60 protein-coding genes and 1 pseudogene are annotated in these 88,215 nt (G+C 72.1%); 24 read left to right on the top strand and 37 right to left on the bottom strand.

The genetic code is table 11. From position 1 onward, the window contains the following. From PPSIR1_RS18465 to PPSIR1_RS18445, 5 genes are all read right to left on the bottom strand, one after another. The coding region (locus tag PPSIR1_RS18465) for a serine/threonine protein kinase (protein ID WP_006972635.1) at positions 1 to 1,867 on the bottom strand (1,867 nt) is incomplete at its 3' end. A 101-nt stretch (positions 1,868 to 1,968) separates the two neighbouring features. Further along, positions 1,969 to 2,688 carry a hypothetical protein gene (locus tag PPSIR1_RS18460; RefSeq protein WP_157595693.1) on the bottom strand — a complete coding sequence of 240 codons (720 nt, stop codon included), beginning with the start codon at positions 2,686 to 2,688 and terminating at the stop codon, positions 1,969 to 1,971. Further along, positions 2,685 to 3,617, bottom strand: a complete 933-nt coding sequence (locus tag PPSIR1_RS18455) for a hypothetical protein (RefSeq protein WP_157595692.1) — start codon at positions 3,615 to 3,617, stop codon at positions 2,685 to 2,687. The genes PPSIR1_RS18460 and PPSIR1_RS18455 overlap by 4 nt, the downstream gene beginning before the upstream one ends. A gap of 83 nt (positions 3,618 to 3,700) precedes the next feature. Continuing rightward, a complete protein-coding gene (lipB, locus tag PPSIR1_RS18450) occupies positions 3,701 to 4,348 on the bottom strand; it encodes a lipoyl(octanoyl) transferase LipB (protein WP_006972632.1) in 648 nt (215 codons plus the stop codon). 40 nt (positions 4,349 to 4,388) lie between these two features. After that, entirely contained in the window at positions 4,389 to 6,107 is a 1,719-nt protein-coding gene (locus tag PPSIR1_RS18445; protein ID WP_006972631.1) for a winged helix-turn-helix domain-containing protein, read from the bottom strand. A gap of 207 nt (positions 6,108 to 6,314) precedes the next feature. Here PPSIR1_RS18445 and PPSIR1_RS18440 point away from each other — a divergent pair, with 207 nt between their 5' ends. From PPSIR1_RS18440 to PPSIR1_RS18430, 3 genes are all read left to right on the top strand, one after another. Continuing rightward, on the top strand, positions 6,315 to 7,319 hold the full coding sequence (locus PPSIR1_RS18440; protein ID WP_157595691.1) for an ATP-grasp domain-containing protein: 1,005 nt from the start codon (positions 6,315 to 6,317) through the stop codon (positions 7,317 to 7,319). 21 nt (positions 7,320 to 7,340) lie between these two features. Further along, on the top strand, positions 7,341 to 9,542 hold the full coding sequence (locus PPSIR1_RS43110) for a biosynthetic peptidoglycan transglycosylase (RefSeq protein WP_006972629.1): 2,202 nt from the start codon (positions 7,341 to 7,343) through the stop codon (positions 9,540 to 9,542). A 572-nt stretch (positions 9,543 to 10,114) separates the two neighbouring features. Continuing rightward, on the top strand, positions 10,115 to 12,205 hold the full coding sequence (locus tag PPSIR1_RS18430; protein ID WP_006972628.1) for a putative bifunctional diguanylate cyclase/phosphodiesterase: 2,091 nt from the start codon (positions 10,115 to 10,117) through the stop codon (positions 12,203 to 12,205). A 21-nt stretch (positions 12,206 to 12,226) separates the two neighbouring features. Here the strand turns inward: PPSIR1_RS18430 and PPSIR1_RS18425 are convergent, their stop codons facing one another. The 7 genes from PPSIR1_RS18425 to PPSIR1_RS18395 are packed head-to-tail and all read right to left on the bottom strand — an operon-like array spanning position 12,227 to position 21,227. Further along, positions 12,227 to 12,532 (bottom strand): 4a-hydroxytetrahydrobiopterin dehydratase, encoded by a 306-nt coding sequence (locus PPSIR1_RS18425; protein WP_006972627.1) that lies wholly within the window; start codon positions 12,530 to 12,532, stop codon positions 12,227 to 12,229. A 52-nt stretch (positions 12,533 to 12,584) separates the two neighbouring features. After that, complete coding sequence (locus PPSIR1_RS18420) at positions 12,585 to 13,799, bottom strand: TonB family protein (protein ID WP_006972626.1); 1,215 nt, start codon at positions 13,797 to 13,799, stop codon at positions 12,585 to 12,587. 31 nt (positions 13,800 to 13,830) lie between these two features. After that, positions 13,831 to 16,143: a rhomboid family intramembrane serine protease gene (locus PPSIR1_RS18415; RefSeq protein ID WP_006972625.1), complete on the bottom strand. Its 2,313-nt coding sequence runs from the start codon at positions 16,141 to 16,143 to the stop codon at positions 13,831 to 13,833. A gap of 21 nt (positions 16,144 to 16,164) precedes the next feature. Next, positions 16,165 to 17,148 (bottom strand): acetyl-CoA carboxylase carboxyltransferase subunit alpha, encoded by a 984-nt coding sequence (locus tag PPSIR1_RS18410; RefSeq protein WP_006972624.1) that lies wholly within the window; start codon positions 17,146 to 17,148, stop codon positions 16,165 to 16,167. Further along, a complete protein-coding gene (gene miaA / locus PPSIR1_RS18405) occupies positions 17,145 to 18,128 on the bottom strand; it encodes a tRNA (adenosine(37)-N6)-dimethylallyltransferase MiaA (protein ID WP_053335386.1) in 984 nt (327 codons plus the stop codon). The genes PPSIR1_RS18410 and miaA overlap by 4 nt, the downstream gene beginning before the upstream one ends. Next, positions 18,125 to 20,290, bottom strand: a complete 2,166-nt coding sequence (gene mutL / locus PPSIR1_RS43105) for a DNA mismatch repair endonuclease MutL (protein WP_006972622.1) — start codon at positions 20,288 to 20,290, stop codon at positions 18,125 to 18,127. The genes miaA and mutL overlap by 4 nt, the downstream gene beginning before the upstream one ends. 43 nt (positions 20,291 to 20,333) lie before the next feature. Further along, on the bottom strand, positions 20,334 to 21,227 hold the full coding sequence (locus tag PPSIR1_RS18395) for a GGDEF domain-containing protein (RefSeq protein WP_006972621.1): 894 nt from the start codon (positions 21,225 to 21,227) through the stop codon (positions 20,334 to 20,336). A 675-nt stretch (positions 21,228 to 21,902) separates the two neighbouring features. On the opposite strand from PPSIR1_RS18395, the gene PPSIR1_RS18390 reads away from it, so the two are divergent. Beyond that, positions 21,903 to 23,405, top strand: coding sequence for a penicillin-binding transpeptidase domain-containing protein (locus PPSIR1_RS18390; protein WP_006972620.1), 1,503 nt, complete (start codon positions 21,903 to 21,905; stop codon positions 23,403 to 23,405). Positions 23,406 to 23,815: 410 nt separating this feature from the next. Here the strand turns inward: PPSIR1_RS18390 and PPSIR1_RS18385 are convergent, their stop codons facing one another. Further along, positions 23,816 to 24,112: a PEGA domain-containing protein gene (locus tag PPSIR1_RS18385; RefSeq protein ID WP_006972619.1), complete on the bottom strand. Its 297-nt coding sequence runs from the start codon at positions 24,110 to 24,112 to the stop codon at positions 23,816 to 23,818. A 55-nt stretch (positions 24,113 to 24,167) separates the two neighbouring features. Then, complete coding sequence (locus PPSIR1_RS18380) at positions 24,168 to 25,145, bottom strand: hypothetical protein (RefSeq protein WP_157595690.1); 978 nt, start codon at positions 25,143 to 25,145, stop codon at positions 24,168 to 24,170. Between the two features lie 368 nt (positions 25,146 to 25,513). Between PPSIR1_RS18380 and PPSIR1_RS18375 the strand changes: the two genes are divergently transcribed. After that, a complete protein-coding gene (locus tag PPSIR1_RS18375; protein WP_006972617.1) occupies positions 25,514 to 26,224 on the top strand; it encodes a hypothetical protein in 711 nt (236 codons plus the stop codon). Between the two features lie 10 nt (positions 26,225 to 26,234). On the opposite strand, the gene PPSIR1_RS18370 is transcribed toward PPSIR1_RS18375, so the two are convergent. The 6 genes from PPSIR1_RS18370 to PPSIR1_RS18345 form a co-directional block, all read right to left on the bottom strand. Beyond that, positions 26,235 to 26,792, bottom strand: a complete 558-nt coding sequence (locus PPSIR1_RS18370; RefSeq protein WP_045116268.1) for a hypothetical protein — start codon at positions 26,790 to 26,792, stop codon at positions 26,235 to 26,237. Between the two features lie 494 nt (positions 26,793 to 27,286). Then, positions 27,287 to 28,861, bottom strand: coding sequence for a cysteine--tRNA ligase (gene cysS / locus PPSIR1_RS18365; protein ID WP_045116267.1), 1,575 nt, complete (start codon positions 28,859 to 28,861; stop codon positions 27,287 to 27,289). 102 nt (positions 28,862 to 28,963) lie between these two features. Further along, positions 28,964 to 29,641, bottom strand: coding sequence for a hypothetical protein (locus tag PPSIR1_RS18360; protein ID WP_006972613.1), 678 nt, complete (start codon positions 29,639 to 29,641; stop codon positions 28,964 to 28,966). Between the two features lie 38 nt (positions 29,642 to 29,679). Next, positions 29,680 to 29,913, bottom strand: a complete 234-nt coding sequence (locus tag PPSIR1_RS18355) for a DUF4169 family protein (protein ID WP_006972612.1) — start codon at positions 29,911 to 29,913, stop codon at positions 29,680 to 29,682. 14 nt (positions 29,914 to 29,927) lie between these two features. Next, the gene (locus PPSIR1_RS18350; RefSeq protein WP_006972611.1) at positions 29,928 to 30,488 is read right to left on the bottom strand and encodes a P-loop NTPase family protein; all 561 of its coding nucleotides are present in this window, start codon (positions 30,486 to 30,488) and stop codon (positions 29,928 to 29,930) included. Then, positions 30,485 to 31,480, bottom strand: a complete 996-nt coding sequence (locus tag PPSIR1_RS18345; RefSeq protein ID WP_006972610.1) for an alpha/beta hydrolase — start codon at positions 31,478 to 31,480, stop codon at positions 30,485 to 30,487. The genes PPSIR1_RS18350 and PPSIR1_RS18345 overlap by 4 nt, the downstream gene beginning before the upstream one ends. 238 nt (positions 31,481 to 31,718) lie before the next feature. Between PPSIR1_RS18345 and PPSIR1_RS18340 the strand changes: the two genes are divergently transcribed. Continuing rightward, positions 31,719 to 32,696: an SMP-30/gluconolactonase/LRE family protein gene (locus PPSIR1_RS18340; RefSeq protein ID WP_157595689.1), complete on the top strand. Its 978-nt coding sequence runs from the start codon at positions 31,719 to 31,721 to the stop codon at positions 32,694 to 32,696. Positions 32,697 to 32,699: 3 nt separating this feature from the next. Here the strand turns inward: PPSIR1_RS18340 and PPSIR1_RS49405 are convergent, their stop codons facing one another. After that, positions 32,700 to 34,991 (bottom strand): alpha/beta fold hydrolase, encoded by a 2,292-nt coding sequence (locus PPSIR1_RS49405; protein ID WP_198154541.1) that lies wholly within the window; start codon positions 34,989 to 34,991, stop codon positions 32,700 to 32,702. Positions 34,992 to 35,308: 317 nt separating this feature from the next. Between PPSIR1_RS49405 and PPSIR1_RS18330 the strand changes: the two genes are divergently transcribed. From PPSIR1_RS18330 to PPSIR1_RS18305, 6 genes and pseudogenes are all read left to right on the top strand, one after another. Further along, positions 35,309 to 35,986 carry an OmpA family protein gene (locus tag PPSIR1_RS18330; RefSeq protein WP_006972607.1) on the top strand — a complete coding sequence of 226 codons (678 nt, stop codon included), beginning with the start codon at positions 35,309 to 35,311 and terminating at the stop codon, positions 35,984 to 35,986. A 33-nt stretch (positions 35,987 to 36,019) separates the two neighbouring features. Then, positions 36,020 to 36,913, top strand: coding sequence for a haloalkane dehalogenase (locus PPSIR1_RS18325; RefSeq protein WP_006972606.1), 894 nt, complete (start codon positions 36,020 to 36,022; stop codon positions 36,911 to 36,913). A 40-nt stretch (positions 36,914 to 36,953) separates the two neighbouring features. Next, positions 36,954 to 37,148, top strand: coding sequence for a hypothetical protein (locus PPSIR1_RS18320; protein WP_157595688.1), 195 nt, complete (start codon positions 36,954 to 36,956; stop codon positions 37,146 to 37,148). 63 nt (positions 37,149 to 37,211) lie between these two features. Then, positions 37,212 to 38,534 carry a hypothetical protein gene (locus PPSIR1_RS43095; RefSeq protein WP_006972604.1) on the top strand — a complete coding sequence of 441 codons (1,323 nt, stop codon included), beginning with the start codon at positions 37,212 to 37,214 and terminating at the stop codon, positions 38,532 to 38,534. Positions 38,535 to 38,571: 37 nt separating this feature from the next. Next, positions 38,572 to 38,883, top strand: a pseudogene (locus PPSIR1_RS18310) (LysR substrate-binding domain-containing protein); the annotation flags it as partial. Positions 38,884 to 38,981: 98 nt separating this feature from the next. Continuing rightward, a complete protein-coding gene (locus tag PPSIR1_RS18305) occupies positions 38,982 to 40,043 on the top strand; it encodes an alkaline phosphatase family protein (RefSeq protein ID WP_157595687.1) in 1,062 nt (353 codons plus the stop codon). Between the two features lie 462 nt (positions 40,044 to 40,505). Here the strand turns inward: PPSIR1_RS18305 and PPSIR1_RS18300 are convergent, their stop codons facing one another. Then, the gene (locus PPSIR1_RS18300) at positions 40,506 to 42,221 is read right to left on the bottom strand and encodes a formate--tetrahydrofolate ligase (protein WP_006972601.1); all 1,716 of its coding nucleotides are present in this window, start codon (positions 42,219 to 42,221) and stop codon (positions 40,506 to 40,508) included. A 182-nt stretch (positions 42,222 to 42,403) separates the two neighbouring features. On the opposite strand from PPSIR1_RS18300, the gene PPSIR1_RS43090 reads away from it, so the two are divergent. Together PPSIR1_RS43090 and PPSIR1_RS18290 are read left to right on the top strand one after the other, a co-directional pair. Continuing rightward, positions 42,404 to 43,204 (top strand): P-loop NTPase family protein, encoded by an 801-nt coding sequence (locus PPSIR1_RS43090; protein ID WP_006972600.1) that lies wholly within the window; start codon positions 42,404 to 42,406, stop codon positions 43,202 to 43,204. 517 nt (positions 43,205 to 43,721) lie between these two features. After that, the gene (locus tag PPSIR1_RS18290; protein WP_006972599.1) at positions 43,722 to 44,972 is read left to right on the top strand and encodes a serine/threonine-protein kinase; all 1,251 of its coding nucleotides are present in this window, start codon (positions 43,722 to 43,724) and stop codon (positions 44,970 to 44,972) included. On the opposite strand, the gene PPSIR1_RS18285 is transcribed toward PPSIR1_RS18290, so the two are convergent. The 5 genes from PPSIR1_RS18285 to PPSIR1_RS18265 all read right to left on the bottom strand — a co-directional run bounded on the left by PPSIR1_RS18285 (position 44,965) and on the right by PPSIR1_RS18265 (position 56,344). Next, on the bottom strand, positions 44,965 to 45,729 hold the full coding sequence (locus tag PPSIR1_RS18285; RefSeq protein WP_006972598.1) for a PP2C family protein-serine/threonine phosphatase: 765 nt from the start codon (positions 45,727 to 45,729) through the stop codon (positions 44,965 to 44,967). The two genes, PPSIR1_RS18290 and PPSIR1_RS18285, sit on opposite strands and share 8 nt — an antisense overlap. Positions 45,730 to 45,961: 232 nt before the next feature. Then, complete coding sequence (locus tag PPSIR1_RS48010; RefSeq protein WP_157595686.1) at positions 45,962 to 46,657, bottom strand: hypothetical protein; 696 nt, start codon at positions 46,655 to 46,657, stop codon at positions 45,962 to 45,964. 77 nt (positions 46,658 to 46,734) lie between these two features. Beyond that, positions 46,735 to 52,779, bottom strand: coding sequence for an alpha-2-macroglobulin family protein (locus PPSIR1_RS18275; RefSeq protein WP_157595685.1), 6,045 nt, complete (start codon positions 52,777 to 52,779; stop codon positions 46,735 to 46,737). Positions 52,780 to 52,927: 148 nt separating this feature from the next. Beyond that, complete coding sequence (locus PPSIR1_RS49400) at positions 52,928 to 54,892, bottom strand: right-handed parallel beta-helix repeat-containing protein (RefSeq protein WP_006972595.1); 1,965 nt, start codon at positions 54,890 to 54,892, stop codon at positions 52,928 to 52,930. 102 nt (positions 54,893 to 54,994) lie between these two features. Beyond that, on the bottom strand, positions 54,995 to 56,344 hold the full coding sequence (locus tag PPSIR1_RS18265; RefSeq protein ID WP_053335385.1) for a sigma 54-interacting transcriptional regulator: 1,350 nt from the start codon (positions 56,342 to 56,344) through the stop codon (positions 54,995 to 54,997). Positions 56,345 to 56,384: 40 nt separating this feature from the next. On the opposite strand from PPSIR1_RS18265, the gene PPSIR1_RS18260 reads away from it, so the two are divergent. Continuing rightward, complete coding sequence (locus tag PPSIR1_RS18260) at positions 56,385 to 57,413, top strand: serine/threonine-protein kinase (RefSeq protein ID WP_157595684.1); 1,029 nt, start codon at positions 56,385 to 56,387, stop codon at positions 57,411 to 57,413. Between the two features lie 8 nt (positions 57,414 to 57,421). On the opposite strand, the gene PPSIR1_RS18255 is transcribed toward PPSIR1_RS18260, so the two are convergent. Beyond that, positions 57,422 to 58,045, bottom strand: coding sequence for an RNA polymerase sigma factor (locus PPSIR1_RS18255; RefSeq protein ID WP_006972592.1), 624 nt, complete (start codon positions 58,043 to 58,045; stop codon positions 57,422 to 57,424). Between the two features lie 84 nt (positions 58,046 to 58,129). Here PPSIR1_RS18255 and PPSIR1_RS18250 point away from each other — a divergent pair, with 84 nt between their 5' ends. The 4 genes from PPSIR1_RS18250 to PPSIR1_RS18235 all read left to right on the top strand — a co-directional run bounded on the left by PPSIR1_RS18250 (position 58,130) and on the right by PPSIR1_RS18235 (position 62,146). Next, positions 58,130 to 58,525: a hypothetical protein gene (locus PPSIR1_RS18250; RefSeq protein WP_006972591.1), complete on the top strand. Its 396-nt coding sequence runs from the start codon at positions 58,130 to 58,132 to the stop codon at positions 58,523 to 58,525. A gap of 52 nt (positions 58,526 to 58,577) precedes the next feature. Then, positions 58,578 to 61,244: a serine/threonine-protein kinase gene (locus tag PPSIR1_RS18245; protein ID WP_006972590.1), complete on the top strand. Its 2,667-nt coding sequence runs from the start codon at positions 58,578 to 58,580 to the stop codon at positions 61,242 to 61,244. Positions 61,245 to 61,443: 199 nt separating this feature from the next. After that, positions 61,444 to 61,794 (top strand): hypothetical protein, encoded by a 351-nt coding sequence (locus PPSIR1_RS18240; protein WP_006972589.1) that lies wholly within the window; start codon positions 61,444 to 61,446, stop codon positions 61,792 to 61,794. A 37-nt stretch (positions 61,795 to 61,831) separates the two neighbouring features. Then, a complete protein-coding gene (locus PPSIR1_RS18235; RefSeq protein WP_006972588.1) occupies positions 61,832 to 62,146 on the top strand; it encodes a hypothetical protein in 315 nt (104 codons plus the stop codon). Here the strand turns inward: PPSIR1_RS18235 and PPSIR1_RS18230 are convergent. From PPSIR1_RS18230 to PPSIR1_RS18210, 5 genes are all read right to left on the bottom strand, one after another. Continuing rightward, on the bottom strand, positions 62,143 to 62,604 hold the full coding sequence (locus tag PPSIR1_RS18230; RefSeq protein ID WP_006972587.1) for a hypothetical protein: 462 nt from the start codon (positions 62,602 to 62,604) through the stop codon (positions 62,143 to 62,145). The genes PPSIR1_RS18235 and PPSIR1_RS18230 overlap by 4 nt on opposite strands. A 41-nt stretch (positions 62,605 to 62,645) precedes the next feature. Beyond that, positions 62,646 to 62,870, bottom strand: a complete 225-nt coding sequence (locus PPSIR1_RS18225; RefSeq protein WP_006972586.1) for a hypothetical protein — start codon at positions 62,868 to 62,870, stop codon at positions 62,646 to 62,648. A 162-nt stretch (positions 62,871 to 63,032) separates the two neighbouring features. After that, on the bottom strand, positions 63,033 to 65,795 hold the full coding sequence (locus tag PPSIR1_RS43085; RefSeq protein WP_006972585.1) for an ATP-binding protein: 2,763 nt from the start codon (positions 65,793 to 65,795) through the stop codon (positions 63,033 to 63,035). Positions 65,796 to 66,107: 312 nt separating this feature from the next. Further along, on the bottom strand, positions 66,108 to 67,640 hold the full coding sequence (locus PPSIR1_RS18215; protein ID WP_006972584.1) for a hydroxymethylglutaryl-CoA synthase family protein: 1,533 nt from the start codon (positions 67,638 to 67,640) through the stop codon (positions 66,108 to 66,110). A 128-nt stretch (positions 67,641 to 67,768) separates the two neighbouring features. Then, positions 67,769 to 69,196 (bottom strand): hypothetical protein, encoded by a 1,428-nt coding sequence (locus tag PPSIR1_RS18210; protein WP_006972583.1) that lies wholly within the window; start codon positions 69,194 to 69,196, stop codon positions 67,769 to 67,771. Between the two features lie 341 nt (positions 69,197 to 69,537). Here PPSIR1_RS18210 and PPSIR1_RS18205 point away from each other — a divergent pair, with 341 nt between their 5' ends. Next, positions 69,538 to 70,083, top strand: coding sequence for a hypothetical protein (locus PPSIR1_RS18205; RefSeq protein ID WP_006972582.1), 546 nt, complete (start codon positions 69,538 to 69,540; stop codon positions 70,081 to 70,083). Between the two features lie 88 nt (positions 70,084 to 70,171). On the opposite strand, the gene PPSIR1_RS18200 is transcribed toward PPSIR1_RS18205, so the two are convergent. Together PPSIR1_RS18200 and PPSIR1_RS18195 are read right to left on the bottom strand one after the other, a co-directional pair. After that, entirely contained in the window at positions 70,172 to 70,906 is a 735-nt protein-coding gene (locus PPSIR1_RS18200) for a metallophosphoesterase family protein (RefSeq protein WP_006972581.1), read from the bottom strand. Positions 70,907 to 70,922: 16 nt separating this feature from the next. Beyond that, positions 70,923 to 73,334, bottom strand: a complete 2,412-nt coding sequence (locus PPSIR1_RS18195; RefSeq protein ID WP_157595683.1) for a HEAT repeat domain-containing protein — start codon at positions 73,332 to 73,334, stop codon at positions 70,923 to 70,925. A gap of 51 nt (positions 73,335 to 73,385) precedes the next feature. On the opposite strand from PPSIR1_RS18195, the gene PPSIR1_RS18190 reads away from it, so the two are divergent. From PPSIR1_RS18190 to PPSIR1_RS18175, 4 genes are all read left to right on the top strand, one after another. Then, the gene (locus PPSIR1_RS18190; protein WP_006972579.1) at positions 73,386 to 74,102 is read left to right on the top strand and encodes a hypothetical protein; all 717 of its coding nucleotides are present in this window, start codon (positions 73,386 to 73,388) and stop codon (positions 74,100 to 74,102) included. Between the two features lie 107 nt (positions 74,103 to 74,209). Continuing rightward, the gene (locus PPSIR1_RS18185; RefSeq protein ID WP_006972578.1) at positions 74,210 to 79,066 is read left to right on the top strand and encodes a tetratricopeptide repeat protein; all 4,857 of its coding nucleotides are present in this window, start codon (positions 74,210 to 74,212) and stop codon (positions 79,064 to 79,066) included. Further along, on the top strand, positions 79,063 to 84,168 hold the full coding sequence (locus tag PPSIR1_RS18180; protein WP_006972577.1) for a tetratricopeptide repeat protein: 5,106 nt from the start codon (positions 79,063 to 79,065) through the stop codon (positions 84,166 to 84,168). The genes PPSIR1_RS18185 and PPSIR1_RS18180 overlap by 4 nt, the downstream gene beginning before the upstream one ends. 165 nt (positions 84,169 to 84,333) lie before the next feature. Then, positions 84,334 to 85,398 carry an aromatic ring-hydroxylating oxygenase subunit alpha gene (locus tag PPSIR1_RS18175; protein ID WP_006972576.1) on the top strand — a complete coding sequence of 355 codons (1,065 nt, stop codon included), beginning with the start codon at positions 84,334 to 84,336 and terminating at the stop codon, positions 85,396 to 85,398. On the opposite strand, the gene PPSIR1_RS18170 is transcribed toward PPSIR1_RS18175, so the two are convergent. Beyond that, positions 85,395 to 86,060 (bottom strand): SanA/YdcF family protein, encoded by a 666-nt coding sequence (locus PPSIR1_RS18170; RefSeq protein ID WP_006972575.1) that lies wholly within the window; start codon positions 86,058 to 86,060, stop codon positions 85,395 to 85,397. The genes PPSIR1_RS18175 and PPSIR1_RS18170 overlap by 4 nt on opposite strands. 74 nt (positions 86,061 to 86,134) lie before the next feature. Next, entirely contained in the window at positions 86,135 to 88,099 is a 1,965-nt protein-coding gene (locus PPSIR1_RS18165) for a DUF3604 domain-containing protein (protein ID WP_006972574.1), read from the bottom strand. Positions 88,100 to 88,215: the final 116 nt, after the last annotated feature.

Here is an 88,215-nt window from a genome sequence, read left to right as displayed (position 1 = left end):
CCCGCAGGCGCAGGCGCGGACCGACCCGCAGCGCGCCGCCGGCCTCGAGCCACGCGAGCAGGTCGCTGCCCAGCGCGCCCTGATCCGCCGTGTCTTCGACCGCCGCCGCGTCGTCGGCGTCGAGGGCCAGAGCGAGGCTGATCGCCAGGCCCTGCCGGCGCCGCTGCTCGAGGGTCGCGCGGGCGAGGACCGGGACGCTGTCGCCGAGGCTCGCCCGCGCAGCCGCGACCAGGCTGGCGAGGGGCTCGCTCGCCTCGTCCTCGCTCGCCTGCGCCACATCCTCGGACGCGTCCAGGCCCCAGCGGCGCTCGAGCACCCCGCGGGCGCGCTCGGGCTCGAGCCGGGCCTCGCTGTCGGCCGAGACCAGGGCGGCCTCGATGACCGCGCGCTCCGGGTGCTCGGTCCGTCCTTGGCGCGCGCAGGCTTCGACGGCGCGGATGACCTTGGCCGGCCACCCGCCGGTCGCCTCGTGGATCGCCTCCGACCACGCGTCGAGCTCGGCCGCGCGGCGCTGCGCGTCGACAGCCTCGACGACGCCCGTCAGGCAGGCCCGCACCTCGGCGTGCGTCCACGGATCCCGCTCGACCACGAGCACCCCCTCGCCGCGCAGGGCCTGGGCCAGCGCGGGCGAGGCGGGGACGACGAGGGGCTGCGGCGCGTCCCCAAGGCCAAGGCCCGCGCGCAACACCGCCGCCTGAAGCTCGGGCCGTCCGCGCATCTTCTCGGGCCACGGCGGCGACTCGACGAGGCCCCAGATGCGAGCGGGAGCGCCGCGCCGCGAGCCCATCCACGCGGCGATCCAGTCCCCCTCGCTCTCGGGCGAGCCCAGGGCCGCGGCCATGCCTTCGGCCTCGCACAGCAGCGCGAGCTCGCCGTCGCGTCGCTCGGACCGCGCCCGCTGGAGCTGGAGCGCCGCGACGATCTCCTCGACGATGCGCCCCCGGCCGCTGCCCTCGGGTCCCGCGACCGCGACGAGCCCGACCGCGCCGCCGCGCAGGGCCTCGACGGCCGCGTCGACCGGCGCGCGCGAGCCGATGTAGCCCCAGCGCCGGGGCACCCACCAGGCCGACTGAGCCTCGACCAGCTCCCCGGCCCGGCTCGCGCGGTGCAGCTGCCGCAAGCGCACGACGAGCTGCTCGGCCTCCGCGACCCGGCGGTGGGGCTCGGGATCGAGCAACCGCTCGAGCAGCGCGGTCACCGGGCGGGGCGTGGGCTCGGTGGCGCCCGCCGCCAGGGTCCGCAGGCGCTCGCGCACGTGGCTGCCGTCGGTGACGCCGAGGACCGCCTCGGGCCGGAGCCAGGGGACCTCGCCGTAGATGCGCAGGCAGAGCAAGCAGCCAACCGCGAAGCGATCTGCCGCTGGACCACCGCCACCACGAAGCACCTCGGGCGCGAGAAAGCCGGGGGTCCCGCAACCGAGTCGACCGAGTTGTCCGAGATCCGTCAGGACGACATCTCGCGTTGGCATGCAGATGACGTTGTTGGCGCTGACGTCTCCATGGTGGGTGCCCAGGCCATGGATGGACTCGAGCGCCAACGCGACGCCCAGCGCCTCTGCCAACGCCCGAGCCAGCGGCACGGGGCCTGCATCGAGGTTGGCGCCATCGACGTAGGCGGTCACCAGCCAGGTCCCGCCCTTGCCGTCTGGGAGCAGCTCGAGCGCCTCGGGCAGGTGCGGGCTCGAGGCGCGCCGGAGGACCTCGAAGGCCCGGGTCACGTCCCCCCGAGGGCCCTCGACCACGCGCTTGAGCACGACGGAGCGTCCGCGGCGATCGCGGGCACGCCACGTCCCCCCTTCCGCGCCGTCGCCGAGGCGCACCACCTCGGTGAAGCGGTCGCCAATCGAGTTGTCGAGCGTACCCTGCATCCGACTTCTCTACTGACAGCAGAGTAGTCGATCTTTACGGGTGCACTTCAACTAAATTGGCGCCGTAAGAAACAGAGTTGTTCGGTGTCCATCGATTTTGATCACCAGTGGAGGCCAAAATCGAGGCCTGACTGCCAACCGTGACCCAGGCTCTGGTCAACACTGGTGGCTCGATACTGGCCTGAGAGGCCCAGGGTCACCACTCGGCCAATCCAAAAGTCGACCCCAACCTGGGTATAGGCGGTCCAGCCGCCGCGGATCCCCGAGGGTCGGGCCGGATCGTAGAAGGCCACGCCGCCGCCGAGGCCCAGATAGGGCTCGACTCGACCGCGCACCGGCGCCCAAAAGCGAACGAAGGCGAGGTCCCAGGCAGACAGGTGGCCGCGCGTGGGCTCGCTGGTGTCGATGATGGGGTTGTAGACGCTGAAGACCTCGTGGACCTGCCTCGAGAAGCCCATCCCGATGCCAACCCAGGGACGGATCCGCCAACCAGCTTCGGCGCCGCCGCCAATCGCCACGGCGGTCGCGCGCGCAGGGCGCTCTCCGCCGATGGCCCCGGCGACGTGGAGCCGGCCCTTGACCCAGCCGTCGCCCCGCCAGGTCCCCTGCTCGATCGACGAAGCGGGCACGGCCGGAGGCGGCTCGGGCAGCGGCGCGATGCCACCGCTACCAACGGCGAACACGCCCTCGCTCGGGGGCGCTCGATGGTTCGGCGGCGTTGTGGCTTCGGACGGCCCGCTCGCGGGCTGTGCCTCGGCTGGAGCGGGCGCGTCGGCGGGGGGCTGGGCGAGGACGCACAGGAGCGCGAGAGTGTCGATCATCGGTGTCCTCGGTTGCGCTTCTCAAAAGAGGTTGGTTCTTCACCCTCGACGCGGCGCAGCGCGCGGAGTGCCGCCGCGCGACCCTCGGGTTCGTCCTCGTTGCGGGCGGCAAACTCTAAGAAGCCCTGGGCGTCTGGTCCACCCATGCGCGCCACGGCGTCATAGGTCCGGGTCATCTGGCTGGCGTCCCACAGCTGGACCCGCGTCAACAGCGCCTGGACGTGCTCCGGCCCGCCGACGAGGCCCATGCCCTCGATCGCCAGGAGCCCGACGCGCTCGTCGTCGTGGGTGATGAGCTCGGCCAGGCGGCCGGCCGCAGATCGCGCCTGCGGATCCTCGGGGTGATCTCGGATCCACTCGAGGGTCATGACCAGCAGCTCGGGATCGCGCGACTGCAGCAGGGCCTGGACCACGTCGGGCCGGGCGCGCGCCAGGTCGACCCGGGCCTGGATGATCAGCGCGAGGCGGTCGGCGGCGAGCTGGAGGTCCTCGGACAGCTCGACGTCGCCGGCGTCCCGCTCGAGCAAGATGGTCACGTCGAGCCCGTCCTCGCCGATCTTCGCCTCGAGCTCGTCGGGCGCGGCGACGGACAGGCGGACCAGGAGATCTCGGCCGTGGTCGACGGCGTCCGGGAGCTCCCGGTAGTCGAGGCTGGCGACGAGCAGCTCGCCCCGACCGCGGCCGCTCCGGAGATCTCGCTCGGCCACTTCAAAGGAAGGCGCCAGGCCGAGGGAGCGCCGGACGATGGCCCGGACGCGCTCTTCGCTCAGCTCTGGCCCGCCGTGGGCGTCGATGGCGTGGAGCTCGACGCGGTAGACTTGGGCCTCCTCGCCGTCGCGGCAAGCAGGTCCAAACGCGAGCAATGCCGCGCAGACGAGGCACCCCCTCGCCAGGACAGACGGAGCGGTCGCGGTTCGAGTCCGGCGCATGAGACCGACCCTCGGACCATAGCAGATGGCCGCCGGCCAGGTCCCCCACCCTGCTGCCTGGGTGGCTGCCTGGACGGCAACGGTCAGGACCAGTCCAGCTCGTAGCCCGCGTCTCGTGCGAACAGCTCGGCCCAGCGCCGGGCGAGCTGCGCCATCGCCAGGTGCGCGGTCGGGTTGACCTGGGCGACGCTGGTCATCTGAATCCCCGGCATGCCGCAGGACACCAGCGCCCCGAACAGCTGGGGCGAGACGTCGAGGTTGATGGACATGCCCTGGACCGTGACCCCGCGGCTGACGTGGATGCCGATCGAGGCCATCTTGGTCTCGCCGCGCCAAACCCCCGGGTGGTCCATGCGGAACTCCGTGCCCTCGACGCCGAGCTCCGCGAACAGCGCCATGGTCACGTTGGACATGCGCACGATGTGCTGACGGATCTGCCGGCCGACCTTGATGATGGGATAGGCGACGAGCTGCCCCGGCGCGTGGAGCGTGACCTCGCCGCCCCGTGGGGTGTCGCAGACCGCGACCTGCTCGGCCTCGAGGCGCTCGTCGGACCACAGCACATCCTCGCGGCTCGCGCGCCGACCGAGGGTGAGGGTCGCCGGGTGCTCGACCATGATCAGCACCTCGGGCCCGGTGCCCTCGATGATCGCGTCTCGCGCAGCGAGCTGGTCCCGAAGGCAGCTCGCAAAGTCCTGACGTCCGCGAAAGCTCCCGGCGAGTGTGCTCATGCGCTGCTGTCTAACTCAGATGGACACCCGAGCGCCCCGCTCAGGTGTCCAGGCCAGCGATGGACTCGATGAGGCTCGGGTCGAGGACCGAGGCCTCGAACTGCACCCGGCGCACGCCGATGCCCGCGCTCTCGAGCCAGCGGGCGAAGTCAGCCGCGCGCACGACGCGAGCCTCCGCGCCGCTCCCCTCGCGGGGACCGCACATCGCGAACACGAGGGTCGCCGAGCAGTTGTTCCGCTCGGCCTCGCCGTCCCACAGCTTGGGCTCGAGGCTGGTCTTGCGCGGGACCACGAGCACGAGGGTCCGCGCGTCGTCCTCGTCGGCCTCGGGGTCCTCGGCGATGAGCTTGCCCAGGCCGCGGCTCGGCGGGAGGCTGGACACCAAACGGAAGCCCTCGCGGTCGAGGTAAATCCTCACCAAAGACTCGAGGGAGCGAGCCCCAAGTGACTGTAACCACAGGATGAGTTGGTTACGCGTCTCGGCCTCGAGGGTGTGCAAGGCGACGCGCGCGGCCTGCTCGGCGGCGGCGGCCTTCTCGGGCAGCCGGGCGCCCTGGAGCTGGTAGCGAGCGTCCCCGCGGACGGCGAAGCGCGAGCCGTCCTTGCGGGTGTGCACGTCGACCAGCAAGGCCGCCGTCACGGCGCGCTCGATCTCCGAGATTTCGCCCCCGAGGACCCCCTGGGCCGCGAGGTTCTCGGCGATCTGGCGGACGTGGAGCGAGCGGGATCCGGCTTCGCCGAGGATCGCCGCGACCTTGTCGAGGAGCTCTTCGGTCTGGGTGCCCGCGGACGTGGCCGTGCTGCCCTCGGACCAGTCGACGCGCCGGTTCTTGCGGCGCCGACGCTTGCGGCGACGGCCGCCCCGCTCCTCGCTGTTGTTGTTGCTGCTGTTGTCGCGGCGCTCGTCTTCGTCTCGCCGGCGCTTGCGACCAACTTCGATGACTTCGGGGACGGGGGCCTGGCCCTTTTGCATGGCTTCGAGTTCCTGTCGCAGCTCGGGACGCTCCTCGACGAGGCGGGACATGGCGTTGGCCATGACCAGGGCGACGTCGGTGTCGCCCTCGAGGCCCGAGCCTTCGGGCCCGTGGAAGCGGACCTTGGTGGTGTCCAGCTCCGCGGGGGGGAGGTGCATGGCGCTCAGCGGCGGCTCCGAGCTCTCGCCCTCGGCCTCGGCTTCTGCTTCTGCGGTTGGGGGCGATTCGGGGCTGGGCTCGGGGCTCGCCTCGCTCGCGGGGGTCTCCTCGGCGGCCTCGCTGGGCGCGTCAGAGCTCGCCTCGGCCGGCGCCGCGGCTTCGGCCGGAGCCTCTGTCTCGGCCGGAGCCTCTGTCCCGGCCGGAGCCTCCGCGGGCTCGGGCGTGGCCTCGGCGCTCTTCCTAGACCTCGACGCCGTCGAGGAACGCGAGGCTTTCTTCCTGACTTTCTTGGCCTTTTTCTTGGTCGCCCGCTTCTTCGCGGGCGCCTTCTTGGCGGGCGCCTCTTCGACCTCGGCGATGGGCTCGGGCTCGGAGGGCGGCGCCGGCAAGTCGGGGATCTTCGCCCCCGGCCGGAGCTCGTAGTGCCCGGGCTTGGCCCGCGTCACCAGACCGTCGTGCACCTTGGAGCGCACCGCCTGATTGAGGCAGGTCTGCATGGCCGCTTGGGGATCGCGGCCAACATGGGAGAGGAGCTTTCGCTCCACGGCTTCGCGGGCAATCTCCTTATAGTGGAGAGGGCCGTTCGCGCCTCGGAGGACCTCGATCGCGGCTTCGAGAAAGGTCATGGGGTTTGCAGCGCTCGCCTGGCCCGTCTCGGGCCGGTGTCTCGAGTCTCGCCTCGGTCGTCTCGCCGAAGCGCTAGAGCGGTCTCGTTGTCGCTCCCGGTCCTCGACCCAGTCGAAGCTCGGGAGCCCCCAAACTATCCGAAAATTTGCGGCCCCTTGGCAAGCCCTGCTAGCGGCGAAGCGATGGGTGCGCTCACGCTTGGCATCGTGGTCCCTTCGACCCCCCCGCAGGCCGCCACGGCTACTGCGCAAAGGTTCGGTGGGCCCGCTCCGTGCAACCCCGAGCGCACGCTCCGGGCCGCCCTGGAGACCGCGCCCTGGCAGCGTCACGAGCTGCGCTCGTGCGCCGATCTAATGGATGCGGCCCGCAGCCTCGGCGTCGAGACCCAGCTCCTGCGCGTCCCGGCCCAGGCCAGCGAGGCGCAGATGCGGTCCATGATGAGCGCCCACTTCGCGGAGCTCGACCGCCTCCTGGTCGTCGCCCACGGCCCCGCTGGGGGCACGGGCAAGCTCCACCGGGCCGCCCGGTCCGCGGGCCTGCCGGTCCTCGGCGCCGAGCCCCAGGCCATCGCCACCGCCTACGACAAGCTCCTGTGCCGCCAGCGCCTGAGCTTCCGCAACCTCCCCGTCCCGCGCAGCGTCGCCCTCTCGGCCGACCGCGCGGCGTCGCTCCGGGCCCTCGAGCAGCTGGGCTGGCCCGCCGTGCTCAAGCCCCGGCGCGGGGCCGCGGGCGCGGGCGTGATGCTCCTCGGCTCCCCCCGAGATCTCGACGCCCTCGCCAGCCTCGAGCCCGAGCTGCTGGTCGAGCGCCGCATGCTCGGCCGCGAGATCTCCGTCGTGCTCCTCGACGGTGCGCTCTTGGGCATGGCCGAGGTCACCCGCGAGATCGGACCCGGCGGCTCCAAGCTCCGCTCGGTCACCGTGCCGCCCAAGCTCGACCCCATCGCCCGCCGCGGCCTGGCCAACGTCGCCGTGCGGGCGGCGCGCGAGCTCGGCCTCGACGCGGGGCCGACCTGCGTGGACCTCATCCTCTCGCCCCGCGACAACGAGGTCATCCTCGAGGTCGAGCCGCTCCCGCCGGTGCACCGCGACAGCCTCGTCGCCCGCGTCGCCCGGGCCGAGGGCCTGTCTTACCCCGAGCTCTTCGCCCGCGTGTTCTCCGGGCCCCGGGCTCCCCGCGCGAGCCAGGGCAGCCGCCCCCGCGCCCGCTGACCCCTCTTTGTCTTGCCGCCGATGTCCGCCGATCGCTCCCCCCGCCCGTCGAGGCGCCTGCGCGAGTGGGCCTTTTGGACGACCAGCCTGGTCGGAGGAGGCGTGGCCGCGGTCGCGCCGGCGGTCGCCGAGGCCGAGGCCAACCGAGCGCTGCGCGAGCGCATCGGCGTCGGTGAAGACTTTCGCGTGCACGTCGACCTCGACGGCCTCGACCTGCGCGGCCTCGACCGCCCGCTCCCGGGCGGCCGCGGTCACGTGCGCGTCGATCACCTGCGCCTGCGCCCCGGCACCGACGGCCTCCACCTCGAGCTCGACGGGCTGCGCGTCGCGGTGACCCGCAGCGCCGAGCAGCCCCCCGCCGACGCCCCGCGCTCCGACTCCGATCCGATCGCCGCCGCGAGCTCGAGCTCGAGCTCCGCGCCCGCCCCCAAAGACCCCCTCGAGGCCCTGCTCGAGCTGCCGACGGACCTCGCCCGCAAGCTCCGCGGCGTGCCCGTCCACGTCGACGCTCGGGACTCCGAGGTTCAGATCGAGCTCGCCCCCGGGCTGAGCGCGACGGCCCACGACCCCGAGTTCGAGCTGCCCGGCGACGGCACCCTCACCGGCCGCGGCCGCTTCGCCCTCGCCACCCCGAGCGGCACGGAGCTCGCCCAGGCCACCCTCGAGCTCGGCGCCCGCGACAGCCTGCCCGGCGCCCTGGCGATCCACGGCCGCGTCGACTTCGAGGGCGGGACCCTCGACCTCGTCGGCGGCCTCGATGCCCACGGAGCCGAGCTCGAGCTCCACGAGCGCAGCGCCAAGGCCAAGGCAAAGTCCAAGACCGACACGCTGGGCAGCGCGAGCGTGCACGCGAGCCGCAGCGCCGACGGGATGGACCTCGCCGTCGACGCTCGGGACCTCCCCCTCGACGGCCTCGCGCCCCTCGTTCCCCTCGCGGCCGAGCTGGGCGGCGGCGAGCTCCCGCTCGCGCCGCTGTTCGCGGGCGCGCGCCTCGACGGCCGCGTCGAGCTTCACCACCGCAGCGGCGGACGGACCTCGGCGCGCCTCGACGCCGTCGAGCTCCGCGACTTTGGTGTCGACAGCGATCTGCTCGCCGGCCAGCCCCTGCGCTTCGCGGACTTGAGCCTCGACGGCGAGCTGCACCGCGAGTCCCAGGCCGAAGGCGCGCGGATCGGCGGGACCCTGATCGCCAGCCACGGCGCGCTGCAGGTGTCCGCGAGCGGCCAGCTCGACGCCGAGGGCCTGGCCTTCACCGTCGAGATGCCGACCCTCGCGTGCCAGTCGCTCATCGACGACCTCCCCGGGGGCACGGCGCCCCTGCTCGAGGGCACGCGGACCAGCGGAGACATCGCCGCCGAGTTCGGCCTCGACCTGAACTTCGCCGAGCTCGAGGCCGCCCGCCAGCGCTACCTCGTCGACGGCGAGCTGGAGCTCCCGGAGCTCGAGGACTTCGAGCCCCCCGGCGAGCTGCGCTTCGACTTCCCCTTCCTCGAGTCCTGCGCCATCGAGCGCCTCGCCCCGAGCGTCGACGTCGAGGGCCTCGCCGGCCCCTACCACCACACCTTCACCGTCGGCGACGCGGACGGTGCCGGTCGAACGGTGCGCCGGACCCTGGCCGTGGGCGACGAGCACTACGCCTCCCTCGACTCCATCCCGACCGTCGCCCTCGCCTTCGTGATCCTCGAGGACGCGCGCTTTTGGAAGCACGACGGCTTCGACCGCGAGCAGATCGAGCGCGCGTTTTGGTTCAACGTGCTCGAGGGCAAGGTCCGCCGCGGGGCCAGCACGATCACCCAGCAGACCGCGCGCAGCCTGTGGCTGGGCATCGATCGCTCCATCTCCCGCAAGCTCGCCGAGGGCCTGCTCGCCGCCGAGCTCGAGCGCGGCGTCGGCAAGCAGCGCATCCTCGAGGTCTACCTCAACGTCATCGAGCTCGGCCCCGAGGTCCACGGCGTCGTCGAGGCGGCCGACTACCACTTCGGCAAGCACCCCAGCCAGCTGAACCTGATCGAGGCCCTGCACCTCGCCAGCATGGCGCCCGCGCCCGTGGCCTACTCCGAGCGCTTCGCCGACGGCGTCGTCGACGGGGAGTGGCGGGCCCACCTCCACCAGCAGATTCGTCGGCTCCGCATCCGCCACCTGATCTCGTCGGACACCGCGAAGCGGGCTCGCATGGGTCGGCTGGCCCTGCGCGAACACCCCGAGCTTCTCGACACCGAGTGAGCCGACCTAACTCTGGCCCGCGCGCGCAGTTCAAAGGGCGGACCCCGCGAGAGTCCGTATTTTGCGCACCGGATTCGGACTCAAACGAGGACGCGCCCGATCCGCACCGTGAGCGCGGATTCGTCGCAGGCGAGCCCAGGCCTGCCAAGCCGGACCCCCACGAGTCACCGGGGTACTCCTGCGAGCGCTCGCCCGAGGCGATAGTCTCGAATACCAGGCCCAGTCTATCTTCAGGCAGAACAGACCCTGTCGGCGAGTAGACGGCTCTCGTCGCTCCCCTGCGACACAGCGCGCATCACGCAAGCTGCCTCTCGGGCGCGCGTCCTCGACGATCCAGCCGGCGATCGAAGGGACTTCGAGACGTCGACTGGGACACGCGACTGGCCCGACTTGACGCGAGACGCAGCCAGACCGTGAAATGGCCATAGTTTGCTGGCTCCACGCTCGCAAGGAACCGGGGCTGCGGCCCCCCAGCTCTCGAGCTGTCCCCATCGAGTGTCCGATCGGACACTCGCAGCAGACCACTCGCATCTGCGAGAGCCGTCCTCGCCCCACCGAGGACGCTGATCTCCATGGCCCCGACCAGCGACACCGCGGCGCCCGCCGTCTCCTACCCCATCCGGGTCCTCGTCAGCCTCGAGGCCCCGTGGTCCGCCCAAGTTGCGACGGCGCTGGCCGACGCCGGCCCGGCGCGCTTCTCCGTGCACGTCGCCAGCCCGGACGAGGCCGACCACGGCCACGTCGAGGCGGTCGACCTGTTCATCCTCGACGCCGCCTCCCTCGACGCCCGCCTGGCCCACGGGGACATGCCCGTGCTCGCGCTGACCACCGACGGCAGCGTCGACCTGGCCCGGGCCCGCGCCCTCGGTGCCAACGATCTGATCACCACCGCCGAGCTCGGCACCGCCGCGCTGTCCCGCGCGGTCCGGCAGACCGTCGAGCAGTCCCGCACCCTCGCCGCGCTGACCGAGGCCCGGGCCAACCACGACCTGCTCCTCGACGCGACCTACGACGGCACCTGGGAGTGGGACGTGCGCGGCGACCAGGTCCACTACTCGCCGCGCTGCGCCACCTTGTTCGGCATCCGCAACGTCGAAGGTGAGCACGGCGGCGAGTCCTGGTTTGGGCGCGTGCACCCCGACGACCTCCCCGGCCTGCGCGACAACTTGACCGCGCTGATCGAGGGCCGGGTGACCGTGCACCAGTACGAACACCGCATCGCCCGGGGCGACGGCAGCTACATGCGCGTGCTCAGCCGCGGCCTCGCCCGCCGAGACGCCCGCGGCGAGGCGATCAGCCTGGCCGGCTCGTTCACGGACATCAACCGGCGCAAGCCCGCCGAAGATCAGTCCGTGCCCTCGACCCGCAACGACGAGCTGACCGGCCTGCCCAGCCGCCGGGTGCTCCACTCCGAGCTCGAGCAGGCCATCAAGCGCACCCACGCCGACGCGGAGCACAAGTTCTCCGTGCTGTTCCTGAACCTCGACCGCTTCAAGGTGCTCAACGACAGCATCGGCCTCGACTCCGCCGATCAGGTCCTGACCCAGCTCGCCCGCCGGCTGCAGGCCACCGTGAGCGGCAAGGCGCTGGTGTGTCGCTACGGCGGCGACGAGTTTGCGATCTTGCTCGACGCCCTCGAGCAATTCGACGAAGCCGACACCCTCGCCGAGGCCATCCACGAGGACCTGCGCCGCCAGCCCTTCGAGATCGACGGCCAGACCATCTTCACCACGGCCTCGATCGGCATCGCCAACAGCGACCGCAACTACGAGCGCCCGGCGGAGGTCATCCGCGACGCCGGCGTGGCGACCAGCCGGGCCAAGCGCCACGGCAAGTCGCAGAGCTCGACCTTCGACAAGACCATGCGCCAAGAGGCGCTCAACACCCTGCGCACGCAGATGCAGCTGCGCGAGGCCATCGTCCGCCAGCAGTTCGAGGTCTACTACCAGCCGATCGTCTCGCTGGCCTCGTCGAAGCTCACCGGCTTCGAGGCCCTGGTCCGCTGGAACCACCCCAAGCGCGGCATCATCGGGCCCATCGAGTTCATCGCGCTGGCCGAGGAGACCGGGCTGATCGTGCCCATCGGGCAGTTCGTGCTCAAGCAGGCCTGCACCCAGATGGCGGCCTGGCACGCCAAGTACGACGAGGCCAAGGACGTCTCGATCTCCGTCAACCTCTCGGGCCACCAGCTCAACTCCCCCACCCTCGTCGCCGAGATCGAGGCCGTGCTGGCCGAGACCGCGCTGCCGCCCAGCGCCGTCAAGCTCGAGCTGACCGAGAGCACCCTGATCGACGACCCGACCTCGGCCCAGCGCATCCTCAAGCGCCTGCGCGACCGCGGCATCCAGCTCTACATCGACGACTTCGGCACGGGCTACAGCTCGCTGAGCTACCTGCACCGCTTCGCCATCGACGGGCTCAAGATCGACAAGAGCTTCGTCGACATGGTCGGCCGCGACGACCGCAAGGCGGCCATCGTCCCGAGCATCGTCGGCCTAGCCCACAACCTCGGCGTCGGCGTCGTCGCCGAGGGCGTCGAGACCCGCGACCAGGCCCAGACCCTCGCGCTGCTCGACTGCGCCGAGGCCCAGGGCTACCTCTACTCGCGCCCGGTCCCGCAGGACCAGGCGGCGAAGCTGATCGAGCGCAAGATCCTGGGCTAGCCGGCTGCTCGATCGAGGGGGTCAGGACGCCGCGGCGTCCATGTCGCGGGCGAGCTCCAGGCACAGCTTGGACACACCGCCCAGGTCGTGGGCCCAGATCTCCACGCCCACGCGGTTGTAGACGTTGGACCAGTTGGGGTGGTGGTTGAGGCGCTCGGCGCTGAACGCCACCCGGGTCATGAAGGCCATGGCCTCGGGGAAGTCGGCGAAGGTGAAGGCCTTGCGCAGGCGCGTGCCGCCGTCGTCGACGAGGGTCCAGCCGTCGAGCTCGGCGAGCCCGGCCTGGACGGCTTCGGAGGAGAGGATCAGGTTGTCGGGAGCGGACATGGGCGGGGTTTGAGACGGGTCGGGGTCGGGGGGTCAGTCGGGGTCGGAGCGCTCAGAGGGTCGTCGAGGTCTGCGCGCCCGCCCGACGCTTGCGGTAGCGGAACACGCGGTGGCCCCCGTCGAACTCGAGGGTGAAGCCGAAGTGAAACACGATGTGCTTGCCCACCGCGAGGCCGCGGGGCGGGTTGGGAAAGGGCGCGGCGGCCTCGAGGGCGCGCACGGCCTCGGCGTCGAGGTGAGCCGCGCCGCAGCTGTCCTCGACCTTGGCCGAGACCAGCCCGCCGCGGGCGTCGAGGACCACGCGGACGATGGTCGTGCGGGTCGCGTCGCCGAACTTGGTGCGCTTGGGGTCGACCTCGTCGTGGACCTTCTCGGGGCGCCACTGCTCGCTGACCGCGGCGCGCAGGCGGTTGAAGAAGGACGCGAAGCGGTGCTGCTTGCTGTCGAGGAGGTTCTCCGTGCCCTGGTCCACGCCGTCGACGCGGCTGGGGCTGCCGGGGGTGCCGAAGGCCTCGTGGAGCACCCCTGGCGAGCCTGCGAGGACGGTCGCGGCCGGGGTGGCTTGGGCTGGCTGGGCGCTCGCGCTCGCCCCCGCCCCCGGAACAGCGGGGTTCGACGGGCTCGGCGGCGGCGCGGCAGCGTTCGCCTCGGCCACGACGTCGGCTGCGGCTGCGTCCCCCTGGGCCCCCGCGCGGACCTCCCCCACGCCCTCGGCGGCTTCGAGCTCGACGCCAGAGGGCTCGGGCTCCGCCTCGCTCACGGGCTGCGCGCTCGGGGTCGGCTGGGCTGCGGCCGGGCTCGCGCTCGGGGACGGGTCGGACGCTTGGCGGGCCGACTCGCTGGTAGGCTGGGCCGCCGAAGTCGCGCTGCTGGCCGAGCCGCCCTCCGACCCGGACCCGGACGACGGCGTACCTCCGCGCCCGTCCTCGCCCAGGGGCGCCTGGGACTCCTCGCTGACCGAAGCGTCGACCTCGGCGATGCGGGCCGTGTCGTCGGGCCGCTCATGGTTGGCGCGGTGCTGCTGGACCAGCTCGAGGGCGTCCTCGAGGGCGGACTCGGGCTCCAACTCGACGGGCTCGACCATGTCGAAGTCGAGGACCTCCCCGCTGCCCAGGCCGACGCCGAAGCCCTGCCCCGCGCCGCGCCCCTCGAGCGAGCGCGCGAGCGCGGCGCTGCCCGGCGCGACCATGGCCGCGTGCGCGAGGATGGCCGCGGCGAGGAAGCCGAGCCAGAGCCCCAGCGGGATGGAGTCGCGGTCGCGGGTCATGGTCGAAGGGCCTGCCCGATCACTGTACCGGTTACTCGACCCGACAGCTCGAACGCGCCTCGGGAGAGGAGCTGACAGCGGCGTCGTCGAGGATCGCCGCGTAGAGCTCGGCGGCATGGTTCAAGTTGGTCCCAGGCGCCGCGATGAGCGCCACGACCACGGGGGGACCCTCGGGGCGCGCTAGGGGCCACTCGATGACCCGGGCCACGCGCTCGCCGTTGCGCCACAGCTCGAAGGAGCGGCCCTCGCCCTCGCCCGCCTCGGTGAAGGGGACCAGCGCGTCGGGCACGGGGCCAGCAGCGGTCACGGACAGCTCGCGCTCGAGGCCGTCCATGGTGTCGAACAGCGCCGGCCGCCCCTCGCGGAGCTCGGCGTCCGCGTCCATCGGCAGCACCGCGATCTGGACCAGCGAGCCCGTGCGCAGCTCGAGGCCGTCGACCAGCCCGCCGACCAGGGGCACGTCGAAGGGCACGTCGCGCTCGACCGCCATGAGCACGAAGTCCATGGGCACGCGCAGCTCGACCCCCTCGACGGTGCACACCTGGGCCCGGTGGGCGACCAGGGTGTCCTCCGGGCGCTCGCCCCAGGCCAGCGCGAAGGCCCCGAGGTTGGCGAGCAGCAAGGCGGCGCCCACACCCACGAGCACTTTGTCGGCGATCGTCGGGAGCGTGGTCGGCAGGCTGACCGTGAACACCACGGAGAACAGCGCCGCGCCGAGCAGCGCCACGGGAGACACGCCGAAGGTCCCGAGCATCGGCCAGTCGATGAGCACGCTGGCGACGAGCAGGAGCGAGAGGGTCACCGCCATGCTCCGGCGCGCGCGGGTGGGGATGGCCGGGGTGCGGCGCGGCCACAGCAGGCACAGCGCCGAGACGATGGCGCCCACGGCCATGAGGTTGGCGCCCGTCGCCCCGACCGTGGCCAGCGAGGCCGCGGCGTCTCCGGCGGACCACATCGCCGGGAGCACCAGCAAGCTCATGGCCGTGCCGAACACGGCGCTGCCCAGGCTGACGATCAGCGTCCGCGCCGGGCCGAGCAAGCGCTCGACGACCTGGCCCGCGAGCCACAGGGCGTAGATGTTGAACAACAGGGCGACCAGGTCGACGTGGATCCACACCGAGGTGAACACCCGCGGCCACCCGCCGGCCCAGGCCTGCGCCCCTGCCCCGACCTCGCCCACGGCCGCGAGGCGCCACAGGTCTTCGCTCAGCGCCCCGAGCTCGAGCAGACCCATGCCCCCGCCGCCCGCGAGCAGGCCCACGCCGTAGACCGCGCTCAGCCCCACGATCAGGCCGTAGCTGACGCGCATGCTGCCGCGCTTTTGGACCAGCGCCCGGGCCGAAGACAACGCCCGCAGACGCTCGGCGACGATCTCGACGTAGCTGCGCAGCTCGGGCTCGAGCGCGCCACGGTCCGCCGGCTGAGCGTCCCGCAGCAGCTCGCGCAGGCCCTCGGCCGCCACCCGCACGCGCTGGTCCTTGGGCCCGGCGAGGGCCTCGACCTCGGCCAGGGTCGCGTCGGCCTCGTCGGTCGCCCCGGCGTGCTGCAGCGCGATGCCCTTGAACAGCGCCGCCGTCGCCTCGCTCAGGCCCAGGTCGGCGAAGCGGCGCTCGCGGACGAGCTCCTCCACGGGGCCGACCGCGCCCGCGTAGGCCAGGAAGGTCAGCCGCGCCTGGCCGAGGATCTCCACCGCCCGCGCCTGCGACCCCACGGGCCCGTCCTCCAGCGCGCGCAGCAGCTGGGCCGCGCGCTCGAGGTGCCTCGCCTCGCCGTAGGCCCGGAGCAGGCCCAGGGCCAGGTTCGGGCGCAGGGCCGCGTAGCCGGGCTGGAAGCGGCGCTCGTAGTGGGCGATGCCCTCGGCCCAGCGCTCGCCGTGGAAGAACATCGAGATGATCTGCTCGTGGATCAGCGCCAGCTCGCTGCTGTCCTCGGACGCGTCGGCGAGCTGGCGATAGTGGCGCAGCGCCGCGTCGACGCCCTCGCGCCCGAGGATGCCCAGGCCGGCGATGATCGGCAGCTGCCGGTCGAGGCCCGAGCCCGGCATGAGCAGCGCCCGCGCCCGCGACAGGTACTCGACCCAGCTGAGCCGGCCGCGGGCGAAGGCCTGGCGCGCCAGGGGCTCGAGGGCTGCCGGGAGGATCACGGTCAGGACCACCGCGCTCAGGGCGATGACCCCAAAGAAGCGGTTGGCGTCCACGGCCAGCACGGCCGCGACGAGCTGAGCGCCCACGAGCACGGTGTAGCCCCGGTCGATGCCGGAGCCCTCGCGCAGCTGCTTGACCAGGCTGACCGCGCAGACGATGGCCGCGAGCAGCAGGAAGTGGTCGAAGAGCGCGCCCGTCAACGGCCTTGGCTCCTATCCTGGCTAGCCTTCGCTGGCTTCGGCGGCGGCCTGCTCGATGTGCCCGATGGCGCGGAACTTGGCGTAGCGGTCGGCGACGAGCTCCTCGGTGGACAGCTTCGCCAGCTGGTCGAGGTGGTCGCTGAGCGCCTGCTCGAGGGCGGCGGCGGTCACCGTCAGCCCGCGGTGCGCCCCGCCGATGGCCTCGCGCACGATGCCGTCGCAGACGCCGAGGTTGAGCAGGTCTTCGGCGGTCATGCGCAGCTGCTCGGCGGCGGTCTGCTCGGCCTCGGCGTTCTTCCACAGGATCGACGCGCAGCCCCGGGGCGAGATGACCGAGTAGACCGAGTGCTCGAGCATGAGGATCCGGTTGGTCACGCCGATGGCCAGGGCCCCGCCGGAGCCGCCCTCGCCGATGACCACGGAGATCGTCGGGACCTTCAGGGCGGCCATGAGCTCGAGGCTCGCGGCGATGGCCTCGGCCTGCCCGCGCTCCTCGGCGCCGATGCCCGGGTAGGCGCCGGCGGTGTCGATCAGGCAGAGGACCGGGAGGCCGAACTGCTCGGCCAGCTTCATCAGGCGCTGGGCCTTGCGGTAGCCCTCGGGCCGCGCCATGCCGAAGTTGCGGAACACGTTCTCTTTGGTGTTCCGCCCCTTTTGGTGGCCCATGATCAGCACCCGACGCCCGCGCAGGCGGCACAGCCCGCCGACGATGGCCGGGTCGTCGCGGTAGGCCCGGTCGCCGCGGAGCTCCACGAAGTCCGTGGTCATCTCGCCGATGTAGTCGAGGGTGTAGGGGCGGTCGGGGTGCTTGGCGAGCTGCAGCTGCTCCCAGGGGGACAGCTGGGCGTAGTGCTCGCGCTGGAGCTCCGAGGCCTTGGCCTCGAGGCGCGCAATCTCCTTGGCCATGTCCTCGCTGCCGCCCGCGAGCAAGCCCTTGAGCTCGCGGATCTTGCCCTCGAGCTCGACGATGGGTCGCTCGAAGTCCAGGACTCGAGTCTCGTTCATCGCGGGGCTCCAGGGCGAGAGAGGAAGGCCTCGACGCGCGCCATGGGGAACGCGTCCGGGTGGTCGATGTGGACGATCTGCTCCATCGGGAGGAGGTCTTTGAACTGGTGGCGAAAGTAGGTTCTCTGGCGCCGGGCGTACTTTCGGGTCGCCCGCTTGATGGCCTCGGTCGCGCGGGGGAGCGTGGTCTTGCCCGCGAGGTGCTCGAGCAACTCGCGGTAGCCGAGGCTCCGCATCGCCTTGCAGCCGGCATCATAGCCGCGGGCCCGGAGCATCTCCACCTCGGCCACCCAGCCCTGGGTGAGCATCGCCTCGCAGCGCCGATCGATCGCGGCGTCGACGATCTCGACGCCAGGATCGAGGACGATCACCAAGAGCTCGACCAGCGCTCGGGGCGGGTCACGCCGACGCACCGCGCTGATGGCTTCACCGTGAAATTCACACAGCCACAGCGCCCGCAGAGCGCGGACGCGATTGCGGGGATGAACGGCCGCGGCCGTCTCGGGGTCGCGCTCGACCAGCGCGCGATGGATGGCGCCGGTCTCGCTCGCTTCCCTCGCCTCCCACGCAGCCTCGAACGCGCGACGTCGTTCACCGTGATCGGGGTTGCGCGCGCCCTCGCCTTCCCCTGCTTCATCCGCGCGACCCGAGTGCGTCCAACCCATCGCGCGCAGGTACAGACCCGTCCCCCCACACACGAGGGCGGGGCCGTCGGCGAGGACCGAGCGCGCTCCGTGTCCATAGTCACCCGCTGAAAAGGCGCCGTCGGGGTCGACGAGATCGAGCATGTGGTGGGGAACGCGGCGGCGCTCCGCGGCGCTCGGCTTGGCCGATCCAATGTCGAGACCGCGGTAGACCTGCACCGAGTCACAGCACACCAGGGGCAGCTCGAAGCGCTCGGCGACCGCGAGCGCGAGGCTGCTCTTGCCCGCCGCCGTCGGCCCGACGATGGCCACCGCGCGCGGCGGCGCTTGGCTCACCGCCGCTCTCCGACGAGCTCGCTCGCGGTCCACCGCCGCACCCCAGGCACGGAGCACAGCGCGTCCACGGACCCGCCGTGCTCGCGGAGCGCCTCGGCCAGCCAGCGCCGGGCGTGGCGGCCCGCGAGCGCGCCCAGCTCGGCGTCGCCGAAGCCGGCTTCGACCGCGCTCGCGGTCGCGGCCTCGACGAAGCCCTCGGCGACACCATGGGCGGCGCCGGTGTCCGCCTGGGTCTCGCGCATGCGCAGGCGCAGCCAGGGGGTCAGCCGGGTCAGGAACTTGGCGACGCTCGCCGGGCTCAGCAGCGAGCGCATCACCGCCGGCACGGCGCGCACGACCACGGCCTCGCTGCCAAAGTCGTCGAGGTCGACGCCGACCTCCGCCAAGCGCTCGCGCCCGTCGAGCAGCAGCGCCCGCTCCTTGCCCTCGACCTCGACGACCACCGGCTCGAGCAGGCCCTGGGCCGGGACGCGCTCGCCCGCGGGGACCTCGGCCAGCTCGGCGATCAGCCGGCGGCGCACGAGCTCGGCCCGCAGCGCGCACAGGTCGACGGCCAGGACCGCGCCCTCGAACTCGAACAGCGCGACGGGGCGCGGGCTCGCAGCGCTGGCGCCGGGCAACACGGCGAGCAGCTGGGGCCACGCCGTGACCGGGGCCTCCTCGCGCTCGGGGGCGCGCTGAGCCGGCAAGCTCGCCTGCGGGGCCTCCTCGGGGGGCGCGTCGAAGGCCAGCGGCATGGGCAGGGCCGGGCCGGGCAGCGGCTTGCTCGACGGCCTCGCCCCCGCTTCGGAGCCGCGCTCGGGCGCGCCGAGCTTGCGGCCGCGATCGAGGTCGTAGCGCATGCGCAGCCGATCCACGTCCGTGCGCAGCGTGGCCTTGTACTCGCCGTAGCTGCCGCTGCTCGCCCGCGTGCCCAGGCGATAGCCGCCCCGGCTGCTCCCCGCCCCCGACCCGCCCCGAGCGCGCGGGGGCTCGGGCGACGCTCCCAGGCCGCCGCGTCGAGACCACTCCGCCAGGGCCGCGCGGGCGCCCTCGGAGCTCGACCCCTCGTCGCGGGCCACGGACGCGCCCGCGCCGGGACCCGGCTCCGGCCACGCGCCATCGTCCGGGATCGCGGCCCCTTCGGCCGTGCGCCACGGCGCGCCCGCGCTGCCCTCGTCGAGGACCTCGCGGACCGCCGCGAACACGTCCTGCGCCGACGAAAAGCGCACCTCGGACTTTTGCGGGTGGACGTTGACGTCGACGGTCCCCGGCGGCGGCTCGACGAACAAGCAGGCGACGGGGTGACGCTGCGCGGGCAGGCGCTCGGCGTAGAGCTCGCGCAGCATCTTGGCCAGGGTCCGCTCGCGGACGACCCGGCGACGCACGACCACGAAGCTCGCGTTGCGCTGACGCGAGGCGCCCTCGGGCGGGGCGAGCCAGGCCTCGACCTCGACCCCGCGCCGCTCGCCGGCGACGTGCAGGTAGGGGCCCGTACCGCCGCGCCGCGTCAGCAGCGAGGACACCCGCGCGCCGAGGTCTCCGGCCGCGAGCTCGAGCAGCTTGCGCCCGTTGTGGCGGAGCTTGAACTGCACCCCCGGGTGGACCAGCGCGATGCGGATCACCGCGTCGACGCAGTGGCCGACCTCCGTCGCCTCCGAGCGCAGAAATTTTCGCCGCGCGGGCACGTTGGCGAACAGAGCCTCGATGCTGACCTGGGTGCCCTCGGGCATGCCGATGGGCTCGACGCTCAGCGCCTCCCCGGGCACGCTGCGCGCCCGATGGCCCACGCCCTCGCCCCGTCGACGGCTGCGCAGATCGACCCGAGCGACGGCGGCGATGGACGCCAGGGCCTCGCCGCGAAAGCCCAGGGTGCGGATCTCGATGAGCTGCGCGGGGTCGTCGAGCTTCGAGGTCGCGTGGCGGGTCAGCGCCAGGGGCAGGTCCTCGGCGTGGATGCCCCGGCCGTCGTCGACGACGCGGATGCCGTCCCGGCCGCCGCCGGTGAGCTCGACCTCGACCCGCCGCGCGCCCGCGTCGACGGCGTTGTCGACGAGCTCCTTGACGATCGACGCCGGGCGCTCGACGACCTCACCCGCGGCGATCTGATCGGCGAGCGCCGCCGACAACACCGCGATGCGCGGCTCGTCGTCCGTCGAGGACTCCGCCGCGCCGTCTGCCACTAGCGAGTGCTCCCTCGTCGACCCGGCCCGAACCCGAAGGCGCTCAGCCGTTGTCGACCACGCGGTTGCGACCGCCGGTCTTGGCCGCGTAGAGGCGCCGGTCGGCGGTCTGGATCATGTCGTCGGCGTTGGCGACCGAGGGCCCGATCTCGGCGACACCGATGGAGATGGTCACGGGAATCTTGCGACCCTCGAAGATGAAGGTCTCGTCGGCGATCAGCTTGCGAATCTTCTCGGCGAAGGCCGAGGCGCCGCGGATGTCGATCTCGGGCAGGATGACCGTGAACTCCTCGCCGCCGTAGCGCGAGACCACGTCGACCTTGCGCGCGCGCATGGTCACCAGCTCGGCGATGCGCCGCAGCACGAAGTCACCGGCGCGGTGGCCGTAGGTGTCGTTGCAGCGCTTGAAGTGATCGATGTCGAAGATCAGCAGCGCGAGGGGACGGTCGTAGCGCCGGGCTCGAGACAGCTCGCGCTCGAGGGTCTCCATGAAGTAGCGACGGTTGAACACCTGGGTCAGACCGTCGACCGTGGACAACCGGAAAATCTCCTCGTGATAGGAGCTCTCGATGTTGTCGCCGGACAGGAACTTGAAGATCGAGCGGCCGACCTTCACGAGGTCCCCATCGCGCAGATAGGCCTCGTGAATGCGGTTGTCGTTGATGTAGGTCCCGTTGGTCGAGTCGTTGTCGCGAATCTTGATGCCGAACTCGTCGACGATGATGTTCGCGTGCTCGCGGGAGACCGCGTCCTGGCTCAGGCAGATGTCGTTGGTCGTGCCTCGGCCAATCCGCAGCTCGCGGCCGATGATGTTGTACTTGCGACCGAGGTCCTGCCCATAGATCACGACGAGGCACGCGTCTTGGCGTTTGGCCTTGGGGCCCTGCGTATCGTCGACCTTGACGTGGACGATCGTGTCCTGATTCTCGTCGCGCATGGGGCGCTCAATCGTGTCCGCGAACTGGGTGGGCTCGATGGTTGACCGTCTTCGAGGCGAGCCCCTCGCCCCGGGAGGGTAGCAAAGTGACAGGGAGATTGCTCTCCCAGAGCGTCACCAGTGACGCGTACCATCCGCGGATTGCCGCCGAGCGTCAACTCTCGGATCGGCCACCTGAAGCCCCTTCGCTCAGGCGGGGCAAGCGGCACGAGGGTCCACGATCGGGCATCTGTGCGCGCGCGGAGCTGGGCTTTTTGGTCCTTTGACCAGCCAACACGGACATGCGCGACCCTGTCGCGTCAGACTGCGCGAGACCCGGAGGGCCTGCTCACATTTGGACCTTCTTTGGACCTTCGATCTACCCGCCTCGCACTCCCTCCACGTCTCCGGGCGCGTGCCTCCCCCCACTCCATGGGCAGCGAGGGTGGGCGCGCGACGACGAGCGCGTGGGCAAAGTCATGCCTTGCCCGCGGCCCCCGAGGAGCGCAGTCGAGCATCTCGAGGCGCGTTCGATCTCCTCGCTCTTCGTGGCGATCGCTCGGCATGGATCGCCGCGCTCCGACGTCGTCTCGATCGCATGACCACCGTCCCGAGCAAACTTTTGAGAATTGATCCCGCCGTGCTAGGGGCGAAAAGGTGAGCGAAGAGCCAAGCGCGCGTGGTCGATTCGGCGGATTGGGCGCCATCTTCTTCCTGGCTACGCTCGGCGGAATCGCCTTCTACGTGCAAAATCAGACGATTCCAGAGGATCGCGACGAGCTGCGCAAGCCCGCGACGGCCCTCCCCGACGTCATCGAAGACAACGCCCCGCCGCCCCTGGCCTGGCGCGACCGCCTGGACCTCGGGGCCATCGAGCTGACCCCGATCGTCGAGGCCGACGCAGCCGCAGCGCCGGCCGCCCCTCGCCCGGCCGCCGAGGCCGAGGGCTCCCCTGCCCTCGACATCGATCCGAGCTCGGCCCGCTACGTCCAGAACCTCGCCGACGGCCACCGCCTCCTCTACACCCTCGACCCGGTCCTGCAGCAGTCGGCGCTGACCATCTTTCGCAACCGCGAGGTGCCCTACGCCGCCGCGGTGGTCCTCGACGTCCGGGACAACTCCGTGCTCGCCTTCGCCGGGCACTCGAGCATGGACCCGCAGGTCGATCCCCTCGAGGTCCTGACCACGGCCTGGGCCCCGGCGGCCTCGACCTTCAAGCTGGTCACCGCCGCCTCCCTGCTCGAGAACGGGGCGGCCAACGGCGACACCAAGGCCTGCTTCCACGGAGGCCTGCGCGGCATCACCGACGATCTGCTCAAGGACGATCCGGCCCTCGACACCCGCTGCGAGTCGCTGTCGAGCGCCGTCGCCTACAGCTACAACCTCGTCCTCGCCAAGCTCGCCCTCAACCACCTCGACCAGCGCAAGCTCGAGGACACGGCGTCGAGCGTGCTCTTCCAGCAAGAGATTCCCTTCGAGTTCGCCGTCGAGGCCAGCCCCGCGCACATCCCCTCGGACACCAACTCCCGGGCCAAGGTCGCCGCAGGCTTTTGGCACGTCGACCTCAGCCCGGTCCACGGGGCCGTGCTCGCCAGCATCTTCGCCCGCGACGGCATCTACCAGCCGCCGCACATCGTCGCCGAGGTGCGCAGCCCCGACGGCTCGGACCTGACCCCGCCGATCCCCGACGAGACCCGGGCCCTGGCCCAGTCCGTCGCCGACGGCGTGGGCGACATGATGGTCGGGACCACGCGCTACGGCACGGCCAGCGGCAGCTTCCGCGACAACCAGGGCGTGGCCTTCATCCCCGGCGTCGACGTGGCCGGCAAGACCGGCAGCCTCACCGGCAAGCGCGACCCGATCCTCAACTACAACTGGTTCATCGGCTACGCCCCCGCCGACCGGCCCGAGATCGCCTTCGCGGTCATCCTGGCCAACGGGCCCAAGTGGCGCATCAAGGCCCACTACGCGGCCCGCCGCCTGGTCCAGATCTACCTCGATCGCCGCGACGCGATCACCGAGGCCCGCGCCGCGCGGCTGACCGAGAACGAGCTGATCCTCCCGGCGCGGGACCCCGAGACCGGCGCGCTCATTGCCCAGGCGGGCGAGGCCAAGCCGAGCCCCGCTCCCGAGCCCGAGCCCGAAGCCGACGAGCCCCTGCCCCCGGTCCCCGGCGCCCTGCCGAGCATCGAGCAGTAAGCGCACGACTCAGAGGGTCGGCCAAAACGAGTTTGGCCACCCTCTGTCCATTTTAACCGTCGTGGACGACGCCACGCCCTCCCTGCCCCACGTCCACGACTCAGAGGGTCGACCAGAATAAGCCACGCCGCCTCGCTTGTTCCTGACGACGAGGCTCGTTGTCGCCGAAGCTCGAAGTATGCTCGATACGCCTTCGCTTCGGCTCCTCGATCTCGCCGCCAGGCCCGGCGCGAGGCGACGCGCCTTATTCTGGCCGACCCTACCGAGGATGCGAACATCCACGCCCCCGCTAGCGGGGGCGACCGCATGCCCTCTCGTGCGCACGACCCCCATTGCCCCACGACCAAAGCGGAGGAGCGGAGCGACGAAGCGTCCCCGGTCCCGAGAGCTCTGTGGGGGCAAAGCAGCGCTCAGCGCGGGTCGGGGAGCATCTGCGCGTCGACGGCCACGCTGCCGCCGCCCTTGCGGTCGACGGTGACCGTGCGCTGGACCGGGAAGTGCCCCGGCTTGCGAACCTCGACGCGGTGCGTGCCCGGGGCGAGCTTGAGCCGACCCGAGACCGCCTCGACCTGGCCGATGTACTCGCCGTCGACCCACACGTCGGCGTCGGTGGTCTCGGTGTTGATCTCGAGCATGCTGACCGGCGGCGGCCGCTTGCCGCTGCTGTGGGCGCACGCGGTCGGGCCGAGGGCCAGCCCGAGAGCCAAACCAAGAGTCAGTACGAAGGGGGCCGCGAGCCCGGGCGGGGCCGGCCTCGAGGCGTTACTGCATGCGGACGCGGAGGGCATGGGCAGAGTCGACGCGCAAGCCTACCAGGCCAAAGCCCGGAAAGCTCAGGCCCTGGAGCTGCCGCCCCAGACCCTCGAGCTCGACGCCGCCGGCGATGCGCAGGATCGCCGTGCCGTCCGCGGCGATGCCCGCGAGCTCGACCCGATCGACGCCGATGACCGCCTCGCGCAGCCGCCCCTCGAGCACGCGCAGGCGCGGCGCGGGCCAGGGCTGCTCCACGCGCAGCTCGAGCTCGCCGCGGGCCTCGACCGCGAGGGCGTCGGCGAGCTCGGCGATGGCCTGGTCGAGGGCCGCCGCCTGGGCCTCCGCGGCGAGGTTGGAGAAGCCCCGCCCGTCGACGGCGATCTCGAAGCTCGAGTCGCCCTCGGTCTTGGCGGCGATGGTCACCGAGACCGCGCGGACGCGGGTGTGCGAGACCTGGCCCTGGTCCGCGCAGCGCAGCTCGAGGGTCAGGCTCGAGGGGCTCGCGTCGGCGACGATGCCGTAGGCCCGGAGCGGATCGCTGAGCTGGGCCTCGCCCACGTCGGCGCAGCCTTCGATGGAGGCGCCGCCCCAGCGAAAGCCGCCGACGGTCTCCGAGCGCACGGCCACGCGCTTGCGCAGCCGCGGCAGATCAATCTCGACCTCGACGCGCACGCGCAGCTCCTGGCCGGCGGTCTCGACCTCGAGGATCCGATAGCCCGCGGTCCAGGCCTGGGCGTGCTCGAGGATCCCCGCGACCGCGGCCTCGTCCACGCGCACCTGCTCGCGGATGGTCGTGAGCGCCTGCTCCAGGGCCAGCTTGCGGGCCTCGTCCACGGCCGCGTCTCGGGCTCCGTCCGTCGCCCCCGGCTCGTGGGGCACGCTCGCGCTCGCCTCCACCGGCGCGGCCTGGGCTCGCGTCGGCGCGGCCAGACTCACGAGCCCGACGAGACCGATCACCAGGGGCCTCCCGACCGCTCGCGCGCGCATCTTCGCCATGATCGCCCTGATAGCCATTGCGCCCAGGTTGCTGCCCGGCCCCGGAATGCGCAACTTTTTCGAAGCCCTGGTGCCCTCGCGCGGCGCAGCCTTCGCCCGCACCGCCACAAAGGCCTGGCCACTCGACCCGCCAGCCTAGGCTGGCCCATGGCTCGACGACCTGCAGTCACCATGGATCCGGCCAGGTCCAGAACGCAGCGTCCAATCAAAGCCCGTTGCACACGCCTCGCAGTGTCGTGACCCTCGGCCCTGGTGTTTGGGCCGAGTCTGAGCTACACCCCGGCGCCATGTTGCGTAGTCCGTTCCCTGGACATCGTCGCTATAGCATCACGCACCGGGCCGTACAGCGCCTGCGCGAGTTGACTCCCTCGATCGAGGGCCTGGACGACGAGACCCTCCGCGATCGTCTCGACGACGCCCTCGGCCGCGCCGAGGAGGCCAACAAGGCCGTCCGCACCCTCGACGCCATGCTCAACGAGCCGCAGGTGCTGATCCCCGTCGATGACTTTGGCGAGGTGCTCTACGCGATCATCAAGGAGGACACCGTCGTCACCGTGCTGCCCAAGGGCCACGGCGAGGAGATCCTCCACCGCGGCCAGGCGCTGCAACAAAAGGTCGCCAGCGGCGAGGTCCAGATGCCCGACCGCGAGCCCGCGGGCGATCGCTGGGAGGGCCGACGCCGACGCTGGCGCGAGGCCAACGGCGGACCCGTGGTCATCGAGCGCGCCCGCCCCGTCGTCACCCGGACCGCGCCGGCCCAGATCGTCGCGCCCGTCTCGACCCCGGAGCCCGCCGCCCCCGCTCCCCTGGCCGCCCCCGTCGCCACCACCCCCTGGCTCGTCCACGCGCCCACCCCCGCGCGCCCCGACGACCACGTCGCCGGCGTGCTCTGGGACGCCCTCGAGCGCGGCAGCCGACGCGCCGCCGTCGAGGCCCTGCGCGAGCTCCTGGCCCGAAAAGAGCGCGACGACGACCTGCTCCCGGTGTGGAACGAGATCGCCGAGCTCGGCATCCCGCGCGGGCTCAAGCTCGGCGACCTGTTCGACGCCTGCGCCAACAACGAGGCCTGAAGGCCGAGCGTCACAGCCCGAGGGCCGCGAAGACCTCGGGCTTGACCTTCAAGCGGATCTCGCTCTCGGTGATCTTCTTGACCGTGAACGGCCGCGCCACGAGGATGCCGGCGATCAGCGTGGCGAGGAAGCTGATCATCCCGATGATGATGAACACCTCGCCCAGGGGCATCATCGCGATGCTCAGGATCGGCCCGCCGATGGCGAGGGCGATGCCGATGATCCGCTTCTTGCGGTACTCGGGGCTGAACGCGTAGCTCATCGTCCCCGTCTTGCGGACGATCATCGCCACGATGACGTAGACGATGATGTTGATCAGGATGGTCAGCGCGACGAGCGGGTGAATCCAGGTGAGGTTCTTGGTCACCAGCTTCCCGTCGCTGCGACCGCCCGTCGCGATGCACACGTCGAGGGGCAAGCTCGCGCCCTTGCTCACCACGAGCTCGTCGCCCTCGCGCCAGTACTGACGCTGCGCCAAGGTGACGTCGTGAGGCGAGACGAGCGGGCCCGGATCTGCGCTCGGAGCCTGGTAGGGGTTGGGCGCCTGGTAGGGGTTCGAGCCGGTCATGCGGCGCACATCATAGGGTGCTCAGGGACTGTGAACGACTCACAGTCCCTGTCTATTTTAGCCGTCGTGGACGACGCCACGCCCTCCCTGCCCCACGTCCACGACTCGTCAACTTGGCTGCGCGCCCCGGAGCGAACGCGCCCGCACCCGCGCCCGGATGCGCCCCATCGCCGGGCCCAGACCGTCGAAGCTCGGCGCCACCAGGGGTGCGAGGATCAACAGGGTCGCGGCGGTCAATAAGTCGATGGCGCTCATGGCGTTTCCAAGACGTCCGCGCCCGCGCAGCCGCCTCTTCCATACCGTGTCGCCGTCGCGAGGTTTGTCTCACCCCCCGCGGAAGTTTTCTGAAACACCTCCTCCAGCCCGCCAGATAGCGCCCCCTCTGGGGGCGACCACATGCCCCCACACAGGGACGAATCCGATTGCCCACCGGCCTCAGCGGAGGAGCGGACAGCGACGAAGCGGCTCCCGTCCGGCACCTGCGTGGGGGTAGACTAGACGGTCCAGCGAGGACCTTTTGGGGTGTCTTCGACGGAGACGCCGGCTTCCGTGAGCAGGTCGCGGATCAGGTCGGCCTTGGCGAAGTCCCGGTCCTTGCGGGCCTGCTGACGCAGCAACAACATCTTGTCGACGGCGCCGGCGAGGGCCTCTTCCCGGGCGCTGTCGCCGCTGGCGACCGCGAAGCAGTCCGCGGCCAGCTCGGGGAACAGGCGCTCGTCGGGGAACTCGACGCCGAGCACCCACAGGTGCCGGGTCAGGCAGCGGTAGGCCGCCAGCAAGCTCGCGGCGTCGAGCGCCTCGTTGGTCTCGATGCCCGCGGCGAACAGCTCGTTGACGTAGTCGAACACGGCCGCGGTCGCCTTGGGCGTGCCCATGTCGTCGTCCATGGCCGCGATGAAGCGGTCCATGAAGCGCGCGTTGATCTCTCCGAGGGCGCCGTGGCCGAAGCTCTGGCGCTCGCGGGGCACGGCCGCGTCGCCCTCCCGCAGGCCGGCGTAGGTGCCCACCGTGGGCACGCGCAGCTCGGCGTCGTCGACCTCGGCGAGGCGATCGGCGATCATCTTGACCGCGCGCCGGACCTTGTCGAAGCCCTTGGTCGCCTCGTCGAGGAGCTGCCAGTTGAAGGCCAGCGAGGACCGGTAGTGGGTCACGCCGAAGTACCAGCGCGCCGCGTCCGGGCCGTGCTTGGCGACCAGGTCGCCGATCGAGATGACGTTGCCCAGGCTCTTGCTCATCTTGATGGGCTGGCCCTCTTCGTTGAGCAGCTGCAGGTGCGCCGGGTGCATCCAGTAGTTGACCCAGGGGTGGCCGCACAGCGGCTCGGACTGGGCGACCTCGTTCTCGTGGTGGGGGAAGAGGTTGTCGATGCCCCCGCCGTGCACGTCGAAGTTCTTGCCGAGGGTGGTGGTCGACATCGCCGAGCACTCGATGTGCCAGCCGGGGCGCCCGCTGGGCCACTCGGCCTCGCCGGTCTGCCAGCACGGCTCGCCTTCCTTGCTCGGCTTCCACAGGGTGAAGTCGGCGAAGAAGCGCTTGCGCGAGGTCTCGGCCGAGTCCGTGCGCCCGCTGGCGCCCTCTTGCATGCCCTCGAGGCTGCGCCCGCTGAGCTGGCCGTAGCGCTCGAAGGAGCGCACGTCGTAGAGCACCTCGCCCTCGACGACGTAGGCGTGGCCCTTGTCGACCAGGGCCTTGACCGCGGCGATCTGCTCCTCGACGAAGTCCGTCGCCCGGGTGTAGACGGCGTAGTCCTTGATCTTCAGGGCCCGGCAGTCGCGGCGGAAGCTGGCGACCACGCGCTCGGCCAGGTCGAGGGTCCCCTCCCCCTTCTCGCGCGCGTCCTTGATGATCCGGTCGTCGATGTCCGTGTAGTTGATGACGCTGATCACGTGGTAGCCGCGGTACTCGAGCCAGCGGCGGAACACGTCCCAAAAGCAGTAGGTCCGCGCGTGGCCGATGTGCATGTCCGAGTAGACGGTCAGGCCACAGGTGTAGATGCGGACGACCCGGGGCTGGGCCGAGACGAAGGCCTCTTTGCGCTTGGTGCGGGTGTTGTAGACGTGAAGTGCCACGGCCGGGAGGTTATACGGGCCCCCGGCCAGCAGCGCCACTGCTCGCTCCGGCTGCGCTCACCGGTCACTCACCGGTCGATCGGGTCGAGCACAACACTTGGTTCACAGTGCAACTGTCACGCGACCGACGCTGATGTCCCAGGCCTTCTTGCCCCCGGGCGTCGGCACGAAGGCGAACACCCACCCCGGCTCGTTGGCCGTGATCGCCCCGCCGAGCTCGGGCAGGGCGAAGAGGGTGAGCTCTCCCTCGTTGTCGAGGAGCATGAAGCGGTAGTTGCCCTGGCCGGGACCGAGCACCCCGCCCGCGTCGATGCCCGTGCTCGCGCCCCCGACCACGGCCATGACCTTGGAGCCCGAGACGAGCAGCGCCTTGTCGCGGTCCCCGGTGACGGCGAACCAGTCGATCGGGGCCTGCCTGGGCTCGCCCCCCGCCTCGAGCAAAGTGACGGCGTCCGGGCTCAGGCCCATGACCGCGTAGCCGCGCGTGTCGGGGCTGGCCCGCTCGCTGGTCAGGCGCGCGTCGAGCTCGGCGACGGCCGCCCCGAACTGCTCGTGGCTCTCGCCGCGGAAGCGGTCGTAGTAGGTGTTGGGCTCGGCCGCGTCCGCGTAGCCCTGGTAGTCCGCCCGGCTGATCTCGTAGATGCCGTCGAAGTCCGCGGCGCTCAGGCCCGGGCGCCAGTCGACGTAGGCCTGCGTCGTTCGACAGCCGGTCAGCGAGGACGCGCCCGCCAGCGCGACGCAGGCGGCGAAGACGAGGGAAGACCACGCTCGACGAGACACGCGCGCACGATGACACGCGGCCGGGCCCCTGCCAAGGCTCAGGGCGACTCGGGGTCTGACTTTGGCTCGGGCTCTGGCTCCGCGCCCTCGCCCTCGGGGCGCTCGCGCCGGTGGCCGTCCAGCTGCTGCTCGTCGCGCTCGCGCTCGCGCCGGGCCTTTTGCTTCTCGGCCTTGGTCCGCCCGTGGATCACCCGGTTGCGATCGGCCTCCGCGGCCGCGGCCTCGCGACGCTTGCGCTTGCGAAAGCGGTTGAGGTTGACGACGTCGGCCACGGCCCGAGTGTACGTCAGCGCGGCAGCCGACTCACCCAGGCGCGGACCTCGGCCGGCGAGCGCAGCCGGACCTTGGCGAGCCCGGCCCAGCGCGGATCGGCGAAGCGCGCCTCGTACTTTTGACGCACGTGGGGGTGGTTGCCGTGGGCCCACGAGATGAAGTTGCGCTCGGGGTCGAGGGACACGAGCTCGCGCAGGCGCTCGCGGTTGCCGTTCCACAGCGCCTCTCGACGCAGCACCCGCTTGGCGCTGCGCCGGATGATCCGGGCGGTCTTCAGCGCGTGAGGTAGATCGAGCCACACCACCAGCTCGGCCCGATCCCACACCAGGTCGAGGGCGCCCACGCGCGTGTAGTTGCCATCCACGACCCAGCTCGGCCCGGCGACGAAGTCCCGGACCACGGCGCGGAAGGTGTCCGGCTCGCAGGGCGTCCAGTTTGGCTGGTGCTGGACGCTGTCGAGCTCGAGGCGGCGCAGCCCCAGCCGCGCCTCGAGGGTCCGCGCGAGGGTCGACTTGCCCGCGCCCGAGCTGCCGACGATCGAGATCCGCCTCGAGCCCTCCCCCACCCCGGTCATGGCTCGGCCCCCTCCAAAGGCGACAGCCGCTCGCGCAAGAACTCGACCTGCGCGCGGTGGAAGGCCCGGGACAGCGGGAGCTTGGGGGCGAGGGTCGGGAAGCCGTGGAAGCCCCCGACGACGCGCTCGAGCTTGCACTCGACCCCGGCCGCGTCCAGGCCCGCGGCGTAGGCCAAACACTCGTCCCAAAAGAGGTCGTGGGTGCCGACGCCGATCCACGCGGGCGCGAGGCCCTGCAGACCGCCCGCGGCGTCGAGGCGGCGCGCGGCCGAGGCGTAGGCTGGCGGCGCCTTCGAGCCCTCGCCCCCGGGCTCCGCGCCGAGGTAGGCCGACCAGCCCGTGTGGTTGCTGCGGTTGTTCCACAGCGCGTGGTCCAGGGCGTCGAGCTCCCGGCGGCTCGCGGTGCGATCGTCGAGCATCGGGTAGATCAAGACCTGCGCCCGGGGCTGGCCGCGGTCGCCGTCGGCGAGGCGCTGGGCGAGGCAGGCCGCCAACCCGCCGCCGGCGCTCTCGCCCCCGACGGCCACCCGCGCCGGATCCACGCCCAGCTCGGCCGCGCCCGCCGAGACCAGCCAGGTCCACGCCGCGAGGGCGTCGTCGAGGGCCGCCGGGAAGGGGTGGCGCGGGGCCAGGCGGTAGCGGACGGAGACCACCGGCATGGCGAGGTCGCGGGCGAACTCGGAGCAGCGGCGCTCGTCCACCCGGGGCCGGCCGATGATCAACCCGCCGCCGTGGAACCACAGCAGGGCAGGCCCCGGCCCGCGCTCCAGCTCGCCCTCGGGCAAGTACACGCGGACGCCGACCTCGCCCGCCGCCCGGCTCCCGACGGCGCGATCACGGGCGCGGACTCCGGGCACGCAGCGGCTGCGACCGAACAAGCCAAACATGACGCGCTGCCACCACAAGCGACGCGGCACAAAGGTCAGCGGGGGCAAGCCGGCGTAGACGGTCCGCAGCTGCTCGTGAATTTCATCGACCGCCGCGCGCCCCATGAGGCCCCAGTCCTAGCACCAAAGCGCCGCCTGTGCCCTGCGAGTCCAGCACGCAGGCATGGGCGAGCCGGAGCCCGCCCCCGAGCTCGAGCACATCCCGGACCTCGCGCAAGACGGGACCATGATGCGGACTGCGGGCCGCTGCCGACCTGCGACGCGCTCGTGTTCGAGGACGACCACCTCGCCTCCCACCGCCCGCTGTGAGCCTGGCGCCTTGGGGCCTTGATAGGCTGTGCCCGTGCGCCCCTTCGAGCCCCAGCCCTGGACAGCTCCGCCGGCCCCCGCCCTCGCCGGCCCCTTCGAGGTCAACGATCGCCTGGGCCAGGCCCGGCTGATCCCCGTGGGCGACGAGGGCCCCGAGGACGTCGTCGTCGACGCCCAGGGCTTCGCCTACACCGGCACCCACGACGGCCACGTGCTGCGCATCGATCCCAGCGGCTCCGTCTCACCCTTCGCCGAGGTCGGCGGGCGTCCTTTGGGCCTCGAGCTCCACGGCGAGGACCTGCTGGTCTGCAACGCCGACCTCGGCCTGCAGCTGGTCAGCCCCAGCGGCGCGGTCAAGCCCCTCCTCGACGGCTTCGACGGGGAGAAATTCCTGCTCACCAACAACGCCAGCGTGGCCTCCGACGGGACCATCTACTTCACCGTCAGCTCGGCGCGCTGGTCCCTCGAGGTCTACGTCAACGACCTGCTCGAGGGTCACCCGACCGGGCGGGCGTTCGCCCGCGCCCCCGACGGGAGCCTGCGCGTGTGCGTGGACCAGCTGCTGTTCGCCAACGGCGTGGCCCTCGACGCCGCGCAGCAGTCCGTGTTCGTGGCCGAGACCGGCAAGTACCGCGTCCACCGGCACTGGCTCGCCGGGCCCAAGGCGGGCCAGACCGAGCGCTTCCTCGACAACCTGCCCGGCTTCCCCGACAACCTCAGCTTCGACGCGGGCGTGCTGTGGGTGGCCCTGGCCTCGCCGCGGCAAAAGCTCGTCGACTTCATGGGCCCCCGCGGGTGGCTGCGCAAGCTGTCCTACCGGCTCCCCGACGCCCTCAAGCCCGCCCCCGTGCGCCACGGCATCGTGCTCGGCTACGACGAGAGCGGCCGTCTGGTCCACAACCTCCAGGCCTCCTCGGGCAAGGTCGCGATCACCACGGGCGCGCGCTTTTTCGACGGCTCGCTCTACGTCGGCAGCCTGTCCGAGCCCCACGTCGCCGTGCTGAAGCTGTGACCCTCACCCCTTCGGGTCGTGCTCGGCGAGCCAGTCGAGCACCAGGGCGTTGACCGCCTCGGGCCGCTCTTGGTGCAGGAAGTGCCCGGCCCCCTCGACGCGCTCGAGGCGGAAGCCCTCGGGGAACTCGCGGGCGTCCACGCCCTCGTACAGGCGCGTATCGATGCAGCCGTCGTCGGCCCCGGTCAGCGCCAGGGTCGGGACGCGGATCACCGCCTCGTCCGAGCCGCCGCCGCGCAGGCCGTCGACGAAGGTCGGCACCAGGTTGCGGCGGTAGTAGGCGAGCATGGCCCGGTCCACGCCCGGGGCCTCGAAGGTCTCGCGCAGCGCGGCCCACTCCTCCGGGGGCAGGGTGTAGCCCGGGGACCAGGCCGCCCACAGCTGGCGGATCAGCGCCCAGTCGCGCCGACGCAGGGCCAGCTCCGGCGCCCCGGGGACCTGAAAAAAGAGCATGTACCAGGAGTTGAGCACCTGCCGCGGGAGCCGGGCGACGCCGCGGACGAACTGCGCCGGGTGGGGTACGGCGAGGGTCGTCAGCGACCAAAAGCGCTCGGGCGCCAGCGCCCCGACGGTGTAGGTCACGGCCGCGCCCCAGTCGTGCCCGATGAGGTGCGCGCGCTCGAGGCCGAGCTCGTCGAGCCACGCCAACACGTCGCCGGCCAGGGCCGCCAGGGAGTAGTCGCCGTCTTCGGGCTGGGAGCTCGGCTCGTAGCCGCGCAAGGTCGGCGCGTAGACGCGGTAGCCGGCCGCGGCCAGGGCCGGGAGCTGGTGGCGAAAGCTGCGGGCGTTGTCGGGGAAGCCGTGCAGGCACAGGACCGCCGCCCGCTCGCGCGAGGGCCGAGGCGCGAGGGTCAAGGTCGACGCGCGCAGCGGGCCGTGGCGCAGCTCGACGGTCTCGAACTCCGGTGTCGGGTCGGGATCCGTGGCGGCCAGGATCGCCCGCAGCCCCTTCTCTGCGGCGACGCGCGTGGCCTCGATCTTCAGCGTCGCGCGCAGCACGTCCACGCGCCGCTCGTGGTGGAAGAAGCTCAGCCGGCTCTCGAACAACCACTCGCGGCAGGCCTCGGCCCAGGCCTGGATGTTGAGCAGCGTCGTCAGCATGGTCTGCGCGTAGTCCCGGACCTCCTCGGGGTGCGGCACGACCTGGCACAGCGCGTTGCACCGGGCCAACGACAGGGGCTCGGGACCCCGCGTGCGGGTCTCGAGGTAGGCGATGAAGGCCGCGCTCAGGACCTGCTGGCACACCAGCAAGCTCTGCAAGGTGATCGTCGCGCCCGCGAACACCGGGCGGGGCTCCCTCGGCGGCAGGCCCTTGGCCGTGCAGTCGACGAAGAGCTGGCCGGGGAGCACGGGCAGGCGCCCGCGCTCGAGCACGACGGCCTCGGCCTCGACGCGGACCACCCGGCCCAGGCGCACGACCTTGGTCAAGCGCCGCAGCTGGGCGAGCTCGGGGTCGCTGACCGTGGCGCAGCGGTACTTGGTCGGCGCGACGGCGGGATCGAGGCGCGAGAAGATGCCCGCGCACTCGAGGGCGAACACCAGGCCGTCGAGGCTCTCGCTGTCGCCGAAGCGCTCGAACTGCTCGAGCATGAAGTCCAGGATGGTCCCGGGCTGGATCCGCTCGCGGCGAAGAAACCACGCGTCGTTGCTGACGATCCAGGTGATGGCCTCGGGCGCGACGCCCTGGTCGAGGAGGTAGAGCGCCGCGTCCATGCCCGTCTTGCCCGCGCCGACGATCACGAAGCTCGACGGCGGCTCGCCCTCGCGCTTGCTCAGCTCCGCGAGGCCGTTGACGGGCACGACGGCCACGGAGGGGTCGACGGCGTAGGGCGGCGGCCGCATCGCCGGGACCTCCGACTGCATGTAGCTCGCGTCGACGAGCTTGCGGCGGACGTCGACCTGGTAGCGCCGGTCGGGGACCAGGCGCGAACGAAAGCGGGCCTCGCCCTCGTGCTCGCACTGGCCAAAAAAGCGCACCCGCCCCGTCGCCAGCAGGCGGTCGAGGGCGCGCCCGAAGTAGGCCAGCACCTCGCGGCCCGTGACCAGGGCCGCTCCGCCCTCGCCGAGGGCCATCGAGTTCACGCCGTAGTAGGCCGCCGGCTGGTGGAGCGAGACGAAGGCGTAGGCGTCGTTCCAGTGGCCCCCCGGCATGGCGCGGCGATCGACGAGCACCACCGTCGCGCTCGGGTCCCGGTGGATGAGCTCGTCGACGAAGGCCAGCCCCATGGCGCCGGCGCCGACGACCAGATAGTCCGCCTCGATGCGGTGGCACTCTCCATCGGCTGAGCGCGTCATCGACCGCTTCATGCCATGGTTCTCGAGCCCTGGTCGGAGTTTGCTAGCATGCTGGGGATTTTCTCGGCGCGGGCCACAGTGCGTCACGGGCGTGCGAGACCGCGAAGCCAAAACGAAGCTGTACCGGGTGTACTGCGAGCTTTTGGCGACAAAGGACTCGCGCGTCGGGGGCGTGCTGTGGCCCGTGTCGAGGAAATCCCCGGCCTACCGAGAAAGGCAGCCGCCCACGGGTTCCACGCCAGCTGAGTCCGTGGACGATGTTTTCGTGGATCATGGGTCCCGGCGCGGCCGGGGTGGGCGACTGCTAGCATGCCCTCATGGCGCGGCGCCTGCTTCCCCTCCTGGCTGGACTCGCCCTGGCCTGCCCCGCCGCGGACGTCCCCGCCGTCGCTCCAACCACCAGCGCGATCGAGGCCGCCGAGGCCCCGACCCCTGTCATCGTCGAGACCCCCGCCGCGCTCACCGACCCGGCGGCCGACGACGACGACGACGGCATCGCGGCACGAGATGACGACTGCCCGGCCGAGCCCGAGTGCGTCAACGGCATCGCCGACGCCGACGGCTGCCCCGATCGCGTGCCCGAGGAGGTCGCCGCCCTCGAGGGCACCATCGAGGGCCTCGAGTTCGAGCACCGCACCAAGGCCACCCTCGCCCGCGACTCCCTCCCCTTGCTCGAGTCCGTCGCCGCCGTGCTCGTGGCCTACCCCGAGCTCGAGCTCGAGATCCAAGCCCACGAGGACACGGTCACGGCCGACCAGCACCGCTACATGAGCGCCCGCCCGACCCAGCGCCAGGCCGAGGCCGTCGCGGACTTTCTCATTCAAAAAGGCGTCGCCGCCGAGCGCATCCAGGCCCGGGGCTACGGCGAAGACAGGCCCATCGACACCAACGAGACCAAAGAGGGCCGGAGGCACAACCGCCGAGTCGACCTGGTGTTCACGGCGCCCGCGTGGCGCGACGACCCCAACTGCGGCCTGAGCCCGGCGGCGCCCTGAGCCCGGCGGCGCCCTGATATCTTGGCGCCCGCCATGGAATTCGTCCGCACCCCCGACGACCGCTTCGCCGACCTGCCCGACTTTCCCTACGCGCCCCACTACCTCGAGGGCCTGCCGGGCTTCGAGGGCCTACGCATGCACTACGTCGACGAGGGCCCGCGGGACGCCGAGCACACCTTCTTGTGCCTCCACGGCGAGCCCTCGTGGAGCTTCCTGTATCGCAAGATGCTCCCGGTGTTCACCGCCGCGGGCGGGCGCGTCGTCGCCCCGGACCTGTTCGGCTTTGGCCGCTCGGACAAGCCCACGGACGACGCCGTCTACACCTTCGGCTTTCACCGCCGCAGCCTGCTCGCCTTCCTCGACGCCCTCCAGCTCGAGCGCGTGACCTTGGTGTGCCAGGACTGGGGCGGCATCCTGGGGCTGACCCTGCCCGTCGATCGTCCCCAGCTCGTCGACCGGCTGATCGTGATGAACACGGCGCTCGCCGTGGGCCTGAGCCCGGGCAAGGGCTTCGAGAGCTGGCGCGACTTCGTGGCCAACAGCCCCGACCTCGACGTCGGCAAGCTGATGCAGCGCGCGATCCCGGGCATCACCGACGCCGAGGTCGCGGCCTACGACGCCCCCTTCCCCGGGCCCGAGTTCAAAGCTGGCGTGCGCCGCTTCCCGGCCATCGTGCCGATCACCCCGGACATGGAGGGCGCCGAGATCGGCCGCCAGGCGATGTCCTTTTGGTCCACGCAGTGGTCCGGGCCGACCTTCATGGCCGTCGGGCCCCAGGACCCCGTGTTGGGCCCGGAGGTGATGGGGATGTTGCGCCAGGCCATCGGCGGCTGCCCCGAGCCCATGATCGTCGAGGCCGGCGGGCACTTCGTTCAAGAGCACGGCGAGCCCATCGCTCGGGCCGCCCTCGCCGCCTTCGGGCAGTGAGCGCGGGCAGAGGGTGCTCTGTGGGCTGTCGGCGTGCACCATGATCAACCCGCGCTTCGACCTCGGGGCCGGCGGCGAGGAACAGCTCTCGACCGAGTGCATCCGCGACGCGGCCTTCGACTCCGTCCGCAACCGCGTGCTCTACTGGCGCTGGAAGTACAAGGCGGCCTGCCCCGAACCGGCGCACCGCGGCGTCGACGTCGACGCCGGAACCGTCGAGCTGCTCAGCCCCTGACCCGCCCACGCGTTCCAAAAACTCGACGTTGCTTCGGCCCCCGAGTGGTGACAAGCCTGATGGGTGCCGCTTCGCTCCGCGTCGAAAAGAGTCCTCGTCCTCCCGCTGATCGCGTTCGGCCTGTGCGCCTGCGAGCCCCCCAGCGGGCCCGGCCTCGACGGTGACGAGGCCGCCGAGGACACCGAGGACACTGACGCCGACTCAGACACCGAAACGACCGGTACCGACACCGATACGGAATCGACCGAATCTACCGAATCGACCGGCACCGAGACGACGGACTCCGAGTCCTCCGAGTCCGAGTCCGAGTCCGAGTCCGAGTCTTCCGAGTCCGAGTCGACCACGGGTGAACCCATCGTCCCCGAGCTCGTCACCCAGGACGGCTTCGACCCCCTTCGAGACCGCTGGGTCCGCAGCTTCGAGCTCGACGACGACACGGACGGGCTGCTGACCGTCAACCCCGTCACGGGGGTCGAGAGCGTGCTCGTCGACACCTGGCCGTGGCCCGCCGACCACCGCACCACCGTCAGACAGTTCGCCCTCGACCGGCCCCTCGACTGGGCCTACGTGTTCGTGCGCCACAGCTACTTCAGCGAAGAAGAGGGCCTGTACTGCGCCCTCGAGGAGTACGTCCGCGCCGACCTCGAGACCGGCGAGGTCGAACACCTCGAGGAGATCGAGGTGATCTGCTGCGACGACTGCGGCGACGGGCGCGAGTTCGACAGCCCGATCATCGACCCGCACACGGACACCCTCCGCTACATCTACGCCGACTGCGATCCCAACGCCTGCAGCTTCTACGTCCGCGAGGCCGACCCGCTGACCCTCGAGATCCTCGACTCGGAGTTCGTCTACGACGGCTACTGCGAGTGGGGCGACGAGTTCGAGTGCACCGAGGGCCTGTTCGAGTCGGCGCCCCGCGGCCTGACCACCAGCCCCGTCCACGACGCGAACACCGTGGTGTTCACGGAGCCCGCGAACTGGGAGCACTTCTCCCCCTACAGCGAGCCTGCCGCGACCCAGCTCCTGGCCGAGCTAGCCCCGAGCCTCGGGGGCGTCGAGCTCGGGCTCAACCAGTACCGCAAGTACACGACCCTCGACTACGCGAACGCCCGCGCCTACGTGGTCCTGCCGGTGACCGGGGGCTACGCGACGGTGCTCCAGCCCATCGACGGCTCGCCCTCGAGCCCGGCGACCCTGGTCCACGCCGGCAGCCCCGACGACGAGCCGCCGATGTCCACGCGGTGCATCACCGACGTCGCCTTCGACTCGGTCCGCGACCGCCTGCTCTACTACCGCCACAAGTGGAGCGTCAGCTGCCCCGACGACGACGCCTACTTCGCCGTCGACGTCGACTCGGGGACCATCGAGCTGCTCGCCCCCTAGCTCGGCTCAGGCGCGCGGCGCCGCCCTCGACCACGTCCTCGTCGCCCCCCGCGGCCAGCCCCGGGGCGTCGTCGACGAGCTCCTCGCCGAGCTCGGGCTCGAGCGTCGAGTCGCCCGCAGCGTGTCCAACTCCCACATCGCGCCCCGCTTCGTCGCCAACTCGGACTGCGTGCTGACCGTCGCCTCCCGCGTCGCCGCTCGCTACGCCGAGGCCCTCGACCTGATCACCCGCAAGCCGCCCCTGGACCTGCCTGGCTTCGAGCTCTGCGCCATCTGGCACCAACGCCACGAGCGCGACCCCGAGCACGCCTGGCTCCGGGAGCAGCTCGTCGCCGTCACGCGGGCGTGAAGCCCTCGAGTGCCACCCTCGCCGTCTTGATGGGCGACGACCCCGTTGCCATCATCCGAGCCAAGCTCATGCGAGTCCGGCTGCTTTCGATCCCCTGCGTGCTCTCCTGGTCGCTGGTGTCCGCGTGCGGACAGCCCGACGATCCGGCGACCGCCCCAGACACCTCCTCGACCCAGACCGAGGTCGACACCGACACCGACACCGACACCAGCTCGGGTTCGGACAGCTCGGACGAGGCGAGCTCGGACGAGTCGGACACCACCGCCGGCGAGCCCAAGGCGCGCAAGAGCCTCGTCGTCGCCCTCGACGGCGTCCGCCCCGACGCGATGGCGACCGCGAACACCCCGACCCTCGACGCCCTCGCCGACGGGAGCTGGGCCCCGGGCTACGGCGGCGCCCACACGGGCAAGGCCAGGACCCTGACCGACGCGGACACCGTCAGCGGCCCCAACCACTGGTCGATCATGACCGGCGCGATCGGTGCCCAGCACGGGGTCTCGAGCAACGACGAGGTCCCCCTCGGAGACGCCGAGGCCTTCCCCCACTACCTCAGCCTGCTCGAGTCCGCCGCCCCCTCGCTGGGCACGGCCTACCTGTTCACCTGGGGCCTCGACCTCGCCATCCCCTGCACCGCCGACTACGTCAAGCACGGCACCGACCCGACGAACACCGAGCGGGTCGTCGCGCTCTTGAACGGGAGCTTCGAAGACGACGCCGGCTCGGCCAACAGCGCCTGGACCCGCGGCGCCCCCGTCGACGCGATCTTCTTGTTCCTCGACGACACCGACGGGACCGGACATCGCTTCGGCTTCAGCCCCGAAGTCCCCGAGTACCTCGCCGCCATCGAAGCCGCAGACGCCCAACTCGGCTCCATCCTCGACGCCGTGAAAGCGCGCCCGAGCTTCGACCAGGAAGCGTGGCAGGTCGTCGTCACCACCGACCACGGCGGCGAAGGCACCGACCACGGCGGCAACTGCGAGGCCTGCGAGGCGATCTTCTTCCTCGTCTCCAGCCCCGAGGTTGCCGGCCCTCTGCCCGACTACGACCCCGACACCCAGTCTGGGCCCCGCAACTTCGACGCCGCCCCCACAGCCCTGACGCACATGGGCATCGACCTCCCCGAGTACATCACCGGAAGCTCCTGGCACCTCGGAGGCTAACCAACCCCGACCGGGTCACCCGCCCCTAACCCCGCCAGCCCTCACCCCGCCAGACCCCCCACCGACCCGACCCTCACCCCGCCACTCCCCACCAGCCCTCACCCCCGCCAAAATCCCCACCGGCCTCACCCACGCCAGCCCTCACCCCCCAAAATCGCCACCGGCCCTCACCCCCGCCAAAATCCCACCGGTCTTCCCCCCCCGAATCCCCACCGGTCTTCCCCCCGCCAGAATCCCCACCGGTCTTCCCCCGCCAGAATCCCCACCGGTCTTCCCCCGCCAGAATCCCCACCGGTCTTCCCCCGCCAGAATCCCACCGGTCTTCCCCCCCGCCAAACAACGCCCCCGCCAGCGGGGGCGACCACATGCCCCCTCCCAGGCACGAACCCCATTGCCCCACGACCAAAGCGGAGGAGCGGCAGCGACGAAGCGCCCCCGGTCCGATCCGCCTGCGGGGGCATATCAAGAAAGGCCGACGATGTTGCCGTCCGGCCCGAAGCCGATGACTTGCGCCGCCGAGCGCTTGGGCATCCCCGGCATCAGCATCAAGTCCCCGGTCCGCACGACCACGAAGCCTGCCCCCGCCGACAGCCGCAGCCCGCCCACGCGCAGTCGCCAGCCCGAGGGCGCGCCGCGCAGCTTGGGGTTGTCGGAGATCGAGTGCTGGGTCTTGGCCACGCAGATCGGCAGCGCGTCCGCGCCGTGCTCTTGGATCCGCGCGAGGTCAGCCTCAGCCTCCTCGCTCCAGTCGACGCCGTCGGCCCGGTAGACCTCCCGGGCCAGGCGCTCGACCTTCTCCTTCAGCGACATGTCCAGGTCGTAGACCGGGCGCAGCGCCTGGTTGCCGCCCTCGGCCGCGGCGGCGACCTTGTCGGCGAGCTCGACGGCTCCCTCGCCGCCCCGGGCGAAGCCCTCGTAGAGGGCCAGGTCGGCCTTTTCCGCTTCGACGAGGCGGCGGACCGCGGCGATCTCGGCGTCGGAGTCGAAGTGGAAGCGGTTGAGGCTGACGACCACGGGCACGCCGTAGACCCGGCGCAGGTTGTCGAGGTGCACGCGGACGTTGGCGAAGCCGGCCTCGATGGCCTCGACGTTCTCGGCCCCGACGGCGTCGAGATCGACCCCGCCGTGGAGCTTCATGGCCCGGCAGGTGACCACGAGGACCACCGCCGCGGGGAAGTGGCCGAGCTCGCGGCACTTGATATCGAGGAATTTTTCGGCGCCCAGGTCCGCGGCGAAGCCGGCCTCGGTCACGCACCAGTCGGCGCTGTGCAGGGCGAGCTCCGTGGCCACGATGCTGTTGCAGCCGTGGGCGATGTTGGCGAAGGGGCCGCAGTGGATCAGCGCCGGGGTGTGCTCGATGGTCTGGACCAAGTTGGGCGCCAGCGCGTCCTTGAGCAGGACCTCGAGGGCGCCGATGCAGCCGAGCTCGCCGGCGCGCACGGGCTGGCCGCCCTTGGTCCAGGCGACGACCATGCGCTCGAGGCGGGCGCGCAGGTCGGCGCGGTCCTTGGCCAGGGCGAGCACCGCCATGACCTCCGAGGCCGCGGTGATGTCGAAGCCCGACTGGTGCGGGAAGCCGTCGCTGGCCTTGCCCTGGCCCAGCGTGCAGTTGCGCAGCTGTCGGTCGCAGATGTCGAGGACGCGGCGCCACACGATGCGCTCGGGGTCCACGGTCGCGTCCGTGGCCTCGGCCTTGCCCCGCCGGATCGCCCGCTGCTCGAAGTGCACGCGGTTGTCCGTGGCCGCGGCGAGCAGGTTGTTGGCCGAGGTGATGGCGTGCAGGTCCCCGGTGAAGTGCATGTTGATGTCCTCCATGGGCAGGACCTGGGCGTAGCCGCCCCCCGCCGCGCCGCCCTTGATGCCGAAGGTCGGGCCGAGGGAGGGCTCGCGCAGGGCCAGGCAGTGGCGCCGGTTGGTCTTGCCCAGGCCCTGGGCCAGGCCGATGGAGGTGACCGTCTTGCCGTCGCCAAAGCGCGTCGCGGTCATCGCCGTGACCAGCACGAGCTTGCCCCGGGGTCGGGACGCGCGGCGCTCGTCGACGACGCCCAGGTCGATCTTCGCCTTGTAGCGGCCGTAGAGCTCGAGCTGATCGGGACCCAGCTCGAGGGACTCGGCGACCTTGGTGATGGGCTCGAGGGTGGCGGACTGGGCAATCTCGGCATCGGTGGGCATCGACATGGCCGCTCTGTTGTAACGCCAACGCGGGGGGCCGTGGCCGGGAACGCGCGCTCGGGGCCAAACCGCGGTTGGGGGTTGGGGGCGGGCCTCGGGGAACGCGGGCTCAAAAAGCGCCAAAAGGGGGCTTTGAACGGCGCATTCGGGGTCGCACAGCGAAGACACTGAACTAAAATACAGACACCATGCTCGCCCTCGATCGCAGCGCCTTCGTCCACCCCGAGTCCCTCGAGCGCGTCGCCCCCAGCGGCCTCGCCCGCGACGGTGATCTCGGCGGCGAAGCGCTCTCGAAGCTCGCCGCTCCCGGCCGCTTGATCGAGCTGTGCGGAGCCGCGAGGACGAGCGCCGCGGTCTCGATCCTCGCGGGGGTCCAGCGCGCGGGCGAGACCGCGGCCTGGATTCAGCTCGCCGGCGGCGACCTCTACCCGCCGGACCTCGCCGCGGCCGGCATCGACCTCGACGCGCTGATCGTCATCCAGGTCCCCGTCCCCGCTCCGAGCACGAGCACCGCTCGAAGCCCCCGGGCGGGTCGACGCCAGCGCGCGTCCGTAGCCGCCGAGCAGTGCCGCTGCGCCGAGCTGCTCCTGCGCTCGGGCGGCTTTGGCCTGGTCATCCTCGACTTTCGCCACGGCGAGCCCTCGGGGTCCACGGCCTGGCAGGGGCGACTGCTCGGCCAGGCGCGCCAGCACGAGGCCCGGGTCGTGCTGATCCGCCAGCCCGATCCGCGGGAGGCGAGCGCACCGACCCCGGGCGCCGCCAACGGGCCCGCCCCCGATCACGAGGAGCCCCATCGAGGCAGCTCCCTCGGCCCCCTCGTCAGCCTGCGCGTGCGCTCCGAGATCAACCGCGAAGATCCCACGCCGCGGCCGGCCCATCCCCTGCGCACCCGGCTGTCGCGGATGGACCACGAGGTGCTCAAGAACAAGTCCGGCGGCCCCGTGCGGGCGCGCAGCGAGGCGCTCCGCGGGCCTTGGGGCCTATCCTGATCCCCCTGGGGCATGGTCCAATGCCCCACCTTGCCCGCGCCCAGTCCGCTCCGCTCGCCCCGCTTCGGTCTTCTCTCCCTCGGCCTCGGCCTCGGTCTCGCGTTTACGCTCACGGCCTGTAGCAGCGCCCTGCTCGCGACCGAGAGCGCCGACGCGATGGCCTGCCCCCGCCGAGTCCGTCGAGATCCTCGAGTCGAACCAGCCCATGGAAGGGCCCAGCTCCTGGCGCGCGCGCTGTGGGGAGGAGGGACAGCTGTGGTTCTGCTCACGGATGCACCAGAAAGTCATCTGTACCGAAGACCCAAGGCCTGTCCCCGAAGGCGCGGACGCTCCCACCTGACTCCGATCGACCCGCCCGGTGACATGGTCCAGAGACCATGCGCCGCGCTTTCGAGCACGCGCCGACTGTCCGCCCGTCCAGTCAGGGTCCCGGGGATCAGTCCGCCGCGGCGCTCGTGATCAAAGGTCCAACTATCGCGGCCGGGAGCATGTGTGCTCAACTGTAGAGAGAGCGCTCATGCCCGAGTCTCCCAGCAACAACGTCGTCCGCCTCGACTGGCATCGCCGCGGTCGTGACGACGTCCTGCTCGAGACGCCCTCGGCTTCGCCCTCCCTTTCCGAGGATCCCGAAGACGACAGGGCGGAGCCAGACATCGAGACCGAGACAGACACCGAGACAGACACCGAGACGCAAGCTCCGGAGCCGGTTGTCGACGCGCCCGCCCGCCCTCCGGCAGACGCCCCCGCCATCGACGAGCGCTACAGCCTCGAGGCCCGGGACAAAGACGCCTTCCTCGGCGAGCTGTGGACCGCGACGGACGCCAAGCGCGGCCGCGAGGTCGACGTCAAGTTCCTCGACCACCTCGCCACCCCAAAAGGGCGCGAGCGCTTCGAGCAGACCATGCAGCGGGCCCGGACCATCGAGCACGACGGCCTGCTCAACGCCGAAGATCACGGCGTCAACGATGACGGCCTGCCCTACCTGGTCTTCCCCCGCTCGCGCGGCGCACCGGTGTCCAGGCAGATCGACGCCCACGGCCCCCTGCCCTGGCCGTCCGCGCGACGCATCACCCTCGAGCTCGCCAAGGCGCTCTCGCAGACCCACGCCCACGGCATCTTCCACCGCGACCTGAGCCCCGCGGCCGTGGTCTTGCTCGACGACCCGCCCATCGGCGGCACCTCGACCAAGCTGCTCCACGCCTGCGTCTCTCGCCTGCTGCGCGACCCCGGCGACAACCCCCGGGGCGTCCCCAACTTCTCGAGCCCCGAGCAGCTCGCCGACAGCGGCGTGGACGACCGCGCCGACGTCTACAGCCTCGGCTGCATCCTCTACTTCCTGCTCACGGGCGAGACCCCCTTCGATCGCCAGGGCAAGGCCGGCATCCCCCCCGAGCTCCACGGCGAGCCGCCGACCTTCGCCGAGCTCCTCCCCGACGGGCCGCCGATCCCTCGCAAGATCGAGACCATCGCCCGCAAGGCCGTCGCCAAGGCCAAGGACGAGCGCTTCTCGAGCATGACCAAGATGCGCGACGCCCTCGCGGCCGTGTCCGTCGAGACCGACGCCCCGGGCATCGCCCCGTCCTTCTCCAAGCGCGGCTCGAGCTCCCTCGACCCCTCCAAGACCAAGACCCTGGTCAAGGACATGACCGGCGCGCTGCCGACCCTCGGCCAGCAAAAACGCAACCGGCGCAAGGCGATGCTGATCAGCGTCGGGGCGACCGCCGCGATCATCGTGGTGTCGATCGCCTTGTTCTTGCTCATCACCTAGCCGTGGACGTGGCGACCGCGACCACGATCGCGGTGATGTTGTCCTTCGAGCCGTGGGCGTAGGCCGCCGCCACGAGCTCGTCGCAGGCCAGCCGCGTCGAGCGCTCGCGCAGGCACGCGGCCATCTGCCCCTCGTCGAGGCTGCCCGAGAGCCCGTCCGTGCACAGCAGCAGCCGGTCCCCCGGGAGCAGCTCGATGGTCGTCAAGGTCGGCCGCTGATCCGCCTGGGGACCGAGGGCCTTGGTGATCACGTTGGCGTAGACGAAGTCCTCGAGCGGCGGCAGCTCGACCCCGCCCTCGCGCAGGTGCTCGTAGAGCGAGTGGTCCTGGGTCAGCTGCTCGAAGCTGTCGCCGCGCAGGCGATAGATGCGGCTGTCGCCGACGTGGGCGAGCACGGCCCCGCGCTCGCTGACCGAGAGCAGCGCGACCGTCGAGCCCATGCACTCGTTCTCCCCCTCCCGGCGCGCGTGGATCCGGCGGTTGGCCAGGCGCACGGCCGCGTCGGCCCGGTTCTCCGCGAGGCTCAGCTGCGGGTCGAGGGCGTGGGGCCAGGTCCCGCCGCTGGCGCGGGCCTGGGCGGCGAAGAAGGAGCCGATCGCCTCGGCGCCGAGCTTGCTGGCGACGGCGCCGCCCGTGTAGCCGCCCATGCCGTCGAGGACCGCGAACACGCCGAGCTGGGCGTCGAGCAGGCAGGCGTCCTCGTTGCGACGGCGGCGACCACAGATCGAGCGTGCGTGAGCGTGAAGCGAGATGTTCATGCCCCCAGACACTGCGAGCGCGGTGCCGGGGCCAAGTGCCCGGAATCCCGTGATCGCCTGGGGCGTCGACTCCCCACCCGCCGGTGTTCGCCCCCCCAGTCCGGGGTGCGCGTCCCCCAGGCCAGGGCTGGAGCCACCCCAGCCCACCCCACCGCGCGTTCGGCCGGCCACGAAAGAGCGAGGGAGCCCCGCTCCCCCGCTCGCCGATACCAGCGTCGCTAGTACTAGGCCCTCAGCACATGTTCTCGTCCAGGCACATCTGGAGGGCGTCGTCGCAGACCTCCTCGCACGTACCCGTCGCGTCCTCGCAGGCCTCGACGCATGCGTCTTGCTCGTCGCCCGGCTCGAGCTCCTCGCAGGGAGCGAGGCACTCGTCCTCCGCGTCATCGCACTGGTCCTCGCAGCTTTGGGCGTCCTGCTCACACCCCGCGCACGGGTCGTCCTGCACGCAGTCGTCGAGGCAGGTCTCCTCGGCGGCGTCGCACTCGTCCTCGCAAGCGCCCGCCGCTTCGTCACAGGCCTGCAAGCACTCTTGCTTCTCAGGACCCATGATGTCGTCACAAGCGTCGGTACACATCTGGTCGGCGGCGTCGCACTCGTCGTTGCACGCGTTGGCCGCCTCGGAACACTCGCTGCACGGGACCTGCCCCGTGTCCGCGGTGTCCGTCGTCGTCTCGCCCGTATCGGTGGTCGTCTCGCCGGTGTCGGTCGTCGTCTCGCCGGTGCCCGTCTCTCCGGTGGTGTCACCGCTCGAGTCCCCAGACTCGCCGGCCTCCCCCGCGTCGCCCGTGCCCGTCGTCGACTCCCCCGTATCGCCGGCCGTCTCGCCGACCTCGTCACCAGCACCACCGCTGCCGTCGTCGCCACAGGCCGGCAGAGCAAAGAGCACACAAGGTAGGAAGTATGTGTAGGTTTTTTTCATGGTCATCAGTCCACCAAGGTGGATAGACTAACCCATGACACCCAGGGTCAACAAAAGAATTGCCGGGGCTTCGACAACGCAGTTCAGCGCACGCGGAGCCGCTGCCCCGTCGTGCGGGCGTGAATCTCCGGGTAGTACATGAGCTCGGCCGTGGCCGCGGGCATGGTGTAGTCCCCAGGGGTCGTCGCGCGCAGGAACACCGTAGTGTGGTGAATGCCTGGCTCGAGGTGATCGGCGTAGACCACTGCCCGATCGCGACGCAGCTCCTGGTGGCTGACCCAGGGCCCCCGCTCCCCCTCGATGCGCATGGCGGCGCGACCTCGGCCCAGCTCGACGTCGACGGCCTCGAGGCCCGCCGGCAGCGGAAGCTCCGCGACGAGGTGGTCGAGGGCAGAGCCGAGCTCGAGCTCGACGTCCATGGCCAGGAGGGTCCCCGAGGCGACGCTGGGGTCGTCCCCGAGCACGCCCGTCGCGTCGCGCAGCGTCCGGCGCAGCGTCACGCCGGCGGCCTTGGCCGGGAGGTCCGGGTCCGTCGAGGCCCACTCGAGGCCCACGCGGTAGTACATCCGCCCGGTCCCGGCGCGCTCGAGGATGAGCGGCTCCGCGGATGTTCGGGCGGAGCTTCGGGAAGCTGGAGCCCCTCGGGAGCTCGCCGCCAGCAGCTCGGCCATGGGCGTGAAGCCGTCCTCGAAGCCGAAGCTGCGCCCGGTCATGGCAATCGTAACCACGGGGAGGTTGTCGAGCCACACCCGGCCCTCGAAGTTGGGCTCCTCCGCCTCGTAGAGCGCAGCGTAGCGCGCCAGGGCGAACAGCGCGAAGGCGTTCTCCTGGGTGTTGGACCAGCGCCCGCCCCGGCGCGACTCGAGCAGGCCGCGGGTCAGCTTGGGCACCACCGGGTGGTCCGGATCCCGATCGAGGTAGACCAGGAGGACCAGCGCGCTGGTGCGCACCTCGCTGTCCCAATACCAGGTCCAGCGCGAGTCCAGCTCGATCTTGGCGAAGCCCTCGCGCTCGTCGATGCCCGCCGCGAGCTCGACGAGCAGCGCGTCGCCCCGGGGGTCGTCCGCGTCCATGGCCAGGGCCACCATCGCCTGGGCGAACACGGGCAGCCGCCCCCGGCGCTCGTGGAGGCCATCGACCGCGGCGCCGACCAGCGCGCGGTCCGAGACCATGGCCAGCGTCCAGGCGATCCACGCGGCCTCGACGTCCGCCTCGACGCTGGGGCCCGCCTGGCTCGCCCAGGTGTCGAGGCGCCAGCGCAGATAGGCCGTGGCGCCCGCGAGCATGTCCGAGGGCACGGGGTAGCCGGCGCGCTCGGCCTGGGTGAGGACCCAGGTCGCGTAGGCGGTCGCGTGGGGCGAGGCCTCGAGCCCGCCGGGCCAGTAGGCGAAGCCCCCGGAGCTCACCTGCATGGAGCGCAGGCGCTGGACCCCGGCGCGCACGTAACGGCTGGTGTCGTCGATGCCCAGCGGATAGCCCTGCTCGGCCAGCTGACCGAGGGGGACCAGGGGCGCGAGCGAGCTCGCGGTCTGCTCCGCGCAGCCGTGGGGGTAGTCGACCAAGTAGGCGACGGCGTCCTCGACCCCGCCGAGGATCGTCGAGCTCACCGACACGCTCAAGCCGCCGAAGGCGGGGTCGATGTTCGCGGGCAAGGTGAAGGGCAGCAGCGCCGCCACCGAGCCCGGGCTCTTCCGGCCCCTCCCCTCCCCGCCGACGGCCGAGCCCAGCTCGCCGTAGACCGCGACGCGATCGCTGAGGGTGCGCTCGGCCTCGACGGGCACGGGCAGACGCAGCACGTCGGACACCGCCTCACGACCGGCGGCGCTCGGGCGCAGGCGGGCGCGCACCTCGAAGTGGACCGCGCCGGTCTCCCGCGCGCGCACCTGGATCGGCAGCCGGATCTGGGCGCCGGCGTCCATGGCCAGCTTCGTCCGGGTCGAGCCGAGGATCTCGAGGGCCGAGGCGCCGCGGAGCGCTCGGCCGGCCGCGTCGACCAGGGCGACCTCGACCTCGAGCTGCCCGGCCCCGCCCCCGAGGTTGTCGACCAGCACGCCGAGCTCGGCGCTGTCGCCAGGGCGCAGCACCCGGGGCAAGGCCGCGCGGGCGACCAGGGGCCGGGTGACCCGAACGCGGGCGTCGCCCAGGCCAAAGCGGGGCTCGACCCGCGCGTCGGATCCGGGCTCCGTCAGCGGGGACGAGGCCACCGCCGTCAGCCGAAAGGTGGTGAGGTTGTCGGGCAGGGTCCCCTCGACCCGCGCGACGCCGTCGGCTCCGAGCTCAGCGTCACCGACGAAGATCGGCGCGCTCGAGAACTCGCTGCGGGCCGTGGGCATGGGGGCTTGCTCGAGCTCGCCGCCGGGTTGCCACCGCCACTCGCCCTCTTCCATGGCCATCGCCTCGCTGGACCCTGCGAGCGCTCCCATGACGCCCCCCGGGACGCCTCCAGGGATGCCCAGGATCCCCTCCCCGCCCGCTCGCCAGTTCGGGTCGAAGGCCCAGGGCGTGTAGGGGTCGCCGTGTGCTGCGTAGGGCGTGAGCAGCTCGGCGTAGCTGGAGACCACGTTCGGGATGTGTCCAAAACCCACCGCCAGCGTCCCGACCAGATCGGGGATCCGCGGCGGCGACAGGGCGTGGACGGCCTCGTCGACGGCCCACACGCTCACGTGGCCGGCCGCCGGACGGCCGCGGTAGTCCCGGGCGCGGACCTCGATGGCCACGGTCTCCCGGGGCTGGACGGTCTGGGGCGCCTCGACCTCGACCCGCAGCTGACGGCTGGCCACGCCGACGACCAGATCCACGCGCTGCGTCTGGAGCTCGGGCAAGCGCGGCGGCGCGGCGCCGAGGTCTCCCGGGGCGACGGCGAGGGCCATGAAGCTCACCTCGGGAGCCCACGCCTCGCTCACCTCGAAGTCGACGCTGGCCCGGCCCTGGTCGAACTCGACGGGGTGCACGCTGTGGACGCCGCCCTTGACGAGCAACAGCAGGGCCTGGCCGTGGGCCCACGGCGCGCGCAGCTGGACGCGCACGTGCTCGCCCACCTGCGCCTCGTGGGCGCTGAGCTCCAGGGTCAGGCGCTCGACGGGGGCGCTGGGGAAGCGCGCGCCACTATCCGGCAGGGCCGGCTCGGGCACCCACAGCTCGCTCTCGACGAAGGGCCGAGAGCGCTCTCCCGAGTCGACGCGGACTTCGTAGCGCCCCGGCTCGAGGGCGGCGAAGGTGCAGCTCCCCCCGCCCTGGGCGTCCGTCGACACCGCGCAGGGATCGAGGATCTGCGAGCGACGCTCGTGGCCCAGGTAGCGCCGGACCCCGCCCACGGTGTCGTAGATCGGCTCCCCCCAGACCCGGGTCAGGCCGACCTCCACCGCGGCCCCCGGCGCCCCCTCGCCGTCGAAGTCGAGGCTGCGCAGCTGGACCTCGAGGTCTTCGCCGGCCTCGACCTTGCGCGGGTGCTTCACGCCCACGTAGAGGGCGGGGTGCAGCATGAGCGCGACCTCGGCCCCGACCTCCGTCTCGCTCGCGTCGGCGACGGCGACGCTGTGGATGCACTGCGTCGGGAGCTCGGGGTTCGACGCCTCGGGGCGCAAGCTGTAGTCGACGCGGCCTTCGAGCGAGGGCGCGGGGAGCTCGACGGGGGCGAGGTCCTCGGACTTGCGAGGGTGCCCGCGGCTGGGCGCGGGGCCGACCGACCAACCCGGCTCGAGGCCCGGCGGGCGGTAGTCCGTCACCCGGCACTGGGTCCGCGTCCGGACCCGGCGCATGGGCACCGGACCGCCGAAGTAGTAGTGGGCCCGGAGGGCGAGCTCGGTCGCCTCGCCGTGGCGCAGGTCAGCCCGCGCCGAGCTGGCCTCGACCTGGAACGCCGGCGCCCGAAAGTCTTTGACCTGGACCGTCGCCCCCGCGGCTTTCAGGCCGTGGTCGACGATCTGCGCCTCGACGCGGTAGTCCCCCAGGCCCGCCGTGTCGGGGACCTCGAGGGTCGCCCAGAACTTGCCGTGCGCCTTGGCGTGGACCCGGACACGGTCGACGAGCTCCCCACGGAAATCGCGGAGCTCGACCTCGATCTCGGTGTCCTCGGGGAGCGGTCGCAGGGAGGCCAGGGTGTAGGGGCTCGCGATCGCGGCCCAGCCCATGGCGCGCACGGACTCCCCGGGGCGGTAGAGCGCGCGCTCGGTCATCAACGCCACGCGCAGGGACTCCCCCGAGCGCAGCGCCCCCCTGGCCTCGCCTCGGGGAAACCAGCCGAGCGCCTCGGCCGAGACCAGCAGGCGGTCGTCGCCATGGCGCACGCGCAGCACCTGGTTGAAGCTGGGCATCGACGCCGACGGGATCTCGATGAGGCCCTCGGCGTCGGTCTTGCCCAGCGACGCGACCACCCCCTCGCCGTCGAGGAGCTCGACCTCGGCACCCACCACGGGCGCGTTCGTGGTCAAGCTGGCCACCCGCACGACCCCGCGAGGCAGGCTCCCCGCTGCGCTGACGCCCAAGTCCGTGAGCTGCACGAGGCCGTGCAGGGGCGGAGGGACGCGGCGCCCCCGGGCCCGGGGCAAGAGCGCCGTCGCGTGGACCTCGTAGGCGATCAGCCCCGCCTTGCGCCCGCTCTCGGCCTGGAGGTCGAGGGTCTGTGACGACCACCCGTGGCTCCCCGAGTGCTGCACGGTCCGGTTCACGGGCTGGACGCCCGCCATCGCGTCGCGGATCACCTGGTCTCGCTTGGGGTGGCCGCGCTGGGACTTCCACGCCAGGAAGGCCTCGACGGCGCGCGGACCCTCGACGGCGGCGACGCGAGCCTCGAGGGTCTCGACGTGGCGGCTCTCGACGCCGATCTGGGTGGTCGCGGCCGTCGCCAGCGTGCCCGCGTCCGCGCTCAGCTCGAGGGCCGGCGGCGGCTCGACGAAGTGGACCTCGCGGCGCACGGGCTCGGCCAGGGTCTGGCCGTGGATGTCGGTGAGCGCGTCGATCTCGATGGCGTAGGTCTTTCCGACCTCGAAGTCGCCCCACACGAGGATGCCGTCGTGGGCGTTCAAGGCCCGCGCGGGGCCGTCCGCGTCCCAGTCGTAGCGCTGCATGATCGCCTTCCCGCCGCCGCCGCGGACGGCAGGCCGAATTCGGACCTTGCGCGCCTGGCCGCGCGAGATCGGCGAGGACAGGTAGAGGCTGACCGGGCCGAGCTCGCAGCCGTCGTCGTAGTCCCCGCCGTCGCACTCGAGCTCGATCACCCGCACGTGGCCGTCGGCGACGAAGGACAGGCGCTCGTCGTAGCCCATGGGCCGCGGGCCGAGCGTGCCGACCAGCTCACCGTCGACGTGGATCACCACCTCGCCCTCGGTCGGCCAGCGCGAGGCGGGTCGGATCTCGAAGTCGGCCTCCTGCCACCCCTCCAGGTCGGCCGGCAGCGCCCGGACCTTCACCGGGATCGACCGGCGCCGACCCTCGGCGTCGACGCTCTCGGCGCGCAGGTGCTTGCGAAAGGTCGACAGGCGCACGGGCTGGGTGGTGCTCGCCAGCACCGGGGCGCGCCAGTGGTAGCGGTCGTAGTCGCCAGCGACGGCGTCGTCGTCGACCCACAGGTACACCCCTGGGCCAGCGGTGGTGAACCGCCAGTCCCGGACGAAGCGTTGGCGCGGGCCGTCGACGGCCTCGAGCTCGGCCTCGAAGTGGACCTCGAAGGTGCGCGCGGGCGGGAGCTCGCCCTCGGGCACGAACTCGAGCCGCGTCGGCTCGATCCACCGGGCCTTCCCGGCCACGGCGGGCTCGATGCGCAGGCCGGCCTGCTCGGCGCTCATCCACTCCGAGTCTCCCAGCGGCACCATGGGTCGGTTGAAGCGCACGGACAGCTCCGCGCGCGCTCCGACCTCGCCGCGGGGTCGGACCTCATCGATGGCCGGGCTCGGGAGGGGCGGGAGCTCGGGGGGCGCGGGCGGGCCCGAGCGGGCCTTTTGCTCGCGCCCGTCGCTCGCGCGGCGTTGCTCGGCGAGCGCGCCCGGATCGAAGGTCGCCAGCTGGGGCGTGTCGGCCCCCACTCGAGGCGCGCGACGGGGCAAGCCCCCCGAATACGACCCGCTGCACGCCGAGATCAGGACCGCGACGAGGAGCAGCCAGACCCCGAGGGGTCTGGCCGTGGCGCTCATCCATCGCCGCCGACGGGAGCTGGAAGGGTGATGCGTCACGGGTGGAGTGTCCTGGTCGAGTGCGTCCGTGCAAAGACAAGCGAGCGGCCGCTGGCGCCTTACACGTGTCGCACTCTACGGGGCGAAGCCCCCCTCCAGCCACTCCGAGCTAGGGACAGGCTCCCACGGCGCTCAGCGGCGTGTAGTGCATGCCCGCGTCGAGCAAGCCCGAGTCCGTGCACTGGCTGGCCTGGGTCGTCGCCGTGCTCCAGTCGAGCTCGTTGAGCTCGGGCGGCGGGGGCACGGCGGCCAGGTCGACGCAGGGGCTGGCGAGGTCGAGGTAGAGCTCGATGAAGCCGTCGTCGTCGAGGTCGGCGGGCGCGAAGGGAGAGCCGACGAGCTCGACGCTGTTGCCCTGGAGGTCCACGACGTTGTCCGGGCTCGCGGGGATGCACGAGTCCGTGGTGACCACGGGGAAGTCGTCGGGGAAGGGGGCCGAGTTGCGCACGGTGTCCGGCCAGAACACGCTCGCGGTCACCGTGGCGAACTGGGTGTTGTTGCCCGAGTCGAGGCCGTTGGGCTCGCCCGCGGCGAGGTTGCCCGTGAAGCTCGAGCGGATGATCTCCGGGGACCCGTAGATGCCCCCGCCCTGGTCCCCGGCGACGTTGTCGATGAACTCGCTGTCGCGCACGTAGCTGGGGCTGCCGAAGGCGCTCAGGTCCTCGATGGCCCCGCCGTCGCCGACGGCGGTGTTGGCGATGAAGCGGGTGCGCTCGATCTCGAGATCGCCGGCCGAGACCGCGCCGCCGTCGAGCTCGCTCGAGTTGCCGACGAACAGGCAGTCGCGCAGGCGCAGCCCGTCCTCGATGAGCCCTCCGCCGGCCGCGACCGCGCCCCCCGGCTTGTCGCTGTGGTTGTTGATGAAGCGGCAGTCGACGGCCGTGACCTGCTGCCCGCGCAGCCCGCTGTCGAGGTTGTCCTCGAAGGTGCAGTTGGTCGCCACCACCCACTTGCTCGCCATCGAGACGCCGCTGTTGTTGGAGAAGGTCGTGTCGGTGGCGCTCGCCTGGGCGTAGTCGAAGCCGCCGTTGAAGGCGGCGACGATCGTCAGCCCGGGGTTGTCGTGGACGTCGCAGCCCTCGAAGGAAAAGCGCGCGTCGCTGGCGTAGCCGACCGAGCCGTCCCCCCCGGCGAAGTTGTTGCGCAGCTCGGAGTCGACGACGCGCACGGTCACGGCCTGGGTGGCGATGCCCAGCGCGCCGCCGTTGCTGGCCGTGTTGTCCTCGAGCAGGGAGTTGCGGATCTCGACCGCGGCCGTGAAGAAGCCCGGGGAGTGGACCCGGACCGCGCCGCCGAGCGTGGCCGAGCCGCCGCGGAGGCTGAAGCCGTCGACGAGCAGGTCGTCGTTGATGACCACGATGGAGTCCTGGGCCGGGCCGAGGGTGCTCTCGTGCAGGCCGAGGACGCGCTCGTCGAGGCTGGTCTCCGTGCCCGCGAAGCCGCCGTAGAGCTCGAGGGCGTGGCTGGGCTGGACGGCCACGGAGTCGCTGCCCTCGCCGGGGTAGTCGCCGCCCGCGACCCAGATCTGCTGGCCGGGGCCGGAGCAGTCCATGGCCTCCTGCACGGTCTGGAAGGCGCTCGCCCAGCTCGTCCCGTCGCCGTCCGGGGGCGCGTCGTCGTCGACGTGGAGGATGCAGTCGACGCCGCAGTTGGGGTCGCAGTTCGGAGGCAGGCCGGTCTCGGACTCGGTGTCCGTCTCGGTCTCCGTGCTCGATTCTGTCTCTGTCTCCGTGCTCGATTCTGTCTCTGTCTCTGTCTCTGTCTCTGTCTCCGTCTCTGTCTCCGTGCCGGTCTCCGTCTCCGTGCTCGACTCCGACTCGGACTCGGACTCGGTCTCCGTATCCGTCTCCGTCTCCGTCTCCGTGCTCGACTCGGACTCCGTACCCGATTCGGACTCCGTACTCGATTCGGACTCGGACTCCGATTCCGACTCCGACTCCGACCCCGTGCTCGACTCCGACTCCGACTCGGTCTCCGTCTCCGACTCTGTCCCAGCCGTATCCGTCCCCGTGTCCTCGGCGACGGGCACCACGTCGTCCGCGGGGCACCCTCCCGCAAAGACGAGGATCAGCAAGGCAGCGAGTCTGGGGTTGCGCGCGGCGAGAGCAAATCGAGACGCAGTCGACATCGCTCGTTCATGGAGCGAGGCCGCCGCATCCTTCACGCCGAACGCGACCTACACGAGATCGTGCTTGCGCAGCAGGGTCCGCAGGTGCTTGCGGTCCATCCCCGCCGCCCGGGCGGCCGCGGAGATGTTGCCCTCGTTGCGCTCCATCAGCTCCCCGAGGTAGCGCAGCTCGAACTGCTCGAGCAGATGCTGCTTGGCGTCGGCGTAGGGCAGATCCGTGCGCACGCTCAGCCCCTCCTCGGTGCTGGCCTCCCCTGGCAAGCTCACCCGCAGGTCGCCAAAGCCCTCGGCCGCGGGCGAGAGCGCCAGCGCCCGGTCGAGGACGTTGCGGAGCTCGCGGACGTTCCCGGGCCAGTCGTAGGCGATCAGCCGTTCGAGGTTGGGGCCGCCGATGGTCCAGTCCTCGACACCCTCGCGCTCGAAGAAGCCGCGCCGGGTCAGCAGCTCGCGGATCGTCGGGACCAGGTCCTCGCGCCGGGCTCGGAGCGGAGGCAAGAGCACGCGCAAGACCGACAGCCGATAGTAGAGATCGGGGCGAAACTCGCCGCGGGCGACGGCCAGGGCCAGGTCGCTCTGGCAGGCCGCGACCACGCGCACGTCGACCTCGACCTCGTCGTCGCTGCCCACGGGCCGGACCCGCCGGGACTCGAGGGCGCGGAGCAGGCGGGGCTGGAGGTGGGGCGGGAGCGAGTCGACCTCGTCGAGGAACAAGGTCCCGCCGTGGGCCCGGACGAAGGCCCCCTTGCGCGCCTGCATGGCCCCGGTGAAGGCCCCCTTGACGTGGCCAAAGAGCTCGCTCTCGACCAGGTTGTCGGGCAGCGCCCCGCAGTCGAGGGCGACCATGGCCCCGCGCCGGCGCGCGCCCAGATCGTGGATCGCCCGGGCGCACAGCTCCTTGCCGGTGCCGGTCTCGCCCTCGAGCAGCACGGTGACGTCGCTGTCGGCGGCGCGCTCGAGGATGGTGAACAACACGCGCATGTCGAGGCTCTCGCCGACCAGGTCGCCGAGGCGCCGGCGCGCGCTCGGGGGCAGGTCGAGGCTGGCGGGCTCGGGGCGCAGGCGCAGGTAGGTCGTGCCCAGGCGCAGGGTCGAGCCGGCCCGGATGCGCGCCTCGGAGATGGCGGCGCCCTCGAACAAGGTTCCGTTCTTCGACCCGAGATCGCGGACCATGTAGCCGCTGCGCCCGCCCGCCAGGGCCAGGATCTCGAGGTGGCGCCGCGACACCCGGGGATCGCTGAGCACGAGATCGCAGCCCGGCTCGCTGCCCACGACCAGCCGCTCGCCCTCGAAGGCCACCGCCCGGCCCATGTCCGGCCCCTCGACGACGACGAGCTGAACCCGTCCGGAGTGGTCGGAGGACGCCGGATAGTCCGGATGGTCCGATGCGACCGTGGCGATTGTCGCGGTCGAGTCGATGGGCGGTATTGTGGGGCTAACGATGGCCCCGGTCGAGTCCCCTCCCCCGCCGCGGCGAAGTTCGCCCCCAGGCGGCGCCCAAGACCCCCCTGCGCTGCCTCGGCAGCTCGGGCCCTACCGCATCCTGCGGCGCATCGGCGCGGGCGGGATGGCCGAGGTCCACCTCGCGCGGCGCTACGGGGCGAGCGGCTGGGACAAGCAGGTGGCCATCAAGGTGCTGCGCCCGGAGCATCGCGGGCGCTCGGACTTCGAGCGCCTGCTCATCGGCGAGGCCCGGCTCGGCTCGCGCTTCAATCACCCGGGGCTGGTCTCGGTCCACGACCTCGGGCTGGCAGGCAGCATCTACTACGTGTGCATGGACTACGTCGACGGGCGCGATCTGTCGGCGCTGATGCGACGCCGCCGCCTGCCCGCGCCCCTGGCCCTGCTCGTCGGCGAGCAGCTCGCCAGCGCCCTCGCCTACGTGCACGCGCTGACCGACGAGCACGGCCGCAGCCTCGGCCTGGTCCACCGCGACGTCAGCCCGGGCAACGTGCTGTTGTCGCGCTCGGGGGCCGTCAAGCTCAGCGACTTCGGCATCGCCAAGGCCACCGCCGCCGACGCCACCTGGGGGCGGCTGCGCATGGGCAAGTACGCCTACATGGCGCCGGAGCAGCTGACCGGCGGCGCCCTGACCGGCGCGGCCGACCTGTTCGCCCTCGGGGTCACGCTGCACGAGTGCCTGCTCGGGCGCCGCCCCTTCGACGGCCACGACCCCGACGACACCATGGACGCGATCCGGCGGGCCGAGTTTGGGCCCAACCACGACTTTGGCGGCCTCGACGAAGAGCTCGTCGCGGTGCTGCGCAGCACCCTGGCCCGGGACGCCAGCCGGCGCATGCCCGGCGGCGCGGTCGGGCTGGCGCGGGCGCTCAACGAGGCGCGGCGGCGCTACCCGCCGGTGGCGATGGTCGACCTCGGCGCTTGGGTGCGAGAGACCCTGGATGGGGACCCGGGGGCGAGCGGCGTGATGGTGCTCGAGACCCTGGGCATGGACGACGAGGCTAGTTAGCGAGCTGGCTAGCCCCGCCCCGTCCGGAAGAACTCCCCGAGCTCGCGCAGCGCCCCCTCGAGGTCCGGCTCGTCGGCGTCGCCCGCCGCCGGAGCGCAACGCACAAAACAGTCCCGCAGCGCCTTGCGAGCCGTGCCCAGCCGACTCCGCAGGGTCCGCTCCGGGATGCCCTGGATCTCGGCGAGCTCGTTGCCCGTCATGTCCTGCCAGTAGTAGAGCTCGAGCAGCTCCTTGGTCTGGACCGGGAGGCCGCGCAGGCACTGGAGCAGGCGGCGGTGGGACTCGATCTGCGTGACGAGGTGGGAGGGCGAGGCGCCCTGGTCGACGACCGAGTGGGTCATCTCGTCGAACTGCCCCTTGCCCCGGTAGCGCTGGCGCAGGTGGTCGTAGAGGGTCCGGCGGGCGATGACGAACAGGAAGGTCCGGAAGCTCGAGCGGCCCTCGAAGGTGCCGACGGCCGCGACCACGCGCTTGAAGGTCTCCTGCAGCAGGTCCTCGCGCTCCCGGTCGCTGACGGCGTTGAGGAAGAACAGCCGGACGGCGTCGAAGTGCCGGATGACGAGCTCGTTGCCTGCCTCGGCGTCGCCCGCCTGCCAGCGCTGCAAGAGCTCGCGCTCGTCGCGCTTTGCCACCTCGCCAGCCTACCAGGGGCCGCCACGGATGAAGCGCGAAACTTTTTTCGGTCGTTCAGGCTCGGGCGGCGACTACCTGGAGCGATGGCCGAGACCGAGACGATCACCGACGACGCGCTGCTCGAGTCGTGGCGCCAGGGGGACGCCGCCGCCGGGCGTGCGCTCATCCAGCGCCACTTCGACTGGCTGTGGGCGAGCCTGGCCGCCCGCGCCCCCGCGCGCTCCCGCGAGGGGCTCACGCGCACGGTCTTCGAGGGCCTGCTGACCGATCGCGGCGTTCGCGGGGGTGGGAGCCAGCCCATGCGCGAGCGGCTGTGGGAGCTGGCCTGCGAGCAGCTGGCGCTCCTCGACAGCCAGCCCCGCGCGGAGGCCCGGCCCGGCGGGATGTGGGCCTCGACCCGGGAAGTGCGGATCGAAGATCGAGAATCGTGCTTGGCGGACACTGCAATGATCGCCGACGATCGAGGCTCCGGCGGCTGAGCCTCCCCTTCCCCTCCTTCCAGCCCTTCCACGCCCCTCCCTTTCCACCCCCATGGCTGCCCCCCAGCTCGAGTCCGAGAACGCGCCCAGGGGCCTGAGCGCCGCTCCAGGGCCCTCGGGAGGGTCGCGGCGGACCATCGAGGCCGAGTACGAGTGCCAGTCGACCCTCGTCAAGCTCGGCCTGCGCCCGGAGGTCGCCATCACCCTCGGCGGTCGCTACGTCATCCGCGACCTCATCGCCCGGGGCGGCATGGCAGTGGTCTACCGGGCCTACGATCCCTCCGTCGAGCGCGAGGTCGCCATCAAGGTGGTCTCGACGACCAACGAGGACCACCAGCGCCAGCTGAGGCTGCGCGCCGAGGCCTGGGCCCTGGGCCGCTTCCAGCACCCCAACGTCGTCCAGGTCTACGACGTCGGCACCTCCGAGCTCGACGAGGTGTTCATGGTCATGGAGTACGTGGCCGGCGAGACCCTCGACCAGTGGTGCGAGCGCGAAAAGCCCGAGCGCGCGGCCATCCTCGACGCCTACATCGCCGCCGGCCGGGGCCTGGCCGCGGCCCACAAACGCGCCATCCTCCACCGCGACTTCAAGCCGGCCAACGTGCTCGTCGTCGCCGAGGGCGGGCGCTGCACCCGGGTCCGCGTGAGCGACTTTGGCCTGGCCAGCGGCGAGGCCCTGCGCGAGGTCCAGCGCCGCGCCGAGCCGGGCTCCGAGGCCCTGCGCGAGGGCGGCGGGACCCCGGGCTACATGGCCCCGGAGCAGCTCGACCCGGAGCGCGTCGGCGAGGTCGGCCCGCCCGCGGACCAGTACGCCTTTTGCGTGGCCGCGTGGATGGCCCTGACCGGCGAGCCGCCCTTCGTCGGCGAGGCCATCCTCGACCCCCAGGCCCGGCGCCTGCCCCCGCCTCGGCCCAAGGGCATGCCGCGCTGGATCTACCGGGCCCTGCGCCGCGGCCTCGCCCACGATCCGGCGCGCCGGCACCCGAGCATGGCCGCGCTCTTGGCCGTGCTCGACGACCCGCCCGGGCCCAAGCTGCGCCGCGGCGCGCTGCTCTTGCTCGGCCTCGGCCTCGGCCTGGTCATCGCGCTGTCGAGCGTGCGCCTGTTCGATGAGGCCGAGGATCCCTGCGCCGCCGTCGACGACGAGCTCGCGGCGGTCTGGGGGCCCGAGCGCCGCGCCCAGCTCCACGACACCCTCGCGGCCCGGGACCGGCCCGGCGCGCGCAGCCAGGCCGCCCGGGTGGTCGCCGCCGCCGACGACTTCGCGGCGCGCTGGCGGACCGGCCGACGCACGCTGTGCGAGGCCGAGGCCCCGCCCGCGCCGAGCGACGCGGCCGCCCAGACCCACCGCGACGCCCTCGCGGTCTTCGACCACCAGCTGACCTTCATCGAGGACCACCCCTTCGAGCACTCGAGCGCCGGCCTCGACGCGCTCAGCTCGCGCTGGCTGCTCGACGCGCCGACTAGCTTGGCCCGCTCGCCGCTGCTGCCCGAGCTGCGCCAGCGCCTGGTCGAGGTCGAGGGCTACCGGCTGCTCGGCGAGCTCGCGCAAGCCAACGCGCGGCTCCAGGCGACCCAGTCCCTGGCCGAGAGCGCCGACCCCTGCCTGCCCAACACCGAGTTCCGGGCCGAGCTCGCCGCCACCCAGCTCCAGCTCGGCCGCGTCCGCCTCGACCAGGGCCTGATCGCCGGCGCGCTCCGGGCCTTCGAGCGCAGCAGCGAGCACGCCCGAGCTTGCGGCGCGGCGGCCATCGAGGTCGAGGCCCTGCTCGCCCTCGCCAAGCTCCGCGCCCACGAGCAGGGCGAGCCCCAGGGCGCCCGCGCGGCGCTGCGCTTCGCCGACGTCGGCCTCGCGCTGCTCGAGCGCGACGGGCCCCAGCCCTCGCTGCGCTACGCCCGACACATGACCCAGGGCAGCCTCGCGCTGTCCGAGCGCGACTGGACGGCCGCGGCGGCCAGCTTCGACCTCGCCGAGCAGCTCGTCGCCGACGACGCCCCGATCCTCGCCGCCCGGGCCCGCAACGCCCGGGGCAGCGCCCACCAACGCGCCGGCGAATTCGAGACCGCGCGCGCCGACTACACCCACGCCCGCGCGCTCTTGTCGTCCCGAGCCATCGACGCCCGGGACCCGGCCCTGCGCCGGCAGTGGGCCTACCCGAACTACAACCGCTGCAGCCTGGCCATCGAGGAGCTGCGCCGGGCCAAGCTGCGCGGCCGCGGGCCGGGCTACCTGTCCGCCCGCGCCCAGTGCATGGAGGCCGCGGCCACGACCACGGCCCAGCTGCGCCTCGCCGTCGAGATCGAGCGGCTGCGCCTCGACGTGGTCACCCTGCCCAGGGACCCCGCGCCCGCGCTGCTGGCCGAGCTCGAGCTGGGCTACCGGGCCCGCCGCCTCGCCCACGACGCGCGCAGCCTGCCCGTGGCCTCCCCGCGCCACCGCGCCATGGCCCTGTACTGGGCGGGCCGGACCCTCGACTACCTCGACGACCCCGACCGCGTGTACCCGCTGAGCGAGTCCGCCGGGATGTGGGAGCGCCTCGGCGAGGGCGGCATGATCGAGGCGAGCCAGCTGCTCCTGGCCGAGACCCAGTTCGAGATCGGCGACTTCGAGCGCGCGCGCCTGTCCTACGCGCGCCTGCGCGACAGCCACGGCGCCGACACCTGGGTGTTCGCCAAGGCCCAGGCCCGCCTCGACGCCATCGCCGACGAAACGCGCTGAGCGGAGCGAGTCTCCCGCGCCAAGACTCGCCGAATCCGGCGAGTTTTATTTGTTCTGCGGCCAATCATTCGGCGATCGGCGGCGACTAGGTCTCATGAAGGCGCGAGCGCCCGGACCCCCGCCGCGGGCTCCGAGCACGACGAGGACCCCAGACCCGGGGCGCTCTCCAGCCTGCCTCCAAGCCCGAGAGACGATCGCCATGAAGCCCGAGATGACCGCCCCCTTCGCCCGCCTCCTCGCCCTCGCCAGCGTGGTCGCCCTCCCCTTGCTGACCACCGCTTGCGACTTCAGCGTGCACGGCGTGGGCTCGACGCCCAGCCTCTCGTCGAGCGACCTGGCCAACCCCAGCGGCAGCGTCGGCACCGCGCTGGTCCTCGACGACAGCCCCCACGCCGCGACCGGCGGGGGCGGAGGCGGCGGGCTGTGGGGCGACAAGGGCTACGCCGACGTGTGCGCGGGCCTGCCCCCCGCCCAAGAAAAAGAGTGCCGCGCCCGCCTCGACAACGGGCCCGGACCGATCCGCTTCACCCTGATGGCGCCGTCGAACTGAGCCGCGCGAGCGCTCGTCGCCCGCACCACGGAGACCCATGACCGAGCACCTCCTCCACCGCCCCGGCCCCGCCCTGGCCCTCGCCTTCGCCCTCGCTTTGCTGGGCACGGCCTGCGACCTCGGGCCCCAGCTGCCCTTACCTGGCGCGAGCGCGGGCGCGGCGGACACCTACGCCCCCATCGCCGAGCCGCCCAAGGGCGTGACCAGCTTCAACCAGAGCGCGACCAAAGAAGAGCGCAGCCTCGCCGGGCTGTGCGAGGGGCTCCCGCCCGAGGACTACGAGAAGTGCCGCGACCTCCTCGACAACGGCGGCGAGGGGCCGCCCCTGCCCAAGCCCCGGTCGAGCCGCTAACCCCCGCCCAGGTCGATGTCCGGCGGCGGGTCGAAGTCCTCCGGCTGGCAGTCCTCGCTCAGCGGGCAGATCTTCTGGAAGTAGCCGTCGAGCAGCTCGTTGGTGTTCGTATCCCGGATGTAGGCGTCGAGGACGAAGGACCAGTCGAAGGAATTCGGACCCGTGGACGGCCAGGCCGCGTCGTCGAGGTCGTAGCAGTTCACCCCGTCGAAGGCGTCGAGGTAAAACCAGTCGATCTCCGCGCGGCCGCCGTGCACGTCCCCCTTGGGGTAGGCGTAGACCTCGACGATGAGCCGGTAGTGGTCGCCCGGGCCCATCTCCGGCATGGGGTCGACGTAGATCTTGGAGCAGTCCGCCTCGACGTCTCCGTCGTCGCTGAGCGCCGACTCGTCTGCCTCGGAGTCGCAGGCGAGGAGGCCCAGCGCGAGGAGCGAACAGGCACAGCTGGTTGCGATCATCGACCTCACGATCCGAGTGTGCCACGGAGCCCGCGCTTCGATCACCTCGCCCGGGCCGCCTCGCCTGCGACGCCCACGGCCGGCAGCGAGCACGTGCGCTCGACGGCCTCGCGCGCGTCCCACGAGCACAGGCAGCTGCCGTCCTCGGCCATGCGCCCGTAGACCAGCGGGTAGGCCCCGGGATCGGCGATGCGGGCCGCGCTGGCGACGCGCTCGCGGAGCATCGCGGGCATGGGGCCGAAGTCCGCGGGCACGTGGATCGCCACCGCCCCGCGGCGCGACGCGGACGAGCGCGCTCGCGGCTCGCGCTGGCTCGAGCGCGCGCCCGTCCCCGCCCGGTCGGGTCACGACTCGCGCCGCGACGGCCCCGAGCGCCAGCATCCCGAGGGCGAGCACCGCCACGCGACCTCGGTCCATCTCCGAGGGACTTACACCGACTCGCTACGCCCAGCCTGGGCGCCGCGGCCCGCCTTGCCCGCCTTGCCGTCGAGCGCAGCACGGACGCGGGCGGCGAGCTCGGCCTGGCGAAAGGGCTTGGGCAAGATCTCGGCGTCCGCACCGAGGGCCTCGATGCTGACGCGCTCGTCGTCGATGTGGCCGGTCATGTAGAGCACGGCGAGCTCGGGTCGAAGCTTGCGAAGCTCGGCCGCGGCGTCGGGGCCCGAGAGCCCGGGCATCAAGATGTCGGACAGCAGCAGGTCGATCGTGCCCGGGTACGCGCGGACCCGCTCGAGGGCCTGCCGCCCGTCGCTGGCCAGCAGCACGGTGTAGCCAAAGTTCTCGAGGCTGCGCGCGGTCACCCGGCCGACGACCTCCGAGTCCTCGAGCACGAGCACGGTCTCACCGGGCCGGGCCCCCTCGAGCTCATCGCTGGCCTCGACGCGCGGCTTGGCCGCGCCCTTGGCTTCGGGCAGGTAGACGTCGATGCGCGTCCCGACCCCCAGCGCGCTGTCGATGTCGATCACCCCGCCGGTCTGCTTGGCGACGCCATAGACGATCGCCAGCCCCAGGCCCGTGCCGCGCCCCGCGGCCTTGGTCGTGAAGAAGGGCTCCATGGCCCGGGCCCGGGTCGCCTCGTCCATGCCCACGCCCGTGTCGCTGACCGAGAGCAGGACGTGGGGGCCCGGGGCGAGGGCCAGGCCCCGCTCGTCGTCGGCGTCGAGCACGATCCGGCGGAGCGCGAGCCCCAGCCGCCCGCCCTCGGGCATGGCGTCGCGGGCGTTGGTCGCGAGGTTGAGCAGCAGCTGCTCGACCTGACCGCGATCGGCTCGGATCATCAGGGGCTCCCCGTCGTCACCGTCTTCGCTCAGCGCGATCTCGATGTCCTCGCTCAGCAGCCGACGCAGCAGCGAGCGCGACTGCTCGACGACCTCGCGAAGATCGAAGACCTCGGCGTTGTAGAGCTCGCGGCGAGAGAACGCGAGCAGCTGGCCGGTCAACCACCGCGCGCGCTCGGCCGCCTCGAGCACCACGCCGAGGTCTTCCTGGGCTTCGGCGTTGCCCTCGAGCTCGGCCACCAGCAGCTCGGACTGACCGAAGATGACGGTCAGCAGGTTGTTGAAGTCGTGCGCCACGCCGCCCGCGAGCTGGCCGAGGGCGTCCATCTTCTGCGAGTGGCGGAGCTGATCTTCGAGCTCGATCCGCGCGCTGATGTCGGTCGCAATCCCGCACAGCGCCCCGAGCTCGCCGGTGGGGCTGGGCAAGGGAAACTTCACGGTGATGTAGGTGCCCTCCCCTGCGTCCGAGACGACCCGCTCCTCGAACTGCATCGGCTCGCCAGCGAGCAGCACCTCCCTGTCGTTGGCCTGCATCCTCTCGGCGACCGCAGGCGGGAGGAAGTCGACGTCGCTCAGGCCTTCGAGCTCGGGGCGGTTGCCGAACAGCTCGTGCCAGCGTCGGTTGGTCAGCAGGTAGCGGCCCTCGAGATCCTTGATGAAGATGACCGCGGGGGTGTGATCGAGGATCGCTTGGAGCAGGGCCTCGCCCTCGCGCCGGGCCTCGACCTCGGCCACGAGCTCGTGGGTCTTGAGCTCGACCGTATCGCGCATCCGGCCGAAGGCGGCCGCGAGGTCCCCGAGTTCGTCGTCGCGCCGGGTCGGCAGCGGGGCGTCCCGCTCGCCCCGCGCGAGGGCCTCGCTCGCCGCCGTCAACTCGGCGAGCGGATCTCCGACGTTGCGGCGCAAGACCAGGAACACCAGCAAGAACTCGAACAAGAGCGAGACCACCCCGAGCGCGAGCACGATCTTGGTCGGACCCGAGGCCCGCGCGCGGACCAGATCGCCGGGCAGCACGACGATGAGGAACCACCCAGGCCCGGCGATCCGCGTGATCGCCAGGTACTCGTCGGTGACCGCGTTGAACGCGAGGTGTTCCCCCGGCCCGAGCGACCGAGCCAGGCGCAGCGTCTCCGCCAGACCCGGGTGCTCGCTCGCGCGGATCTCGATGTCCAGGCTCGCGTCGCCGTGGTCGGCGTAGAGCTCGGGGCCCATGATCAGCCGCCCGTCCTCGCGAATGATCAAGTTGTGGGTCCCTGGCAGGGTCTCGTTGACGCTGCTCTCGACGAGCTCGTCGAGGGTGATGTCCATGCCGACGTTGGCCACGTGGCGACCGCCGATGTCGATCGGCGTCTCGCACGAGACCATCCACGGCCCGTAGTGATCGCGGTACATCCGGGTCCAGGCGGGCTCGCGGCTGGGGTCGCGCGCGGGCGTGCCGACGGCGAAGAACTCTTCGTCGTGGAGGTCGAGGTCGGGGTCGACGCCCGTCGCCCAGTCGGCCGCGCTCGGCCAGTAGTAGGTGATGGCGTTGGCCGAGTTCACCACGTAGATGTTGAGAGAGCGCAGGCTCAGGCCGGGGCCGTAGCGCTGGACGAGGTCGTGGCCGACGAGCAGCTCGCGCTGGAGCTCGGGGTCGAGCTCGACCCCGCGGCGCGCCCACAGCTGCGCGCGGCCAGGGTCCCCGAAGGTCGACGCGCGGTTGCGGGTGACGCCGCGCTCGTCCTCGAAGAAGCGCTCCGTGAATTCGGGCCCGGCCCCTTCCCCGCGACGCGCCAGCGCGGCCTCGAACTCGGCCGCGAGCTGGGCCTGGATCGCCTCGGTCTGAACGAACAGCTCCTGCTCGTGGCGGCCACGCTCGAGCGCGTAGTTCTCGATGGTCTCGAGTGATTCGCGCTCGAGCCGAGCGGAGACCAATGCGTATGCGACGAGTGTAGAGAGCGCGATGACGATACTCGCGAACACCGCGATTCGTGACAGCACCCGGCTCGCCAGCGTCCCCCGCAGCACGGGCGCAGAGGCCTTGGGCGAGCCTGGATCGCTGCTCGAGACATCACCCACCCCGCGAGCTTACCGCACCCCCACGAGGCTCCGATGCCCAACTTCTTGGGCTGGGCGCAACAGTCGGCGTCGACTCGGCCCGGGTGTTCGAGAGCGCCCCTGGGCCTGCGTTTTGACAGACCCCCTCAGCGCAGACGCCCCACTCGGAGGAGGGGGGCAAGGCAGCCTTCAGACGAAGTCGTAGTACTCCATGCCGATGTCCGCGAAGTCCGGGCGGTCCTTGCTGCCGACCTCGCGGATCACGAAGCCCTGCGTCGACGCCAGGCCGTCCACGGCCCGCCCGTCGTGGAGCGCCTCGTACTGCTCGCGGTCGAGGTCGTTGGCGTTGGCCAGGGCCGCCTCGAAGCCGATGGTCGCGGCGGCCTCGCGCCAGGTCGGCATGACCGTGGCGGGGATGGCCTCGGCCGCGTCGCCGCTGCCGTAGCCGATGAGCAGGATCTCGCTGCCGGCCTGGATCGACGCGTCGGCGGCCTCGCGGCGGCAGGCGTCGTCGAAGCCCGCGGCGATCCACGCCGGGAGCGAGGCGGTGTAGAGGTTCCCGCACTGGCGGACCCGCTCGGCGCCGAGGCCCAGCTTGTTGGCGCTGAAGTTGCGGTACCAGGCCTGCTTGCGGAACAGCTTGGCGAGGTGGTTGACCGCGGCGAAGGGATCGTGGTCGGCCCCCTGCGCCCGCGCCTCGGCCCACAGGTCGAAGCCCTCGCCGGCCCGGCGGTCGACCTGGGCGAGGACGTCCTCGGCGGACACCCCGGCCTGCTCGCACAGCGCGGCGAGCTGGGCCCGCGCCTCGCCCCCGCTGCCCGCCGCCTGCCGGGCCAGGTCCCAGGTCAGCGCCGTCGCCAGGGCCGTGCTCGGCAGGTGGTGGTAGGGGCGGTGGAAGAAGATCCCGGCGAGGGACTCGTAGTAGGACCGGCGATCGCCGTCGAGGCCCTGGCGCCCGAACATCGCGTCGAGGGCCGCGATGACCTCGTCGACGTAGCACAGCGTCGAGTACTTGCCGTTGAACACGGGGAAGTCCCGGGGCGTCTGCTCCTCGCCGCGGTAGTCGGCCATGAAGTGGCGCGCGAAGGGCTTGCGGAAGTCGTAGCCGCGGTAGCTCGAGGCCGAGCCCGCGCGGTCGAGGTCGAGGGCGAGCAGCTTGGGCTCGGCCTCCATCGCAAAGGCGACCGCGCCGGCGCCCTGGGTCTGCTCGCCGGTGCTGCCCCGGCGGTAGGCGGCGATGTCCGAGCTGACCACGATGGCCACGCGCTCGCGGCCCTCGCAGGCCAGGTAGCGCGCCGCCGACTTCATGGCGTAGACGCCCCCGAGGCAGGCGTGCTTGAACTCGGGCACCTCGCAGTCCCGGGCCAGGCTGGGCAGGCCGCGGACCCGCAGGGCCTCGTCGACCATGCCGCGGACGATCACCGCGCCCGCGGCGTTGTCCGTCGAGGACTCCGTGCCGAGGGCGAAGTAGCCGACCCGGCGCGGGTCGATGCCGTTGGCCTCGATCAGCTGGAGCGCCGCGTTGGCGGCCATGGTGTAGACGTTCTCGTCGGGGGCGCAGACCCGGAAGCTGCGGCCGACGACGGCGGCGACCTTGGCCCAGGGGGCGCCGGTCCACTCGCACCAGCGCTCGAGGTCGACGCGGTTGCGGGGCAGATAGATCGAGATGGCGCTGATGCCCGGTCGGGCGTGGTCACGGCTGGATCGAGCGGAAGCGTTCACGCCCGTGATTTGCCCTGACTTTGAGAGACAAAAAAGAGCCCCACGTCACCAAGGCCCGCAGGTGGGCTCACACGGGTGGCTGAGGTCACAGCTGTCGCATTTGCGCAACTGCGGTGTGTGGCCGGACTTCAACGCCACGAGTGCTGCGGATCCCAGCGGCTGCGCTCGCCCAGCTCCGCCACGGGCGCGAAGGCCCCTCGCACCGAGACCAGCCTCGAGCCGAAGCGGCGACGCACCGCGTCCCAGCTGCCCTCGACCTCGCCGTCCTCGACGACGATGCGCTCGATCCTCGACAGGGCGTCGGCCCCATCGAGCAGCAAGCGAGCGGTGTTCTCGCTCAGCCGCGGCAGCCGAAGCTCGCGCAGCGCCAGGGAGTCGACGTTCTCGAGCAGCGCGATCAGACCGCTCGGCCCCTGGATGGACAGCTCCCGCAGCTTGCTCGACGCGCTCAGGCCACTGAGGATGCCCCGCAGTCTCGCGTCCCCAGCTTGCTCCCGAGACCACGGGTCGTAGACCTCCGTGCAGCGGATCCACAGGCGCTCGAGGTCGGTCCACGGCCCCGCGCTCAGGCTCGACAACAAGCGCACGCTCAGGCGCGGGACGTGGAGCTCGAGGGCGCGGACCCGCGGCATGGCGGGCAGGCCCGCGAACAGTCGGCCGGTCAGGCGCAACGCTCGAAGGCGCGGGGCGAGCTGCAGCAGGCGCTCGAGATCGTCGAGGGGGCCGATGCGCGTGAGCACCGTTCGTTTGCGCTGCACCCCGGAGCTGTCCCGGACCCAGGCGCCCTCCTTGAGGGTCCCGAGCTGCAGCCGACACAGGGCCGGCCGCGGCCCCTCGGCGAGCACCCGGAGCGCGCGCTGGTAGTCGCCCTTGGCCCGCGGGTCGAGCTGCGTGAGGTTGAGGGTCCGCAGCAAGCCGGCGAGGGGGTGACGAAGCAGGCGCTCGAGCGCCGGGACCAGGTCCGACGCGCCGAGGCGCCAGGCCGAGAGATCGAAGTCGCCGACCTCCGTGCCCAGGTGCGCCCCCGCGATCCATCCGTGATCCCAATCGAGGCGGACCGGCCGGTTGGGGCCGCACAGCTGGGACAGGTCGCCGAGCCAGCGCGGGCTCCACTCGTCGATCAGCGCGCGGCGGCGACGGACCAAGCGGTCGCGCTCGAAGCTCGACGCCATCGGATCGAGCTCGAAGCGCCGCAAGGTCTCGTCGACGGTCACCAACTCACCGCGCACGTCGCCGCGTGCGCCCAGCCAGTCTCCGAGCACGGACCACGCGATCGAGGGGTCGCCGCCGCCGTCGGGATCGAGCTCCTGCAGCAGCCGCGCCTCGAGCTCTGGACTGCAGGCGAGCTCCGAGTCCCCCTGGTTCTCGACGGGGACATACCCCTCCTCGAGCTTGGCTCGGATCAGCGCCTCGAACTGCCGACGCGCGACGGGCAGGTAGTGCTCGGCCCGCACGGTCTCTTCGGGCGCTTCGCCATGGGCCCCCGAGCGGATCCGGATGCGTCGCCCCTCCCGCTCGATCTCCCAGAAGCGATCCTCGCTTTCGAAGCGCGGCATCGAGACGGGAGCATAGACCGCTCGCTCCTTTCATGCGCGCTCATGTGGATCCCAGTGTCAGTTTCATGGGCGGCGGGACGTGCCTCGTGCTTTTGAGAGGTCGCGCAGTGTCCTTCACAGAACGCGAGTTGGGTTCACTTTTTCTGCATCGAGGACTGGGCGACACACCTTGCTAGTGGTAAGAACCGTACTGGTCACGGCCACACTGCGCGCCTCCTCAGCGACCCGCGCGCAGCATCCAGCGACCCACGCGCGGTCCGCCCTCTCGGGGCGAGACCCGCCACCAGCCCACCAACCGGCAGTTCGGCCTCCCTCGGCAGAGCTTCAGATTCGTCGTCTCCATGCGCCCAGTCCACCCCCTCGCCCCCCTCGACTCTGCCGCCTCCGCCGAGGCGCTGTCGATGATGGCGACCATCTGGCGCGAGCGACTCACCGAGCTCTCGGTGCGCCTCGCAGGCGCGCGAGATGCGTGGAAGGTCGAGTGGGTCATTCACGAGTGGGCCTGTGAGCGCCTCGCCAGCGCCGCGATTCGCGTGGGAACAAACAATGAAGGCCTGACCGGTCACCCACCGGCGCGCTGGCGGATCCTCGTCCACGTCGAAGCGTCGACGAATCCCGCTGAGATCCCCCTGTGCGCCCTGGCCGTCCTCGACGGCCGCGACCCCTTGCTCCCCGACAACGTCGTCGCCGCGCTCGTCCGCGCGCCCACGCTCCCGACCGCGGCGATCGCCGCTCGCGGGGGCGGGCGCCCAACCGAGGACGAGGCGATCATCGCCGCCGAGTCGACCCTGGTCCATGAAGCGCTGGTCGGGCACACGGGCGAAGGCGAGCTCCCCCTCGCGCTGCGCCTCGCCCTCGCGCGCATCGTCCTCGAGCACAAACTTTGAGGGCTGCCTCAGCTGGCCATGCCCCCAACGACTTCGGCGCTCACCGTCTGGGACGGGAGCGCCGATTTGCGTGGTTGGAGACGGCCCGCTACACGCCCGCGAACAGGCGCGCGCCGAAGCTGTCGCTGAGCTGGCCGATGTCGTAGATGCGCTTGGCCGCCTCGGCGATGTCGTACTCGACGCGCTTGAACTCGAAGCTGCGCCGGCCGCTGTCGTAGATGGTGTAGCTGGCCCGCGGATCGTGGTCGCGGGGCTGACCCACGCTGCCCACGGAGATGACGTAGCGGTACTCCTCGCGGACCTCGAACTGCTTGGTCACGACCTCGAAGACCCGCTCCTTGCTGATCGCGAAGGCCTTGCACAGGTGCGAGTGGCCGATGAAGGTCGCCTGCCCGAGGCGCTCCCAGATCGGGATGCAGGTCATCGCCTGCTCGACGCTGAAGATGTACTCGAACTCCTCGAGGTCCACGGGCGAGCCGTGGCAAAAGTGCGTGCCCTCGTCCTTCTCCATGTAGGCGAGGTTGCGCAGCCACTCCATGTTCTCGTCGCTGAGGATGCGCCGGTGGTAGTCCAGGGCCTCGCGCGCGGCGTCGTAGTAGTAGCTGTAGTCCATGCGCCCAGCGACCGCGGCGTCATGGTTGCCGAGGATGGTGTGCTTGGCGTTCTTGCGCACGATGTCCGCGCACTCGTTGGGCTGGGAGCCGTAGCCGACCGTGTCGCCGAGGCAGATGAGCGCGTCGACCTTCTCCTGGTCGAAGCAACGCATCACCGCATTCAGGGCGGGGAGGTTGGCGTGCGTGTCGCTGAAGATTCCGTAGCGCATGGTTGGAAAGCTCGAGTCAGGAGATGAGCTCGGCCTCGACTTCGACTTCTTCGTCGTCGAGGATCTCGAACTCGGGGACGAGGATGGCTTCGTAAGCTCGGCGAGCGAAGCCTCGCAGCTGCGTCATGTCGGGCAAGGATCGCTCGCCTCGAACTTGTGCACCAGCCACGCTCACGTCCCCGAGTGTAGCAAGGGCACGACCCGCAGCGACAGAGATGTCCGTCTCCGTGGACTGGGCCAGGGCCTCGACGGAGTCGTGCGCGATACTGTCCTCTCCCCCATCGGCGATCACCACTTCCGCCATGGCTCGGCCTGCGCGGGCTAGGAGCTCGCGGTGGCGGATCGGAAAAGCGTCCCCACGCGCGCTCTGACGTACGAGTGCACACAGCCGCTCGAGGGAGGCCGAGCCGATGCTGCCGATCGCGCGGGCAACGTCAAACCATACGCGACTGTCCTCGTGCGTGAGCCTTCGAATCAGCGGCGCGATGCTCGACGGGTCGCCGACGATACCCAACAAAATCGCCGAAGCCTGCCGAACCTGCTGGCGCGGCGAGTCGAGCTTGCCGTGCAGCCCGGGGACGACCTGGGTGCCGAGCTCGGCGAGGCTGGGCAAGAGCGCGAGCAGCTCCTCCTCGTCGAACTGATCGAGGGCGTCGAGGACCGCGACGATGGCCTCGCTCGATCCGCCCTGGGCGAGGGAGGCCGTGGCCACGCGCAGGCGCACGTTGGTATTGCGCAGGTCCGCGGACAGCGACCCGCCGCCGCGACGGACCTCGCCCCGGGTCTCGATCTCACCGGCGGCGCTGCGCGAGCGCGCGGCCTCGTCGGTGGCCCGACGGCGACGCTGCTCTCGCCTCGCCTCGGGCTCCTTGGCTCGGCCGCCGCTGCTCTCGTGGCCGCCCCGCTGGGCGCTGAGCTCGGGCGGGTACTCGAGCTGCTTGAGGTCGCAAAGCTCGGCGATGCGGGCCCACGCGAGCCGGCGCTGATCGGGCTCGAGGTCGTCGCCCTCGGCCTCGCTCTCGGCCTCGCCCCGGGCCCGGGACAGGCGGCCCGCGTAGTCGTCGAAGTCGTCGGCGAGGCCCGAGGCGATGATCCGTCGCCAAAAGCGTCGCGGCGCGCACAGGCCCTGCTCGACGGAGGCCACGAGCACGCGGCGGCGGATGGCCTCGTACTCGTCGACGGACAGGCCGTCGACCTCGAGCAAGGTCGCGAGGTTCTGCTTGTCCGAGGCGTTCTCGAGGTGCTCGAGGGCGACCCAGGTCTCGCGCGGCGAGATCAGGTGGCGGTAGGAGCCGGCCAGCAAGGTCTCCGAAGCGCCCCGCAAACGATCTTCGATGCTGGCCTCGCGCAGGTGATCGAGGGCTTCGGCGAAGGCCTCGCGCGGGTACTCGCTGCGGGCCAAGGCCGCGCGCGCGGACTCGAGGCACAGCGCCGCGTTGCGCTCGAGGTCGCGGGCCGAGACCTCCCGGCGAATGATCGAGGTCGAGGTCGCCCGGGCGCCGGCGAGCACCAGCTGCACGCGAAAGCGCCGGGACAGGGCCGCGAACACCGGGCCCGCGTCTTCGCTGCCCACGTCGACCACGCCGTCGATGAGCGCCATGCGGCCGAGGTAGGAGGCGACCAGGCGCACGCCGATGAGCGGGTAGCCGTGGCCGCGCAGGTGGATGGGTCGGACCTGCAGGGCCGCCTGGCCCCACATCGCGCGCCCGGCCTCGTCGAGGTCGAGGCTGACGGTGACCAGCTCGGCCCCGCCCTCCATGGCCCCGTGGTCCATGGTCAACATCGCGACGTGGGTGTCGGCCGCCCGGCTCGCCGGGGCTTCGCGCGGCCACGAGGTGCCAACGAGGCGGGGCACCCCGTCCGAGGACTGGCGATCGCGGGGGGTCACCCCGCCGCCGGTGTCGTGGGACCCGCTCGGCCGTCGGGGCGCGCGGCGCTTGGCCGTGTCCTCGGTCTCCGCGGGGTCCTCCTTGCTGTCGTCGGCTCGACGCGCGGGCCCCGAGGCGCCTCTCATCTCCCCCGTTGGCACCTCGCGCACCGCCGTGACCACGTCGCTGTCGTTGAAGCGCCAGTGCGGCCGCAGCAACCAGCCCGTCGCGTGGGGCAAGGTCCCGTCGGCGATGCGTTCCTCGATGGCCGAGACGTGCTCGGCGACCACCCCGGGCAGGTCCGCCCGCTGCTGCGGCCCGAGGATCACCGTGGCCCGCTGACGCGAGATGTGGATCTCCAACCAGTCGATCATCGCCTTGGCCGGCTCCCCACAATTTGGGCAGCGACCGCGGACGGGTCCCTCTCGGTGGGCGCGCTCGGCTTCGTCGTGGGCGGCGTCTCGGTCGATCCACCGCCAGCGCTTGGCCCGATAATGGGTGCCGCATCGACACGCATACGACACGTCGACGGCCCAGCTAGAGCCTAGGACCTTCGTCACCGCCGCACGATAGCGCCGGGCCAATCGTGGTGTAAAGCTGCACCGAGCACCGTGATCGACAGCAACTCAAACTCCAGCGGAACAAGCGCGCAGGCCTCCGAGCCGAGCCCCTCCAAGGCCCTCGTCCAATCCCTCGCGGCGGGGCTCCGCGAGCAGATCCAGCGCAGCCTCGAGTTCGAAATTGGTGATGAGGCGAGCAGCCTCGCGTTCATCGATCATTACCTGTCCATGCTCCGCGAGGAGGATCGCCCCCCCATCGTCGCGCTCGTGGCCGCGCAGGCCGGGGCCTGGTTCGGGGAGCTGGTCCGCCGCGAGTTTGGCGCGCAGTGGATCGGCGATGGCGAGGAGCCCCGGCGACTCCGGATCTTGCTCGAGCCAGCCTTCGTCCACTTCTCCCCCGTCGACATGGCCTACGAGGCCATCTTCTCGGGGCCGGCCGAGCTCACCGACCCGCGCCTGCCCCCCGGGGCCGAGCTCGACGGGGCCTACCACCTGCGCAAGCGCCCCGATGAGGCCGCCCCCAGCGGCTCCACGGAGATTCCGGCCGAAGGAGCCCCCCCCACCCCGGTCCAGTCCGAGCACGACTGGGTCATGGAGCGCCTCGCCGAGACCCCGCCGATGCCCGAGGACCAGTACTACAGTCTCACCGGCCGCTTTGAGACGCTCCAGCTCATCGTCCAGCTCCTCGCTACCCGGCGGAGCGCCCAAGGGGCCGAGCCCACTCTCTACCACCTGAACGACTACGTAGCAGAGCTCACCGAGAGCTGAGCCCCTGTCTCCTGTCTTCGGACACGCGGTACTAGAGTGTACAATCGCCGACGAATGCGCGGCGACTCTCAGAGCGCGGCAACCCTGCGCCGGAGGCCCCTCGACTGATGCCCGGCGCCAGCCCAACTCGCGAGCAGCGGCCCTTCGCCGAAGTCCTCGCGGCCCTCCAGCAAACGCCCGAGCATGAACGCGAGCTCCGAGCGGTGCTCGCGTTCACCATCGCGCGCTGGTCGCTGGAGCGCAGCGACGAGAACGCGGCGGTCGAGAACCTCCGCGCCGCCCTCGCCCTCGTGCCCGAGCTGCGCCCCGCGATGCGCATGCTCTACCGGGTCTACGGCGACCGCAACGACGTACGCAACGCGGTCACCTTCCTGGATCAGGAGATTCGCGCGACCCGTCACCCGCGCGAGGCGGCGGCGCTCTACCGCGAGCGCGGCCAGCTCGTCGAGCGCTACTTCAAGGATCTGCGCGCGGCCCAGCAATGCCACGAGGCCGCGCTCAAGGCGACCCCGCGGGATCTCGCGGTGCTGCGCTCGGTCGAGCGCGTGTCCCTGGCCCGGGGCGACGTGTTCGGGACCATCGCCAACCTCGAGAGCCAGCTCGAGGTCCTCGAAGATCAAGGCGCGGCCGCCGGGTTGCTCCACGATCTGGCCCTGCTCGAGGCCCGCCACGGCGGCGACCTCGACCTGGCCGCGGACATGCTCCTGCACGCCCTCGAGCTGGTCCCGCGCCACCTGGGCCTGGCCGGCGACTTGTTCCGCGTGGCCGAGCTGCGCGGCGATCCGGCGCTGATGCTCCAGGCCCTCGAGCTCGACGCCGAGGCCCGCCCCGAGCAGCTTCGCGCCATGCCCCTGGCCCGGGCGAGCCTCGTGCTCCACGACCACCGCGAGCGCAACGCGGCCGTCGCCCTGCTGCTCGCCGCCGCCGAGTCCCAGCCCCACAACTTCTCGCTGTGGCGCAACCTCGAAGAGCTCGCCATGAGCTCGAGCCGCTACGAGGTCGCGCTGTTCGCCTGCCTGGGCCAGCTGCGCGCCATCGGGGACGACGAGGCCCCGGTCCGCGCCGAGCTCTTTTACCGCGTGGGCCGGCTGGCGATGATCCGCCTCGACCGGGTCAACGAGGGCCTGGCGGCCATGCGCAAGGCCCTGCGCCTGTTCCCCGCCCACATCCCGGCGGTCGAGGACACCGCCCGCTACTTGATCACCAACGGCTTGTGGGCCCAGCTCCTCGAGCTGCTCCAGCTGCAGATCGCCACGGCCGAGCACGCCGGCTTGACCAAGGCCGAGACCGCGCAGGCCTACCTGCGCGCGGGGCAGGTCCTCGAGGAGCGCCTCGACGAGCTCGAGGGCGCCCGCCGCCTCTACGAAGAGGCCTCGCAGATCGCCGCGGGCTACCGCCCGACCCGCGATCGGCTCGAGCGCGTGCTCCACCAGATGGGCCGGCCCGAAGATCTGGCCGAGTACTACGAGGCCGAGCTCGACGGGGCCAAGTCCCCGGCGCGGCGGGTGTTCCTGCTCTCGGTCCTCGGCCAGCTCCACCAGGGCGACGAGAACGCCGACCGGGCCGTGCGCTTTTTGGTCGCGCTGCTCAAGGAGGTCCCCGAGCACATGCCCTCGCTCCAGCGCCTCGCCCGGCTGATGGCGCGCCAGGGCAAGACCAAGGAGCTGCTCAAGATCACCGAGCAGGAGATCCGGCTGACCTTCAGCCCGGTGCGCCAGGCCAAGCTCTCGCACCGCGCGGGCGAGCTGGCCCTCGAGCTCGGCGACCGCGACAAGGCCCGCGATCTCTTCGAGGTCGCGCTCGACCAGGTCGACGATCACCAGGCCAGCATGACCAGCCTCGAGGCGCTGCTGCGCGGCGATCGGGACTGGGACCGGCTGCTCGAGCTGCTCCGCAAGCGCCTGCTCTACGCCACCGATCGCAGCCGCCAGGTGTCCCTGCGCCTCGAGATCGCCAGCATCCTGGCGACCCGCCTCGACCGCTCGGAGGACGCGCTGACCGAGCTCGAGCAGCTGCTCGAGCGCTTCCCCCGGCACCTCCCCGCCCTGCACGCGGCCGAGAACCTCGCCACGCGCCTGAGCCAGTGGCCGACCCTCGTCAAGCTGATCGAGGCCCACGTCGCGGCGGTCCAGGGCCCGCGGACCCGCGCCCTGTTGCTGCACCGCTCGGCCAACATCCGCGCCCGGCACCTGTCCGACCCCGAGGGGGCCGTGCGCGAGCTGGTCCGCGCCCTCGAGCTGTGGCCGCAGCTCGGCGTGGCCCGGGCCCTGCTCTTGCGCCTGTACGAAAAGCTCGGGCGCAGCCGCGACCTCCAGGCCTTCGCCGAGGCCGGGCTGACCACCGAGCGCGGCGCCGACGATCGCCGGGCCCTGGCCCTGCAGCTCGCCGAGCTCACGCCCAAGGCCGTCGTCGCCATCCAATACCTCGCCGCCGTGGCCGAGGCCCGCCCCGAAGACTTCGTGACCCAGCTGCGCCTGGCCCGGGCCGCGTTCCGGGCCCGCCGACCGTCCCGGGCCGCGGGCGCCCTCGAGGCCGCGGCCAAGCAGTTCGGCGAGGAGATCGGCAACGATCAGCCGACGGTGCTCGCCTACCTCTATCGCGGCGCGCGGGCGGAGGAGACCGCCGGCAACCTCGACCGCGCCGACGCGGGCTACGCCGCGATCCTCGACCAGCAGCCCGGCCACGCCCTCGCCCGGCGCGGTCGCCTGCGGGTCAAGCAAAAGCGCGAGAGCAGCTACAGCAACCGCACCGCCGACCTCCAGCGCGCCGGCGCGACGGCCAACCACCCCGTCGAGCAGGCCGCCTTCGCGACCATCGCGGCCGAGCTCCACGAGCGCCGCGGCGACCTGTCCCAGGCCCTCGCCACCGTCGAGCTCTCGCTGACCGTCAGCCCCAGCTACATCCCCGCCCTGCACTGCAAGGCCCGGGTGCTCGAGCGCATGGGCGGGAAAAAGCGCATCGCCGAGGCCATCGCCACCCTCGAGCGCTTGGCCAGCTACCTCAGCGCGCCGGCGCACAAGGTCCGCGCGCTGTGCCGGGCCGGCTCCATCAGCCTGCGCACGGCCCAGCCCCAGTCGCACAACTCCCAGGCCTGGGCCCTGTTCGCCCAGGCCCTCGCCCTCGACCCCGCCGACGAGCTCGCGTTCCGGGGGCTCGAGCGGACCAAGGTCGCGCACGGCTCCCACGGCGCGCCGCCCCTGCAGATCCTGCTCGAGCGCCGGCTCGCCTCGCTGACCGAGCTCGACCTGCTCAGCCCCAACGCCGTGCGGGAGAACGCCCGCCTGGCCGGGCACACCGACGGGCCCGAGGCCGCCGTCGACCTGCTCGAGCAGGGCCTCGAGCACTTCCCCGAAGATCCGGGCATCCACGCCGACCTGGCCCAGGGCTACGCCCGCCTCGAGCGCTGGCCCGACGTCGTCAACGAGCTGCGCCGGGCCCTGCAGCGCGAGCTCAGCCCCGAGCGCGCCGCCGCCCTGCACTACTTCGCCGGCGACGCCCAGGAAAAAGCGGGCGACGCCGTCGCGGCCATCGAGCACTACCTCTCCGCGGGCCGGGGCGGCTTCCACCCCCGCCACGCCCTGCTGTCCGCCGACCGCATCGCCGCCGAGCACGGGGCCCTGTCCCAGCGCGTCGAGGCCCTGCAGCTGCTCGTCGAGCTCAGCGAGGGCCAGCAGCGCGTGCGCAGCCTCCGGGCCCTGGCCGATCTGCACCGCGGGCCCCTGCGCCAGCCCGACGTCGCCGTCGAGCTCATGCGCGAGCTCTTGCTGCTCGAGCCCACGGACCTCGACGTGCTCCGCGAGCTCCACCGCGTGCTGCTCAAGCTCGACCGCCGCGAGGAGGCCAAGGCCTCCTTGCTCGCGGGCGTCGCCCACCACCGCGCGTGGCTGCGCGCCGAGGGCGTGCGCTCGAAGTTCGGCGAGGGCATCGACCACGCCCCCGTCCGGGGCCTGCGCGAGCTCTTCGATCTCTTCGGCGAGCTCGACGGGGTCTACCTGTCCACGGCCATCCTCGAGGTCACCGACGTCGAGGGCATCGCCGGCGAGTCCGGGACCTGGTCGGCCTGCGACCGCCTCCAGGTCGAGCCCTGGCCCCTGCCCAACGAGCAGGACGGCAAGCCCCTCGACCTGCTCGTCGGCGACCTGCCGTGCAGCAACGCCCTGGTCCTGCTCCACGAGGGCGTGTTCTTGCTGTCCGAGCTCCCCGGCGTCCCCGATCCGCCCGTCGACATCGTGCGCGGGCGCAGCCTGCCGAGCAGCTCCGGCGTGGTCATGGTCGCCCGGGCCCTGGCCGACGCCCTGGGCATGCCCCAGCCCCTGGTGTTCATCGACAACTCCGCCACCGACCACAGCGTGGTCGCGCACCTGGGCAGCTCGCCCACCTTGATCGTCAGCCGCCGGGTCAACAGCGCCCCCTTCGCGCCGCGCTCCCGCGACCTGCTGGGTCGGGCGATGCTGCGCCTGGCCACGGGCGGCGACTTCCTGCACGCCGAGAACGCCGGGCCGCGCCTGCTGGGCCTGCTCATGGGCATGGTCCGCTCCCTCGACATCGAGCTGTCCGACGACGCCTTCGCCCAGGGCCAGGGCGAGACCCCGCCCATCGACCGGACCCTGGCCGACTGGGTCGTGAAGTCCCTGCCCGACGCGGCCAGCCGCGTCGACCTGGTCCAGGCCGCGCGCAACTTCGCCTCGGCCACGGACACCTTCGACCCCGAGCGCCTGCGCGACGCCCTGCTGATGGCCGAGGACCGCGCGGGCGTGGTCGCGGCCGCCGACCCCCGCCCGGGCCTCGAGCGCCTGCTCGCCGCCGGCCCGACCCGGGGCCCCGAGGGCGCCCGCCAGGTCCTGATCGAAGAGCGCGCCACGGCCCTGCTCGGCTACCTGCTCAGCGATGACCACCTGGGCCTGCGCCGCGCCCTGGGCTACGGCGCCGCCCTCAACCACGACGAACTCGAGGAGCTGCTGTGAGTCGCCGACGCGAAGACCTCGAGCTGCGCAAGGAGCTGTTCACGACGGGCTCGCCCAACGTGATCCTCGACGACTCCACCGGCGCCCTGGACCTGTCCGACCTGCTCGATCAGGTCGAGCGGGGCGAGGGCGGCGAGCAGGTCCCCCCCACCCTCGTCGACAGCCCCTCGCTGCTGTGGGGCGTGCACTCGGGCCTGCACTCGAGCTTGCTGTCCACGGCCATGCCCTCGGGCAACGCCGACGCCTGGCAGACCCTGGCCGAAGAGTTCGCCGAGGAGAGCCGCCAGGCCCAGGACATCGTCGTGCGCAGCACGCTGATGGCCGAGGCCGGGCGCATCCTCGTCGATCGCCTCGGTCGCCGGGAGGAGGGCCAGCTGCTGCTGCGCGACAGCGGCAGCCCCATGGCCCAGACCCTGCTCGAGCTGCGCCCGGCCGCGGACTCCGTGGCCGAGGAGCTCGCCCGGCTCGAGAAGATGGGCCTCGACGCGGGCCTCGACGCCGAAGAGCGGGCCGCGGCCTGGGTCGAGTTCGGGCTGCTATGCGAAGAGTCCATGGGCAACCGCCGGAGGGCCCTCGACGCCTACAGCGAGGCCCTGCGCATCGTCCCCGACCACCCCGAGGCGATGATGCTGGCCGCCGACGCGGCGACCATCAGCGGCCAGCGCGAGCCCGCCCGGGCCCTCGTCGAGCGCCGCCTCGAGACCTGCACCAGCAGCCGCGAGCGCCTCTACCTGCTGCTCGAGCTCACCGACCTGAGCGAGGACCCCGACGAGCGCATCGCCCTGGTCCAGCAGGCCCACGACACCGATCCGCGCGAGGAGACCGCCCTGCGCCGGTTGATCCGCCTGGTCGCGGGGACCAGCGACCCGGCGCGCCTGGGCAAGCTCTACCGCCACCTCGCCGACGTCGCCGAGGACCCGCTGTCGACGAGCACGGCCCTGCACCTGGCCTTCCTGACCCTGGCCGAGTCCCGCGAGCCCGTCGATCGCCTGGTCCGCGAGCTCGCCGCCCGCGAGCCGCGGATGGCCGACGGCTCGGACATGCTCGCGCCCTTGTCCGAGGTCGCCCTCTACATCGAGCAGCGCGTGGCCTCGGGCGACGCCGACGGCCTGCCCGCCAACCTCCACGTCCTCGACCGCGTGGCCCGGACCCTCGACGCCCCGCGGGAGCAGGCCCTGGTCCGCGAGCAGATGGCCCGGACCCGGCGCGAGACCCTGCGCCGCATGGTCGACGAGAGCCCGGACCCGGAGGACACGGTCACGGGCCTGCCCAAGCTGTCCGAGGACCGCCGCGAGCTCGTCCGCGCCCTCGAGTCGGACCTGCGCTTTTGCCTGGTCCACCTGCCCGAGCACCGCTGGGTCCGCCAGGCCCTCGACGAGCTGCTCGAGTACACCGGCGACATCGCCGGGCTGGTCGTGCACCTCGACGAGTGGGCGCGGACCGTGTCCGCCGGCCCGGGCCGCGCCGCGATCTTGCTGCGCCTGGGCCAGGTCCACGAGGAGCTGCGCCAGGACCTGCCCCGGGCCGCCGAGATCTACGAGCTCGCCGTCGCCGAGGACCCGGACAACCCCAAGTGCCTGCGCGCCCTGGGCCGGGTCTACGAGAAGATGCGCCGCTGGCCCCAAGCGGTCGCCACCCTCCAGCGCCAGGCCGACGAGACCCAGGACGGGCCCGAGCGCCTCGCCTCCCTGCGCCGGGTCGCGTCCATGGCCCAGCGCGAGCTCGAGGACGTCGACCTGGCCATCGCGACCCTCGAAGAGATCACGCGCATCGACCCCGATGACTTGCTCTCGCTGTTCCAGCTCGCCGCGCTGTGCCGGGCCGAGAACCGCACCCCGGTGCTGGTCACGACCTTGCAGCACCTCGTCGAGCGCCTCGACGACGACGTCTCGCGCACGGCCGTGCTGGTCGAGCTCGGCGAGACCCTCGAGCTCCAGCTCAAGCGCCGCGACTCGGCCCGCGAGGCCTACGAGCACGCCCTGCGCCTGACCCCCGGCTACACCCCGGCCCTGCGCGCCCTGGCCCGCCTGTACCGGGACAACGGCGACCTCGAGGCCCTGCTCGGGCTGCACGAGCCCAGCGTCGACACGGTCACCGACCCGGCCGTGCTCGCGCTCAAGGCCGCGCGCGTGTGCCTGGACGAGCTCCAGGACCACGACCGCGCCATCGAGTACCTGCGCCGGGCCTACGAGGCCAACCCCGACCTGCACCCGGCGCGCGAGCTGCTGCTCCAGCTGCTCACGGTCAACAACCGCATCGAGGAGGCCTACGACCTGCTGCGCGCCCAGGACCTCCCGGCCCCGGTCCCGCTGCTGGCCGACCACCACTACCGCCTGGGCCTGCTCGCCGAGGCCCTCGCCCGCCAGGCCGCCATGGCCCGCGACCTCGAGGAGTCGAGCCGGCGCTTCGACGCGGCCTTGCAGCACTACCGCGCGGCCCTGGGCGCCCAGCCCGACCACGGCCTGGGCGCCGAGCGACCGCGGCGCTTGCTCGTCGCCCACCACGACCACGGCAACCTCGTGCGCTTGGTCGAGGCCCTCGCCGAGGAGTCCGAGGGCAGCACCAAGGTCGCCCTGCTCACCCAGCTCGCCCGCCTGCAGGCGACCCGGCCCGGGGTCAAGCTGCGCGGCGGCAGCGAGACCGCTAGCGAGGCCCGGCGCAGCTACGAGCGCGCCCTCCAGCTCGCGCCCACGGATCCGATCTTGCGCCGCGAGTTCGAGACCCTGCTGCGCTATCTCGACGACCGCCAGACCCTGCCCTCGCTCTACCTGCAGGCCGCGCGCTCGAGCACGGACCCCCACTTCCGCGCCACCTTGCTGGTCGAGGCGGCCGAGCTGCTGCTCTCGGAGAACCAGGCCCGCAGCGGCGAGGAGGCCCTGTCGGCCGAGCGCATCAGCGAGGACCGCCAGCTGGCCGCGACCGCGATCCTCGAGGCCCTCCACGCCGACCCGGGCAACCCCTACGCCGTGCGCCACCTCGAGCGCCTGCTGAGCGAGCCCAACCCGCCCCTGCAGGCCATGGAGGCCGTCAGCGCCCGGGCCGTGCGCGCCCAGTCCGACGCCGAGCGGGCCATCTTCTACCTCGAGAGCGCCGAGCTGCTCGAGCACGCGGGCGCCGTCGACCAGGCCCGCCGCGCCTACTCGGCCGCGCTCAAGGCCATGCCCGGCCTGCTCCCGGCCAAGCTCGGCCGCGAGCGCCTCGAGCACCTGCGCAAGGGCGCCGTCGCGACCCCGGCCGTGAGCGCGGCCGCGGCCACGGTCTCGCTCCACAACCTCATGGCCGAGGCCCGCGACGCCGCGGTCCGGGCCGGCACCTCTGGCGATCCCCGCGAGGCGGCCACGGCCCTCGAGATCCTCACCGGCATCCTCGACCGCGACCCCAGCCACCGCGACGCCCTCGGCCTCGCCCGCGGCCTCGCCAACCAGCTCGGCGACCCGGCCCCCGCCCTCAACCTGCTGACCTCGGTCTTCCCCCGCGTGCGCCAGCCCGACACGCGCTACGATCTCGCCCTGCTCCTCGCCGAGCACAGCCGCGAGCTCGAGCACGCGGTCCGCTACCTCGAGGCCGCGGTCGAGGCCAAGCCCCAGGGCAAGCAGGCCCTGCACGAGCTCGTCCGCTGCCACCGCCAGCTCGGCCGCGACCGCGAGGCCGCCGAGACCACCGAGCGCCTGCTCGAGCTCTACGAGCCCGGCGAGCCCTCGGCCGTCGACCTGCGCATGGGCATCGCCACCTCCCTGGGCAGCGATCCTGCGACCCTCGACCGCGCCCTCGGCCACGCCCGCGTCGTGCTCGAGGCCCGGCCCGGCGACGCCCGGGCGATCAGCTTGATGGCCGAGCTGCTCGAGCGCGACGGCCAGGCCATCGAGGCCGCGGTCCTGCTCGAGCGGCTCATCTCCCGGGAGCGCGACCGCAAGAAGCTCCACGACACCCAGCTGCGTCAGGCTCGCCTGCTGTCGACGAGCGAGGCCCACCAGACCCAGGCCCTCAGCGCCGCCGAGCGGGCCATCCGCCTCAACCCCGGGCACCGCGAGAGCGTGTCCTTGCTGATGCACCTGCTCGAGCGCAACGGCCAGTCCGAGCGCGTGGTCGAGTACCTGCCGGCGATCCGCGCGGCCATGGTCGCCAAGATCGCCCGCTCCGCGCTCTCGCTCCGCGACCTCCACCTGCTCACCGAGATCAGCCACCAGCACCAGCCCCTGGTCGCGGCCACGGCCGAGGCCGTCGCCTACGCCATCGATCCGGGCAAGGCCAAGGCGCCGCGGGAGCACCTGCGCGCCGCCACGCCCATGGGCCTGGCCAAGCTCCTCGACGAGCCCCTGCACCGCGAGCGGCTGCGCTCCCCCGCCGAGCTCCAGGACATCCAGGAGCTGCTCATCGCCGTCGAGCCGGCGCTGCTGCGCATGGCCTCCGACTTCAGCGTGCTGTCGCCCGACGACACCCAGCCGATCCCGGCCAGCGCCAACCCCAACAGCTTCGAGCTGCTGCTGGAGAACTGGTCCGAGGTCATCGGCAGCTCCGCGCCCACGCTGACCGGCGCGTCCTCCCACAACGCCTGCGTGATGCTGCCCGGCAGCCCGCCGACCCTGCGCATCGGCACCAACTTGTGGATGCAGGGCGACCTCCAGACCTGGCGCGGGCTCGCGGCCGTCGCCCTGGCCCGGCGCGCGTGGCAGGGCGCCCTGGTCCGCGCGCTCCCGGCCGTCGACCTCGACCTGCTCATCGCGACCACCTTCGAGACCGTGCGGGTGTTCAACGCGATCACGGCCGACCCCGACCCGCGCCGCCTCGAGGAGGTCAGCAACCACCTCGGCAAGCACCTGAGCCGGCGCAACCGCAAGGCCCTCGAGCGCAGCTGCGAGAGCCTGTCGGGCTACGAGTTCGCGCCCTCGGCCACGGCCCGCTCCGTGCTCGCCTCGGACCTGCGCCTGGCCGCGGTGCTGTCTGGCGACATCGGCGGGGTGCTCAGCGCGGCCTGCATCCTCGACGGCGTGGCCGGCGGCACCCTCAAGCAGCGCATCAACCGGTCGAGCGCGGCCCAGACCCTGCTCGGTTTCGTCCTCGGCGACGACTTCCCGGTGCTCCGCGCGGTGGCCTGCGAATAAAGCAACCCGTCATCCGCACGCCGCGCCAGCTACACCGAAAAGCACTCGGGTCGAGAGGCTGGCCAAGGCGCCGCCGTTCACCCGATCATCGACACGACGCGGCCCGTGGGCCCATCATCGTTCGACAGGTGGCGACCCAGCCGCCGCTTTCGGAGTCGACCCGCCATGTACATCCCCGAAGCCTGGCACGTCATCGCCATCCGCCGCGAGCTCCGTCGTGCGCACCGCGAGCCCGTGGCCCTGCGTCGCTTCGGCCTGGACCTGGTGCTGTGGCGCGACGCCGAGGGCAAGCTGCGCGCCGTCCTCGATCGCTGCCCCCACCGCTCGGCCTCCCTGTCCGCCGGCGCCGTCAAGGACGGGCAGATCGAGTGCCCCTTCCACGGCTTTCGCTGGGACGGCGAGGGCAACTGCGTCAAGGTCCCCTGCAACGGCCCCGAGGCCCAGCGCCCGCGCCACCTGGCGAACACCGCCTTCGAGCTGCGCGAGGCCCACGACATGGTGTGGATGTGGTGGGGTCAGCCGCGGGCCGCCGGGGACTACCCCGAGCTGCCCTGGTCCGGCCCCTTCGCCGCCGTCGACGAGGGCTACGTGCACGACACCCTCGTCGAGACGACCCAGGTCGGGTGGATGCGCAACGTCGAGAACCAGCTCGACTGGGCCCACCTGCCCTTCGCCCACCACAACACCATCGGCACCGGCTTCCCCCCCGACATCGAGGTCCGCGCCGAGCTCGACGGCGACCTGCTCAGCTGCTGGCCCGCGCACTACGAGGACGACGAGGGCGTCCCGCACACGCCCCTGCACTACATGTTCCCGAACACCTGGATCATGGCCGTGGGCGGGCCCAACAACTACAGCGTCATCGCCTTCGCCCCCGTGGACGAGACCCACACCCGGATGTACCTGCGCACCTACGTCAAGCGCGGGCGCGTCCCCGGCCTGGCCGCGCTCATCGCCCGCGTGTTCCGCCCGGCCAACCGCGTGATCTTCAAGCAGGACCAGCGCATCATCGAGACCCAGCCGCCCGGCGGCACCGTCGGGGCCCGGGACGAGAAGCTGGTCCAGGCCGACCTGCCCATCGCGCTGTTCCGCAAGGAGGTTCGGCGGCGCATGGAGGCCCACGCCAAGCCCGAGGAGTCCGGGTCCAGTTCCAGCTCCAGCTCCGAGGGCAGCGGCGACAGCCAGACCGTGCAGCTGCGTGTGCCCGAGCCCAACGAACGCGCGAGTTAGTGCGTCGCTCGGCCTGAGGCGCCCAGATCGATGGGCGGGCCGCCGTGGCGCGGCGGGGTCCCGAGCAGGTGCAGGTCCAGCCACGCCCGGGTCCGCGCCAGGTGCTCGCGCGCGGCGTTGTAGCGGTGCACCTTCTCCGCATAGCGGTAGCCCGCGGGCGCGACCACGGCGATGGTGTCCATGCCGACCTGCTCGCCCAGGTAGACCGCCCGCGGCAGGTGGAAGTCCTGGCTGACCACGGCGAGGCGCTCGACCCCGAACACCTCCCGGGCGCGGACCATGCTGTCGAGGGTGCGCAGCCCGGCGTGGTCGAGGTAGAGGTCGTCCGGCGGCACGCCCCGGTCCTCGAGCCAGCGGCGCATCACCGTGACCTCGTCGTAGTCGTCGCGGTGGTGGGCGCCGGACAGGATCAGCTTTTGGGCCCGGCCGGACTCGTAGAGCTCGAGCGCGGCCGCGAGGCGATCTTCGAGCATGTTCGAGGGGCGGTCGCCGTGGACCCGGGCGCCGAGGACCAGGACCACCTCGCGGGCGGGGGCGTCGTCGAGGGCGTGGGTCTTGGGCTCGGCGCGGGTGACCATGAGCCGCGAGATCCCCAGGCTGCCACCAGCGACGAGGAGGGCGAGCAGGGCGAGGAGCGCCAGCGCGAGCAGGATCCACGTCATTCGCCGACTCCGACTCCTCGAAGGGCCCACGCCAGGTCTACGCGCGAAGGCGCCGCGATCATCCACCGCTCCCTTCACTCCGGCGTGTACCAGATCGGGCTGGTCCACGCCCGCTCCTGGATGACGTCGGGGTAGACCTCGCAGGCGCTGGGCAGCTCCTCGCCGGCCGCGGCCAGCGCGTTGCAGTCGCGGGTGCTCCACCGGCAGGTGGGGACCTCGACGACGCGGGCGTAGTACCAGGCCGACTGCGAGGCCTCGAAGTCCGGGTCCTGCCACACGCTGCACAGCGAGGCGGATCCAGAGCCGGACGTCTCGCAGGTGCTCGGGTCCACGCTCGCGTCCCCGGGCTCGCCGGCGACCTCGTAGACCTGCACGTGGCGCTGGCCCTCGCCGTCGACCCAGCCCTTGATGATCTGCACGCGCTCGAGGTCGTGGCCGGGGCTAGCCTCGGTCCCGGCGTCCTTGAACGCTTGGACCATGAAGCGCGGCGCGTCGCCGTCATCCTCGGCGCGCGCGGGCAAGTCCCCGCCCATGGGCACGCCCTCGGCGTAGCCCTGCTCGACGAGCGAAGGGCTGGCGCAGGCGTCCTCGGCGTAGCCCCAGCCGCCGAACAAGCGCACCGCCATGCGCGGGCCGGAGGTCCCGTAGGTCTCGCGCCGGCGCATGGCGTCGAAGATCGCCCCGCGGCTGTTCTCCTCGGCCCAGACCGCGATCAAGCCGCCCGGCGAGTCCATCGGCCCGCCCGGGACAGCGCCCGTCAGGCGCAAGTTCGCGTCGCCCTCGGCCGAGCCGAAGTGCCCGAGGTAGGCGGCCTCGTCGACGGCCCCCGGGGTGCCGTTGTGGGTGTCCGTGCTGGCCATGAGCCCGAGCTTGTAGGGGTTGACGCCCAGCCGCGCCTGCTCGCTCAGGCCCTCGAGCAAGATGCCCCGGGCGAAGTCCAGGCGCGAGACGCAGCCGCCGTTGACCATGCCCTGCATGCCCGTCCCGTCGCCGCAGTCCTCGAACTCGCCCTGGCGAAGCTTTTCGAATTCGCACAGCTCGTCGGGCTCGCCGAGGATGCCCGAGACCCCGTTCATGCACTCGCTGTCGCCCTTGTGCTGGTAGACCTCCATGATCGGCTCGAGCTCGGCGCGCAGCTTGGCGAGCTCGAGTTGGGTGTCGCCGCCGCTGATCGCCGGGTCCTCGGGGTACTCGGCGATGAACATGTTGCCGTTGGACCAGTTGGTGTTGTGCGGGATGGCCAGGACGTCGCAGCCGTTGAGCGAGCCGCCGGCGTCGATGCAGCCCGACTTGAGCGAGCGCCACAGCTCCCAGCTGGTCGGGTCCTCGAAGTGCGTGGCGGGGACCGAGGGCACGACCTCGCTGCGGAAGATGACGTTGCGGTGGAGGTTGGACAGCTTGGTGGCGCCGGACCACTCGTAGGCGACGAAGCTGGTGAACGAGCACGAGGCGCTGCGATCGTAGGCCTCCTCGGCGGCGGCCTGGGTCCGCGCCCAGGCGTCGCCGAGGTAGCCGCCGCAGTCGACCAGATCGCAGATGATCGGCGAGCGGACGGGGTTGGAGGCGCCGAGCTCGAGGCCCCACTGGGCCATCACGGCGGGGTCGCCCGCGCGCAGACCAGCGCACAGCTCGGTGTCGTAGGCCGGGGAGTCCGGGTCGACGCAGGCCGCGACCTCGCCGAGGTACTCGCCGTGATCGGTGACGGCGGCGAAGTCGAGGGGGCGGTCGATGGTCGCCTCGCGTACGCCGATGCCGGCGGCGTCGGGGAGCTGGACGGTCTGGCCGCGGGCGTAGGCGTAGGCGCCGAAGGGGTCGACGCGGACGTCGTTGTTGTAGGCGTCGAAGGAGTAGCTGGTGTGGACGTGGAGGTCGCCGAAGTAGACGTTGCGCAGGGGGTTGTGGTCGGAGCAGGGTTCGCGCTGCTCGACGTAGGGGGGGTCCTCCGGGGCTTTGCAGCCGTCGGCGCTGGCTACCGTGGCGCCGATGCCGAGGGCGACGAGCGAAGCGCACAGGAGTTTTGAGCGTCGCTGCCAGGGCATGGGTTCGAGCTTTGCGGAAAGGAGGGGCTCGCACAAGGTGTCGGCTGTGATCCGGCTTCGTACTGGTTGGCAGGGAGCTGGGCTTCGACAGACAGCGGGCACGGGCCGGGAGGGTC

Source organism: Plesiocystis pacifica SIR-1 (genome assembly GCF_000170895.1).
Lineage (GTDB): Bacteria > Myxococcota_A > Polyangia > Nannocystales > Nannocystaceae > Plesiocystis > Plesiocystis pacifica.
This window is presented reverse-complemented; position numbering and strand designations above follow the sequence as displayed.

What these genes read in the sequence shown, in the direction of transcription:
- PPSIR1_RS18460 (WP_157595693.1), bottom strand. Translation starts at nt 2,688, where the DNA reads ATGATCGACACTCTCGCGCTCCTGTGCGTCCTCGCCCAGCCCCCCGCC.
- PPSIR1_RS18455 (WP_157595692.1), bottom strand. Translation starts at nt 3,617, where the DNA reads ATGCGCCGGACTCGAACCGCGACCGCTCCGTCTGTCCTGGCGAGGGGG.
- lipB (WP_006972632.1), bottom strand. Translation starts at nt 4,348, where the DNA reads ATGAGCACACTCGCCGGGAGCTTTCGCGGACGTCAGGACTTTGCGAGC.
- PPSIR1_RS18445 (WP_006972631.1), bottom strand. Translation starts at nt 6,107, where the DNA reads ATGACCTTTCTCGAAGCCGCGATCGAGGTCCTCCGAGGCGCGAACGGC.
- PPSIR1_RS43110 (WP_006972629.1), top strand. Translation starts at nt 7,341, where the DNA reads ATGTCCGCCGATCGCTCCCCCCGCCCGTCGAGGCGCCTGCGCGAGTGG.
- PPSIR1_RS18430 (WP_006972628.1), top strand. Translation starts at nt 10,115, where the DNA reads ATGGCCCCGACCAGCGACACCGCGGCGCCCGCCGTCTCCTACCCCATC.
- PPSIR1_RS18425 (WP_006972627.1), bottom strand. Translation starts at nt 12,532, where the DNA reads ATGTCCGCTCCCGACAACCTGATCCTCTCCTCCGAAGCCGTCCAGGCC.
- PPSIR1_RS18420 (WP_006972626.1), bottom strand. Translation starts at nt 13,799, where the DNA reads ATGACCCGCGACCGCGACTCCATCCCGCTGGGGCTCTGGCTCGGCTTC.
- PPSIR1_RS18410 (WP_006972624.1), bottom strand. Translation starts at nt 17,148, where the DNA reads ATGAACGAGACTCGAGTCCTGGACTTCGAGCGACCCATCGTCGAGCTC.
- PPSIR1_RS18395 (WP_006972621.1), bottom strand. Translation starts at nt 21,227, where the DNA reads ATGCGCGACGAGAATCAGGACACGATCGTCCACGTCAAGGTCGACGAT.
- PPSIR1_RS18380 (WP_157595690.1), bottom strand. Translation starts at nt 25,145, where the DNA reads ATGCGCGCGCGAGCGGTCGGGAGGCCCCTGGTGATCGGTCTCGTCGGG.
- PPSIR1_RS18370 (WP_045116268.1), bottom strand. Translation starts at nt 26,792, where the DNA reads ATGACCGGCTCGAACCCCTACCAGGCGCCCAACCCCTACCAGGCTCCG.
- PPSIR1_RS18350 (WP_006972611.1), bottom strand. Translation starts at nt 30,488, where the DNA reads ATGACCGGGGTGGGGGAGGGCTCGAGGCGGATCTCGATCGTCGGCAGC.
- PPSIR1_RS18345 (WP_006972610.1), bottom strand. Translation starts at nt 31,480, where the DNA reads ATGGGGCGCGCGGCGGTCGATGAAATTCACGAGCAGCTGCGGACCGTC.
- PPSIR1_RS49405 (WP_198154541.1), bottom strand. Translation starts at nt 34,991, where the DNA reads ATGACGCGCTCAGCCGATGGAGAGTGCCACCGCATCGAGGCGGACTAT.
- PPSIR1_RS18330 (WP_006972607.1), top strand. Translation starts at nt 35,309, where the DNA reads ATGGCGCGGCGCCTGCTTCCCCTCCTGGCTGGACTCGCCCTGGCCTGC.
- PPSIR1_RS18325 (WP_006972606.1), top strand. Translation starts at nt 36,020, where the DNA reads ATGGAATTCGTCCGCACCCCCGACGACCGCTTCGCCGACCTGCCCGAC.
- PPSIR1_RS18320 (WP_157595688.1), top strand. Translation starts at nt 36,954, where the DNA reads ATGATCAACCCGCGCTTCGACCTCGGGGCCGGCGGCGAGGAACAGCTC.
- PPSIR1_RS18300 (WP_006972601.1), bottom strand. Translation starts at nt 42,221, where the DNA reads ATGTCGATGCCCACCGATGCCGAGATTGCCCAGTCCGCCACCCTCGAG.
- PPSIR1_RS43090 (WP_006972600.1), top strand. Translation starts at nt 42,404, where the DNA reads ATGCTCGCCCTCGATCGCAGCGCCTTCGTCCACCCCGAGTCCCTCGAG.
- PPSIR1_RS18290 (WP_006972599.1), top strand. Translation starts at nt 43,722, where the DNA reads ATGCCCGAGTCTCCCAGCAACAACGTCGTCCGCCTCGACTGGCATCGC.
- PPSIR1_RS18285 (WP_006972598.1), bottom strand. Translation starts at nt 45,729, where the DNA reads ATGAACATCTCGCTTCACGCTCACGCACGCTCGATCTGTGGTCGCCGC.
- PPSIR1_RS48010 (WP_157595686.1), bottom strand. Translation starts at nt 46,657, where the DNA reads ATGACCATGAAAAAAACCTACACATACTTCCTACCTTGTGTGCTCTTT.
- PPSIR1_RS18275 (WP_157595685.1), bottom strand. Translation starts at nt 52,779, where the DNA reads ATGAGCGCCACGGCCAGACCCCTCGGGGTCTGGCTGCTCCTCGTCGCG.
- PPSIR1_RS18260 (WP_157595684.1), top strand. Translation starts at nt 56,385, where the DNA reads ATGGCCCCGGTCGAGTCCCCTCCCCCGCCGCGGCGAAGTTCGCCCCCA.
- PPSIR1_RS18250 (WP_006972591.1), top strand. Translation starts at nt 58,130, where the DNA reads ATGGCCGAGACCGAGACGATCACCGACGACGCGCTGCTCGAGTCGTGG.
- PPSIR1_RS18245 (WP_006972590.1), top strand. Translation starts at nt 58,578, where the DNA reads ATGGCTGCCCCCCAGCTCGAGTCCGAGAACGCGCCCAGGGGCCTGAGC.
- PPSIR1_RS18240 (WP_006972589.1), top strand. Translation starts at nt 61,444, where the DNA reads ATGAAGCCCGAGATGACCGCCCCCTTCGCCCGCCTCCTCGCCCTCGCC.
- PPSIR1_RS18235 (WP_006972588.1), top strand. Translation starts at nt 61,832, where the DNA reads ATGACCGAGCACCTCCTCCACCGCCCCGGCCCCGCCCTGGCCCTCGCC.
- PPSIR1_RS18230 (WP_006972587.1), bottom strand. Translation starts at nt 62,604, where the DNA reads ATGATCGCAACCAGCTGTGCCTGTTCGCTCCTCGCGCTGGGCCTCCTC.
- PPSIR1_RS18210 (WP_006972583.1), bottom strand. Translation starts at nt 69,196, where the DNA reads ATGCCGCGCTTCGAAAGCGAGGATCGCTTCTGGGAGATCGAGCGGGAG.
- PPSIR1_RS18205 (WP_006972582.1), top strand. Translation starts at nt 69,538, where the DNA reads ATGCGCCCAGTCCACCCCCTCGCCCCCCTCGACTCTGCCGCCTCCGCC.
- PPSIR1_RS18200 (WP_006972581.1), bottom strand. Translation starts at nt 70,906, where the DNA reads ATGCGCTACGGAATCTTCAGCGACACGCACGCCAACCTCCCCGCCCTG.
- PPSIR1_RS18185 (WP_006972578.1), top strand. Translation starts at nt 74,210, where the DNA reads ATGCCCGGCGCCAGCCCAACTCGCGAGCAGCGGCCCTTCGCCGAAGTC.
- PPSIR1_RS18175 (WP_006972576.1), top strand. Translation starts at nt 84,334, where the DNA reads ATGTACATCCCCGAAGCCTGGCACGTCATCGCCATCCGCCGCGAGCTC.
- PPSIR1_RS18170 (WP_006972575.1), bottom strand. Translation starts at nt 86,060, where the DNA reads ATGACGTGGATCCTGCTCGCGCTGGCGCTCCTCGCCCTGCTCGCCCTC.
- PPSIR1_RS18165 (WP_006972574.1), bottom strand. Translation starts at nt 88,099, where the DNA reads ATGCCCTGGCAGCGACGCTCAAAACTCCTGTGCGCTTCGCTCGTCGCC.